The organism is Paenibacillus tundrae, from assembly GCF_030812775.1.
Classification (GTDB): domain Bacteria; phylum Bacillota; class Bacilli; order Paenibacillales; family Paenibacillaceae; genus Paenibacillus; species Paenibacillus tundrae_A.
This window is the reverse complement of the sequence record NZ_JAUSTI010000002.1, coordinates 461370-558336: the sequence shown is the minus strand read 5'-3', so window position 1 is coordinate 558336 and position 96967 is coordinate 461370. Positions and strand designations below refer to the sequence as shown.

The 96967-nt window shown below is 43.8% G+C and carries 89 protein-coding genes and 1 other annotated feature; of the genes, 64 read left to right on the top strand and 25 right to left on the bottom strand.

Annotated elements, in window-relative coordinates; translation table 11 throughout:
* Window positions 1-351 precede the first annotated feature (351 nt).
* Window positions 352-765 carry a MerR family transcriptional regulator gene (locus tag J2T19_RS05820; RefSeq protein ID WP_307214055.1) on the bottom strand — a complete coding sequence of 138 codons (414 nt, stop codon included), beginning with the start codon at window positions 763-765 and terminating at the stop codon, window positions 352-354.
* 178 nt (window positions 766-943) lie between these two features.
* On the opposite strand from J2T19_RS05820, the gene J2T19_RS05815 reads away from it, so the two are divergent.
* Both J2T19_RS05815 and J2T19_RS05810 read left to right on the top strand, forming a co-directional pair.
* Complete coding sequence (locus J2T19_RS05815; RefSeq protein ID WP_307214014.1) at window positions 944-1984, top strand: NAD(P)-dependent alcohol dehydrogenase; 1041 nt, start codon at window positions 944-946, stop codon at window positions 1982-1984.
* Window positions 1985-2280: 296 nt separating this feature from the next.
* A complete protein-coding gene (locus tag J2T19_RS05810; protein ID WP_307214054.1) occupies window positions 2281-2652 on the top strand; it encodes an iron chaperone in 372 nt (123 codons plus the stop codon).
* A gap of 160 nt (window positions 2653-2812) precedes the next feature.
* On the opposite strand, the gene J2T19_RS05805 is transcribed toward J2T19_RS05810, so the two are convergent.
* Window positions 2813-4276 carry a HAMP domain-containing sensor histidine kinase gene (locus J2T19_RS05805; RefSeq protein ID WP_307214012.1) on the bottom strand — a complete coding sequence of 488 codons (1464 nt, stop codon included), beginning with the start codon at window positions 4274-4276 and terminating at the stop codon, window positions 2813-2815.
* Window positions 4261-4947 (bottom strand): response regulator transcription factor, encoded by a 687-nt coding sequence (locus J2T19_RS05800; RefSeq protein WP_239287057.1) that lies wholly within the window; start codon window positions 4945-4947, stop codon window positions 4261-4263. Before J2T19_RS05800 ends, J2T19_RS05805 begins: the two co-directional genes overlap by 16 nt.
* Window positions 4948-5138: 191 nt before the next feature.
* Between J2T19_RS05800 and J2T19_RS05795 the strand changes: the two genes are divergently transcribed.
* From J2T19_RS05795 to J2T19_RS05775, 5 genes are all read left to right on the top strand, one after another.
* Window positions 5139-5855, top strand: coding sequence for a YceI family protein (locus tag J2T19_RS05795; protein WP_307214009.1), 717 nt, complete (start codon window positions 5139-5141; stop codon window positions 5853-5855).
* A 252-nt stretch (window positions 5856-6107) separates the two neighbouring features.
* Window positions 6108-10496, top strand: a complete 4389-nt coding sequence (locus J2T19_RS05790; protein WP_307214007.1) for a glycosyl hydrolase 53 family protein — start codon at window positions 6108-6110, stop codon at window positions 10494-10496.
* A gap of 203 nt (window positions 10497-10699) precedes the next feature.
* Window positions 10700-11740 carry an SPFH domain-containing protein gene (locus tag J2T19_RS05785; protein ID WP_239287054.1) on the top strand — a complete coding sequence of 347 codons (1041 nt, stop codon included), beginning with the start codon at window positions 10700-10702 and terminating at the stop codon, window positions 11738-11740.
* Window positions 11737-12756, top strand: a complete 1020-nt coding sequence (locus J2T19_RS05780) for a diacylglycerol kinase catalytic domain-containing protein (RefSeq protein WP_307214004.1) — start codon at window positions 11737-11739, stop codon at window positions 12754-12756. Before J2T19_RS05785 ends, J2T19_RS05780 begins: the two co-directional genes overlap by 4 nt.
* A gap of 153 nt (window positions 12757-12909) precedes the next feature.
* Window positions 12910-13251 (top strand): cupin domain-containing protein, encoded by a 342-nt coding sequence (locus tag J2T19_RS05775; RefSeq protein WP_307214003.1) that lies wholly within the window; start codon window positions 12910-12912, stop codon window positions 13249-13251.
* A 184-nt stretch (window positions 13252-13435) separates the two neighbouring features.
* Here J2T19_RS05775 and J2T19_RS05770 read toward each other — a convergent pair whose 3' ends face one another.
* From J2T19_RS05770 to J2T19_RS05750, 5 genes are read right to left on the bottom strand one after another with little or no spacing between them, the layout of a single operon-like run.
* Window positions 13436-13735 (bottom strand): metal-sulfur cluster assembly factor, encoded by a 300-nt coding sequence (locus J2T19_RS05770; RefSeq protein WP_307214002.1) that lies wholly within the window; start codon window positions 13733-13735, stop codon window positions 13436-13438.
* A gap of 25 nt (window positions 13736-13760) precedes the next feature.
* A complete protein-coding gene (locus J2T19_RS05765) occupies window positions 13761-14993 on the bottom strand; it encodes a hypothetical protein (RefSeq protein WP_307214001.1) in 1233 nt (410 codons plus the stop codon).
* A 13-nt stretch (window positions 14994-15006) separates the two neighbouring features.
* Entirely contained in the window at window positions 15007-15612 is a 606-nt protein-coding gene (locus J2T19_RS05760) for a DUF2249 domain-containing protein (protein WP_307213999.1), read from the bottom strand.
* A complete protein-coding gene (locus tag J2T19_RS05755) occupies window positions 15599-15973 on the bottom strand; it encodes a hypothetical protein (RefSeq protein WP_307213997.1) in 375 nt (124 codons plus the stop codon). Before J2T19_RS05755 ends, J2T19_RS05760 begins: the two co-directional genes overlap by 14 nt.
* 17 nt (window positions 15974-15990) lie before the next feature.
* A complete protein-coding gene (locus J2T19_RS05750) occupies window positions 15991-16224 on the bottom strand; it encodes a DUF2249 domain-containing protein (protein ID WP_307213995.1) in 234 nt (77 codons plus the stop codon).
* A gap of 316 nt (window positions 16225-16540) precedes the next feature.
* Between J2T19_RS05750 and moaA the strand changes: the two genes are divergently transcribed.
* The 6 genes from moaA (at window position 16541) to J2T19_RS05720 (ending at window position 25717) form a co-directional block, all read left to right on the top strand.
* On the top strand, window positions 16541-17542 hold the full coding sequence (gene moaA / locus J2T19_RS05745) for a GTP 3',8-cyclase MoaA (RefSeq protein ID WP_307213993.1): 1002 nt from the start codon (window positions 16541-16543) through the stop codon (window positions 17540-17542).
* Window positions 17543-17630: 88 nt separating this feature from the next.
* Entirely contained in the window at window positions 17631-21347 is a 3717-nt protein-coding gene (locus tag J2T19_RS05740) for a nitrate reductase subunit alpha (protein ID WP_307213991.1), read from the top strand.
* On the top strand, window positions 21337-22809 hold the full coding sequence (gene narH, locus J2T19_RS05735) for a nitrate reductase subunit beta (protein WP_307213989.1): 1473 nt from the start codon (window positions 21337-21339) through the stop codon (window positions 22807-22809). The genes J2T19_RS05740 and narH overlap by 11 nt, the downstream gene beginning before the upstream one ends.
* A 17-nt stretch (window positions 22810-22826) precedes the next feature.
* A complete protein-coding gene (gene narJ / locus J2T19_RS05730; RefSeq protein ID WP_307213987.1) occupies window positions 22827-23483 on the top strand; it encodes a nitrate reductase molybdenum cofactor assembly chaperone in 657 nt (218 codons plus the stop codon).
* A 14-nt stretch (window positions 23484-23497) separates the two neighbouring features.
* Window positions 23498-24205 (top strand): respiratory nitrate reductase subunit gamma, encoded by a 708-nt coding sequence (gene narI, locus J2T19_RS05725; protein WP_307214052.1) that lies wholly within the window; start codon window positions 23498-23500, stop codon window positions 24203-24205.
* Complete coding sequence (locus tag J2T19_RS05720; RefSeq protein ID WP_145047370.1) at window positions 24206-25717, top strand: nitrate/nitrite transporter; 1512 nt, start codon at window positions 24206-24208, stop codon at window positions 25715-25717.
* A gap of 224 nt (window positions 25718-25941) precedes the next feature.
* On the opposite strand, the gene J2T19_RS05715 is transcribed toward J2T19_RS05720, so the two are convergent.
* Complete coding sequence (locus J2T19_RS05715; protein ID WP_307213983.1) at window positions 25942-26643, bottom strand: Crp/Fnr family transcriptional regulator; 702 nt, start codon at window positions 26641-26643, stop codon at window positions 25942-25944.
* Between the two features lie 54 nt (window positions 26644-26697).
* On the opposite strand from J2T19_RS05715, the gene J2T19_RS05710 reads away from it, so the two are divergent.
* Together J2T19_RS05710 and J2T19_RS05705 are read left to right on the top strand one after the other, a co-directional pair.
* Window positions 26698-27447 (top strand): YwiC-like family protein, encoded by a 750-nt coding sequence (locus J2T19_RS05710; protein ID WP_307213982.1) that lies wholly within the window; start codon window positions 26698-26700, stop codon window positions 27445-27447.
* Between the two features lie 173 nt (window positions 27448-27620).
* Entirely contained in the window at window positions 27621-28346 is a 726-nt protein-coding gene (locus J2T19_RS05705; RefSeq protein WP_307213980.1) for a ZIP family metal transporter, read from the top strand.
* Window positions 28347-28505: 159 nt separating this feature from the next.
* Here J2T19_RS05705 and J2T19_RS05700 read toward each other — a convergent pair whose 3' ends face one another.
* The 3 genes from J2T19_RS05700 to J2T19_RS05690 all read right to left on the bottom strand — a co-directional run bounded on the left by J2T19_RS05700 (window position 28506) and on the right by J2T19_RS05690 (window position 30752).
* A complete protein-coding gene (locus J2T19_RS05700; RefSeq protein WP_307213978.1) occupies window positions 28506-28934 on the bottom strand; it encodes a YlbF/YmcA family competence regulator in 429 nt (142 codons plus the stop codon).
* 116 nt (window positions 28935-29050) lie between these two features.
* A complete protein-coding gene (locus J2T19_RS05695) occupies window positions 29051-29737 on the bottom strand; it encodes a Crp/Fnr family transcriptional regulator (protein WP_307213975.1) in 687 nt (228 codons plus the stop codon).
* A 49-nt stretch (window positions 29738-29786) separates the two neighbouring features.
* The gene (locus J2T19_RS05690) at window positions 29787-30752 is read right to left on the bottom strand and encodes a multicopper oxidase domain-containing protein (protein ID WP_307213973.1); all 966 of its coding nucleotides are present in this window, start codon (window positions 30750-30752) and stop codon (window positions 29787-29789) included.
* A 212-nt stretch (window positions 30753-30964) separates the two neighbouring features.
* On the opposite strand from J2T19_RS05690, the gene J2T19_RS05685 reads away from it, so the two are divergent.
* The 6 genes from J2T19_RS05685 to J2T19_RS05660 are packed head-to-tail and all read left to right on the top strand — an operon-like array spanning window position 30965 to window position 35568.
* Window positions 30965-31573, top strand: coding sequence for a hypothetical protein (locus tag J2T19_RS05685; protein WP_307213971.1), 609 nt, complete (start codon window positions 30965-30967; stop codon window positions 31571-31573).
* A 31-nt stretch (window positions 31574-31604) separates the two neighbouring features.
* Entirely contained in the window at window positions 31605-32261 is a 657-nt protein-coding gene (locus J2T19_RS05680) for a hypothetical protein (protein ID WP_307213969.1), read from the top strand.
* A complete protein-coding gene (locus tag J2T19_RS05675) occupies window positions 32258-32815 on the top strand; it encodes a hypothetical protein (RefSeq protein ID WP_307213967.1) in 558 nt (185 codons plus the stop codon). Before J2T19_RS05680 ends, J2T19_RS05675 begins: the two co-directional genes overlap by 4 nt.
* A gap of 53 nt (window positions 32816-32868) precedes the next feature.
* Complete coding sequence (locus tag J2T19_RS05670; protein ID WP_307213965.1) at window positions 32869-33621, top strand: SMI1/KNR4 family protein; 753 nt, start codon at window positions 32869-32871, stop codon at window positions 33619-33621.
* Between the two features lie 4 nt (window positions 33622-33625).
* Window positions 33626-34927, top strand: coding sequence for a WD40 repeat domain-containing protein (locus J2T19_RS05665; protein WP_307213963.1), 1302 nt, complete (start codon window positions 33626-33628; stop codon window positions 34925-34927).
* Window positions 34928-34956: 29 nt separating this feature from the next.
* Window positions 34957-35568 carry an SMI1/KNR4 family protein gene (locus J2T19_RS05660; RefSeq protein WP_307213961.1) on the top strand — a complete coding sequence of 204 codons (612 nt, stop codon included), beginning with the start codon at window positions 34957-34959 and terminating at the stop codon, window positions 35566-35568.
* 58 nt (window positions 35569-35626) lie between these two features.
* Here the strand turns inward: J2T19_RS05660 and J2T19_RS05655 are convergent, their stop codons facing one another.
* Window positions 35627-35989 carry a hypothetical protein gene (locus J2T19_RS05655; protein WP_307213959.1) on the bottom strand — a complete coding sequence of 121 codons (363 nt, stop codon included), beginning with the start codon at window positions 35987-35989 and terminating at the stop codon, window positions 35627-35629.
* 107 nt (window positions 35990-36096) lie between these two features.
* Here J2T19_RS05655 and J2T19_RS05650 point away from each other — a divergent pair, with 107 nt between their 5' ends.
* The 6 genes from J2T19_RS05650 to J2T19_RS05625 all read left to right on the top strand — a co-directional run bounded on the left by J2T19_RS05650 (window position 36097) and on the right by J2T19_RS05625 (window position 39716).
* Window positions 36097-36738, top strand: a complete 642-nt coding sequence (locus J2T19_RS05650) for a hypothetical protein (RefSeq protein WP_307213957.1) — start codon at window positions 36097-36099, stop codon at window positions 36736-36738.
* The gene (locus J2T19_RS05645) at window positions 36735-37178 is read left to right on the top strand and encodes a leucine-rich repeat domain-containing protein (RefSeq protein WP_307213955.1); all 444 of its coding nucleotides are present in this window, start codon (window positions 36735-36737) and stop codon (window positions 37176-37178) included. The genes J2T19_RS05650 and J2T19_RS05645 overlap by 4 nt, the downstream gene beginning before the upstream one ends.
* 149 nt (window positions 37179-37327) lie before the next feature.
* Window positions 37328-38116, top strand: a complete 789-nt coding sequence (locus J2T19_RS05640; protein ID WP_307213953.1) for a cupin domain-containing protein — start codon at window positions 37328-37330, stop codon at window positions 38114-38116.
* 169 nt (window positions 38117-38285) lie between these two features.
* Window positions 38286-38732, top strand: a complete 447-nt coding sequence (locus J2T19_RS05635; RefSeq protein WP_307213951.1) for a carboxymuconolactone decarboxylase family protein — start codon at window positions 38286-38288, stop codon at window positions 38730-38732.
* Window positions 38733-38781: 49 nt separating this feature from the next.
* Window positions 38782-39312: a sigma factor gene (locus J2T19_RS05630; protein ID WP_307213949.1), complete on the top strand. Its 531-nt coding sequence runs from the start codon at window positions 38782-38784 to the stop codon at window positions 39310-39312.
* 35 nt (window positions 39313-39347) lie between these two features.
* Window positions 39348-39716 carry a sigma-70 family RNA polymerase sigma factor family protein gene (locus J2T19_RS05625; RefSeq protein ID WP_307213948.1) on the top strand — a complete coding sequence of 123 codons (369 nt, stop codon included), beginning with the start codon at window positions 39348-39350 and terminating at the stop codon, window positions 39714-39716.
* Window positions 39717-39833: 117 nt separating this feature from the next.
* Here the strand turns inward: J2T19_RS05625 and J2T19_RS05620 are convergent, their stop codons facing one another.
* Complete coding sequence (locus tag J2T19_RS05620) at window positions 39834-40796, bottom strand: hypothetical protein (protein ID WP_307213946.1); 963 nt, start codon at window positions 40794-40796, stop codon at window positions 39834-39836.
* A 255-nt stretch (window positions 40797-41051) separates the two neighbouring features.
* Window positions 41052-41693: a spore coat protein gene (locus J2T19_RS05615; RefSeq protein ID WP_307213944.1), complete on the bottom strand. Its 642-nt coding sequence runs from the start codon at window positions 41691-41693 to the stop codon at window positions 41052-41054.
* Between the two features lie 138 nt (window positions 41694-41831).
* Here J2T19_RS05615 and J2T19_RS05610 point away from each other — a divergent pair, with 138 nt between their 5' ends.
* Window positions 41832-42518, top strand: a complete 687-nt coding sequence (locus tag J2T19_RS05610; protein WP_307213942.1) for a DUF1361 domain-containing protein — start codon at window positions 41832-41834, stop codon at window positions 42516-42518.
* Between the two features lie 49 nt (window positions 42519-42567).
* Complete coding sequence (locus J2T19_RS05605; protein ID WP_307213940.1) at window positions 42568-43593, top strand: serine hydrolase domain-containing protein; 1026 nt, start codon at window positions 42568-42570, stop codon at window positions 43591-43593.
* 144 nt (window positions 43594-43737) lie between these two features.
* Here J2T19_RS05605 and J2T19_RS05600 read toward each other — a convergent pair whose 3' ends face one another.
* The gene (locus J2T19_RS05600) at window positions 43738-44733 is read right to left on the bottom strand and encodes a serine hydrolase domain-containing protein (protein ID WP_307213938.1); all 996 of its coding nucleotides are present in this window, start codon (window positions 44731-44733) and stop codon (window positions 43738-43740) included.
* A gap of 366 nt (window positions 44734-45099) precedes the next feature.
* Here J2T19_RS05600 and J2T19_RS05595 point away from each other — a divergent pair, with 366 nt between their 5' ends.
* The 10 genes from J2T19_RS05595 (at window position 45100) to J2T19_RS05550 (ending at window position 57711) form a co-directional block, all read left to right on the top strand.
* Complete coding sequence (locus tag J2T19_RS05595; RefSeq protein WP_307213936.1) at window positions 45100-47436, top strand: ABC transporter permease; 2337 nt, start codon at window positions 45100-45102, stop codon at window positions 47434-47436.
* Window positions 47437-47447: 11 nt separating this feature from the next.
* On the top strand, window positions 47448-48212 hold the full coding sequence (locus J2T19_RS05590; RefSeq protein WP_307213935.1) for an ABC transporter ATP-binding protein: 765 nt from the start codon (window positions 47448-47450) through the stop codon (window positions 48210-48212).
* 61 nt (window positions 48213-48273) lie between these two features.
* Window positions 48274-48912, top strand: coding sequence for a TetR/AcrR family transcriptional regulator (locus tag J2T19_RS05585; RefSeq protein WP_307213933.1), 639 nt, complete (start codon window positions 48274-48276; stop codon window positions 48910-48912).
* A gap of 15 nt (window positions 48913-48927) precedes the next feature.
* Window positions 48928-50253 carry an MFS transporter gene (locus tag J2T19_RS05580; RefSeq protein ID WP_307213931.1) on the top strand — a complete coding sequence of 442 codons (1326 nt, stop codon included), beginning with the start codon at window positions 48928-48930 and terminating at the stop codon, window positions 50251-50253.
* 145 nt (window positions 50254-50398) lie between these two features.
* Window positions 50399-51472, top strand: a complete 1074-nt coding sequence (locus tag J2T19_RS05575; RefSeq protein ID WP_307213929.1) for an ankyrin repeat domain-containing protein — start codon at window positions 50399-50401, stop codon at window positions 51470-51472.
* Window positions 51473-51657: 185 nt separating this feature from the next.
* The gene (locus J2T19_RS05570) at window positions 51658-52251 is read left to right on the top strand and encodes a cupin domain-containing protein (RefSeq protein WP_307213927.1); all 594 of its coding nucleotides are present in this window, start codon (window positions 51658-51660) and stop codon (window positions 52249-52251) included.
* A 223-nt stretch (window positions 52252-52474) separates the two neighbouring features.
* The gene (locus J2T19_RS05565; RefSeq protein WP_307213925.1) at window positions 52475-53173 is read left to right on the top strand and encodes a hypothetical protein; all 699 of its coding nucleotides are present in this window, start codon (window positions 52475-52477) and stop codon (window positions 53171-53173) included.
* Between the two features lie 480 nt (window positions 53174-53653).
* Window positions 53654-55243 carry a methyl-accepting chemotaxis protein gene (locus tag J2T19_RS05560; RefSeq protein ID WP_307213924.1) on the top strand — a complete coding sequence of 530 codons (1590 nt, stop codon included), beginning with the start codon at window positions 53654-53656 and terminating at the stop codon, window positions 55241-55243.
* A 23-nt stretch (window positions 55244-55266) separates the two neighbouring features.
* The gene (locus tag J2T19_RS05555; protein ID WP_307213923.1) at window positions 55267-55692 is read left to right on the top strand and encodes a chemotaxis protein CheW; all 426 of its coding nucleotides are present in this window, start codon (window positions 55267-55269) and stop codon (window positions 55690-55692) included.
* A gap of 15 nt (window positions 55693-55707) precedes the next feature.
* Entirely contained in the window at window positions 55708-57711 is a 2004-nt protein-coding gene (locus J2T19_RS05550) for a chemotaxis protein CheA (RefSeq protein WP_307213922.1), read from the top strand.
* A gap of 130 nt (window positions 57712-57841) precedes the next feature.
* Here the strand turns inward: J2T19_RS05550 and J2T19_RS05545 are convergent, their stop codons facing one another.
* Entirely contained in the window at window positions 57842-58726 is an 885-nt protein-coding gene (locus J2T19_RS05545; protein ID WP_145047314.1) for a LysR family transcriptional regulator, read from the bottom strand.
* A 111-nt stretch (window positions 58727-58837) separates the two neighbouring features.
* On the opposite strand from J2T19_RS05545, the gene zwf reads away from it, so the two are divergent.
* From zwf to J2T19_RS05505, 8 genes are all read left to right on the top strand, one after another.
* A complete protein-coding gene (gene zwf / locus J2T19_RS05540; RefSeq protein WP_307213920.1) occupies window positions 58838-60361 on the top strand; it encodes a glucose-6-phosphate dehydrogenase in 1524 nt (507 codons plus the stop codon).
* 98 nt (window positions 60362-60459) lie between these two features.
* A complete protein-coding gene (gene fsa, locus J2T19_RS05535) occupies window positions 60460-61125 on the top strand; it encodes a fructose-6-phosphate aldolase (RefSeq protein WP_056689807.1) in 666 nt (221 codons plus the stop codon).
* A gap of 58 nt (window positions 61126-61183) precedes the next feature.
* Window positions 61184-62602: an NADP-dependent phosphogluconate dehydrogenase gene (gene gnd / locus J2T19_RS05530; protein ID WP_307213915.1), complete on the top strand. Its 1419-nt coding sequence runs from the start codon at window positions 61184-61186 to the stop codon at window positions 62600-62602.
* A gap of 299 nt (window positions 62603-62901) precedes the next feature.
* Complete coding sequence (locus J2T19_RS05525) at window positions 62902-64005, top strand: metallophosphoesterase (protein ID WP_307213914.1); 1104 nt, start codon at window positions 62902-62904, stop codon at window positions 64003-64005.
* 377 nt (window positions 64006-64382) lie between these two features.
* Window positions 64383-65231: a BglG family transcription antiterminator LicT gene (gene licT / locus J2T19_RS05520; RefSeq protein ID WP_307213913.1), complete on the top strand. Its 849-nt coding sequence runs from the start codon at window positions 64383-64385 to the stop codon at window positions 65229-65231.
* Window positions 65232-65397: 166 nt separating this feature from the next.
* Entirely contained in the window at window positions 65398-67314 is a 1917-nt protein-coding gene (locus J2T19_RS05515; protein ID WP_307213912.1) for a beta-glucoside-specific PTS transporter subunit IIABC, read from the top strand.
* Window positions 67315-67334: 20 nt separating this feature from the next.
* Window positions 67335-68798 (top strand): 6-phospho-beta-glucosidase, encoded by a 1464-nt coding sequence (gene ascB / locus J2T19_RS05510; RefSeq protein WP_307213911.1) that lies wholly within the window; start codon window positions 67335-67337, stop codon window positions 68796-68798.
* A 123-nt stretch (window positions 68799-68921) separates the two neighbouring features.
* On the top strand, window positions 68922-69488 hold the full coding sequence (locus J2T19_RS05505; protein WP_307213910.1) for a 5' nucleotidase, NT5C type: 567 nt from the start codon (window positions 68922-68924) through the stop codon (window positions 69486-69488).
* A 135-nt stretch (window positions 69489-69623) separates the two neighbouring features.
* On the opposite strand, the gene J2T19_RS05500 is transcribed toward J2T19_RS05505, so the two are convergent.
* Window positions 69624-70496: an AraC family transcriptional regulator gene (locus J2T19_RS05500; RefSeq protein WP_307213909.1), complete on the bottom strand. Its 873-nt coding sequence runs from the start codon at window positions 70494-70496 to the stop codon at window positions 69624-69626.
* Window positions 70497-70630: 134 nt separating this feature from the next.
* Between J2T19_RS05500 and J2T19_RS05495 the strand changes: the two genes are divergently transcribed.
* The 7 genes from J2T19_RS05495 (at window position 70631) to J2T19_RS05465 (ending at window position 82370) form a co-directional block, all read left to right on the top strand.
* Window positions 70631-73336, top strand: a complete 2706-nt coding sequence (locus tag J2T19_RS05495; protein WP_307213908.1) for a family 78 glycoside hydrolase catalytic domain — start codon at window positions 70631-70633, stop codon at window positions 73334-73336.
* A gap of 160 nt (window positions 73337-73496) precedes the next feature.
* Window positions 73497-74591, top strand: a complete 1095-nt coding sequence (locus J2T19_RS05490; protein ID WP_307213907.1) for an acyltransferase — start codon at window positions 73497-73499, stop codon at window positions 74589-74591.
* Window positions 74592-74825: 234 nt separating this feature from the next.
* Window positions 74826-75128, top strand: coding sequence for a hypothetical protein (locus J2T19_RS05485; protein WP_307213906.1), 303 nt, complete (start codon window positions 74826-74828; stop codon window positions 75126-75128).
* A 442-nt stretch (window positions 75129-75570) separates the two neighbouring features.
* A complete protein-coding gene (gene licT / locus J2T19_RS05480; protein WP_056689838.1) occupies window positions 75571-76410 on the top strand; it encodes a BglG family transcription antiterminator LicT in 840 nt (279 codons plus the stop codon).
* A gap of 169 nt (window positions 76411-76579) precedes the next feature.
* Window positions 76580-78520 carry a beta-glucoside-specific PTS transporter subunit IIABC gene (locus J2T19_RS05475; RefSeq protein WP_307213905.1) on the top strand — a complete coding sequence of 647 codons (1941 nt, stop codon included), beginning with the start codon at window positions 76580-76582 and terminating at the stop codon, window positions 78518-78520.
* A 442-nt stretch (window positions 78521-78962) separates the two neighbouring features.
* Window positions 78963-80876, top strand: coding sequence for a beta-glucoside-specific PTS transporter subunit IIABC (locus tag J2T19_RS05470; RefSeq protein WP_307213904.1), 1914 nt, complete (start codon window positions 78963-78965; stop codon window positions 80874-80876).
* A gap of 51 nt (window positions 80877-80927) precedes the next feature.
* A complete protein-coding gene (locus J2T19_RS05465) occupies window positions 80928-82370 on the top strand; it encodes a 6-phospho-beta-glucosidase (RefSeq protein ID WP_307213902.1) in 1443 nt (480 codons plus the stop codon).
* A gap of 312 nt (window positions 82371-82682) precedes the next feature.
* Here J2T19_RS05465 and J2T19_RS05460 read toward each other — a convergent pair whose 3' ends face one another.
* The gene (locus J2T19_RS05460; RefSeq protein ID WP_307213900.1) at window positions 82683-83843 is read right to left on the bottom strand and encodes a S8 family peptidase; all 1161 of its coding nucleotides are present in this window, start codon (window positions 83841-83843) and stop codon (window positions 82683-82685) included.
* Between the two features lie 215 nt (window positions 83844-84058).
* Between J2T19_RS05460 and J2T19_RS05455 the strand changes: the two genes are divergently transcribed.
* From J2T19_RS05455 to J2T19_RS05435, 5 genes are all read left to right on the top strand, one after another.
* Complete coding sequence (locus J2T19_RS05455; protein WP_307213898.1) at window positions 84059-84592, top strand: GNAT family N-acetyltransferase; 534 nt, start codon at window positions 84059-84061, stop codon at window positions 84590-84592.
* A 52-nt stretch (window positions 84593-84644) separates the two neighbouring features.
* The gene (locus tag J2T19_RS05450; RefSeq protein ID WP_307213896.1) at window positions 84645-85097 is read left to right on the top strand and encodes an SMI1/KNR4 family protein; all 453 of its coding nucleotides are present in this window, start codon (window positions 84645-84647) and stop codon (window positions 85095-85097) included.
* Between the two features lie 50 nt (window positions 85098-85147).
* Window positions 85148-86023, top strand: coding sequence for a Cof-type HAD-IIB family hydrolase (locus tag J2T19_RS05445; protein WP_370874807.1), 876 nt, complete (start codon window positions 85148-85150; stop codon window positions 86021-86023).
* 84 nt (window positions 86024-86107) lie between these two features.
* Window positions 86108-86371, top strand: a complete 264-nt coding sequence (locus tag J2T19_RS05440) for a hypothetical protein (protein WP_307213894.1) — start codon at window positions 86108-86110, stop codon at window positions 86369-86371.
* Between the two features lie 315 nt (window positions 86372-86686).
* Complete coding sequence (locus J2T19_RS05435; RefSeq protein WP_145047280.1) at window positions 86687-86866, top strand: YjfB family protein; 180 nt, start codon at window positions 86687-86689, stop codon at window positions 86864-86866.
* Window positions 86867-87031: 165 nt separating this feature from the next.
* Here J2T19_RS05435 and J2T19_RS05430 read toward each other — a convergent pair whose 3' ends face one another.
* Together J2T19_RS05430 and J2T19_RS05425 are read right to left on the bottom strand one after the other, a co-directional pair.
* The gene (locus tag J2T19_RS05430; protein ID WP_307213892.1) at window positions 87032-87664 is read right to left on the bottom strand and encodes a YwqG family protein; all 633 of its coding nucleotides are present in this window, start codon (window positions 87662-87664) and stop codon (window positions 87032-87034) included.
* A gap of 74 nt (window positions 87665-87738) precedes the next feature.
* Complete coding sequence (locus tag J2T19_RS05425) at window positions 87739-88623, bottom strand: hypothetical protein (RefSeq protein WP_307213890.1); 885 nt, start codon at window positions 88621-88623, stop codon at window positions 87739-87741.
* A gap of 161 nt (window positions 88624-88784) precedes the next feature.
* Here J2T19_RS05425 and J2T19_RS05420 point away from each other — a divergent pair, with 161 nt between their 5' ends.
* Window positions 88785-89477: a pseudouridine synthase gene (locus tag J2T19_RS05420; RefSeq protein WP_307213888.1), complete on the top strand. Its 693-nt coding sequence runs from the start codon at window positions 88785-88787 to the stop codon at window positions 89475-89477.
* Here J2T19_RS05420 and J2T19_RS05415 read toward each other — a convergent pair.
* Together J2T19_RS05415 and J2T19_RS05410 are read right to left on the bottom strand one after the other, a co-directional pair.
* Complete coding sequence (locus J2T19_RS05415) at window positions 89469-90410, bottom strand: DMT family transporter (RefSeq protein ID WP_307214048.1); 942 nt, start codon at window positions 90408-90410, stop codon at window positions 89469-89471. The two genes, J2T19_RS05420 and J2T19_RS05415, sit on opposite strands and share 9 nt — an antisense overlap.
* Window positions 90410-91258 carry an AraC family ligand binding domain-containing protein gene (locus J2T19_RS05410; protein WP_307213886.1) on the bottom strand — a complete coding sequence of 283 codons (849 nt, stop codon included), beginning with the start codon at window positions 91256-91258 and terminating at the stop codon, window positions 90410-90412. The genes J2T19_RS05415 and J2T19_RS05410 overlap by 1 nt, the downstream gene beginning before the upstream one ends.
* A gap of 160 nt (window positions 91259-91418) precedes the next feature.
* Here J2T19_RS05410 and J2T19_RS05405 point away from each other — a divergent pair, with 160 nt between their 5' ends.
* The 4 genes from J2T19_RS05405 (at window position 91419) to tyrS (ending at window position 96014) form a co-directional block, all read left to right on the top strand.
* Window positions 91419-91724, top strand: coding sequence for a Dabb family protein (locus J2T19_RS05405; RefSeq protein WP_307213884.1), 306 nt, complete (start codon window positions 91419-91421; stop codon window positions 91722-91724).
* Window positions 91725-92107: 383 nt separating this feature from the next.
* Entirely contained in the window at window positions 92108-93577 is a 1470-nt protein-coding gene (locus J2T19_RS05400; protein ID WP_307213882.1) for a protein adenylyltransferase SelO, read from the top strand.
* A gap of 209 nt (window positions 93578-93786) precedes the next feature.
* Window positions 93787-94227 (top strand): Imm63 family immunity protein, encoded by a 441-nt coding sequence (locus J2T19_RS05395; RefSeq protein WP_307213879.1) that lies wholly within the window; start codon window positions 93787-93789, stop codon window positions 94225-94227.
* 185 nt (window positions 94228-94412) lie between these two features.
* Window positions 94413-94633: a binding site (T-box leader), on the top strand.
* 121 nt (window positions 94634-94754) lie between these two features.
* Window positions 94755-96014 carry a tyrosine--tRNA ligase gene (gene tyrS, locus J2T19_RS05390; protein WP_307213877.1) on the top strand — a complete coding sequence of 420 codons (1260 nt, stop codon included), beginning with the start codon at window positions 94755-94757 and terminating at the stop codon, window positions 96012-96014.
* A 92-nt stretch (window positions 96015-96106) separates the two neighbouring features.
* Here the strand turns inward: tyrS and J2T19_RS05385 are convergent, their stop codons facing one another.
* Window positions 96107-96388, bottom strand: a complete 282-nt coding sequence (locus tag J2T19_RS05385) for a YxcD family protein (protein ID WP_128101707.1) — start codon at window positions 96386-96388, stop codon at window positions 96107-96109.
* Between the two features lie 5 nt (window positions 96389-96393).
* Window positions 96394-96894, bottom strand: a complete 501-nt coding sequence (locus J2T19_RS05380) for a hypothetical protein (protein ID WP_307213874.1) — start codon at window positions 96892-96894, stop codon at window positions 96394-96396.
* Between the last annotated feature and the right edge of the window lie 73 nt (window positions 96895-96967).

Here is a 96967-nt window from a genome sequence, read left to right as displayed (position 1 = left end):
CAATAAAGAGTTGTTTGAACTCGTCTGTATACGTAATTCCTTTCGTAGATACGGATTTCACATATGGGTTTGCAGAAAGCTGCTTCACTTCGCCTACGGTAAAAGTTTTTTTACTCATTGTTGTATCTCCATTCCGGTCTCTTTGGTGGCATACATAAAAAATACCCCATAGAGAGACTTTTTTAAAGTGTCTACTCTATAGGGTACAGTTTAAAGCACGGAAGTCTTTTTTAGCATGTTAGTTTTGAGCGTATATTTACGTGTAAATGGACTCGGAATGAATATAAATTGACGCTTAAATGTTACTTTATAGGTTAGCTCAATGGATCAAGGCCAAGGCGCTTACCTATGTTAATTATTAATAGGATTACCAAGATTAAGTCGGTGTAATTCTTCAGTACCCTCACTTAGTGCACTCTCATAATACGAGCATTTATGGTCAATTACTTCCATCGTCTTCTGTAGTTCTTTGATCTGTGCCTCTACAATCGCTTTTCGCTCCTTGAACATGTCGTATCTTTTTTGCAGAGTGGAGTCTCCTTCAAAGCACCAGGTAATAAAATCTTTGATATCTTTGATCGGCATGCCCGTCGTTTTCAAGCACTGAATGACTTTTAGAAAATCAACATCCGATTGCTTGAATAACCGTGTTCCACTCGGAGTTCGTTCAACAAAAGGCATGAGTCCTTCTTTATCATAGTAACGCAAAGTATACACAGTTAGATCTAATTTTTCGGCAACTTCGCTAATTGAATATGTCATGATCGTTATGTTCCTTTCAACTAGGTATCTTACTTTAAACTAACTATAGGATTATCCGGAATACTACCATGTTGCTCAATCAGATGTCAAAGTTAGAATGAAATAAAAAAAGTATTTGACCTAGAGTTAACTGTAGGGGGTAGTATGATGCTGTATTCGAAATTAATAGGAGGTTTTTACATTGATTATAGCTAAAGCGAGAGCAGTTGACGGACCAGACCAACAATTTCGAAGTGCCGAAATTAAACGACGGGATCTTGATACCAGTGACGTACTGATCGAGATTAAATATGCTGGCATTTGTCATTCCGATATTCATACTGCACACGGTGATTGGGGGCCAGTAAACTATCCACTCGTGCCTGGACACGAGATTGCTGGCGTTGTAACGGATGTAGGTACGGGTGTATCCAAATATAAAGTGGGTGACCGGGTAGGCGTTGGCTGCATGGTAGACTCATGTGGTGAGTGTGACAATTGCCGCAAAGGTGAAGAGCAATACTGTCTCAAAGGAAATATTCCTACCTATGCTGGGGTAGACAAATATGGTGAGCCTACGCAAGGGGGTTATTCTACACATATCGTTGTAACAGAGGATTTCGTTGTTCGAATCCCTGATAACATTGCACTTGATGCCGCTGCACCATTGCTGTGCGCAGGGATTACGACGTATTCACCACTACATCATTGGGGAGCTGGCCCAGGCAAAAAAGTAGCGGTTGTAGGTATGGGTGGACTTGGTCATATGGCAGTTAAAATTGCACATGCGATGGGTGCAGAAGTAACCGTTCTATCTCAAACGTTGAGTAAAAAGGAAGATGGTTTGCAATTTGGTGCAGCCCATTATTATGCGACAAGTGAACCAGAAACGTTCCAAACACTTGCTGCAAGCTTTGATCTGATCATTAACACAGTGAGTGCTAGCATCGACATTAATGCATATATTTCTCTCCTCACATTGGATGGTACACTTGTAAACGTAGGAGCTCCTGCAGAGCCACTACCGGTTCAAGCATTTTCTCTCATTGGTCACCGCCGTTCGTTCGCGGGTTCAATGATTGGTGGTATTCGCGAGACACAAGAAATGCTCGATTTCTGTGCAGAACATAATATCGCTCCCAACATTGAAGTGATCTCAGCTGACCAGATTGATGAAGCTTACAAACGTGTACTGGCTTCAGACGTAAAATATCGTTTTGTTATTGATACGAGCACGATTTAACAGAATGCATTCGATAATAACGACATAATCGTCGTTGATTAACGCGCGTATATAAGCAAGTAATAGAGCAGGTATACTAAAAAGCAGATAACCTTCGGGGTTCCTGCTTTTTTGCTCTCTTTGCATGTACAAGTATGTATCTATGTTTGCAATCAGGGACTGTGCATCAGGTTGTTTAGTTGATTAAGACATGGATTATACTAAAAGCAAGCAGTGATGATGCGTTTTGATTAAAAGATAATTAGAAACTCCGTATTCATGATAGAATGGATTGGAGTAAAAGGGGGAGGAAGATGATGGAGGCTTTTGCAGAATATTTAGCAAGCATTGATAACCCGGAGCATAAGGAACGAACCGAAGAGGTTTTGAAATGGATTATTGAGAAATTCCCAAGTTTGAAACCCAAAATTGCGTGGAATCAGCCGATGTTTACCGACCATGAGACCTTTATTATCGGTTTTAGTGTGTCGAAGCAGCATTTGGCTGTTGCTCCCGAGAAAGTAGTCATTGATCAGTTCTCAGAAGAGATTGTTCAGGCGGGTTATGAGCATACCAATCAGCTCATTCGCATGAAGTGGAAACAACCGATTGATTTTTCGTTGCTTGAAAGAATCATTGAGTTCAACATTGAAGATAAAGCAGATTGCACTACTTTTTGGCGTAAATAGTCAGAGAGGTTAGAGAATTCTGCACAAATCAACCTCATGGAGTAAATAAAACGCGCACCGATGATCCATCGGTGCGCGTTGGTAGCTTGTTGCTCGTTTCATTTACTCCGCAGTTGAGGTAAGAAGGTTGTTAACTTTTGATGTAACTTTTAATAGATAGTTAGGCTTTGACTGGTGAAGGATACGTTTGTTCTTTCGTAACATGTTTAGGCGTCTTCCAGCGTGGCAGTCTTAACGTGAACTTACTTCCATCAGGTGTGCTTGAAGCGAGAGACAGCTCACCGTTTTGGGCGTTGGCCAGCAGTCTGCTGTAGGTCAGACCGAGACCCAAACCACGATTTCTACGTTTTTTGATCTCTCCGCGATAGAAACGTTCAAATATTTTCGGTTGATCAGCTTCGGATATCCCCGTTCCATAATCCTGTACATCAATGAATAGATGGTCTTCTTCTGCCCGCAGTTCAATATTGAATTTGGCTGTTTGACCCGAAGGAGTAGCTTGAAGCCCATTATTCAGTAAATTAACGATAATTTGCTGAATTCGCAGGGTGTCACCTATGGTGTATAGTGGGCCAGCAGGCGCATGTAGTTCAACCTCAGGTGTCTTATCTTCGTACGCAATCTTCCACTGATAGATGATCTCGCCAACTAATAATTGCAGATCTGTTCGTTCCTTACGGACAGCCACGCTTCCGGCAGACATGGCATTGTAATCAAGTAGATCTGCAATCATCCGCTCCATACGTTCCGATTCCTTCAAAGCGATATCCAAAAATTCTTTTCCTTCCTGGGGACTGACTACGTCGTCGCGTACCGCCATAACGAGTCCTTTGATAGAAGTGACAGGTGTCTTCAGTTCGTGGCTCACCCCTGCCAATGAGAGCGTACGCCATTCCTCAAGTTGTCTTAGACGTGTCGCCATATCTCGGAAAGAACTCACGAGTTCAGTGATCTCACGCTCCCGTGTATTGATATCGAGACTCACGTCGTAATTGCCACCACGAATTTGTTCAGCCGCATAAGCAACTTGCCGAATAGGTCGGGACAACTTATTAGATAGCAGATAGATCGTAAACCATCCACATAGAATTAAGCCTCCCAGAATTAAAAGAACAAGCCACATCGTCTCTGGACCGAATGTAAGAGATTGCTTCGATTGCATTACCCATACTTTTCCAAGGGATTGATCGCCTTCATTAATACTGACGGTTACTCCTGCATATTTGTTGTTTCTTGGTTCACGAAAGTCGTCAGACAGTCGATAAAATACCTCTTCTTGTGTCATTTTAGGCTGAGAAAAGATCAATTGATTGTTGTTATCCAACACCATGACACAGAAATAATGATCTGTATTAAATAGTTTCTCCCTCTTCGTTACCATGGTGTCTAGATCGGGTGGTACATGAAGCTTATTATTGTCAATGGTCACTCGATCGGCAATCTCCAGCCCTAATAACTCTGCAGTTTTGAGACTTTTCTCAATAGAGGTTGTACGAATCCAATAAAGTGCGCCTGCTACAATAATGGTGAAACCGATGCATAAGATTAGAAAATAACGAAGTGTCCAGTGGGACAAAATGGATGTTGAACGTCTCGGTTCGTTCCGTCTCAGTTTGCGATCCAAAATTGATACCCCATTCCTCGCAACGTCCGAATTTCTCCAGTCTCTGGCAACCAGTGAGAAAGTGCCTGACGTAGTCGCTTAATTGATAAATCTACAGCACGATCACTGCCATCGTAGTCCATGCCCCATACTTGTTCGATCAGATGATCTCTTGTAAATGTACGATTCGGATACTCAGATAGAAATATAAGTAATGATAGGTCACGTGGCGTGAGTGCAACCTCAGCGCCATTAAGCAATACCTGCTTGGCAGCGAGGTCAATGACGAGATTGCCGTAACAACGTTTATCTTCGCCACCCGAAGTATAATGAGGGTTCCGTCGCAGCACAGCATTAACTCTGGCAACGACCTCTTCGGGTACAAAGGGTTTGCTCATATAATCGTCAGCACCGGCATTTAATCCGTTGAGACGATCTCGAATGTCATCCAGTGCGGTTAGCATGATCACAGGACAAGCACTTTTTTCACGAATAATGCGCAGCAGATCCCATCCGTCCATTCCAGGCAGCATTACATCAAGTAATACAAGGGAAGGATTCACGGAATCGAAAAGGGTAAGTGCAGTGGGGCCATCTGCTGCATGATGCACCTCGAACTCTGCTTTTCTCAGATAAGCAGCCAGTACACGGGCAATGGCTTGTTCATCTTCGACGATGAGTATGGATTTCAAGAAAAGCGGTCTCCTTTCAATTCGAAGCTTGTGTACTGATTTTACATGAGCAAGAGTATAATGCCAATCCTGTATTAGAGGATTCGAAAAAAATGGGTACATGTTCTTGTTTGACTTCTTCCTGACACATTGGGCTGATATGATCCATATCAACAAGTAACCTAACCAATAATGTACTGGAGGAAAAATAAATGAACAAGAAGACAAAAACATGGATTATTACAGGGGTAGCCGTAGTGGCTATTATCGGGGGTGGAGGATACTATCTCACCAATAGTTACCTCGGCAATAACGTCGAAATCGAGCAAGTGCTTCCCGCGAGTACAGCAACATCAACCACGGCAGTAGATAGCACAGGAACACCTGTAGCGAATGATGTCGTTGGCGCAGAGCAATTGAATGGAGACTGGAACATCAGCGAAGGCTCAAAAGTATATTTCTCTGTAACAACATCACAGGAAACCGTCAACTTTGTGGACGAGCAGGTATCTGGTACATGGACAATTAATGTAGATGATGCTTCTCAGATGAAAGCAGAAGGACAGATTGAAATGGACGGTATTGACTCTGGTAATGGTCAACGTGACGGACATGTGAAGCAAGCGGACTTCTTCGATATTGCTACATACCCTCAAGCAACGTTTACAGCTACTTCATTTGAAGGTTTACCTGCAGAGTGGCCAGTGGGGCAGACGGTTGATGTGAAAATGAATGGAACATTGACTGTAAAAGGTGTTGAAAAAGAAGTTACTTTTGATGCAAAAGCTGCGTATGACAATGATCAGGTATTGTTGTCTGCCACTTCAATGGTAACGTTTGAAGACTTTGGTATGGAAAACCCTCACTCCGTTGTGCTCTCAACAGAGAATGACATTAAGCTACAGTTGGAGTTGAAACTCACGAAATAAGAAAAGCATCAATGGCACTAAAGCGAATCTGTTCTGTTCTACCTCAGGGTAGCGGAACAGATTTTTTTGCTGTCTATTATTTTAACGAGGTGACCAGGATGTTTGGAACCAGTCATGATACACAATTTGTTTAAATAACTGCTGTTTCCTTTGGATTATACCGTGTTGTTTAATCATCTGAAGCGCTTACAATAAAAAAGGTTAAACGCATTCATTGATCGATTGATAACGATAAAAAGGGGGAGATCAAGAGTGAACAAGAGGTACATAAGTGGCTGCCTTGTATTGCTAATGTTATTTTGCGAGCTAGGCTTGTTGGTTCAGCCGGCAGAAGCGGCATCGAAGGTTAATGTAGCATTGAATAAAGAGGTAACTGTAAAATCAGAATATCTGGAGTATGGGAGTAATAAAAACCATCTGGTGGATGGTAAACTGGATACACATTGGAGCGCAAAAGAAGCAGCTACGGAAGTGGCTCCACAATGGATTCAGATTGATCTTGATGGGGAATTCCGCGTAAACGGGGCAGAGATTGTATTGAAAGAACAAAAGAAAATCCATCTTAATGTTGAGGTTTCACTGGATGGGGACAATTGGGAGCAAGTAGCCACTCATAAAGAGGATACAACAGAGCAACAGCTCCATTTTGAATTCCAGACCGATCTAATTCGATATGTAAGGGTTACCATCCCATTTTATGATCAACCGGGGGCATGGCCAATGCTTTCCGAGATTCGTATTTTTGGACAACAAGAAGGACGTGAGCCCGAAAATATTACAGCATATGATACCGTGAATATCACGACAATCATTGGTGGTGCGCCTGTCTTACCTACCGAGATTCGAGCACAGTATGGTGCGGATCAATCAGGTCATGTAGCTGTAGTTTGGGATCATATTGATCCTGAACAATATAAGTCGGCTAACACATTCAGTGTAAACGGTCATGTGGAAGGTGCGACAATTCAACCCACCGCTTCGGTAACGGTACAAGGATATCAAGATGATTTTATCAGAGGTGTCGATATCTCCACGTTAACGGCAATTGAAGACAAACAGGGTAAATTTCTCGACAGTAACGGTACAGAAAGGGACTTACTAGATATTCTTAAAGACCGTGGTGTGAATTATGTCCGTATTCGCTTGTGGAATGATCCACAAAAATCAGGAGGCTATAACGATAAAGAAGATGTCCTCCGTTTAGCCAAGCGAGTGAAAGAAAAGGGTATGAAAATCCTGCTCGATTTCCATTATTCGGATGAGTGGGCGCATCCGGGTCAGCAGCTACGTCCCAAAGCATGGGAAGACCTCTCCTTCGATCAGTTGAAACAGGCTGTATACGATTATACGTATGAGGTTGTTGGTGAAATGAAGGAAGAAGGTGCCATGCCAGACATGGTGCAGATTGGTAACGAGATTAACAGCGGTGTACTTAATGGATATGTGAGTACAGTGAATCAGACGGAAAATGTGGCTCTGCTACAGCGTGGTGTTGATGCTGTACGTGACCTCGAAGGAGATCAGCACGTTCAGATTATGATCCATCTCGCTGAAGGTGGACAAGCGGATATGTTCGATACCTACTTCGGTGAATTGGAGAAAGGGAACCTGGATTATGATGTTATCGGTCTCTCTTATTATCCGTTCTGGCACGGTACGTTCGCAGATGTACAGGAAACGATGAACCGAGTATCCCAGAATTACAAAAAAGATGTTGTTATTGCTGAAACATCGTATCCATTTTCCTTCAAAAATGGTGATGCCCATGGCAATATTATCGGTGGCCCGGACAAATTAAATGTCGGAGGTGCGACATTCCCAGCAACAGTGCAAGGTCAATATGACGCTATTGCTGGCATTATGGATTTAATTGCTGAAGTGCCGGAAGGACGTGGGGCTGGGTTCTTCTATTGGGAGCCAGCATGGATTCCTGCTGGGGTAGGCTGGATCGCTTCCGAAGGGGATGCATGGGAAAATCAAGCGATGTTCGACTACGATGAATTCCCCGGGAACGGCGGATACTCCCTAGAAGGACGTGCATTGCCATCCCTTGATGTGTATAAACGCGGAATGCAGAATGCTCCTGCGGATCGTCAGCATTTAGCTGCTGCAATTACACGTGCACAAGGTTTGGTAGCCAAAGATTTCGAAGAACAGAGCTGGCATTTGCTCGCGCCGGCGATTGAAGCTGCTAAGTCTGTATACCGTAAGGCATATACATCAGCAGGTGTAACGCAAGAAGAGACTAATACTGCAATCGAGTCTCTTAAACAAGTCATGAATTCAATGGAAGTAATCCCTGCGAATCGAGCGTTGCTCGAAGCTAAGGTAACCGAAGCGCAGACATACAAGGAATCGGATTGGTCAGCAGTCACATGGGGAATTGTTACTAAGGCACTTGCACATGCGACTCAGGTTCTATCAGATCCTAGAGCGACCCAGACTGATGTGGATGCAGCGGAGAAACGTTTACATGATGCCATTAGCGGTCTATCTGATGTGGACAAAGCCAAATTAACGTTGCTGATTGGTGAGATGCAGCAGCAGAATGCCTCATCGTATACCCATCGAAGCTGGCAGATGCTAATGGATGCGTTACAGGCTGCAATCGTTGTGAGAGATAAGCAAAGTGCAGTACAAGCCGAAGTTAATCAAGCTTTGGAAGCACTGCAGTTAGCTAATGAAGGTCTTGTTCGTCTGCAAGCTCTAGCAACCCATAAGACAGCGACGGCTTCCTCAAGTGCCGGACAAGGTGGAGGTCAGGCGAATTCACCAGCAGGAGCGATTGATGGCAATACAACGACGTCATGGGGAACTGATCAGAGCGTAGATAGCTGGTGGGAAGTAGACCTGGGTGAGGTTGCGTCTGTCCGCACGATTGAAATGTCGATGTGGAGTGGTGGCATTAAGTATAAGATTGAGGTCTCCAAAGACCGTAACGAATATGTAAAAGTCGTGGACACAACAAGTGATGTTATTGTTTCAACAGGGCCAAGACACGTTCTCCCTGATCAGACACAAGCGCGTTATATTAAGGTTACGATAACAGCGGGACCAGAATGGGTAGGGTTCATGGATTTTGAAACATATGGTACGTTCCCAGCGGATAAATCTGCTCTTGAAACAACCGTGAATTCAGTAGCCAAACTGCAACAAAATGATTATACATTAGCAAGCTGGAATGAGTTCAGCAAGGCGCTTGTTCACGCGAAGTCTATTATCCAAGATGAAGAAGCGTCCGTGCAAGATGTTAGCGCTGCTAATGAAGAGTTAAAGGCTGCGATGCATAAACTCGAACGGCAAGACTCAACGCCTGGCTCTGGGCAGCCTTCGCAGCCGACTCAACCATCACAGCCAAGTGAGCCATCACAACCGTCACAATCATCTAATTCAGGATCAGCCTCATCAACGGGAAATTCCAATGGTGTGACACCGTCTGACACAAATAGTCGACCTGAGAAAGGCGCGGTTACTGTAGAGGGTATCTTAACAGGTAATGGACACTATGCAATTCGTCCGACTGCACAGCAATTAAACGAAGCGATTCAATCGATGGGTGCAGGAGAACAGCGGTTAAAGCTCATTGCTAATCTACCTGACAACTCCAAAGCTGTATCGTTTCAATTAAACACGAATCAACTTGCAGAATGGGTGCGTTCGCAGACGATTAAGTCACTAGATCTAATTGTAGGGCAGACATCAATTCGCATTCCACTGAAATCTATTCCGTTACAAGATGAACAAACTGCCGGAACCTTTGATGTTGAGGTATCTGAGGGATCAAGCCTAGCTTTAACAGAATCACAAAAAGCAACCATCGGTAACCGATCCATCCTTAACGTCAATGTATTGATAAATGGGGAGCCAATGGTCTGGACAGATAGACTGATTGAAGTTGTCATGGCCAATGAAGGCGAGCTTCAAGGAAGTGATACTGTTCGAATTGTACAATCGATCTCGTCGAATGGTGAGATGAAGCCGGTAACGTACTCTATCACGAATGACAAGAACGAAACCATCGCGTTCAAGCCTACACAATCCGGAAGCTTCGTTATTACTGAAGTTCAAGTTCCGTTAAACGATTTGCATAATCATCAATGGGCGAAACCAGAGGTGCAGAATCTCTATGGTAAAGGGATTATCAAAGGCATGAATGCCACGAGCTTTGTTCCAGACGGTAATCTGACACGTGCTCAATTTTTGCAAATGATTATTAAAGGAATGGGAGATTTACGCCTGCCAGAAGCAAGTGTGCAGACTCCAACAGATGTGAAGCAAGGTCAATGGTATGCTGATGCGGTGCGAATCGGTGTGCAGATGAATATTATCCAAGGCCGAGCAGATGGAACCTTTGGCGCGAATGAGCCTGTTTCCAGAGAAGATATGGCGGTTATGCTGAATCGTGCGTTACAATCTTTGAAGCAAGAAACGGATACAGCAGCTCCTACGGCGCAAGAAGGGAATGCATTTGAAGATCATTCAGCCATTGCTGGGTATGCAAGAGAAGCTGTAGCGTCAATGCAGCAACTTGGACTATTAAATGGCATGTCAGACGGCACGTTTGCGCCTAAACAAACGGCTAATCGCGCACAAGGTGCTGTTGCAGTCGCGAGATTGATGGAACAGCTGTATGCAGAATAATAACATGTAAGAAGGAGAGATCGGGTCATAAGACTCGATCTTTTTTTGTACAGAAAATTGTTCTCTATCTCTTTCATGATGTACCTTCATATATCGAAAAAAAAAGAAATTAAAATTCATTATTGTCATATTGACATTAACGAATTTGTTTGTTATCATTTCGATAATATCATTATGACTTTATTGGAAATGGGGAATGAACCATGTTCGGATTTCGATTTGTAAAATTTCAGCCAAGTGAATATGTGATGAAAGTGAAGAACGGTCAGGTACAGCGTCAAGGCGTAGGTTTATCCTTCACCTATTATGAACCGACCACTTCGGTTGTCGTTTTACCTGTATCGTCTGTCGAAGTGCCTTTCATGTTCGAAGAAATAACTGCAGATTATCAGACCGTAACGGTTCAGGGGCAACTTAGCTACCGTATTGTGGACTACATGAAAATTACACAAAGCTTGAATTATACGTATAACTTACGGAAAAATCAGTACATCTCAGATGATCCTGGTAAGCTTGATCAACGTGTAATCACGATTGCCAAAGTCTTGACCAAGAAGCATCTGGAACAAATGCCATTGAAGGAAGCCATTCAATCCAGCGAACGGCTTGTAACGAGTATGAAACGTGAGGTTGCACAGAGCCAAGAACTGGAGAAGCTGGGCGTAGAGCTGATGAGTTTATCGATTCTGGCGATTTTGCCTAACAAAGAAACGATGCGTGCGCTGGAAGCGCAGGCTCGGGAAGAAATTTTGCGTCAGGCTGATGAAGCATTATATGTGCGCCGTAATGCGTCCATCGAGCAGGAGCGTAAGGTGAAGGAAAACGAACTGAATACGGAAATCGCAGTTGAATCCAAAAAGCGGCAAATTCGAGAAACGCAATTGCAGGCAGAACGCTCCATCAAACAAAAGCAAAATGAGATGGAGCAGGAGCAGCTCCAATTCAATACAGCGATGGAGGAACGAAAACAACAGCTGATTGAGCTGACGATTGCCAATCGGAATGCAGAAGCAGATGCCAAAGCTTATGAGATGGCAGCTGTGATGAAGTCGTTGCAGGATGTAGAACCGACCGTTCTGCAGGCCATGGCGAATATGGGGATGAATTCGGATAAACTCATTGCAATTGCATTCCAGGAACTGGCGGAGAATGCAGGTAAGATCGGACAACTGAATATCTCACCTGATTTACTGCAAGGTTTGATGTCTAACTCGAATAGAGAGCAAGGGGGGAGAGGGCGATGAGACGATCAGCAACTGAAAAGTCAGCATCCATGCCAGTGACGGAAGAGCATCGACTAACGGAACACAAACTTGTTTTGATTAAACGACGAACACGGCTGGAGGAGTTGATCGTTCGTTATAATACGGTGCAGCAGGCACAGTTCTATATTGAACGGCTAGGAGCAGACTTTAATGATTATATTGCAGAGGATGCTTGTTATCGGGAATCCGTAAAGCAAGCGCAACAAATTCTTGGTTCGCTCGGAAGAGTTCAAACGATAGATCGGGAGCATGTGCCCAATTTTATATTTGGTAAACAGGATATTATCGTTGTTGTTGGTCAGGACGGTCTTGTTGCAAATACACTTAAATATGTATCAGAACAGCCGCTTATTGGGGTTAACCCTGATCCCATGCGCTGGGATGGGGTGTTGCTTCCTTTTACAGTAGAGGATCTGCGCTTTATTATTCCTGATGTGATGCGTAGACGGCGTTCACTGAAAGAAGTTACGATTGCCAAAGTTGAACTGAATGATGGTCAGTATCTCTACGGGGTCAACGATCTGTTTATTGGTCGAAAGACACATGTGTCTGCTCGTTACGAAGTGCAATTTGGTTCAGCCGTAGAACGGCAATCCTCTAGTGGTGTGATCGTATCCACAGGGATGGGCTCTACGGGCTGGTTCAAAAGTGTGCTGGCAGGTGCGACTGGCATTGTAAACTCGGAGGCTTGGCAACATATGAACATAAACGATGAATTAACGACAATGGATAGGGGACAAAAAAGGATGGAGCATTTTGGTTGGGACGCACCCTACCTTTACTTCACTGTGCGCGAGCCATTCCCTAGCCGTACAACAGCTGCCAATGTTGTGTTTGGACAGATCCATGCGAACCAACCCTTACGGATGGTATCCCAGATGCCAGAAGATGGAGTGATATTCAGCGATGGGGTTGAACAGGATTTTCTTGAATTTAATTCAGGTGTGGAGGCGACCATTAATCTTGCAGATAAACGAGGGCAGTTAGTCGTATAATGTCTCAATTTTATATACCTATAATAAGATCAGACTTAAAGATCGGGATAGTCATTCACATAGCCTGGGATTTCTTGATTTAGATCAAGGATTTTCAGGCTATGGCACGTTATGATGAATGTAATCACAGATTACAGAGGAGGATGAATGAATATGAGTATCACATCATTGCAAGACGTAAAAGAATTTAGTACAGAGCGTTTTACGAAACGGGTGTTATTCAGGCACGATGGTGGTGTCACATTTGTACTTCATTTCTTGCCAGGTCAGAAGCTTCCGGTGCACAAACACCCAGGAACAGATGTTATCTTGCTGGTGGTTGAAGGTACAGGAACGATGATTCTGGATGGAGTTGAACAGGAGGTCAAGCAAGAGGACGTGATCTGCTGCGGAGGAGAGACGGAATTTGCCTTCCATAATACAGGTAACAGTGAGACTCGTTTATTTGTAACGCTAAACAAGGTGCCTAACGAATCCTACGGGCAAAATATATAGGAAGCACGCGTTAACACGTTAAGAGGATGTGTATTACACCTGTATATCGTAGTGACTCACCAAGCATTTGATTACGTATAAACAACTAACTTGATCATCACAGAATAACAAAAAGCGTACTTATGTCTCTGGCAGGAACAGAGCTTAAGTACGTTTCTTTGTGATATGAATACATCAGTCGATGTCAGAAATATCCTAACATCTCTTTGGCTTCTTTAGACATGAGCTGAGGTGACCATTTAGGCTCCCATACAACTTGTACATCGATATCAGTCTTGCCTGTATTTTCTTGTAACACCCACTTCACGGCGCCTACAATCGTATCATGCAGTGGGCAACCAGGGGTGGTCAGAGTCATTCGTACGTGCACACGCCCCGGTTCTTCACGTACTTCATATACAAGTCCAAGATCAACAATGTTGACACCTAACTCAGGGTCGTATACTTCCTTCAGACATTCTAACAATTGGGTTGTTTGTTCCATGGTTATCGCTCTCCAATCCTCCAAATTAACGTTTAAACACTAAGGCTATATTTGCGATATAAGCAATGGAAATCAGGGATAGTATGGTTCCTCCGACCATCATTACTTCTGCCAGATTTATTAAAATTCCACTCACCAGCAATAGACTGCCGCCCACCATAGCGATGATTCCCCATTGTACGTAGCGTTCACTCAGCATGCCAGACATAAGGGGTACTCCAGGTCTGCCAGCTTGCTTTCCATACTTATGTGTCCACCATAGAAACGGTACGATTTTGGAAGCATAACCTAATATCGTGAGTGAAACCCAGCCTCCGAGATATACCCATCCAGATAGCAGCACTACCCGTGGATGGAGCAACAGATCCGTTCCTTGTGCTGAATAGATTAGCAATGCCATAACATATACGGCAAAAGCACGGCTTACATACACCGACCAGCGAATACCTGGTCCGGGATTTTTTTTGTGTCGCTTCTCCTGAATCTGTTCCAAGTGATACACATAACAGATCATTGCTGCACTTAGAAGCAATAGTGCGAACCAGAGTAACCCGTCTTTGATGCCTGTCAGAAATGCAATTACACCCGTGATTACCGCTGCGTTCCACAAGTACAAGACGACCTTTTGCAGCCGTATGGAGTAATTATGGGATAGGTAAAACATAGGTAACATCTTATAGCTGAATCCAGTAATCAACATACCGAACCAGCCGAGGGTTCCCATCCAAATATGTGCTCCAAACAATCGCTCATGGAGACCGTTCCATTGCCCAAAAGCAAAATTCAATCCCATCAGCATACCGGAAAGTCCGGTCAGAACAAGATACAGACAAGAACAGGCGGCACTAATCGTTACCGGATTCCACTGAGAAGCACGGAAGAGTGTTACCGCCATATTCCATCCGAACAATAAAATACCGATTAAGGCTAGCGTAGCTGAACCAGCAATCCAATGAACATCTCCACGGATAAAACCATATAACATACCAGTAAGCCCGATGGTGAAGAAGAAGTAATGACAGTAGCCCAGCAGCAGACTGTAGATATTAGATTGCAGAATTACGTGAATCAATTGATAGATCGCACCCATAGCAAGCATGGTTGCCCACCCCAGAACAAAGAGGTGAGCGTGAAACCAGCCTTCAGGGCCTCTTAATTCATCACCAAGCCAGCCTGTTAGCGAGAGCACAGAGAAGGCGTGATACATAACAAATCCGAAGATGCCCGTGATGATAAAAAGAAACGGCAACCTGGACATGGCTCTCGCCTCCTTACCCTTTTTCAATTCTCACTTTCGCTGTGCCATCCGCTTGATCCTCAACCGTATATAGACAGCCCAGATTGTTTAACTCTTCAATTAAGAACACGGGAACGCGATCATTGTGAATGAGAATAACATCTCCAGGTTTGCAATGCTCGAGTGCAGCAAGTGTACGCATCATTGGTTGTGGCGGTTCTAATCCCCGATTATCCAGCGTTATGGATGCAGCCTTAGGCTGTTCGTCAACTTCCAATGCAGAGGTAACTCCTTCAGGGCGTCCTTGACATGCTTCCTCGTCTGATTCTAGCAAGATATCAAGAGTTGGTTTGTCGGACTCGAGCTGCTGCGCAGATAATGCTATTGCGCTTTTTTTGTTTTTCTTGTGAACGAAAGTGGTGACCCAGTGATCCGCGCTCATTCGTTCAGACGAGTTGGAGTACCCTTTCAATTTGAGAATGCCAAGTAGCGGCGTTGGCTTAAATGGGGCATGAAGTACAAACACATCCTCAGGTTGAAGACCTTTTACCGTATCCATAATAAGTTGGAAGGGCTCCAGCTTTTTACTTAAATGCGGCCGGACATCCAATTCAACAATATTGACATTAGCTCGAGACATGTGCGTTCACATCCGATCCTGTACCCGCTACATTGGTCTGTTGGAGCAAGTATTGTGATGACTCATAGAGAGCAGCCATTCCGCCGTACAGCGCATAAAAGAATGATTCCGGCGCATCCAGAGAGAAGGACAGATATGCCTTAGGATCCATACCTAACAATCGCTCAAAGAGTCTTGCACTGTCATAAGCGTAAAAACAAAAGTGTGTATATTCAAAGACTGACATTTTTTCATAAATCGTAATGATTTCTTGTGCATATTCCGCTTGATTCTGTTGCGCCATCTGAATCATGGTCGTCGCATCTTCCAGCCGAAGCGTGATGCGAAGTGTAGTGTCATTTATGATGTCAACTTGCGGCATGGCTGCTCATCTCCAATCTATCGTTTGCTGATCTTGACCTGGAACGTGGTAGGTCCTTGTTCAATATACTCCCAATCAAAGCCTTCAGGGTGTGTAGATTGGAACTGGAAGCGTAAAGGTTTCGGATCGTGATCGTTAATAAGTAGCATCGCTTCTTGCGGTTGTAATTGATCGAACGTTTCGAAAATGATTTTATGTTTCAGATGAGGTGGGTACTCAGTAGCATTAATAGTAGCTGCATATGTGTTCATGATTCATTCCTCCAAGTGGATTAGTGTGGTGCTGCAACTTGATTATAGAAAACGAAAAGAAGGGGCTGTGTGAGCAGGCTCACATTTCCTATTGTCATAATCTTGCCTTATTTAAAAGAGAATCCTGTTTGGAAAGGGGTTGCGGCGATTTTATAAATGTGCAAGTGTGCGTTATGTTTCACTTCTTGTGATATTTTGCACAGTTAGGCGAGCGAGACATCCTTATATTTAGCACCAAGATGACAATTGATGAGAGGAAGCAAGTTCCCTCCTTCAGCCGAATAAAGACAGCATCCTAGAGAAGGGAGGTACGTGTATGGAATCAAAATTAATGGATCCGTTTGGCAGAGTTCATGACTACTTGCGGATTTCGGTTACAGATCGTTGCAATCTGCGTTGTGTATATTGCATGCCAGAAGAAGGGATGCAATTTGAACCGACGGAACGAATCCTGTCTTATGAAGAAATCACGTCGATCGTCAAGGCGCTTGCTCCACTGGGTATTCGGAAATTGCGTTTGACTGGGGGAGAACCTCTGGTTCGTAAGGGGCTGGATCAACTGATTGCGATGTTATCCGCTATTCCAGGGATTGAGGATATCGCATTGACAACCAATGGCATCTATCTGGCAGCTTATGCAGATCGACTTAAGTCAGCGGGGTTAACTCGGGTCAACATTAGCCTGGATTCGCTCAAGCCGGAGCGATTCGCGCGTATTACACGAGGGGGCAAGGTAGATCGTGTGCTGGAGGGCATCAAAGCCAGTCAAAGGGCTGGATTTCAGCCCATCAAGCTAAATGTTGTACTGATGAAAGGTGTAAATGACGATGAGGTTGAGGATTTTCTGCGCATGACGTTGGAGGCTCCGATTGATATTCGATTTATTGAGTACATGCCCATCGGTGATAGTGGGGGCAACTGGAAGTCGAGTTATTTGCCGCTTGAACATGTGCTGAAGACTTGTGGTGACAAATGGAACTACGAAAGCTGCGGTGATGTGTACGGTAATGGTCCGGCAGATAGTTATCGAATCGCTGGAGCAGCCGGAACATTTGGTCTGATTCATCCGGTCAGCAGTCATTTCTGTGGTAGCTGCAACAGGCTCAGGTTAACAGCCGACGGCAATATTAAACCGTGTCTGTATTGGTCGGATGAGTACAATGTTCGCCCGCTCGTTGGCGACGACAAGGCGGTACAGGATCTGTTTTACAAGGCGCTCGGCTCCAAACCCGAAACTCATGACATGGTAAAAGCCTTAAAAGGGCAGCAGATTGACGGAACACCTACGCTGCGGCATATGTCGCAGATCGGAGGATAGCAAGAGAAGCTTCGAATTCAGTTTAGATCACGGACTCAATTTCAGGTGCGAAATCGCATCAACAGGTCACATTTGTGGGAGGACAACAATGAGCAGCAAAAGCATGCCCTGGATGGGCAAACTGAAGTATTTTGCCAAACGTGAAAAAAACGCGGAAGGCTGGAGTGAGATGTCCCCGGTAAACCGGGACTGGGAAGACGTGTATCGTCGCCGCTGGCAGCATGATAAAGTGGTACGTTCCACACACGGCGTTAACTGCACGGGTTCATGTAGTTGGCAGATTTATGTGAAAGATGGCATTGTGACATGGGAAACGCAAGCGACGGATTATCCATCTACCGGGCCGGATATGCCTGATTTCGAACCTCGTGGATGTCCGCGTGGAGCAAGCTTCTCATGGTACCTATACAGCCCATTGCGTGTGAAGCACCCTTACGTGCGTGGTGCACTTCTGGAAATGTGGCGTGACGCTCTGAAGACTTATGGTGATCCCATAAAAGCATGGTCAAGTATTTCGAATGATCCAGTCAAAGTGAAAAGATACAAGTCGGTACGCGGTAAAGGCGGACTGGTTCGTGCTTCATGGGGCGAAGTGACACAGATTATTGCTGCTTCCATGATTCATACGATCAAAGATTACGGCCCTGACCGTATCATTGGTTTCTCGCCAATCCCAGCGATGTCCATGGTCAGTTATGCTGCCGGATCACGTTTCTTATCTTTGGTAGGTTCACCATTGCTTAGTTTCTATGACTGGTACGCAGATCTGCCGCCGGCATCCCCGCAAATCTGGGGAGATCAGACGGACGTCCCGGAGAGCAGTGATTGGTATAACTCTGGTTACATTTTAGTTTGGGGTTCTAACCTGCCAATGACACGTACACCGGATGCTCACTTCCTCGCAGAAGCACGTTACAAAGGAACAAAAGTGGTATCCATCAGTCCGGATTATGCGGAATATGTGAAGTTTGCAGATACATGGATGTCTGTGAAACAAGGGACAGATGGCGCACTTGCAATGGCTATGGGGCACATCATTCTGAAAGAATTTTATCTGGATCATCCTACAGATTACTTCATGTCCTATGCGAAGCAATATACGGACTTCCCCAATTTGTTGATTGTCGAAGAGAAGGATGGCGTAAACATTGCAGGCCGATTCTTGCTTGGTGAAGACCTGGGTATTCAAGGCAACAATATGGCATGGAAAACCCTTGTATTCGATGAAAACTCCGGCACTTATGCTATCCCAAAAGGGAGTATGGGCTTCCGTTGGGGTGAAGAAGGTACATGGAATCTCAAGATGGAACAGGTGGATACCGGCGAGCCGATCGATCCAAGATTATCCATGCTCGGCGTGCATCATGATCTCGTAACCGTACATCTTCCTTACTTCGATGATGAAGGAAGTCATGTCATGGAACGTCAAATCCCAGTTCGCCGCATATGGGTTGAGGATCGCTGGATTACCGTTACGTCAGTATACGATCTCGTGCTGGCGAAGTATGGTGTTGATCGTGAAATGACACGTTCAGCAGACTCTACTGAAATCGTAACAGGAATCGTTCTAGAAGCTGAAGAGGACAAACCATTTACACCAGCTTGGCAAGAGAAAATTACCCGAGTTGATCGGGATACCGTCGTTAAGATCGCACGTGAGTTTGCACAAAATGCAGTGGATACGCAAGGCCGCTCCATGATTATTATGGGTGCCGGGATCAACCACTGGTACAACTCCGATGTTATCTATCGTGCCATTATCAACCTGCTTCTGATGACAGGCTGTCAAGGGGTTAACGGCGGTGGCTGGGCTCACTATGTAGGTCAGGAGAAGCTACGTCCAGCGGAAGGTTGGCAGACGATTGCATTTGCACGTGACTGGAGTGGACCTGCCCGTCTGCAGAACGGAACATCTTTCTTCTATTTTGCAACAGATCAATGGAGATATGAGGAAACCCCAGTCGGGGAGCTAACCTCGGCACTTGAAGGTGACCCGCGCTTCCAGCACGTTGCTGACTATAATGTCATGGCTGCGCGCATGGGCTGGCTTCCATCTTATCCACAATTTAACCGTAACTCGATTGATTTGCACCAGGATGCACTAGATGCGGGGGCAACAACGAAGGAAGAGATCGGCGAATATGTGGCATCAGAATTGCAAAATAAAAATCTTAAATTCTCGATTGAGCAGCCGGATGATCCAGCGAACTTCCCACGTGTGCTGTTTGTCTGGAGAGCAAACCTGATCTCAAGCTCAGGCAAAGGACATGAGTATTTCCTTAAGCATTTGCTTGGTGCAACAAACGGATTGCTCAATGATGATGATCATGGACTTCGTCCTGAGCATGTGGAGTGGGTAGAGGAAGCTCCTGAAGGCAAGCTTGATCTTATGGTCAATATGGATTTCCGCATGGCAGGTACAGCGATGTATTCCGATATCGTACTGCCAGCAGCAACTTGGTATGAAAAAAGCGATTTGAGCAGTACGGATATGCACCCGTTTGTACATCCGTTCAACCCGGCGGTAGCTACGCAATGGGAATCCCGTTCCGACTGGGATACATTCAAGGAGATTGCACGTGTGTTCTCTGAAATGGCAGAACAGCAGTTCGATGGTCCACAGAAGGAGATTCTGGCTACACCGTTACTGCATGATTCACCAGATGAACTCGCTCAACCTTATGGTGAGATTAAAGACTGGAGTGCTGGAGAATGCGAAGCTATTCCGGGTAAAACCATGCCGCATATCCAGGTGGTTGAACGTGACTATGCTGCGGTTTACAACAAAATGATTAGTCTCGGGCCAAACGTGAAGGATAAACCGATCGGTACGAAGGGCATGTCCTGGTCGGCAAGCGAAGAATACGAGAAGCTGAAAGGCATCTTAGGTGTGAACCGCAAAGATGGCGTTGGACAAGGATGTCCAGATCTAAGTTCAGATCGTAACGTCGCTGAAGCCATTCTAACTTTGTCTACAACAACAAACGGTAAGATGGCTGTACGTGCGTGGGAGTCTTTGGAGAAGAAAACGGCACTGCATCTGAAGGATTTGGCAGAAGAACGTTCAGAAGAATGCTTCACTTTTGACGAGATTACTTCGAAACCAAAAACGGTTATCACATCACCTGCATTTAGCGGATCGGAAAAAGGCGGACGGCGGTATTCACCGTTCACGACCAACGTAGAACGACTGATTCCATGGCGCACTCTGACTGGCAGACAACAGTTCTATATCGACCATGCGATGCTGCGTGAGTTCGGGGAGACGCTGGCTACCTTCAAACCAATTCTGAAACATACACCGTTCCATCCAAACAGTAAACGTCCGATTGAGGGCGGCAAGGAAATCGTGCTGAACTACATGACACCACATAACAAATGGTCTATTCACAGTATGTATTATGATGCTCAGCCGATGTTGACCTTGTTCCGAGGTGGTCCAACGATCTGGATGAACCATGAGGATGCTGAGGAAGCGGGTCTAGTGGATAACGATTGGATCGAATGTTTCAACCGTAACGGGGTCGTTGTGGCAAGAGCGGTAGTTACACATCGTATTCCTCGCGGAGTAGCCTTTATGTATCACGCCCAGGATCGACACATTAACGTTCCGGGGACGAAAATTTCACAGACACGCGGGGGTACGCATAACAGTCCGACTCGTATTCACGTGAAGCCAACACATATGATCGGCGGCTATGCTCAGTTAAGTTATGGTTTCAACTATTATGGCCCGACAGGCAACCAGCGTGACCTGAATGTCATCATTAGAAAACTGCAGGAGGTGGATTGGCTTGAAGATTAAAGCACAAGTCAGTATGGTCATGAACCTGGACAAATGTATCGGCTGCCATACATGCAGCGTAACATGCAAAAACACCTGGACGAATCGTCCAGGTGCAGAGTACATGTACTTTAACAATGTCGAAACAAAACCAGGTGTCGGTTATCCAAAACAATGGGAGGATCAGGAGCGTTATCGCGGCGGCTGGGAGATGAAAAATGGCAAGCTGGAGTTGAAATCCGGTACACGTGCAAGACGTTTGCTTAACATTTTTCACAACCCAGATCAACCAACGATCGACGACTACTATGAGCCTTGGACTTATGATTACGAGAAACTGACCAATAGTCCGGAGAAAAAACACCAGCCAGTCGCAAGACCAAAATCCCAAATTACCGGAGAGTATATGAATCTCGAATGGGGTCCGAACTGGGAAGATGACCTCGCCGGTGCACATATAACAGGGATGGAAGACCCGAACATGAAGGGTGTCGAGGAATCCATCAAAATGGATTTTGAACAGGTATTTATGATGTACCTGCCGCGGATCTGTGAACACTGCCTGAACCCGTCCTGTGTGTCTTCCTGTCCATCAGGTGCAATGTACAAACGGGAAGAGGACGGAATCGTTCTTGTTGACCAGAATGCTTGCCGTGCATGGAGATTCTGTGTGTCGAGCTGCCCGTACAAAAAAGTATATTTCAACTGGCAGACGAACAAAGCTGAGAAATGCACACTATGCTTCCCACGGATTGAAGCGGGTCTGCCAACGATCTGCTCTGAAACTTGCGTTGGACGTATCCGTTATATCGGCCTGATGCTCTATGATGCAGACCGCATTGAAGCAGCAGCTTCCGTGGAGAATGAAGAGGATCTGTATGAATCACAAATGGATGTGTTCCTTGATCCAAATGATCCTGAAGTTATTCGTGAAGCACGTGCGGCAGGCATTCCGGAGGACTGGATTATTGCAGCGCAGCAGTCCCCAATCTATAAAATGGTTATTGACTGGAAGATCGCACTTCCACTTCACCCTGAGTACCGCACAATGCCGATGGTATGGTACATTCCACCGCTGAGTCCGATCACTAACCGGGTAGAAGGCCAAGGAAGTTCGCTCGAAGCAAATGATATTTTCCCAGCTATTGATAACATGCGTATTCCGGTTGAATACCTGGCGAACCTGCTTACTGCTGGGGACACAGGACGTATTCGTGAAGTACTGCGGAAAATGGCTGTGATGCGGATTCACATGCGTAACCAGCAAACCGGCAAAGCGAGTGAGTCTGAATTGTTGGATCTTGTTGGCATGAGTGCGCAGGAAGTTGAAGATATGTATCGTCTACTCGCTATTGCGAAATACGATGATCGCTTTGTGATCCCACCAGCTCACCGTGAGGAAGTGGCAGATCTATTCAGTGAACAAGGAAGCTGTGGCCTTGACTTTGCAGGCGGCCCAGGTTCTTGCGGCGTATTCTCATAGGAGAGGAGACAACAACGATGACAATCGATACGAATACAGAAACTATCGTGAAACAGGTTTATGAACCGGAAATGAGAAGAATGGTCTGTAAACTGATCTCCTATCTGCTGCAATACCCTGATACCGAGTGGAGAGAGGGATTACCTGGGGTGCAAGAAGCGGTTCTTACGATCTCTGAGGAAGAAGTGAAGCAGATCGTGTTAACCTTCACGAGAGATGCACAGGCTGTAGATGCCATTGGGTGGCAGGATTCTTATGTACGTGCGTTTGATTTTGATAAAAAATCAAATCTTTATCTCACCTATGCTTTGCATGGTGATGAGCGAGATCGCGGACCGGCACTGATTGATTTGAAGCGTAGATATGAAGCGGCTGGTTTCTATATGGAAGCCAGCGAGCTGCCGGATTATTTACCCATGGTGCTTGAATTCATTGCCGAGGCTCCGGAGAAAGATGCAATCGGAGTTCTGAATACCTGTCATAAAGCGCTGGTCACGATGACCGAAAGTATCGCAGGACAAAACAGTCCATACGGACCGCTCCTTACGCTCATGTTACAGGTGATGCCCGAGCCGTCTGTTTCGGACGTACCTGAACCAAGCAAAGAAGAACAGAAACAACCGCTGGGCGGTCTGAACGAGATCGTTGAGCTGATGAGGAGGGGCAATCGGTGAGTACACTGGAATTAATGTTATGGGGTGCTCTCCCGTACATGGTCATTGTGTTTTGTATCACGGCGACCATCTGGAGATATGTAACCAATCCGTTTAGCTGGACATCCAAATCTAGTGAGATGCTGGAGAAACGGTTGCTACGATGGGGAAGTTTACTCTTCCACATTGGCATTTTCGCCGTCATCTGTGGACATATTGCCGGACTGCTTGTACCGATTGAATTTTATCATTGGATCGGTCTAAGTGACGAAGCGTACCATATGGGCGCTGTGTTCGGCGGATTACCGGCTGGTATTATCGCATTTACCGGATTGATTATTCTGTTGGTACGACGGTACACGGCTCGCAGAGTGCGGGCAACAAGCAGCGTCGGGGATTGGGTGGCACTGGCTATGTTAATCATTGTCATTGTGACCGGGATTCTGGCAACATCGGCTAACGCAGTTAATCATAGCGGATTCGATTATCGTACAACGATTAACCCATGGTTACGTGGTCTGTTGATACTCCAGCCTGATCCGACTTTGATGCAGACGGTGCCCATGAACTTTAAGGTTCATATCTTGCTAACATTTGTATTGTACAGCGTATTTCCATTCACACGTCTGGTGCACATGCTGAGTATGCCACTCGGATATCTGAGACGTAGCTATGTGCTGTATCGCAGAAGAGACGGGGCCGTGTATCCGAATCAGGAACAACAAAAGGAAAGGGCGATGTAAATGCAGCAAAAAGGAAAAATCCAACTGCCCTTGCAAACGACGAGTCTTGTTCTTGGCTTTATGGTATGGGTAATCTTGTCATCCCTCATGCCGTTTATCAAAGAGGATATCGCGCTTACTTCTTCCCAGCTTGCTTGGGCTACAGCTATCCCTGTCTTGATCGGATCGATTGCTCGTATTCCAATTGGTTATTGGACGAATCGGTACGGGGCACGTAACATTTTCATGATCAGCTTTGTGTTATTACTTGCTCCGGTATGGTGGGTCAGTCGTGCAACATCATTCAGTGATCTAGTTATTGGTGGCTTCTTCCTCGGGATCGGTGGAGCCGTGTTCTCTGTCGGAGTAACCTCGCTACCCAAGTATTATCCGAAAGAACGTCATGGTTTCGTTAACGGAATCTATGGTATTGGTAACTTGGGTACAGCACTTTCTGCATTTGGAGCACCATTGGTTGCTGCTCAGGTGGGTTGGTCCAAAACGGTTCTATTTTACAGCATTCTTTTGATTGGTATGGCTGCATTGAATTTTGTTTTGGGAGACAAAAAAGAAACACGCGTCACCCTTCCTCTGATGCAGCAATTAAAAGATGTGTCACGAAATAACAAGCTGTGGCTTCTGTGTTTGTTCTATTTCCTGACGTTTGGTTCATTCGTGGCGTTCACCGTTTACTTGCCGAACTTCCTCGTTACCAACTTCCAGATGGATAAGGTTGATGCGGGACTTCGCACAGCTGGCTTCATCTTGGTGGCAACGATTATGCGTCCGGTTGGCGGATGGCTGGGTGACAAGTTTAATCCATTCAAAATATTGATGTTTGTGTTCGGTGGATTGACCATTGCCGCGATTGTATTATCGTTCGCGCCATCCTTCTATATCTATACGGTTGGTTGTCTGACTGTCGCGCTCTGCGCGGGAACAGGTAACGGTACAATTTTCAAATTAGTGCCGATGTATTTCGTCAAACAAGCAGGTATCGCTAACGGAATGATCTCAGCGATGGGTGGTTTGGGCGGTTTCTTCCCTCCATTAATGCTGACGTTGCTGTACAGTATGACAGGTCATTATGCGATTGGCTTCATGGCGTTATCCCAGATTGCACTGGTAAGTCTCGTGCTTGTCATCTGGATGTTCTATCAAGAGAAGCTACAACTGTCTGCTAGCATTTTGGAGAATACCATTGAAGCAATTTTGGTGACGGATACGAACAGTGTTATTCGTTCGGTGAACCCAGCCTTTACGGCGGTTACAGGTTATACGGCTGAAGAAGCGGTAGGGCAGAAGCCAAGCATGCTGAAATCAGGCAAGCAGGATAAGAAGTTTTATGACCAGTTATGGCAGGAACTTCGTGAAAAAGGATACTGGCAGGGCGAGATCTGGAATCGCAAGAAAAATGGTGAACTTTATCAGGAATGGCTTAGTATTACAGCAATCCGTAATGAAGCAGGGGAAGTCAAATATTACGCGGGTATGTTCAGTGATATGAGTAAACCTGATCTAACGATTGCCTAAGCAATGCATGGTCAAGAGACAGAGTTATTGAAAAAAGTGATCCAACATACAGCAAGAGACCTTAACTTGATTTACAGTAGTTAAGGTCTCTTTTTGCACAAGCGACAGTTTCAATACACAGAGGAACCGATTATCTTCCCTGATGAATGTGGCTTAACGCTGAGCTGTGATTGTGCATAACAGAAAGAAGAAGCAAGATGCATAGAGCCATCTTGCCGTTATGCTTAAGCGTCTCGCTGTTCTTTTAAAGCCTGCAGGTTGTGAATGATGATGCGGCTACGATCAACCTCAAGCAACTCATCTTTTGCGAGCTGGTTCAGCAGTCGATTGGCTGTCTCCCTGGTCGTTCCGATGGAATTGGCGAACTCCTGGTGTGTCATGGGCAGATTGATGATGATCTTATCCTCTTGCTCCTGACCATGCTGCTCGGCAAGCATGAGAAGAAAGGAGAGCACACGATTACGTACATCCTGACCGGAAAGCACTTGTAATTTATCTTGTAATTCTCGTATTTTATCGCCGAGTACACGCATGATTTTGATGGCGATCGAAGGAGTGCTTAGCATGAGCCGTTCAAAGTGTCTGACGGGAATCGCCAGCAGGCTTGACGGCGTGATCGCAACAGCAGTAGCGGGATAGGGGTGCGCGTTAAAAAATCCGGTATGAGGAAACATGTCCCCTGTTTTGAGGAAGGATACGATCTGTTCATGTCCGTTCTCATCCGTTTTGTAAGCTTTGACAATACCGGTACGAATGAAGAACACAGCTTCTTTTTCACTGCCCTCACTAAAGATCACCGTCTTTTTGTTGATGCTTCGGGATATAGCAATTTCTTCAACCTGTTTTAACTCTTCGGGGCTTAGATCCTGAAAAATAGGGAATTGCTGCAGAAAATCTGCTGCGTTTTCTTTATTTACCCTGGTCATACAAGTTCATCCTCTCTGTGAAACTTTTTGTATTGATAAACCTGATAGGAGGTTGTGATTGAATTGAAAAGCAATGGAAGTACAAACGCTAAACCAATCGTAATTCCCCATGAACATGGTGGGTGGGCAATGGTCAGCGTACCTTTTCTCGTTGGTGTGGCGGCAAGCAGCCCCCAGTGGCTTCATCTGCCGCTGTTCTTTGCCTGGCTTGGCTTGTACCTGACCGCGTATCCTTTGCTGCAATCGCTCAAACGAAATGCGAATCGGCAGCGCTTATATAAATGGGCAGCCATATACGGCACGATCGCCCTAGTCTGTCTCATTCCGGCCGTCATTGGTCAATCATCGCTGTTATGGTTTGGCCCCATGTTGGTGGGACTGCTCTTGGTTAACATCTGGCATGTGAGACATAAGGCCGAAAGGTCATTGATCAATGATCTATGTGCAATGCTGGTCTTCTCTCTAGGCGGAGCGGCAGCTTATCTGATTGGCAGCGGTGAATGGGACTACGGCATGGCCATCGTTGTGTTATTTTCCTTTTTACATTTTACAGGAAGTACGTTCTTTGTGAAATCCGTCTTTCGGGAACGCAGCAATCCGCGCTGGATTAGGTTGTCACGTCTTGTCCATGTTGTACTGCTGTTCATTCCGGCTGCAGTTGGGTATCCATGGATGGGGCTGGCCTATGTCTATTCCGCTGTGCGAGCATTTCGTTACGCAGGTAAAACCATGCGTCCCATGAAGGTGGGGATCATCGAAATTATTGGAGCGGTACAGTTCCTGCTCTGGTTCATCCTGCTGTGAATCACATCATTTTATCATAACGTGATTTAAGTGCACATCAGGTGATATAGGTCACACCGTCATTGGATTGTTATTTAAAAATGAAGTCCACACCTTCCGTAGTTTGTTTTTGATCTGGCAGCAAGGGTTAATGGGAGATAAAACAATATGGAACAAGAGAGGGGCGAGCCCGGATGTGGACTGCATTGATGTGGGGCGGCATCTCCGCCTCAGCGGTTGTGATCGGTGCACTTGCAGCATTATTTATGAAGATTCCAAAAAGGGTCATCGGCTGGATTATGGCCTTTGGGACGGGCACGCTGATTGGTGCGGCTACGTTTGAGCTTCTTGGAGACGCATTGAACGATGGAGGTATACTGCCAACGGCTATCGGTTTTACCGCAGGAGCCGTGGTATATACCCTGTTTGATGTGCTTATCTCGGCCAAGGGTGGGTCAGATCGGAAACGTTCCAGCAAGAAAGATTCAAGTCAGCAAAGCGGACTGGGGATTTTCGCTGGTACGGTGATGGACGCGATTCCCGAATCAATCATGCTAGGTGCCAGTTTACTGGCCGGCAACGGTGTCAGTGTGGTGCTGGTGGTATCGATTTTTGTCAGCAATATTCCTGAAGGATTATCCAGTACGGCAGGGTTGAAGAACAGCAAGTATAGCAAAGGCAAAATTCTATTGATGTGGCTCGGTGTATTACTAATCTCTGCACTTGCCGCTTTGGGCGGGTATCTGTTTTTGGAACAGCTTCCGAAGGAGATGGGGGCAGCAATCGGTGCTTTTGCTGGAGGAGGCATAATAGCCATGCTCTGCTCAACGATGATGCCTGAGGCTTTTGAAGAAGGAGGCCCTATTGTAGGGTTGATCGCCTCGATGGGATTGCTTGTGTCCTTGCTGTTGGACATTTAGCTCTAAACATTTTCTAATCCCATCAAAGAAAACTCTATTACCATCAAACGCTGATAACTTCAACATATGAAGATAAGAAAAAAGAGTATCCTCTCAGATCCATCTGAGTTTCGGATACTCTTTCTAATGAGTTAATGCAATTTAGCGGCCAAGGAGAAACTAGTGACCAGAGCAGCTTCCGCCGCAGCCACAAGCTTCTTTGCCCAGTTCTTTCGATTCAGGCAAGCGATTCAATTCAACAGACTTCGTAAAATAGTTGCTGATCTGCTGATGCAATTGACTGAACTCACGCTGTGCGTAGATAAATCGACGAATGAGAGGGTTATCATACAGCGCGCGCTCTTCCTCTTCATACACCTTAATCTCGGAATCCAACAATTCGATATTTTGCCGTTCTTTCTCTTCCAATGCTTGATGTTTCTCCATAAAACGTTCATATTGAGTGGTCGCTTGTTCATCAGCGGCAAACTCATCAATCATGTCACGCATTTCTTTGTAGCCCTCATCCTGCAATAGAAGTGAGCATAGCTCTTGCATTTTGTGCATGATAAGCTGTTTATCTAATTTTACAACGGTATTTGTATTCATGTGGTCAACCTCCTGATCTTTTCTTAACTGTATAATGGAATACAACTGCATACTGTGACGTTACTCACATTCCATGTGAAATAGATTACTTGCTTGAATCGTAAATCTTCTATGATTCAGTGTAGTAACTTCTCCTTGAGCTGTTCTAATTGAAGGATAAGGATACAGTTTCCTGTAACCTGCAAGAGCCCTTGTGTCTGCATAACGGTAAGCTTACGACTAAGCGTCTCGGGGGTAATCCCGAGCAGCAGAGCCATATCTTTTTTGAAGACAGGCAGACGAATCTCATGCTGTGCATGATTCCGACTATGAAAATACAACAGCAGCTTGGCGATCTTCTGTTCAGTTGTGAGAGCGCTAAGAGAAATGTTCCATTCATCTGTATCACGCAGTAGCTCAGAGACGGCAAGTAGAAAATGATAAGCAAGCTTTGGATCATGTTCGAGCAATTGATCAAAGTCATGTTTGTTCATCGAGCAGATGGAAGAGGGCTCTAGAACCTCCGCATTTGCAGGATGTGGTTTTTGGTGAAGCAGGGCATCTTGTCCGAAGAAATCTCCGGGAAAAAGGAAACGAACAATATGCTCTTTGCCATTCTCCGTGTATTTAGATAGTTTCACACACCCCTGATGAACCACATAAAGCGTATCTGAACGCTCACCTTCCTGGACGATATAATCCCCTTTGTTATATTGCCGAGAGTGAAGGAGAGAGAGCAGCAATTCGGAATCTGTCGGGTCAAGATGTTGGAACAGGGATACTTTGGAGAAACAGGCATCCTGAACTTCGTGTGCACATATCATTTTGTGAAACACCTCGATTGGTTTAGAATGGGTGCGAAATTGTCTTGCTTCAATGTGTCATCGCTGGTCCACCATGGTCTGTGCCATCCTTCGTTACACGAAGAACCCCAGATGCCCCTTTGGCAACATGGTTGAATTGGTGCGTTACAATAGGATAATCACCTTCTTCGGTTACCGTAAATTCGACGACAGCACCTCCGCTGGCCGGTAGCATAACGGTCTGTATGCCGTATTGAATATTGCGTGGATTGCCGTCTGTGTAGACACGATCCATCATGGTACCGACAATATGGAAGGATGAGACTTCGTTTGGCCCAACATTGCTTACATAGATTCGAACTGTATCACCAACTTGGGCTAGTAAGGGCTGTTCTTTTAACACGTAGTCATTGCCATTAAATACAACATAGTTAGGTTCTGCATTCATAAAAGCATCATAGTCGTGTTCTTTGTACCATTCGCTCTGAACCAGGGTATATTCCCGATCCACCAGATGATCAGAAGGATATCCCGCCTTCGGTTCAACAATAATCATGCCATACATGCCGTTCGCAATATGAGCGAGAACCGGTTGCGTTCCACAGTGATACATGAATACACCAGGGGAGGATGTAGGATATGTGAATGTTCCTGCCTCACCCGGCATTACATCGATAAATTTGCTGCTCGGAGCAGCATGCACGGCATGAAAATCCATGGAATGAGGCATGCTGGCATCTTTATTTTTCAATGTGAAAATCAGTGTATCTCCTTCGGTTACTCGTAGGACGGGGCCAGGTACGGTTCCGTTGAATGTCCAGGCATTGTACATAACGCCTTTGGAAATCTCGATATCGGTGACTTGAGCAGTCATCTCAATGTATACGTTCGTCCCTTCGCGCCGAATGATTGGATCGACAGGTTCTTGACTGATTCGAGTTGTTGTTTCTACAGCGTGATGATCAGGCTTGATGGAGTCTGAACTACAATGGGCGAGAGTAGCTGTGAAAATGACAAATACCAACGACAATTTCATTACATGGAGTATAGAGAACATGGGAACACGACCTTATCTTAGGACATTTTCTTTTATATATAGATTACATAAATGCAATCAGGACGGGTGTGATACGAAACACACTTGAGTCATAGAAAGAGAAAAAGTTGAAATAGAAGAGGGCGTTTCTTGTACTACGTAGCTGAGTTACATATAATTTAGAATGAGAATTGGTGAAAGGTGGAAGTGAAATGAAACGTTTCGAAGATGAAGGTGCATATAAGTACAACTTTTATTATCTACTTCATCGGGGGAAGCAGATCGACGTTAAATGTAAGGAATGTGGTGGGCATGCGGTTATTTCTAAGTCAGATGATCGGTTGGTGTGGGCGTGTTCCCATTGTTATGCTCAAGGTGCGGAAGAACCAAACTATCGTTATGATGCCAAGGGAACTTGTGTCTTATGTGAACGATGGTTCAATGTGCAAGTCACGGATGAGAAAAGAACACCTCATCAATCAGCGCATGTGGAATGCCCACATTGTGGTAAAGTCAATCAAGCTCTGTTGTATCGTCGAGAGACACATCGAGGGTATTATCCAGAAATTCAGGAAGGGCGAGAATCGATTTTTGGTATGGAGCTGTACTTTCTCGATCAGGTAAGAGGCAAGCACGTCTGGGCAGTCAATCGCGAGCATTTGAATTATCTCATTGCTTATATCTCTGCAGATTTGCGAGTGAAACCTGCAAATTCACCTATGAAAACGGCCTCGCATGCGATCCCTGCTTATATGAAAAATGCTAAGAACCGAGAGCAGGTTGTTCGAACACTAACGAAGCTGCAGTATAAAACAGGATAACTTGCAAGAGATATTGTGTGGAGGTTTACGAATGAAAAAAAGAGTATCACTGTCAATTTTTGTTTTTATTTTTGCTATGTTAAGTATTCCAGCATTTTTTATCATGCAAAGTTATGGTGTTTTTCAGAAAGAGAAAGTGCTATCAGATTATGCCTTAGCTATTGAAGTGAACGGCAAATCTTATGCGACTTGGCCACTAATCAATGGTTATGCTGCGATGGACAAAGCTGAGGAGAACCGCCAATTTTACTATCGTATTGATGCAAGTGGTCTTCAAAATTTGTTTCAATTAGCCTACCAAGAATATGAGATTGAGCCGAATGATACAAACCCTTATTTGGCGGGACAAATAAACTATTCATCTGACGCAATGAATTATGTCAACGAAGAGCAGCAATATCTCAATGCCAATGACTTCATACCTATAGTGAAGGTGTTCAATCATGATGGTCAACTGATCTATACATATGAAAAAACAGGCAAAGGCGATGGCAGGCTGGTTCAGTCCATTATTCATCAAGGCATGACCCGATCGAACGGCAATGGAAGCAGTAAGGCAGCCCGTGACCCGTATCTTAATATAACGGCATTGTTCAGGGATCAACTTCATATTGATGTTCAATTAACAGTGGATGAGGAACGTAAGATTGTTTCCATTCGAATGAATAAACCGGAGGCGAGATCATGAATGAATTAGGAGTAGAACAAGGGCCAGCCTATCTCGAAGGGTTAGTACAGACATTGAAGAAGGATCAAGCTCATGAAGTAGAATGGAATGGAAAAGTACAAACGCCAGATGGTCACGACAAGTTTCATATTTTTTATTATGGTGACTTGATCGATGATGATCTAATAAGTTGGCATGATTCGACACCATTACTTGTATATGCAGAGCATACTGTAACTGGAGAACGTTATCTGTTATTTGATGCTGCCAAACATGGATATGATGCCATGCTATGTGAGACGTATGCTGAGGATAAGCTTAAAAATAGGCCTTTACGTCCTTATCTGGACGTAGAAGGGGAGGATATTTTTGAAGTGTACTTAACCGCCTACTACAATGTTCCATATGATGATGAGTTTGGGGAAGATGTTCATGAAGATGGAACCTATGAACTGATTACGGGAGAACACATGAATTTTGAGTTAGTCAAGCGTAATGGATTTGATGCGTTTGCCATTCAAATTACTAACCGCAAAGGGGTCTCAACGGAGATTGTGCAGGAAGAATTGGCGTAAGGAGTGTTACTACGACGTAAATAGCATGATCTGATGATAGGGAGATGTATCCTATGTACATTGTATCTCAAGCAATGAAGCCTGTATCTGCTGAAGAACTGAATCATTTCGAAGAACAACATAACATCTCATTACCTTCATCCTATCGCAGATGGCTTGAGCAATATGGAGAGGGTACTTACACCGGCTGGATGAATATACAGCGGCCTGATCAAGACGTGCTAGCTCCTTTTGTTGAATATGACTTCTGGATTCATACAGAAGAGACACCAATAAGTCAGCACCAACTGCAGGAATGCGTTAGTATCGGAAGTTCAGTGGATGGAGACTTCTTGGCGGTTCACCCTCAGGTCGAGGGATTGCTTTGGCTTCCGCGTCATGATGAACATATCACGTTGTGGGCTTGCGAGGGTGCAGAATTAAGTGAGCTGTTGGATCGTATATACTGTGGTTATTATCAACAAGACAAGCCGTTAACTCCGCATTATTATGAACCTTGGAATGAATTACGGCACCACACATTTTATCATCTTGAGGATGGTGAGCAAGGTAATTCCTTATTGGAATTGGCGCAATGCTGTAAAAAGGAATTCAAATGGGATGCTGTAGTGGAGAATGAGCATAGATGTATGTTATTTATGGCATCTATTGGTGGTTATCTGCGCTTTAATTATGCCTATGGTAGAGAAGTTGCTATGTTCTATGAAGAAACAGGTGCGTCAGGTGAGGGTAGAGACCACGAGCTGCATTTGTTCTTAATCGCACATCATTGTCGCCCTATACATATAGGCGGAGTGGAGGAATGATCATTTGAGTTGGTTAGATGAGAAGATTGCACAACAGTGGCGTCAAGAAGGTAGACGGTATGCACAACTTGTAAATGAATTTGTACGCAAAAGTATGGCTGGTGAAAATCCGGATGAATCTGAGCTTGAGAATGATGATCGAGCCAGTCTTAGTGCTGAAGTCTGGGAGATGGTAAAACAGGCTAATGCGCAAGGGGATGCGCTACGTCTACGATCTGAATTGCCTCCTGCTTCATGGCCGATGAGTGAACAATTCCAGTCTGTGATGCAGGCCGTGCAAGTTGTTGGATGTATTGCGCAAGATGGCGTTGTATTTAATATTGGGGCTCATACGCAGGACGGCGTCGTATACACCGCAGATTCGCAAGGGTTAGTTGCATCTCCTCATTATCATTTTGCGGGATGCTCCCCGAATGGCATGGATTATGCATTAGCGGATGAAGCTGTGATTCGAATTATTCGAAGCCCTGATCGTCAGCTACAAGGCCAAGAGCTTGCTATGTATCGTTGGGAAGATATTCAGTCTAGCCTTCATAACACGCTGCCTCAGATCGAGTCGCTGGCAGATTGCGAATATCCTGAACGTTCACTTATACAGCTAATTCCATTCAACGAAGGACAATCTCTTCTTATTTTGTCCACATATGGTGTTCATCTCATCGAACAATCTCAAGTATTCTTGCTGCATCCTGATCCGTCGGAGATTCAAGAATATGAATTGGAAGATACTCAAATTGACATGGGTCATGCGGCAGTTTCAGAGGATGGTCGCTGGATTGCCTTTGGCAGTCAGGTAAGTAACCACATGCTCCTGGATCGACAACGGAATCATACGTATTCGTTATATCCGGAGATGAGTTACCCGCATCATGCCATCTTCACCAAAGATAATCGTAACGTTTGGTTTAATGCATGTCACTTTTATAACGGTGTTACGATCCAGGTTAAATTGGACGAGGTGGAGGTCAATGAGAAGAAAGAAGATTGGCCTATTGTGGATGAAAATGCACGTGTGTATGCCTCAGCGGAGACTCACCAAGGCATTGTGATTGGAGATGCATATGGTTATCTGCGTTGTGTGGATTATCAGGGACAGGAAGTATGGCGTCATTTTGTAGGCGGTACGATCTCGTCCATCGTGGTATCGCCTGATCAATCCAAGCTTGCAGTAGGTACATACAACGGCATGCTGCATATCCTTGATTTAACTTCAGAAGCGATGGACGATTACGGCATTGGCACAGGCACGATTCGTGAATGCGAGCGTTATGTGTTATGGCGGGGAGAAAACCCAATGCGCTGGTAGGACGTTAGGGAGAATAAGGAGGACTTTTGTTGAAATCAGATATATACTCCAGAATCGATCAACTAATGGACGCTCTGCATCAATTGTTGGATGTTAAAGTGGTGGATGAAGAGATTAATGAACTGCACCAACAGTATAAACAGATCGATGGTACCTCCAAGGAGAGTTTGGCGGCGTTTGAAGCGGATTTTGATATTAAGTTACCAGCGGATTTTCGTGCTTTTTACGAACGCAAAAATGGCAGTGGTTACGGATTTCATGTGTTGTACCCTGGGGATGAAGAGGAACAACGGAGTATTCCATTCTATCTGATGTCCTTGGATGAAATTCGTGAGACCAAACGATTCTTTTGTGAAGTGGATGAAAAGCTGGAAGAGCATTATTCTGAGGAAGAGATTCGCAAGCTCGATCCCGAGATTAAACCATTTTTATTTCATAAACAATGGATACCTTTTGCAACGATGGCAGGTGGCTCGCTGTACATCATGCTGGATTTTGATCCAACAGAGCAGGGCAAGTATGGGCAAATTATTATGTATGTGCATGATCCGGATTTTGTCTATTATCTTAACGAATCATTCGTAGAACTGCTTGAAGCATCCAATCGAAATCTCAGTTTGAAGGATGAAATTGATTATTAAGGAACGAAGACAGGGACTGCATCGTGTAGCAGCCCCTGTCTGTGAGCGATCGGTTATTTTACCACTGGAAGAAGCGGTGACCGTGAAATCCTCCGCCCGATCCTCCACCATGAGGACCCCCAGGGTAGCCACCGCCTGGTCCTCCACCGTGAGGGCCTCCTGGGTAGCCGCCGCCTGGTCCTCCACCATGAGGACCCCCTGGGTAGCCGCCGCCCGGTCCTCCACCATGAGGACCACCCGGATAGCCGCCACCTGGATAACCACCATGCCACCATGGGCCGCCTCCGATTGGATAGGGGAGCGGAATGGGGAAGAAGGGTGGGTATGGATAAGGATAGGGATAAGGTGGAGGTGGTGGATAATATGGATAAGGATAACCTGTAGGTGCAGGGTACTGAACAGAGCGTGGATCGTATGCCATGTTTTGTGCCTCCCAATACTCAAATGATGATATTAGCCTATGCCTGAGTGCATGCTCATGACACTAAATAAATTTCAGTACGAGCAAAAAAATGGAGGAGGAAGTAAGTGACAACTGTATCCCTATATACCGATCCAAGAGAAACTACCTACGATCAAATCATTGATGAATTAATAGAGAAGACTGATCGCTTCTTGATCGTAGATCGAGGGCATGAAATAGATGATCCTCCTAAACGGGTTGCTCAAGTTTTAGAACAATTGGAGCCCTATCTGATCGAAGTTTTCACAATGGATGAGGCCATGGTAAGAGAGCGTTTCATGCACAATAGTATGATAGATAGTCATGCGATGTACTCCAGCGGCAGTTATTACATATATTCATGCACCCCAGAGTCTGGGCAGGTGCTTAAGCAAGAGGCTACTCGATTTGGAGATTGGTTGTATCCGTCATTACCTGATGATCTCTGTTTTCTTAAAGAAGATGGTAGCGATTACTTCTATACCGTAGCACATGAAGGAATGTATGGCATGGGAATTACGGAGGAAGAAGCGAGCGAGTTAATGGAGCGCATTCCCGGCTTATTTTTCAAATTACAAAGGCATGAGCAGTTTGATTGCTTCCTAGATGATGCCATTCAACACCAGACGGATCGTCTAAATATTACCGGCTATCTGTTATCCGAAATTCCAGATCGCATTCGCGAGCTCAAGCAATTAAAGGAACTTGAAGTTTTTGAACACATGTGATTGAGCTTCCCCCGGCTTTCTTCGAACTGACCGCATTGGAGAAGTTGACCATTATGACAGCCGATCTGAAGGGTATCCCGCAAGATATTGGGAAGCTTACTCAGCTCAAGGAGCTTACGATTTATGGTGGCAGTGCGTATCATGTCGAACCTGGATGGAAACCCAAGCCTAAGCAGGAACTGGAGCTAAAACATATCCCTGCCGAGATTGGTAATCTGACAGAGTTAGTGAGTTTGAGCATAGGTTACTCAGGTATTCGGGAGCTGCCTCCAGAGCTGGAGAAGTTGAAGAAGCTGAAGTGGCTAAATATCACCAACAGTCTGATTGAAGGAACCCCTGATGTCGTGTCTCGGATGCACTGGTTAGAGCATGTGAGCTTGAGTGGACATTCTCTCGGTCTGACTGAAGAAGCTTTGCTGACTGAAGAAGAAATAGAGTAACATAACTACCCTCTGATAGACGTGTTCTATTCAGAGGGTTTTGTCGTTTCGATTCAACGGAAAGAATTGGGCTCACGAATATAGGCTGATGACATAAGCTGGCGTATAGGTTTTCACCTAACCGTAGAATGAAGGGCAGGCGTTAAATGTTGGCAACCTCGAATATGGATTACACGTCACCGAACACTGAATTTACTTATGATGTAAACCGAAATTTACTATTTAAGAAAGACGAACAAAATTATATTCATTCCCTCTCCATTCAACAGTTAAATACCCTCGGCAATACCTCATTGTTAGATATTTTTCTCAGCACTGGTAACGTAGTAGAGCCACATATTCATCAGAATGCAACTGAACTGGTCTATTGTATTAGTGGTGCAGCTGTTGTCTCACTAATCAATCCTTTTACGAACGAATTGTTAAATTTTCCGATTACTCCCGGTCAAGTGGCGAATGTACCGCAAGGCTGGTGGCATTACGAAATTGCGACTGTAGATGATACACACTTACTGGCGATTTTTGATGCATCTGTGCCTGAAGCTATTTTTGGTTCAGATATTCTGCGCCTTACGCCTCCAAGTGTACTTGCTCATACGTATTGTCTGGATGAGGCGCGAGTCCAAGCTACCTTGGCTCCAATCCACAAGACCGTATTTATTGGCCCGCCCGCGGATTGCGTGACCGATGCCTCTACCTCTCTCAACGCTGTATGCAAACCGAACAACCAACCAAACAACCAGCCAAACAACCAGCCACAGGTAAATGTCCAGCCTTATGTCCAATTACAGACTTCACTTCACGCAGAGCATTCGTATGGAGATGCCGTGAATCCAGCATACGAACATTTGCCCAACGCGTCTTACATGTTGCCGACTTCGAACTATACGCCATATACGATGCAGCGGCAGTTGATTGGTAACGGTTGGAGGTACTGACGTAGGAACCGGAGTACGAATCCAATTAATAACTGAAGTGACATTCGCTTAGATTCGATAAGTGAATGTTACGTTTTCAGCCTTAATATAAAAAAAACTGAGAATCTTGTCACAGATTTTGCTCTTCATTTGTCTTCAGGTTGTACACCAATTTACGGAGGCGAATGACATGAAATTAAGATTGAACTATAGAAAAGTGAACCCAAGTGCGTATAAAGCGATGATGGCACTTGAACAGTATGTATCTGGTCAAATAGAGGACAAGGTTTTGTACGAGTTGCTGAAAATCCGGGTATCTCAAATAAATGGTTGTTCCTTTTGCCTAGATATGCACGCGAAAGATCTGTTGAAATTGGGGGATTATGCAGATCATATTCTGCTCTTAAGCGTATGGCGTGAAGTACCTTTGTTTACAGAAAAAGAACGTGTTATGCTGGAGCTTGCTGAAACGGTGACTGAGATTTCACATCAAGGTGTGCCAACAGAGCTAATTAATAAAGTCCGGGAGCATTTCAGTGAAGCAGAACTGGTGGATCTGATCATGGCGATTAATACGATTAATAGCTGGAACCGGATTGCAATTACAACAGGAATGTACCCGGGATGTTTTAATTAAACCAATATTCGATTAGTTCCGAAACCATCTGCTAGAGGAGGCTGTTCATATGAATTCCAAACCACTCACCAATGAATCAGAATTGTCTTCTCTGGAAGTTGGTGAACTGTATACACGTTACAAATCTTATGCATTCGCAGTCGCCTATCGCATGCTTGGCAGTGTTGTTGAGGCCGAAGACATTGTGCAGGATTGTTTCACTGGCCTTCAAAGTCAGCCTTCCACGGTAATTCATAATCCGAAGTCGTATATTGCCAAACTCGTGGTGAACCGGAGCTTAAATGTATTGAATTCTGCCCGCAATCAACGGGAAAGTTATATTGGAGAATGGTTGCCCGAACCACTTTCGGATCTGGGAACTGGCTTAGAAATGGCAGTGGAGCAGAAAGAGATGATTTCCTACGCATACCTCGTTATGTTAGAATGTCTTTCGCCAATAGAGCGTGCGGTTTTTGTACTTCGTGAGGCATTTCAATACGACTTCAGACCATTGCAGATTGGCTTGGTAAAAGTGAAAGCAACTGCCGTCAAATTTTCAGCCGTGCGAAGCGAAATTTACCACAGGATCAATCCTCTCTGACACGAGCACAGACGACGAACAAGGCTCAAGAGCAGATGCTTGCACGTTTTACTACCGCTTTTCTCAATTATGATGTTCATGCAATGATGGAAATGCTCGCTGAAGAGCCTGTGTTTACTGCGGATGGCGGTGGACGTGTGCATACAGTCATGAGATCGATGAAAGTTTACAAAGGTGTACTGGCACTGCTCACTTCGCGCAGAGTACTAACTCGTTTACGTTCACGACAATGGGTTCCCACACGAATAAATGGAGAGCTACAGTTAGCTTTACTGGACGATGGACAAATAACAGAGGTTCTGTGTCTGGAGCTTGACTCGTCTGGAGAACGAATTAGAGAAGTTTACCTGATGGTGAATCCGGACAAACTGCGGTCGATTGTTGTGAAGGCGTATGAAATATAGCATCATAGCGTATTGCCTTGGAAAGTTTGTGTGTGAACTTGAAGAAAGCGGCAACTCACCCATTGGAATTGGAGTAGAGTCTATGCCGCTTTTTTTGGTACATCAAAGCATGTGTAGTTACTCTGGAGAATATCGATCCAGGATGGATTCTATCGTTGCTTGGATGTCAGGCGTAAGCCTATCATTTGTTTGTTCCAGAAGGGCTAACACCCGCTCTAAACTATCGAGTATCGCGCTTTTTGTGACAGGTTCTCGTTTCGCCAAAGCCTTGTCATATGCCTGTTTCACTTCAGGGATCAAAGTGCGGATCTCATCCTTCGTGAACCAGTCGTATGCTGGTGTATTATCACTTCCATAAAATAAAAAATGTACATACAAATATAACAAATTCTCTACCGCTGTCGTGCGGCTGGATTGTGGGTATGAATTCAAAAAGGCCTCCATCGCTAACGTGCGCTGGATCAATTCGCCCCAAGGAATGATGAGGGCAGCATCTGAGGTTGAAGCCTGATTCGATTCAGTAGCCATAATATCAATATACGCAGCGATGTCGGGGGCTACGTAAGGTTGGAGTCTTTTGTAACCTTCATAATTAATTATCGGATAATATATGCCCTCACTAGTTTCCAATTTGTAACCGAGATTAGAAGCTTCCTGTAATAATTTACGGGTCGCTGGGTCTTTGATCTCTTTAAGCAAGCTGCTGTAAGTTAGTTTCTTATCATATCCTATATTTTCATGCGCTTCTGAGATAATCGTTTGTACAGGGTCAGCATATATTTTTTCGTCGATTTCGGCCAATTTCATATTCTGAACTGATTCCAATTGCATCGTCATCAAGGTAGCCTGCCTTGAATTAACCTCATGTACATGATTCAGCAGATATTTACGTGCCTGAATTAGACTGGCTGATGACTTTACAGCATTTTTCCAATATTTCTGGAACTGAAGGTATACTGCTTTGGAATCTGGGACGGGTGCTGCCCATGCGGCTTGTGGAATAGACAGTACTGCACCCACCGTGGTACATCCTAAAGTTAGCGCAAGAATACCCAGTTTAATTGAAGCGTTTAATTTCACTCTAATACCTCCCATGATGAAAAAGTGACAAATTAAATTACAAGGTTTTGGTGTTTGGAAACATTTTGCGAGAGCAAATAGTTTGAGCAGTATTGGGGTTTTCTTTGATTAAACCAGTTTTTGGTAAGTCGATCAAGTACTTCATCTTACATCTACAATCGCAGTTCTGAGAACAGACAAAAGAGCAATCCTTGGACAACCTTAGGGGTTGTATGGACTGCTCTTTCGCTAGGTGTACTTTATTTATTTATTTATTTATTGGAGTGGTGCGTTGTTGCTACGAGGCATCTGTGGAGCTCCGGTTGCAGGTACATAAGTTTTAAGCATCTGCTGTGTATCGTTTGCATTAAGTTGTGGCACTTGGTAGTAACCACGTTGGTTCTGATACATAAAAATCTCATAAGCCATTTCAACAAATTGCTGTACCTGTGATGCAACTACGCGTCGTACCGTTGGGTTAGTAATCTCAGAGGAAGACATCGCGAGCAATGAAGCATGAGATTTAATTAGACCTAACATGTGACTACTGATTCCAGCATCTTTCACATCCGCAAGGGACTGATTCGGTTTCATCGGTGCAGACGGCTTAAGTCCATACACAGGCGGCGTCATATTAGGAATCATATAGGTTGCGGTCTCTTGGGAAGGTTTCTGTCCTGTAGTGAAGCATTCTGCGGTCAAGTTGTACTGTGACAACATAAAGTTGTATTGGCGATCCAAAATATCGAGTAATTCGGTATCCAATACAAAAGTTCTAAAGATCATATACTGATCTAATACATTAATCGCACAGGTTAACACTTCATGCACATCAAACAATTCATGTCCGCCATGGTTCAATGGCGGGATAAACCCTGGGTTAGCATGATTTGTCGGATTGATTTGATTTTGATTCATGTGAATTTAATTCTCCTTTGGGAAATGGTATGATTCTATTATGTTTATTTCCAGCCAAATTATGTATTGTAGGAGGAATTATAATCATTGTTGGAAGAGTTCTAACATTTTAGTTGAATGTCAAGTGGAGGAAGATCATTGAGAGAACTGAACTACATCAAAATATTTATTTATCTAAGTATAGTTACTGTTGTGACGGTAGGTTTGCATTACGCTACTGCAGCTTGGCTTGATCAGAGATATTTTCGGTTTTTGATCTGGAATCTATTTTTGGGCTGGATTCCGTTTATCTTCTCGTATGTAGCATATGTGTTCAGCTATGTGAAATGGAAAGGTGCGACCTGGCTTGCTATTGCAAGTGGTCTATTGTGGCTGTTATTTTTCCCGAATTCATCTTATATCGTAACAGACCTCGTTCACCTGACGGCACGAAGCTCGCGATATTATGGTGGTAATGGTCTGAACTTCACGTATTGGTACGACTTAATTGTGGTGCTCATGTTTGTCTGGGTTGGACTGTTGCTTGGATTCCTCTCCATGTATCAGCTACAGGAAGTGATCTATAAGAGAGTTGGGCGGATGGCTTCTTGGATCTTTGTATTGGCAGGGTGTGCGTTGGGAAGTTATGGAGTACTCCTTGGACGAGTATACAGATTGAACAGTTGGGATGCGTTAACGAACCGTTCCACACTCATCACATTGATGCAAGAGAGTGTAAGTCGTCCATCCTTAGCCTTCTGTATGTTCTTTGGCACATTTATACTAACCATCTATGCAACACTGTATTATCTGATCAACACAAGAACTACACGAGTGAGTAGTTGAAGAATGAGATGAGGTTGGAGAAAGAGAAGAATGATTGGAGGATGATAAGGTGACTAATATAACGGATGTAGCACGCAAAGTAGAGGAAGTCATGGAGGAAAAAGATTTTTCCGGTGTAGTGTTATTACAGCAAAACGGGAAAACAATCTTCTCGAAGGCTCGCGGATATGCCAATCGTAGCGAACAGATCTCGAATACAAGTGACACCCGATTCGGAATTGCCTCGGGATGTAAAGTTTTCACGGCGGTAAGTATATGCCAATTGATCGAGCAGGGGAAATTCTCCTACGAGAGCCGTCTAGTCGATGTGCTTAACATTGAATTTCCTTTGTGGGACAAAGACATCTCAGTGCATCAGTTACTAACGCATACTGCAGGTATTCCTGATTACTTTGATGAAGAAGTTATGGGGGATTTCGCGGAGCTGTGGCAGGAACGGCCGGTCTATATGATGCAACAATTACGTGACTTTTTGCCAATGTTCCAGCACTTAGCGATGAAATCTGCACCGGGCGAACGCTTCCACTATAATAATGCCGGTTATATTGTGCTAGGACTCATTGTTGAACAACAATCCGGACAATCCTTCACTGAATATGTGGAATCACATATTTTCAAACCAAGCGGCATGAAGGATTCTGGTTATTTTCGGACGGATCAGCTACCGCCTAACACGGCCATTGGTTATGTTGATCAGGATGACGGTACGTGGAACACAAATATCTTCTCAATCCCGATCCAAGGTGGGTCTGACGGCGGAGCGTATGTTACAGCGCAGGATATGATTCATTTCTGGCATGCGTTGTTAGGATACAAGTTGTTAACGGAGGAGAGTACTCGGAAACTCCTCATTCCGTATTCGCATCAAGAGGATGAAGAATATTACGGACGGGGAATCTGGATTGATCAGAAAGGGGAAGACATCTTCAAGTATCATGTCATGGGGTTCGATCCTGGGGTGTCGTTTATGTCTTCTGTGTACCCAGCACAAAGCATTCAACTCGTTGTATTATCAAATCAGGAGTGGGGGCCATACCCCGTCACGCTGGCCATTGAAGAATCACTTTTAGTTTGATGGAGAGCATATTAGGAATTGAAATCATTTCATTCTAAAACGTATATATATCATACTTAGTAGAAGAACCCTCAACCCCGTAGGTCATTCCTAACGAGATTGAGGGTTCTATGTATTGTATAATAAGTAACCCTTGAAACGGCCTTATAGATAACGTAACAATTGAGGAGCAATTAACCTTGGAAACACATCCAAAGGAGGCTTCTCTTTTTTGCGTTTATCGTTGGTCAGCACCACAACCAGTTCAAGCGCAGGCACGATATATACAAATTGACCACCAAATCCTCGAGCATAATAGTAGTTCAACGATTGTGATGCAAGGTCTGAAGAAGCCATTGCTGTCGTTGATTGTATGTCTGTAGGAAGCTCGTCCTCGATGAACGGAGCAGACGCTGCCGAACAGGTATCTACCCACCAATGCCAGGCATAATAACCGTGATTAGGAGGGGTGACCGCGATCGCAGGTGTAGTAGAGCGATCCACTAGATCATGCGTGATCAAGGTTGTCCCATTCCACTGACCTTTCTGCAGGAACAGCTGACCGAACTTAAGCAAATCCACGGGAAGCATTTTAAGACCGAACCCACCAGTGTGCACGCCTTGGGGATCACTTTCCCATTCATAATCTGTAATTCCCAGTGGTTCAAATAAATAGCGTTCTGCAAACGTATTGACGCTCATGCCGGTTTGCTGCATCAGAATCGCTGATAAGATCTGTGATACGCCTGAATTATATTCCATGTGTGTACCTGGTGCATGGCTTAAAGTCTGTTCCAATGCAAAATGAACCCAATGATCCATTCGTGTCATCCGTGGAAACGAATTCTGCCCTCCGAACTCATCCCAGTTGAACCCAGCGGTCATCGTTAATAATTGCTCCAGTGTGATCTGTGGTTTTCTTGCATCTGCATCAGTCTGAACTTCTGGGAAGAAGAACGAGAGCGGAGTTGATGCGTCTGGAATCTTGCCTTGATCCATCGCTATGCAGATAAGTGCGGAGAGCACACTCTTCGTACAGGAATTAATTTTGGCAATACGCGTCTTGGCTTCTTCGTCACGATAATGCTGATAGATCAATTCTCCCTGTACACTGACAAGACAGCTTCTCAGGTCTAGTGCGGGAATGATTGAATGTAACATGTCATGTATAGATGAAAGATTCATAGTGTCCTCTCTATCGCTTAGTTTTAGTCATAATTAATGATGTCGAATAGGAATGTCCATTATCTTAGCATAGGATTGAAGCGAAGCTCAATAGAGAGAGCCTTTTCAACGCACAGCATCACCAAGTTAAACTTCAGCTGATCGCCCACGATTCAATGCATCGCCATCCTCAGGCATGATCATCAACCTAGACTGGAGACTGATTTCAATTCTCCTTCTTATTGATACACTGGAAAATAACGACAAATGGAATGGGGTGGTTCAGCGAATAAACGTAGAAGTTACATATTATGCCCCAAACGAGTATCTACGTGAAATCAGGCAAAGGAGAAATGAACAATCATGCTAGCACGGATGCTGCAAAATGAATTCAGGCGAAAAATAGGAATTACGCTGACTTTATTTATTTTTGTTCTATTGGCGGCCATATTAGTCGCTTCCGGCACCCGGATGATCATCGAGTTAACCCATTCCATTGAACATCTATTTACGCAATCCAAAACTCCGCATGTGGTGCAGATGCATTCAGGGGAAATGGACAGGTACAAGGTTAATGAGTGGACGCAAGCAAATGAACTCGTGGATCAATATCAGATTGTAGACATGATTAATGTCGATGGTTCCCATGTTTACTTTGGAGTAGAGTCCGAGAAGGGCAGCATTATGGATATGGATTTTGTTGTTCAAAATAAGGACTTTGATTATTTACTTAATATGAACAATGAAAAGGTTCAGGTCAATGACGGGGAGATTGCCGTCCCGGTGTATTACCTACAGGAGAAACAGCTACAACTTGGAGACGATGTCGTTATTCAAGACGGTACGTTCAACCGATCTTTCCGAATCGTAGATTTTGTTCGAGATGCACAGATGAATCCGTCGATTATTCATTCCAAACGGTTTGTGATTAGCACTCATGACTTTCAAATGCTTCAACAAAGTACTGGAGAGATGGAGTATCTCATTGAATTTCGACTTCTAGATCCGAGTAAAACGAACGAATTCATTCAAACTTATCAAGCTGCAGGTCTACCCAATTCAGGGCCACTAGTCACCTATGGTTTGTTTCAATTGCTGAATGCACTGACAGACGGGGTTGTTGCAGCAGTAATTATCATGGTCAGTTTAATTCTGATTGTGATCGCAATCTGTTGTATACGGTTCACGATGCTGGCTACGATTGAAGAAGATTATCGGGAGATCAGCGTGATGAAAGCGATCGGCATATCTGGACGTGATATTCGAACGTTATATTTAAGCAAATATGTCGTTATAGCGGGTCTGGCATGTATTGTGGGTTACCTATCCTCGATATTTGTGAATAGGCTGTTCACGTCCAATATCTTGCTGTACATGGGAACAACTCCCACAACATGGTTGAATGAAGCAATTTCCTTATTCGCCGTGGCTGCTATTTTTGCTATTGTCCTAGGATGCTGCATCTTAGTCCTCCGTCGTTTCAATCAGATCTCTGCGATTGAGGGGCTGCGGTCAGGAAGCCTTGGTGATACGAATATTTCCAAAATGAAGCTAAGTTTATCAACTAGCCGGTGGTCACATTCTGTTCCCATTTTCTTGGCATTGCAAGATGTGATTCAGCGTAAACGGATGTTCCGCTTGATACTGCTGGTGTTTACAGTTAGCACAATAATGATTATTATCCCAGTTAATTTCCTAAATACCATGCGGGCACCTAGCTTTATTTCATATATGGGTGTCGGCCAGAGTGACATTCGTATTGATCTACGTTATTCCGCAGATGTAGAGCAGCGATATGCCGAATTACTCGAGCATTTGCGGACGGACAACGATGTGTTGCAATATTCACCCCTTGTAACAAGCCAATTCAACGTACGTAACAATGAAGGAGGTTATGACCACTTAAGCGTCGAGACAGGAAATTTCAATATTTTTCCCTTGTCTTATCTAAGTGGCTCGGCACCTAAAACTGATCATGAAATTGCTTTATCTGATGCTAACAGTCGTGAGATGGGAAAAAAGGTGGGCGATTCTCTTGTACTTATGGTAGCAGGTCGGGAGAAAACCCTGATTGTCAGCGGAGTATACCAGGATGTCACGAACGGCGGGAAGACTGCAAAAGCGCTACTGCCGTATGATAAGGATCGAGTGCTCTGGTACGTGGTTAGTTTAGATCTTAAGGATGCAAGTCAGATTACGGATAAGATCGCTTCGTATGAGCAGGCATTTGCACCCGCAAAGGTCACCGATTTGCAGGGGTATTTACATCAAACACTTGGTGGCACCATCGATCAGTTGAAACGAGTTACGGTAGCTGTACTTATGGTGTCCCTGTTGGTCTCCATTCTCATTACATCGTTATTCCTCAGAATGCTCGTTGCCAAGGATCACGGAGATATAGCCATCTTACGAAGCTTGGGCTTCGCTCTCTCTAACATAAAACTAAAATATGTCACGATTACACTCATCGTATTAAGCATCGGGATACTTGTGGGAACGGTTCTAGCCAATACGGCTGGGCCATGGATCATCAGTGCCATTATGTCCTCATTCGGAGCCTCCCATATGGAGTTTGTCATCAATCCATGGCAAGCGTACATCCTATGCCCGTTATTGTTGGCGAGTGCCATCACCATAGCTGCTCTGCTCAGTATTCAATCCATCCGAGAAGCCAGCATTGTCCAAATGATTGTTGAATAAGGAGAATGAATATGACAGTGATATTGGAAGCCAGACATGTGAATAAGTCGCATACGGTTCATCAGCACGAGGAACACCAGATTCTTAAAGATATTAATCTGCAAGTAAGACAAGGTGAGTTTGTCACCATTATGGGTCCTTCGGGTTCTGGCAAATCTACACTACTATACAATATCAGCGGTATGGATCAGGTTAGTGAAGGAAGTGTTTATTTTGCAGGAGAGAACATCTCTGCGTTACCTGAGAAGAAATTAGCGAAGCTGCGGTTGAATAAGATGGGTTTCATTTTCCAGCATAGTCATCTGTTGAAAAACTTGAACTTGCTCGACAATGTTGTGTTATCGGCTTATTTAGCTAAGAACAGTAGTAAAGAGGTCATCCAGGCTAGAGCGCTCAGATTAATGAAACAAATGGGAGTAGATGAGCTGGCTAGTCATAATATTACACAGGCTTCGGGAGGACAATTGCAGCGTATCTCGATCTGTCGGGCGTTAATTAACAATCCAGATATTTTGTTTGGCGACGAGCCAACAGGTGCACTAAACTCAAGGACAACTGCGGAAATCATGGATATCCTGGACGATATTAATGCTGCTGGAACAACGATCTTAATTGTGACACATGACGTTAAGGTAGCAGCTAGATCTCAGAGAGTATTATTTATGCTGGATGGTAGACTCGTCGCTAAGCGTAATATGGGGAAATATAATAATCAGCAGGATATCAAAGCAAGAGAAATGGCGTTGTCTGAGTGGCTCACTGAACAAGGGTTCTAAATTGGCACAATCATGACTAAAATAGACCGACAGTCGGTCTAATGCAATTGGAGGTCAACACATGAGAATCATTAAAAATCCGGAGGAACGTCGGAATGAGATATTAAATGCAGCCGAGGCTTTATTTGTTTCAAAAGGCTATACCAAAACAACGATCATTGATATTTTACAGGCGGTGAAGATCGCCAAAGGTACGTTTTATCATTATTTTCAATCGAAGGAAGAAGTTATGAATGCTATCGTGATGCGCTTTATTGCTGTTGGTGTAAATGCAGCGAAGCGAATAGCCGAAGACGATTCTTTAGATGCACATACGAAGATTTTCAACATTATTACAGCTCAAGGACAGGATGTGGGCAACAAGGAACAATTCATCGAAGAATTACACCAAGTCCACAACGTAGAGATGCATCAGAAAAGTCTGGTGGAAACGATTCTGCAGCTCAGTCCGATCTTGACAGAAGTGATTGAACAAGGCATTCGGGAAGGGGTGTTTCATACACCGAGACCAAGAGAAGTGGTTGAGTTTTTGCTGGTCTCGTCACAGTTTCTATTGGATCAAGGCATATTTCAGTGGACAGAGGAGGAACTGCAACGCAAAGTCGAAGCGTTTATGTATATTCTGGAATGCACACTTGGTGCTGAAAAAGGAAGTTTCTCGTATATCATCGAGAGATATCGCCCGAATGAATCAAATTAATGGAGGGGTAATCCTATGGAATCCACCGAACATCAATCCTTTATCAAATTTCTAATTGTATGGTTTGGGCAGCTGATCTCGACAATTGGCATTGGCCTAACGGCATTTTCGCTTGGTGTCTACGCTTTTGAACAAACGAGTACAGCGACTGCCGTAGCTCTGATTACATTGTTTACCTTTTTACCAAATATCGTATTGCGTCCAATCGGAGGTGTGCTTGCAGATCGATATGATCGTCGTACGATGATGATGATTGGAGACTTAGGATCTGCGATAGGGATACTCTTTATTCTAACCATGATCCTGATAGGAAGTATTGAGCTATGGCACATCTATGTTGGTGTAGCATTCAGCTCTGTATTTTCCGCTATTCAAAGTCCTGCCTATAAAGCATCGGCTACTGATCTGTTGGCAAAAGAGCAATTTTCCAAGGGCAGTGGCTTGTTACAACTCGCTGAATCCTCCAAATTTTTGTTATCACCGATTATTGCAGGCATTTTACTTACCATCACTTCGATTGAAGTTATTTTAGTCATTAATATGTTAACCTTCTTAATCGCCATTCTAGCGGTACTTGTCATTCGCAGAGGTGCCAGAGTGGATCGAGCGAGTAGGGAGAAGAAGCCTTGGTTCACAGATTTTGTCGAAGGCTGGGTCGAAGTAACCACGAACAAGGGTGTACTGCTGCTCGTCTTTATTATTTCCATTGTAACGTTCTATCTTGGATTCTTGGAAACACTCATCGGTCCAATGATATTATCGTTCTCAGATACAAGGACGCTAGGAATGTTCCAATCCATCAGTGCAATCGGTATGCTGATTAGCAGCCTGTGTATTGGTATTTTTACAATGACGAAGAAATACGCGAGCGTATTAGTTATTGGCTTAGTTATGTTAGGAATCTCGTTTTCCCTCATCGGGGTATCAACGAATCTTTCTTTTATTATCTTTGCTGGATTTTTATTCTTAGCTTCCCTTCCTTTTGTCAATATGAGTGCTGATGTGCTGGTGCGTAATAACATTGCTAATGAAAAGCAGGGCAGAGTATGGGGCATAATCGGCATTCTATCCCAACTCGGATTTATCGTTTCATATAGTCTTGCTGGTTTCCTGGCAGATCGCGTGTTCAACCCGCTGCTTATTGAAGGGGGAGCTCTTTCTTCGACCGTAGGTTCCATTATTGGTGTTGGTCCTGGCAGAGGCATTGCTTTGTTATTTATTGTAGGGGGAGTGTCTGTGGTCATTATGGCTGCTATCACTTCTCGGTTGAAGCCGATTAAGCTTCTTGAGCAAGGTATGGAGACGGTACCGGCGGAGCCTGTAGGTTTAATGCAGGATTGAAGGCATCGTAGATGGATTATTGGTTTGCTCAAAAGGCAGACTATTCGATTGGATCAGGTGTAACCATTCAATCACTAGAGATAACGTGATAAACTTGTGAGAGAAATTATGGGAAATTTCACTTCGCTTGTAGGAGGTTACACCCGTGTTCAAAATCGGAAATCAAGGAACGTTCAGAACATTGCCAGATCAAGCTCTGGCGATTTACCAAGGAGATACTACTGCAGTAAAAGAGTTTATTAAGCAGGGCATGGATCTGGAAACTGAGATTGTACTCAGTCAATATACTGCTATGACACCGCTCGATCTCGCTCTAATCTGCAATCAGACCGCAGTGGTCAGGTTGTTGGTCACGCACGGTGTTAACCTGAATGCCAAAAATAATCCAGCGATGCTGAAGGCAGTGAGATGTTGTGGGGAAGAGATGGTTCGGTATTTGTACGAGAATGGTGCGAAATTAAATGGACTTAATCGTGTGAAATCAAGTGCGTATGATGAAGCCTATTACGGTAACAAAAAGAACATCCCCCTCCTTCATGAACTCGGATTAGATATTCGCAAATTTGGTGGGAAGATTTTACGTAAAGCAGTAGCTGATCACGATATGAAGACCCTCGAGTATTTACTGCGTGAAGGGGTAGACATCAACTATAATGAGCCAGATATGGTCTATCCGTACAAAGCGACGCCTCTCATGGTAGCGGCACGATCGAATAACATGAGTATACTTCGATATTTGGTAGAGCAGGGAGCGGATGTAACGATTCAGGAGAAGGACGGAGAACGGGCATATACCATTGCGCTTAGTCAAAAAAATGAAGAAATGGCCGAGTATCTGAAATCTCTCGAACCAAAGGAGTTCCATGACTTCAGCAATAAGTTATTGGCGTTGAAGCCATACAAGTTGCCAAAGGAATTCATCACTTTTCTATCCGAAGCACCACGGCGGATTGAAATTGCTGAGAACGAGTCCAACGTTCAATATGTTGAAATATTTAATCTAGTAGATACGGTTGAGATGAAAATGGGTAGGCAGAAGCTGCTACGGATCTCATCTGAGTTGGATCAATACTCGCACTTAATGATGGTATGGCATCCTAGCCAGAAGTGTATTGGATTCTATGATATTGAACACCAAGAGTACGAGAATGTTGCTGCGCTCGATGCATTTTTAGCTGATCCCGGAACTTCAATTGCGAACTACATGAATCAGCTCTGATCGATTCAAGCTTCAACCATTCTAAAGAAGAAGTTCAGCGAAGTCTGGTTTATTAACCAGACTTTTTTCGATTTACAAATGGTTGAATATTTAGAACTCGGATGTTTTCCATTTTTCTAGGCTTAAAATCGCTATACGCAACATAAAGTACACAATGAGATGAATGTGCAGAGGGAGGCAACGGCATGATCGATCCTTTATTACAGACCCCGAACGTACAGTTAGCAGGGGATTCTACAGCCGTATTGAACTACAAGCGGGATCCACGGAATTATGTAACTCAGTTGTTTGGAGAACAGCTATCTACCATTAAAAACGGTTTCTTCAACGTACACATGAGCAAAGGTATTATTGTACAGCCCCACTGGCACACGAATACAACAGAGATGATTGTGCTAATTAGTGGAGAGATAACAACCTCCGTATTTAATCCATTTACCCGTAAACGAATCAGTTACCATCTAACACCCGGGCAAGTGGCGATTTTTCCCAAAGGGTGGTTTCACTGGTTTGTGGCAGATACAGATGATGTGCATTTGCTCACTATTTTTGATGTGCCAACACCTGATATTGTGCTTGGTGCGGACTTCCTTGCAGCAACACCGCCTGAGGTGGCGCATCGCGCGTATTGTATCGACGAGGAAGCCTACGCCAAAGCTGTTGCCTCCATTCAAAATGATGCAATTCTTGGTCCACCGATTGGTTGTATAGAGCCAGCTTACGATCAGACTGGTCAACCATCCAAAACATTAAAATCAGACGAATCATCGAAAGCGTAATTCTCACATATTTGCATCGTAGTACATAGACTCGTGAACTGGAGCGTCTTCCAGATACGAGTCTTTTTCTTGTATTTTATCATGTAAAGCTGGCTAAGAAACGGTATACATGGTCTTAAGTAAATCCATTAACACGCACATAATTCTCTGTTAGAATAGTTTGCATATATCACTTGTTATCCAACTATGTACTTAATCAACATAGAAAGTGGAGGGCTAAACTATGGCAATGAAAGAGGCAGAAATGCTCGAAATCGCTGCGAAATATGCACCAGTTCTACTGTTTGATCTGAATGAACCGTTTTATCCTGACTTTGTAGGGATTTCACTGTTGGAACGTCCCGGGGCATCTCCATCATTTAGAAGAGAGATTGATTTTCCCGTGGAGGCTGTGCAATATGTTATTGAATATGCCATCTGGTGGGATTATGAAATTGGACATTTGTATGAAATGGAACATGTATGGATCTATGTTGGTCACGATGGCGCAGTCGTGGATTGTGAAGCCAGTTTTCATGGTAAAGTACTCCGAGGCATGTTGAAGGATCGAATTAATGTGGTGCACAATCAGGTGATACTGTACTCACAGCCGGGCAAGCATGCATTTTCACCTTTACCTGTCGTATTCGAGTTGTTGCCAGACTTATATAGTGCAGCAGGAGCAAAGGCTGGGTGTGATGGTTTGTTAGTCAATGAGTTATTTCAGGACTATTTTGAAACGAATGCAGAGATCGATGCTCGTGTGCGTAATTATCTATTAAGTAAATCGTTTATACCCACCATGGTGTTTGAAGAATATCATTTGAAGCTGGAAACATTCATGTCATGGGACAGGCTGTTTACACTAATTCCACAGCGAATCGAGAGCCGATTAAAAGAATTGGAACATTGGTTTGAACAAACAGAGAATCAAACTCTTTAGAAGAGTTTGATTTTTTTGTCATCTATGAAGATATCATCTCAATTGGATGGAATTTGAAATTCTAATCTGAATCCAAAGTCACAGAAATGCAAACCCGCTAATTTACACATAGGGTTTGCTTTTGAGTGTATATAGGTCTTTGTGCTTGGTATAAGTGATTCTAAATACCTTACATCTGACTGAATTACAGATATATTTAAAATGTTAATGAATTTAATAGTTGTTTAGATTTTCGTAATTGAGAACGATTTATGTTTAATGATATGGATATTTAGATTTTCTTTTTAAAAAAGCAAGGTTCTATAGAATCCTTTATTTTTTTCGTATTAGTGAAATATTTAATAAATACAAATCTTCTATTCACATTTTTGATAGTAATGTCGAAATAAATCGTAAGTTGTCTAGAGCGTTGCCCGGGGGAAGGGGTAAAGACGCAAATAAATACATAACTGGACACGAAGATGCCTAGGAGGAGATTAGATGAAGTGGTTCGGTAATTTGAAAACAGCAACAAAGATTATTTCAGCATTCTTAATTGTGTCCATGATTTTGGCAGCACTCGGGATTTATTCAGTGATTACATTGAGAAGTACGAACGAACGGATGCAAGAAATGTATAACAATAATCTTATGTCTGTAAAAGAACTATCAGCGGCACAAGTAGATTATCAACGTATGCGTGTGGGTGTGCGTGACCTCAACACTGAATCAATTGATGCAGAACAAACCAGAATTATGGATAACATCGCCTCAATTCGTCAAACGCTGGACGATCACATTAATAATTACCGCACTTTAGTAACTACTCCACAAGAAAGCGATCTACTTCGAAACTTTGATACACAGTATCCTAATTATTTAACCTTGTACGACCAAGGCATAAACATAGCTTTAAGTGACAACAACGCTGAATTCACGAGATTCCTTAGAGAAACTTTAAAACCTCCTGGGGATGGCGTAGTACAAGTACTGCAAGATTTAATGAATATTAATATAAGTCTAGCTGAAGAAGCGAATTCAAAATCAGAAGCAGCTTATTCCGCCTCCTTTATGGTAACAATCATTTTAGTTGTTCTCGCAGTGATTTTTAGCATTTTAATCGGATACATTATTTCCCGTTCCATTTCCAAACCGTTATTATCCATGGTGGAATTGGCAAGGGAAGTGGCGGGAGGTAATCTGACCCTTAAGTCAGATATTTCAAGCCGAGATGAAGTGGGTCAACTAGCCCAAGCTTTGAATCGAATGGTTGATAACTTGAAAACATTGATCGACAGCATTGTTATGAACTCTCAAAGTGTTGCCGCATCATCCGAGCAAATCTCAGCAAGTACACAAGAAATTGCAAGCACAAGCACAAGTCAATCGAGCGAAGCAGCGAATATTTCTGAACTGTTCAAGGAACTTTCCCTTGCTATTAACTCTGTTGCAGCAAGTGCTGAAGAAGCAGCAGAGCTGTCTAATGATACCGTGAAAACAGCCCGTGAAGGTGGACATGTCGTGCAAACTTCACTGGAAGGCATGCAGGCTGTAAATGTTAAAATGTCACAGTTGGAAGAAGACTCTCGCAAAATTGGTGACATCATTGAAGTGATTGACGATATTGCAGAGCAGACGAATCTACTAGCGCTGAACGCAGCTATTGAAGCGGCACGGGCAGGCGAACAAGGACGTGGGTTTGCTGTTGTAGCCGATGAAGTGCGTAAGCTGGCAGAACGAAGCGGTGAAGCAACAAAAGAGATCACGAACATTATTAAAGCGATGCAAGAAAACACCAGACAGAGTGTACGCGCTGTAGCAGATAGCGTGGAGCAATCCTCAATGACTGGTCAAGCATTTGATCAGATTATTGAAATGGTCAATAATTCTTCGCACAAAGTGAACGAAATTGCGGCTGCGTGCGAAGAGGAAGCGGCACAGGCGGCAGAAGTAATGAGCTCTGTTGAATCAATCTCAGCGTCTAGTGAAGAGTCCGCTGCGGCTTCAGAGGAAACGGCTGCAACATGTCAATCACTAGCACACCTAGCTGAAGAGCTGGCTCATTCCGCATCAGCATTTAAGACGCAATAATCAAACCAAACAGAGGTGACCAGATGTCTTCACTTCAGCAAGAGCAGTACATTGAACTATCCGTTGGGGCTGAAACCTGCGCGATCCGAATCGAAGAGATTCATGAAATTATTAAAATGCTCAGTATTACAGACATTCCATACAGCCGTCCGGAGGTAAAAGGGGTAGTCAATCTTAGAGGCAAGGTTGTATGCGTAGTAAGTTTACGCAATCTGTTAGGAATGCCTGATGAGTTGGATACAAGATCAACACGAATTATTGTTGTCCGTTATCAGGATGAATATGTGGGACTTATCGTAGATAAAGTCAACAGAGTGACTACTTATAATGAGATTCATCCTCCGACCAGTGGACATGCCCGAAGCCGAGAAGCCGTCTTTCTTGGTGTTGGACAACGTGAAGACCAACTCGTGGGCATTTTAAAATTAGAAGAGATATTGGGCGGATAGGAAGGGGAACATGAAATGATGGATTTATCTGCCTATCGCGACATCTTCATAGAGGAATTAAATGATCAGTTGGAGCGTATGGATCAATCGTTGCTGGAACTGGAACGTTCTCCTTCGGTTGGACTTGTCCAGACGCTTTTCAGAGCAGCGCACACCATTAAAGGCTCAGCCTCAACCATGGACTTCAGGGAGCTTAGTGATCTAACCCATGAGGTAGAGTTTGCACTGGAGTGGGTTCGCGACAAGAAGCCTGAGATCAATTCAGTCCTTATCGATACGTTGTTTCGTTCTCTAGATGCAATGAAGGTGCTACGAGATCAGTATGTTAGTGGTCAGCCATTTCAGAATTTTAAGAGTGTGGTTGCTGAGATCCAATCTCTTATTCAGAAGCCTGTCGATATGGAGCTAGTAAAGGCTCCCGAGCTTAAGAAGTCGGAATGGTTGATTGCACAGGAGGCTGTGGATGCAGGGCATCAGCTTTTCTCCATCCGAATTAGGTTGGAAACGGCATGTATGATGAAGGCTGCAAGGTACTTTATTGTGAGACAGCGGATTGAAGAACAGGGTGGCAAGATCATTGCAGCATCTTTGGCAGATCAAGTAGCTAGTGGGGAAGACGATGATCGGTACGCCAATTTTGTTATCGTAGCAGCCATTGCTGGTAACCCACAGGTAATCCAAGCGGAGTTGTCCAATGAGTCCGATGTGCAGATTGTGGTGGTAGAGGAGTATGTAAAAGATGTGACCGTCGTTCATAACGAACCGGTTGCTGTTCAGGAGAAGGCTGAAGCAGGCGCTGTCGAGCCATCTACGGAGAAATCGCTCTCGGATGACCGTAACAAGGGTACGCAACCAACCGTAAGAGTAAATGTTGAACGTTTGGATCATTTGATGAATCTGGTCGGGGAACTTCTGATTGACCAGACCTCGCTTGCTGACCTCAGTGGTGAAGGGGCGCGTAGTGCCCCCTCCCCGTTAATGCAGAGCATTGGCGGTGTCTCGGATCATATGGGAAGAGTGATCAAGGAGCTGCAAGAAGGAGTAATGAAGACTCGTATGCTGCCTATTGATCAGCTATTCAGTCGTTTTCCACGTCTGGTTCGAGATTTATCTCAGAAGCTGGGTAAAGAATTGGAACTGATTATTCAAGGTGGAGAGACAGAGCTTGATCGGATGATTATCGAGGAATTGAGTGATCCACTGATTCACTTGATTCGAAACAGTGCGGATCATGGTATTGAGAGTCGAGAGATTCGGGAGCAACAAGGTAAACCCACCAAAGGACGTATCACACTCACTTCATTTCACGAAGAAAACCATGTCGTTATCCGATATTCGGATGATGGTAAAGGTATTGACGGTGAACGAATTAAAGCTTCTGCACTGAGCAAAGGGCTAATTACAGAAGAACAAGCCTCACATCTGACGGAGCAGGAGGCAGTGCATCTGATCTTCGAACCAGGCTTCTCTACCGCTTCCTCTGTGAGCGAGGTCTCAGGTCGTGGAGTGGGTATGGACATTGTGAGAAGCCAGATCGGTCGATTAAACGGCATTATTGACATTGACACGGAGCCTGGAAGGGGGACAACATTCACCATTCGTTTACCTCTCACACTTGCCATTATCAAAGGCTTGCTTGTTAAAGTTTCGGGTCGTGTACTGATCATTCCAATGTACAACATTGCGGAGATCGTTCGCATCGCTCCAGATGACATCCAAACGATACAAGGCCAGCTAGCTATCTTGAATCATGGACGTATCGTGCCGTTCCATTGGTTACGGGATAAGCTGAATTATCCGCCTACTAACCGGGAGTCCAAGACGATTCCTCTCATTATCGTTCGCTCGGTGGATAAAACGGCGGCGTTTGCTGTGGACGAAATCATGGGTAACCAAGAGGTGGTTATCAAGAGTCTAGGATCGTACTTAGGAGCAATGAATCATCTGTCTGGTGCGACAATTCTGGGCAATGGACGAGTCGCTGTCATCCTTGATGCATCGTATTTGGTAAGTCATTAGCAAGACAACGATCTAAACGAGATCGTAACATCAGTGAGATATCATATGAGAACAAAAAAAGAGTGCTTTATTATCCTGATTAGGATGATAGAGCACTCTTTTTTGCAATATGTGTTCGTTTATGACTTAGTTACGATTTGAAGATCAGATCCATGAAGCGGTTCGTTACCAGAGAAGTAGGCATATTACGCTTTGTCATAATTCCGACGTGGGAAGGTGGCAAGGACACATCCAGTTGAATTTCAAACAAAGAGCCTTCTTCTAACTCCTTCGATATGAACTCCCGGGTTACATAAGAGATCCCTAACCCCCGCCTTGCTAGTTCAATGAGTAGATCAACACTACCTACTTCGATTTCGGGTTTAAGTGTGTAGCCGTATGAATTAAACAATTCCGTAATGGCCATCCTTACCCGGCTATTCCGAGAGAAGAGGATTAACTGATGTTCAAGCAGTGTCTCCAGAGACAACACTTTGTCTTTAAGTTCAGCATAACGTTCCCCCGCGACGAAACAATCCTTGAGTTGAATACTTTCTCTAACCTCCAGCTGAGGATCCACGATTGGCATACGGACAACGCCTAAGTCGATTTTACCCTCTTTCAGGAAGGTGATTACCTCTGGTGTGGTTCCGTGGCTTAAGTGAAGCTTGATGTTTGGATACAGCACGTGAAATTCTTCGAGATAAGATAACATGTAATGTTTAAACAAGGAATCACTACCGCCAATTCTAAGCTCGCCGCTATCCAGGCTTTTCAACGCCGCCATCTTTTCTTCTGCCAAAGAGATCAAAATCTGTGACTGCTCGATGTAAGAGTATAGGCTCATGCCTTCTTGTGTCAGCGCAACCCCTTTGGAATTACGATAAAACAATGTTAAACCAAAGCTTTCTTCCAGTTGCTTAATCGCATGACTGACGCTTGGTTGCGTAATGTATAACACTTTTGCAGCTTGCGTTAAACTTCCCGTCTTGGCAGCCCAATAAAACACCTTATATAATTCATAATTTGTTGTCATAGATATGGTCTATAGCTCCTGTGAAATATATTAATTACTTGTATGGCTATGAAACGTATTATAGTGTAACTACAGCAAAGAAACCAGAGTTACTTGGAAGGAGATAGTGAGATGGAACCTACATCTTTAATTTTGTTTGGTGCTACTGGCGATTTAGCCAAAAGAAAAATATATCCTGCACTATATAATTTATACATTGAGCAGAAGCTTCCAGAATCTTTCTCCTTGATTGGTTTAGGTCGTAGAGAATGGTCTGATGAGTTCTTTCAGGCACAAGTGGAAAAGTCGCTTCATGAGTTTTCCAGACGCCAAGCTGATCCTGCACGGGTGAAGTCATTCGTAAAAGCTTTTCGCTACAGTGTATTGAATATAAGCCATAAGGAAGATTATATAACGTTGTTAGATCTCGTTCAGAAGAGAGAAGCTGAGCTTAGCATTCCTTCCAACCGTTTGTTTTACCTTTCCGTTGGACCGGAATTTTTCGAGCCTATCGCGCAGAACATTCAAGAAAGCGGGTTAGGCTCAACAGAAGGCTGGAAACGGCTTGTGATTGAGAAGCCATTCGGACATGATCTCCAGTCTGCTCGTGATCTTAACCGCAACTTGAGTGAATCTTTCACTGAAGAAGAAATTTATCGGATTGACCATTATCTGGGTAAACCGATGGTACAACGCCTAGAGACGCTGCATCAAAGTAATCCAATCATGAAGGCATTGTGGAACAATCGCTACATCTCGAATGTGCAGATTACGGCAAACGAGACAGTAGGTGTAGAGGAACGGGCATCCTACTATGATCATGTAGGTGCAGTGCGAGACATGTTCCAGAATCACATGCTGCAATTGCTGATGATGATGGCGATCCAACTTCCTCACAACAGCACACCGGAAAAAGTGGGCTTGAAGAAAAAGCATATTATGGAATCCATCTTGCCTTTGCAAAAACAAACCGTTGGAGCAAGCGTAATCCGTGGACAATATGCAGAGGGAAGTATCCAAGGCAAACCTGTTAATGCTTATACTGCTGAACTAGGTGTAGCTGAGAATACGATGAACGACACGTTCATCGCTGCAAAGTTACAAATTGATGATTTCTTCTGGCGTGGTGTTCCATTCTACATCCGTACGGGTAAAAGAATGAAGGAGAAATCCACACGCATCGTCATTGAATTCAAAGAACCATCTGGTCAAGCTCATGGAGTCAAGAGCAACGGCTCCAAACCTAATTTGCTTGTCATTGAGATGAGTCCTGATCAAAGTATGACATTGCAACTGAATGCAAGTGATCCGCAGAATAAGGGAGACTTTAAGCCAGTGCATATTGATCTTTCGCCTGATCGCGAAGATCTAGCTGAAGCTTATGAAAACTTGATTCACGATGCACTGCATGGTGACCCAACATTCTTCGCACACTGGGATGAAGTTGAATTGTCATGGGCTTGGGTGCAACCAATCTTGGATGCATTTACTGAGAATTTGTTGCCTCTTCACTTATATCCTGCAGGAAGCTACGGTCCAGCAGAATCGGATGCGATGCTGGCGGCTGAGGGACACCATTGGTGGTTTGACGAGCCCGCTGATCAGGATGTATCATCCGTAACAGATGTTCCATTGGCAGTGAATGGCAACCTGTAATACCTAATCACATGTATTCACCCAACGAGCCACTTCGATAGGATAGGTTGAACTGGCTCTGTTGGAAACTAAAAATTATCTTATGGAGGGAATTAACCATGAAATTTTTCATCGATACAGCAAACTTAGAGGATATCAAAAAAGCGTATAAAATTGGTGTACTTTCAGGCGTAACAACTAACCCATCTTTGGTTGCCAAAGAAGGCATTAAGTTTGAGGATCGTATTGAAGAGATTTTGCGTGAAGTGCCAACGGTTGAGTCCGTATCTGCTGAGGTTACTCCAGATGCACTTACTGCAGAAGAGATGATTGCACAAGCGAATGAATTGATCAAAATCAACAATAACGACAAAAACATAACGATTAAACTGCCGATGACACTCGCAGGTCTGGAAGCTTGCCGTTATTTGACTGAGAAAGGTGTAAAAACTAACGTTACACTGATTTTCACTGTTAACCAAGCACTTCTGGCGGCACGTGCCGGTGCAACTTATGTATCCCCGTTCTTGGGACGTCTGGATGATATCTCAGAAGATGGAGTACAGTTAGTTGCCAAAGTTGCTGAGTTGTTCCGTACACATAACTTGGATGCACAGATCATTGCGGCATCCGTAAGACATCCGGATCACGTTACGCGTGTAGCTATGGCTGGTGCTCATATTGCTACAGTTCCTTTCTCTGTCATTGAGCAGATTTCCAAACACCCACTGACAGATCAAGGTATGGAGAAATTCGCAGCAGACTGGAAAAAAACAGTTCAATAAGGTCTGACGAGTATCTTAGATTGAGATAAAAATATAACATGGACTTTGGGAGGACATAATGAGTAAACAACAGATTGGTGTTATTGGATTGGCAGTAATGGGTAAAAACTTGGCTTTTAATATCGAGAGTAAAGGGTTCTCCGTATCGGTATTTAACCGTTCACCTGAGAAAACGCATGACCTCTTGAAAGAAGCTGAGGGGAAAAACCTAATCGGTACGTTTTCAATTGAAGAGTTTGTAGCTTCTTTGGAATCCCCACGCAAAATCTTGATCATGGTTCAAGCGGGTAAAGCAACAGATGCAACGATTGAACAGTTGCTTCCTCATCTTGACCAAGGCGACATTATCATCGACGGTGGTAATGCATACTTCCCTGATACTCAACGTCGCAGCAAAGAGCTGGAGGAAAAAGGATTCCGCTTTATCGGCGCAGGTGTATCCGGTGGTGAAGAAGGCGCATTGAAAGGTCCAGCAATTATGCCAGGTGGACAAGAGAGTGCATATGCCTTAGTTGAACCTATCCTGACAGCAATCTCGGCTAAAGTTGGCGATGATGCTTGCAGCACATATATCGGACCAGACGGTGCGGGACACTATGTCAAAATGGTTCATAATGGTATCGAATACGGGGATATGCAGTTGATTGGCGAAGCATACCACTTGCTCAAATCCGTACTTAACGTTTCCGTAGAAGAGTTGCATGAAATCTTCACAGAATGGAATCAAGGTGAGCTGGATAGCTACTTGATTGAAATTACAGCAGACATCTTCTCCAAATACGATCCAGAAACCGGCAAACCAATGGTAGACGTGATCTTGGATGCAGCTGGACAAAAAGGAACAGGTAAATGGACAAGCCAAAGCGCGCTTGATCTCGGCGTACCACTGTCCATGATTACCGAATCCGTATTCTCCCGTTTCTTGTCTGCGATGAAAGACGAGCGTGTAGCAGCAAGCAAAATTCTGAATGGCCCTGCGACAGAAGCATTCTCTGGCGACAAAAAAGCATTCATTGAGAATGTGCGTAAAGCACTGTTCGCAAGTAAAATTGTATCCTATGCTCAAGGTTTCGCTCAGATGCGTGCTGCATCCGATGAGTACGGCTGGAACCTGAAATACGGTAGCATCGCGATGATCTTCCGTGGTGGCTGCATCATCCGTTCACAATTCCTGCAAAACATCAAAGAAGCATACGATAAAGATGCAGCGCTCAAAAACCTGCTCTTAGATCCGTACTTCCAAAACATCGTTGAATCTTACCAAGGTGCATGGCGTGAAGTCGTAGCAGCTGCTGTACAACAAGGAATTCCGGTTCCTGGCTTCTCCAGCGCACTGTCCTACTACGATAGCTATCGTACAGAGCGTTTGCCTGCAAACTTGTTGCAAGCACAACGTGACTACTTCGGTGCACACACGTTCCAACGCGTGGACAAAGAAGGTTCATTCCACTTCCAATGGATGGACACTAACGAGTAATTATATGATGTAGATGGAACTTAAATTGAATTAGCTCCATTAATACAGTAATATGACACCTTTGTTCCTCATGAGTGTAGACTCATGAAGGAACAAGGGTGTTTTTTATGGTTAAAAGCGTGATTAGGAAATGTTTGAATTTAAGTATCATCAAATTGTAATAAAATGTACGCAACTACTTGAGGTAAATAGATGCGGCGACCCCTTTAACTACGTTATACTCATGTATAGAGGTGAAATTTGTCTATTTGATTCAAATAACAACTTATACTTAATTTGACGTGGGGGTTAAGCTTGGCATGTTTGTACTTGTAGGTATATTGTTTTTGCTTGTATATGGTCTTTTAGTGTTCTACATAGGATGGAGCGGTTGGAGCTGGATGAAGCCTGTTGTGGCAGCCAGATTCCGTTTGCTGTACATCATTGTACTGGTGTTCCTGTCACTGTCGTTTATTTTGGCGAGAATGTTTGGTAACATTTCATTTTTGAGCATTATCGGTTCATACTGGCTCGCCATCTTCTCATTGTTATTAATCATTTTGCCTGTTGCTCATTTAGTGCTTTGGTTACTCCGCTTAACTCGTATTCCAAGACATCACGCACATAAATGGGGTGGTGTAGTTACGCTGATTTTGCTTCTGTCTACACTAGGATACGGGATATTTAATGCGTATAGCCCAGTCGTTAGACAGTATAATATCCAAGTGGATAAAAAGGTTGAGGGTATGGACAAGCTCAAGATCGTGATGGCAGCAGATATGCATTTTGGACTGTTATCAGGCCCAGCTCATGCTAAACGTATGGTAGAGGAAATTAACGCGCTTCAGCCGGATCTAGTGTTATACCCTGGTGACATTATTGATGACAATCTGGACATGTATCTTAATAGTGGAATTGCAGATATTATTCGTGACATCAAAGCGCCTTATGGGGTCTACGCTTCCTTGGGGAACCATGATAAGTTTGATGGGCCGATTGAAGATCTCATCGCAGCGTTGGAGAAGAGTAATATGCAAGTATTATACGATGATAAAATCATAATAGATGATAAGATCACGCTTGTTGGGCGTAAAGATCGAACAGAGAAGGATCGTGCTGAAGTAGCAACATTGATGCAGGATACAGATCTAAGTAAACCGGTTATCATGTTGGATCATCAGCCTTATGATCTGGATATTGCCGAGCAAAACAAGGTTGACTTGGTCGTATCCGGTCACACACATCGAGGACAGATTGCGCCGGCACAGTTCATCACAGCAGCGATCTATGAGAATGATTGGGGTTATCTGCAAAAGGGTGATATGCATTCCATTGTGACCTCTGGATATGGTTTCTGGGGACCTCCAATTCGGACAAGCAGTCGCTCTGAGATTGTAGAGATTAATGTAACGTTTAAGCAATAAAACCAAAGCCCTTCGCTAGAAGGGCTTTTTTGTATGTGAATACACGTGCTTGATCCGTGGCATACCTCTAGCTCTGTGGCTCGTATAAGATTGAGAGTTCTCCTTGAATTCTCCCTGTTTGTGCCTGTATTAAAATGTAAATATTATAAAAGTACATGCCTCTTGATTGTGATACGAGAAGTAAATGTTCTATGTAAGAATGTCAAGGAAGACAGACAGTGGCAGGAATTTCTGTTGACACCGTTTTCAGCTTGTGATAAATTATATCCGAGGCTTGTTACCGGTAAAGCGGGCAAAACCACTATGGAAATGATTTTATTATTTCTGTTTTGGTTTTGCCCTTTTTTATGTCTCAAAATAAAGCAGGTGGGTCCATTATGATTATCAAACAGATATTTAATAACAATATCGTCAGCACAGTGGATGATAAAAATCAGGAATTGCTGATCCTCGGCCGGGGTATCGGATTTAAGTTTAAAGCTGGCGATGAGATTGACGAAGAGCGAATTGAAAAGGTGTTTCGTCTTCAGGATACATCGATTTATGAGAGATTCAAATCCATCGTGGCTGAAGTGCCTATTGAAATTCTGCAGGCAACGGATGATATCGTGACGCTTGCGCGAACGCAGCTTAATAAAACGATCAGTGATGGAATTTACGTCTCCCTGTCAGATCATATTCATTTTGCCGTTCAGCGGATGGAAAACGGCATGATTACGCGTAATCCACTCTCGTGGGAAGTACAGCATTTTTATAAGGCAGAGTACGATGTGGCTAGAGAAGCATTAACCTTACTCAAGGAACGACTGGATATCGAGTTTCCTAAGGATGAAATCTGCAATATCGCTTTGCATTTCATTAATGCAGAAGTCAATGATTCAATGAATGATGTTACCCACCTGATGCAGCTGCTTCAGGAGATCATGAATATTATCAAATATCACTTTAATGTAGAATTGGATGAAGATAGTGTTAACTATTTCCGGTTCATCACACATTTGAAATATTTCTGTCAGCGGGTCATTACACATTCGTCACATGATGACGCGGAAGAGTATTTGTACGAGGTTGTTCGGAAAAACTATCCGGAAACCTTCAAATGTATTGGTAAAATTGAAGCCTTTATCCATAAGAACTATCAGTATGACATGACACATTCGGAGCAGTTATATCTGACGCTCCACTTGGAGCGGTTGATGAAGACCAAGCGAGACCAAGCGAGATAGATAAATAACACACATCTATCGCATCAAACACCAATTGTAGTAACAACAATTGAATATGACTGGGCTTGTTACTGTTCAATCAGGCAATACCCGAATGAGATGACGTCAGAATCTGCGTTGTATTCGTTCGGGTATTTTTTATTGGAAAAATGAGGAGGAGCTCCATATGAAACATCAGGAAACGGCACAGGGAATCATTAAAGCCGTCGGGGGTACGGACAATATTAACTCGGTATATCATTGCGTCACACGGTTACGTTTTGATCTGAAAGATAACGACAAAGTGGATAATAGTTCCCTAAAACAATTAGATAAAGTCATGGGCACGAATATCTCTGGTGATCAGTTCCAAGTCATCATTGGTAACGACGTATCTAAAGTATTCGATGCAATGGTCAAGGATCATCCAGCCATTGGGCAAAGTACAGAGACGAAACAGCCTAAGCCAGATAATAACAAAAACATCATTCTTAACATTTTCGAGACCATTGCGGGTGTATTTGCACCAATGCTGCCAGCTATTACAGCAGCGGGTATGCTCAAAGGATTGCTTGCCCTATTTGTATCTGTGGGCTGGATGACAGCGGGAACAGATGTATATCGGATTCTGTCAGCTATTGGTGATGGGGTATTCCACTACTTACCGCTACTCATCGCAGTAAGTGCTGCTCGTAAATTCGGTAGTAACCCGTTTGTAGCGATCGCGTTAGGTACGGCACTAATGTATCCAGATATGAGCAAATTGCTTGATGGAAGTCAATCCGTTGCGTTTCTCGGTATTCCAGTAACTGCTGTAAGTTATGCTTCATCGGTTATTCCGATCTTACTTGCAGTATGGCTCATGTCCTATGTAGAAAAGTGGGTTGACCGCATCATTCCAGCGGCATTGAAATTGTTGCTTGTACCTCTTATTACCTTGCTTGTGATGGTTCCAGTAACGTTAATTGCCATTGGTCCTCTGGGAACCTTTGTAGGTAACGGTTTGTCGGGCGGCATTAACTGGTTGCTGAATGAAGGTGGTCTGATCGCGGGTATTGTGCTGGGCGGCGCGATGGCGTTGATCATCATGACAGGAATGCACTACGCGTTAGTGCCAATCATCTTGAGTAACATTGCAACATTGGGCTTCGATAAGTTCTTGCCACTGACGTTCATCTCTAACATGGGTCAGGCAGGCGCAACATTGGGTGTGTTTTTCCGTGCGAAGGACAAAAAACTTAAAACCGTTGCGTTGTCCACAAGCTTCACTGCTCTCATGGGTGTAACAGAGCCTGCAATGTACGGCGTGAACATGAAGTACAAAAAACCATTTGCTGCAGCTATGATTGGTAGCGCAGTGGGTGGTGGATTCGCACTCGCATTTGGTGCTAAAGCATATGTCCTTGCAGGTAACGGTGGTCTTCCAGGACTTCCTTCGTTGATCGGACAAACCTTCTGGTATTCATTAGGGGGTATGGCGCTAGCGTTTATTGTAGGAACGATCATGTCTGTTGTATTCGGTATTAAGGAGGAAGAAGGCGATGCTGAAGCATTGGCTCAATTCTCTCCAAGCAACACAACGGCGCCCAAAGCTACACCTGCGACTAGCGCATCTGTAGACGTGGACGACATGGGTGCTCCAGCACCTACAGGTAATGCAACAGCAGTTGCACCGATGACAGGAAAAGCAATTCCACTGCAAGAGGTCAATGATCCGACCTTCGGAGACGAATTGATGGGTAAAGGTGTTGCTTTCGTGCCTTCGATCGGTGAACTCGTATCTCCAGTCACTGGAACAGTAATGAATGTGTTCAAAACAAAACATGCCATTGTTGTACGCAGTGATGATGGTATGGAACTACTGATTCATGTCGGAATCAACACCGTGAAACTGCGTGGACAGTATTTTGAATCCCATGTTACATCAGGCACACGTGTGCAAGCGGGAGATCTTATGCTTACGTTTGAACTTGATGAAATTGCGAAGGAATATGACATTACTACAGCAATGGTAGTTACTAATACAGCCGATTATCGTACAGTTCAACCTGTGCAATTAGGCGACATTCAGATGGGTCAGGATGTATTAAAAGCAGAACTGTAAAAGAGAAGAGGGGGATAACGATGAGCAATCGACAAGGTTTTCCAGAAGGTTTTTTGTGGGGTGGCGCTATAGCAGCTAACCAAGCAGAAGGAGGATTCGACGCAGGAGGCAAAGGCTTCTCTACGGCAGATATGGTTCCTTATTTTGAGAAAAAGGATTATACGAACCTAAGAGAGCTTATGCATGTAACCAGTGCAACGGTTGAAAAGGCCATGGCTCACCACAGCGCGGAAGGGTATCCGAAGCGTTACGGAATCGATTTTTACCACCGCTTTAGAGAGGATATCGCGTTATTCGCTGAACTTGGCTTCAAGACATTCCGGTTGTCCATCAACTGGCCGCGTATCTTCCCTAATGGTGATGAAACTGAGCCGAATGAAGCGGGATTACGTTTCTATGATGAAGTCTTTGATGAGCTGCGCAAATATGATATCGAACCACTCGTGACGCTCTCACACTATGAGATGCCGATGGGGCTTGTATTGAAGTACAACGGTTGGGCAGGTCGCGAGGTGATCGAACATTTTGTGAGATATGCAGAGACAGTAATGACACGGTATCAAGACAAGGTGAAATACTGGTTAACGTTTAATGAGATTAATACAACCATTATTGAGCCGTTCACTGGCGGTGGTATTATCGAGGATCGTGTGGAGAACACCATGCAGGCTTCATACCAAGCGCTCCATCATCAGTTTGTTGCCAGCAGTCTGGTTACGGAGAAAGCACGTCAGATTAATCCGAATTTCCAAATTGGCTGTATGTTAGCTCGTATGATTCATTACCCAGCTACCTCGAAGCCAGAAGATGTTCTGCAAGCACAGGTGGATAATCAGTTGAATTTACTGCATACAGATGTTCAGGTTCGTGGTAGTTATCCCGCGTATATGGATCGTTATTGGGCAGAGAACGGAATTTCTGTTGTAATGGAACCAGGAGACAAGGAGATTCTACGTGCGCATACCATTGACTTTATCTCGTTTAGCTACTATACATCGCTAGTGTCGGCAGTGAATCCCGAAGACTATGGGGTGACTGGAGGCAATCTGTATAGCACGATCAAGAATCCGAATCTGGAACGTACAGAGTGGGGCTGGCAGCTTGATCCCATCGGACTACGTATTGCATTGAAAGAACTGTATGATCGCTACCAATTGCCGTTATTCGTTGTTGAAAATGGTCTCGGAGCTAAGGATACGCTTGAAGCTGATGGTTCCATTAACGATGATTATCGGATCGATTACCTGAAAAGACACATTACTCAGATGAAAGAGGCCGTAATGGATGGGGTAGACCTTATGGGGTACACCAACTGGGGCACCATTGACATCATCAGTGCTTCCACGTCAGAAATGTCCAAACGATATGGCGTAATCTATGTGGATCAGGACGATCATGGAAAGGGTACACTGAATCGTTTGAAGAAAAAAAGCTTTGCATGGTATCAGAAAGTGATTGCTTCCAATGGTGAAGATTTAGCGTAATATGCTGGGCGGTTCTTGCATGTCGATGTTGCGGCGCAAGAGCCGCCTTTTAATTATAGCTGAAAAACAATAGCCTCCTAACATGTAAGGTGATATACTGTGTTCGTATCGGGGGGGATCTAGATGGATAAACCAATTATTGCAGTCGACATGGACGACACCATATGCCAGCTCGTGAAACGCGCCATATATCATAACAACATTAACTTCCCAACACATCCGCTGCGATATGAGGATATGCTTCATTGGGACACCTCTCACTTGCGACATCCAGAGAGTACCCATGATGTTTTCTATGGTCGCCCGGGTCTGTTTGAAGAGTTGGAGCTATACGACGAATATGTAGTGGAAGAGATGGAGAAGCTGAACCAAGCGTATGATCTGATTATCGTTACGGCGGCGGAACCAAGGACAGTGGTAGAGAAGTGGAACTGGCTTCAGAAGCATATGCCTTTTATTACCGCAGATCAATTTATTACATGCAAAAGAAAATACCTACTTGGCTTCGATCTGTTAATCGATGATGGTGCTCATAATTTAATAGCCGCACATGACTTAGGAAGAAAAGTACTCTGTATTCCCCATCCATGGAACGTAAAAGAACGGGAGCAATACGGATTTCCGTTAATGTCCACATGGCATGGGGCGAAGGAATATATCGATAGAATGCTCGAAACGGTAAATGTTTGATGAGAAGTGCTATAAAAAGCTGTTCAATAAGTTCACTTTTGGTCACGGTGAATGTTAGACGGCATCTCATTTTCTGGATATGCAACAACGAATGTCATGAATTATGAACTCGCCCAGAGCGTCTTAAGATGCTGGTTAATCTGATGTATAGCTTTTGCGATACATATGCGGTGTTGTTCCCGTGATTTTTTTGAAGACGGCGTGAAAAGTATCTACATCCCTGTAGCCGACGAGTTCGGCGATCAGGCTGACATTATGTTGTGAGCTCTTTAGGAGTTCACAACTTTTTTGTATGCGCAGATGTTGAAGATAGGAACCAAAAGTCTGACCTGTATGTTTCAGAAACAACCGTCCGAGGTGCTTCTCGCTCCAACTGGATATATGCACGAGATCACGAAGACGAATCCGTTCATGAATATGGTGATTCAGATACCTGAGGACATGTTCAAAATCATCTGTATTTGAATGCGTTTGCTTATAATCCTGTTGGTATTGTCGATAGGTGGTTACAACCAGTTGGCTGACCAAGGTATATAACATCGTGGAAGAGCCGGCGTCCAGAAGAGACGATTCTTTGTATAATCTAATCATCATTTCTTCGATCTGCTGAGTATGATCAACGACATGGACATAAGGCATTTCATTCAGTTCTAGATGCTTGAGGTGATCGCGTATCGCTTGTTCCTGAATGATTGTACTGAGCGTTGAGGTCAGTTCAGCATTGAACAGACAATTATAAATAATGAGTGGTGTCACGGATAAGTTCGGACTGGAAGGTCTGAAGACATGAGGAATGCCGATTGGGATAACAAACAGCATACCTTTGTGCACAGGAATGACGTCTTCACCGATATGGTGAAAGCCCTTTCCCTCCGCGACATAACAATACTCTACGAAGTCATGTGCATGGAATGGAGCATCAAAATTTTCCGAGCAGCGATTTACATACAATTTAAGATTGTTGTTTAAAAAGAATTCACTTTTAAATAGTTCAATTGCTGATTGCATGTTTAACAACCTCAATTCATGACCGAATTACCGGGTGAATTCGTCCGAATCACCGGGTATGATCTCACATAGGATCGATATAATTATAGCGTAAGACAGAATATGAAACCACGATGGAAAGGGATGTTTCTCTTATGTTGACGGTTCATCATCTTCGCTGTGAATATAAAATAAATCCAATCGGTCTGGATGTAAGGTCGCCAAGATTAAGCTGGCATATACAATCAGACCAGCGAAACTGTGTTCAGACTGCCTACCAGATTCAATTATATCTTCAAGATTCGCATGAGCAGATGGTGTGGGATTCCGGTAAGGTAATCTCGAACCAATCCATACATGTTGAATTAGATGGCTGGCTCCCATCGGCGCGAACAAGGTATGTTTACCGGATTAAAGCCTGGGATAACTTCGAGAACGAATCAGACTGGTCGAATACCGCGTTCTTCGAAATGGGACTAATGGACAGTGCGAATGCTTGGCGAGCGGACTGGATCTCGGCACCATTATCAGCAGAAGAGGAGAAGGATGAATCATGCACGCGTCTCCGCAAGTCATTTCAACTAAGTAAGCCTGTAGCTAAAGCAAGAGTTTATGTCACAGCTCTTGGGTTATATGAGCTTCATTTGAATAATAAACGTGTGGGAGACGCTTATTTCACACCTGGATGGACGAGTTATAGTAAGCGGTTACAATATCAGACGTACGACATTACGGACTCTCTAGAGATTGGTGAGAATATACTCGGCGCCTACTTAGGTGATGGGTGGTATAAAGGATATTTGGGATGGAAGAATGAACAACAATTTTATGGAAAAAGGACAGCCTTATTACTTGAACTTCACATAGAGTATGCAGACGACTCAGAGGAATATATTGTGACAAACGAACACTGGCAGTCGTCTTCAAGTGCTATTCAGATGTCTGATATTTATATGGGTGAGACGTATGATGCTCGGCTGGAATCTGCATGGACAGATCTTGATCCGTCTTCCTGGTCGCCGGTAGAAGTTCTGGATCATCCGAAAGATATCATTGTTGCTCAAGAGAATGTACCCGTTACACAAGTTGAGCATCTTCAACCTATAGCTATCCTCACCACACCGCAGGGTGACCGTGTGCTTGATATGGGTCAGAACATGGTAGGATGGATGAAATTCAAGGTTCAAGGTAAATCGGGTCATAAAGTTGAGCTGTTACATGCTGAAATATTGGACCATGACGGTAATTTCTACACGGATAATCTGAGGGCTGCCAAGCAGCGAATTCAATATACTCTCAAGGGAGGGGAGGCAGAGACGTATGAGCCCCATTTTACATTTCAGGGCTTCCGTTATGTGAAATTGATTGGTTTTCCAGAGTACATTCATCTGCAAGATTTTACAGGGGTTGTTCTCCATTCCCATATGGAGCAGACCGGTGAATTCAAGTGCTCTAGTCCACTTGTGAATCAACTACATCACAACATTTTGTGGGGGCAAAAGGGGAATTTCCTCGATGTGCCGACAGATTGTCCACAGCGTGACGAACGTCTTGGTTGGACGGGAGATGCGCAGATGTTTATCCGAACAGCGTCCTATCTTATGAACACGGCACCATTCTTCACAAAGTGGCTTCGTGATCTTGGAGCAGACCAGCGTGCAGATGGCGGCATACCCTTTTTCGTGCCTAACCCAAGTAGTGATAGCTTCGCCAATGACATGCAAGATACAGCGCACTCGTCTGCGGCCTGGGGAGACGCGGCGGTAATCTGTCCATGGACACTGTATGAAATGTACGGTGACATACGATTGTTAGCTGAGCAATATGGGAGTATGAAACGATGGGTTGACTATGTTTATAATCAAGGAGATAAGCCATATCTGTGGAATACGGGTTTCCACTTTGGAGATTGGCTGGCTCTGGATTCCAAACCAGATAGCTACATCGGAGCAACCGATCCGGATTATGTAGCAACGGCCTTCTATGCCTATTCTGTATCTTTAACTAGAAAAGCTGCCTTGGCATTGGGGAACAGCGAAGAAGCAGCGCATTATGGTGAACTGCATGATCATATTGTTAAAGCATTTCGAGAGGAGTTCGTGACACCATCGGGTCGCATTGCGGTACCCACTCAGACAGCTGTGGTGCTGGCATTGCACTTTGATCTATTGGAGGAATCGGGACGGAAACGAGCGATTGAACAACTCAGCAAACTGATTGCTGAAGCGAATAATCATTTGACAACGGGATTTGTAGGCACACCTTATTTGAATCCTGTGCTTAGCGAGACGGGGCAACATGAGCTAGCTTACACTTTACTATTTCATGAGGATTATCCATCCTGGTTGTATCAGGTCACTCAAGGTGCCACTACGATCTGGGAGCATTGGGATGGGATCAAGGAAGATGGCCGGATGTGGAGTGCTGACATGAATTCGTTCAATCATTATGCGTATGGTTCAATTGGCGAGTGGCTGTATCGTTATGTGGCAGGCATACGTGCAGACGAAGAACGTCCCGGTTTCCAAGCGATTCATATTGAGCCACAACCAGGGCCTGGACTAGATTGGGTGGAGGCTAGTGTGGAGACGATGTATGGAAAAGTGCTTTCCGGCTGGACACGACAAGAACAAGGTGAGATGCAGCTCCGTGTAGTTATACCAGCGAATACGACAGCAACAGTTGTGCTTCCCCATGCAGTATCTGATACAGTCCTACTTGATGGTGCAGTTCTGGATCAGGCTTCAGATGTAAATGGCATTCAATTAAAGGGTGATCAGCTTCAAGTGATGTTGGGATCAGGCAGTTATACATTTCAGTATAAGGTGCAGTTAACAAAGCGTAACGATCATGTATTTTAAGTGAATGTCGAACTGTGTAGTATATTGAGATATATAGTCGAAAAATGATATGTACAACCATTGTATTAGCCTCGCTCGCTGATTAGAATGAAGCATGGAATCTGGATTGCGGCCGGAACCTATCTTCTTTTATATCAGGCATAAGCGAGGTTTTTTATGTATGAATCAATCTGTTAATCGGCCCAAGCATATTGGCTATCTGGATTTCTATCGTGCCATTGCTATAATTGCAGTCGTTGCGATTCATGCTACGTCTACGGCAGTTACGCATTATGCAAAGAATACGTTCCAGCAAGAGTTTTATTATTTTTGGAATCAATTATTCCAATTTGCAGTACCCGCATTTCTATTTCTGTCATCACTTGTTCTATTCTACAATTACTATTCTAAGGCAAGAGAGCCTGGCTGGATTCCGGGCTTTTACAAGAAACGTTTGCTGTATATTTTTGTTCCTTATCTCGTATGGTCATTCATTTACTTTGTCGTGAAGCAGGTTATCGCAGGCAAACAGCCTGTGGATCATCTGGAGCGATTTGGCGAGCAATTGATGACGGGGACTGCACATACACATCTGTATTTTTTTCTAATTATTCTGCAATTTTATGTGGTCTTTCCTATATTGTTGTCCTTTACGAAGTATGCTGTCTTTACCAAATACATGCCACTATTCTTCATTGCCGCACAGGCGGTATTTTATATGGTTCATCTTCAAGTTCATTTTGAACGTTTGGGCAGTATGTTGCCAAGTTATTTCATCGTCATTGGATGTGGAGCTTGGGTCGGTCTGAATTTCGAGAAAGCTCTTCGAACATTACATTCGTTTCGGTTTGTTGTACTGGCAGCACTCATTGCCGGTGGAATCATCTCCATTTATGGTAGTTCATATGTGAAAATGATACTTGAAGACATGCCGTTTGTTACATATGCACTATTGTTTGTATTTCGTAATCTGTTTACGTTGTCAGCCTGCTTACTGTTGATGCTGATCTGTGAACAATTAGGGACTCGTAAAATAAAACATTCAAACTCGCTCAAGGTCAGAGCAGTTTTGAATTCACTGGGGACTGTCGCCTTTGGTGTGTTTCTCATACATCCAATGGTATTGTTATTCTGGAGACGTGAGTTCACTACCATGTTTGTCTCACATTTCAGTATCGGCATTATATTGTCATACCTTGCAGCTCTGGGATTATCATGGTTGCTCGCACTTGGCATCCGTAAAGTGAACTGGGGCTGGATATTGATTGGTCGATAGATATTAAATATCATGCAAGCATAGATGAACGATAGAGGTTTCGAGCTTCCTTACGAGGATTGCTCGAAATCTCTTTTTTATTTTATTAGGAGCATGTATGATGGGGTAATGTTGTAATTTCAATATTTTGGAATTGTGGATGGGGAGCTGACGACTTTTCTGACCTGCTTCCGGAGCAAATTTTGTTGAACTCAGGGGTTACGCTGAAGGGGAATTATAAAGGGAGTGAGAAGTTTGTATATGTTGTTGGTACTTATTGTAGCATCAGTGCTTGCTGTGCTAGTTCCGTTTGGACCAATTTTGTTAATAGGTATAGCAGTAGCATTGGTGGCCGAGAACTACCGTCAAACTGTGAAAATGCGAGAGGATATTCTGGCGATTAAGAACCATCTCGGACTGATGAACAAACAAGAAGCGGAACAGTATGAGATGGAGCGTCGGAATAAGGATGTAAGTCAGTTAAGTCCTGATGAGATGAAACGTATCAATCAGGAGATTGAAGCAGAGCTTGAGCGAGATAACCCAAAAAACACATAAGCATTAGCACTTATCGAGGTTGTCGAAAAAGAGTCTGTTTTTGAATATGATGGACAGCTAAAAGAAAAAGACGCTTGTTTAACGAGCTACTTATAGATGATGCATGTAACAGTTGTAGGGACAACAACATAAATTGTAACGCTAAAGGCATGATCGAGCTCGTTCTGGCAATATTATGATTATAAATTACTTAGGCGTGATGTAGTTTAGATTAGACAGATGCTTCTAAGCATTCAGCATGAGAGTAGTTTGAGAGGAGTAATACGTAAGTCCTAGAAGAGATAATCGAAGAGTATTAACTTTTTGTTGCACTATGTAGAATTTTGTAATAATATGAGGGAAGCGCGTACAACATATCGGGTTGTAACTGTTGAATCAGGCAAAGCCGTATACCTTGAGAAAAGGGATTGGTTTGTCTTTTTCTGTATATTGGAGTGATAAAGTGAAAATCGAGAAGGTGCTGAACAATAATGCTGTAGTTGCAATGAATGACGAGCAGGAAGTTATTATCATTGGCCGGGGGATTGCTTACCAGAAGCGGGCGGGTGATATTGTTTCCGAGCAGCATATCGATAAGATATTTACTTTACAGAATGAAGATATTCAGGAAAACTTTAAGGCATTAATCTCAAGCATTCCTCTGGAATACATGAAAGTGTCGGAGGAAATCATCGCATACGCCAAATTAAAACTTGGCAAGAAATTGAATGAGAGCATTTATCTTCATCTCACAGATCATATCCACTTTGCCATTGAGCGGTATCGCAAGAACCTGCCTATTCGTAACGGATTAATCTGGGAAACAAAGCAGTTGTACAAGGAAGAGTACGAAATTGGACTAGAAGCACTCAATATGATCTGTGATCAGTTTGGTGTAATTCTGCCCGAGGACGAAGCAGGCTTTATGGCACTGCACTTTGTGAATGCTGCGTTGAACGAAGAAATGCCGAATATCAAGAGTATGACGCAGGTGATGCAAGAAATTTTGACGATCATCAAGTATCATTTCAAGATTGATTTTGATGAGAACTCATTGACTTTTTATCGCTTTGTGACACACTTGAAATTTTTTGCCCAACGTTTGGTGAAGGGGAAACATTACAAGAGCAACAATGATGATGAGTTGTTCCTGATGATTCAGAAAAAGTATCCTGCAGCGCATAAGTGTTCCGAGAAGATTAAGAAATTCATTGAAAGCAACTACACGTATCAACTGACTGACGAAGAAATGATGTACTTAACAATTCATATTGAGAGAGTTGTGAACGCAACTTCTGAATAATCCCATAGATCAGCTTGCAGGGTTGCAACCACAAGGGCAAAACCTGAACGATTGAATGCAGAACTTACCCCTATAAGGGAAAGGTTTTGACATTCAGATGTTCAGGTTTTTTTTATTCTCTCCAATATACCTCGAATCCGTGTTTAATCAGAAAGGAAGAACATAATACATGAAACACGAGCAACTAGCCAAAGACATTCTAACTGGCGTTGGTGGCAAACAAAACATTAATAGTGTTGTACACTGTGCGACCAGGCTACGATTCAAATTGAAAAATGACAACAATGCCCAAACAGACGAGCTCAAAAATCTCGACGGTGTGATCACTGTTATGCAAAGCGGAGGACAATACCAGGTCGTCGTAGGTAACGAAGTATCTGATGTCTACAAAGCACTGCTTCAAGTTGGGAATATGAGTGCTGATGAACCCGTGAGTGCAACTGATGACGGTGACTCATCTGGCAAAAAGGAAAGCTTGCTTGGTCGTTTTATTGATTTGATCTCAGGTGTATTTACGCCAATTCTAGGTTTGCTTGCTGCAACAGGGATGATCAAAGGTTTCCTGTCGATGTTTACTTCACTTGAATGGATTGATCCTGCTTCCGGTACGTATCAATTGTTGAATGCAGCAGGCGACTGTCTGTTCTACTTCTTCCCAATCTTCTTGGGATACACAGCTATGAAAAAATTTGGTGGATCACCATTCCTTGGTATGGCATTTGGTGCATCACTGGTGTATCCGACGTTATCCGGTTTAAGTACCGGAGATCCATTGTATACGTTGTTTACAGGCACGTTGTTTGAATCACCGATTCATATTACGTTCTTAGGTATTCCGGTTATTTTGATGAGCTATTCTACATCCGTTATTCCCGTGATTATCGCTGCTTATTTTGGTTCCAAAGTAGAAGCGTTCTTCAAGAAAATTATTCCTTCTGTGGTGAGAACGTTCCTTACGCCATTCTTCACGATTCTCATCGTTGTACCCGTAACGTTCCTATTGATTGGTCCAATCGCTACTTGGGCAAGTCAGTTAATCGGCGCAGGTGTAACAGGTATCTATGACCTGAGTCCTTTGGTAACAGGTATTGTTGTTGGTGGATTGTGGCAAGTGTTGGTTATCTTCGGTCTTCACTGGGGAATTGTGCCGATCATGCTCCTTAATCTGTCCACATTAAAAGCAGACCCTATTTTGGCGATGATGTTTGCTGCTTCATTTGCACAAATTGGTGCCGTTCTTGGTGTCATGTTGAAAACGAAAAATACGAAACTTAAATCACTGGGTGTACCTGCCTTTGTATCCGGGATCTTCGGTGTAACCGAGCCGGCAATTTATGGTCTTACTTTGCCACTGAAAAAACCATTTATTATGAGTTGTATTGCTTCAGCAGCAGCGGGTGGTATCGTTGGTTTCGCTGGCTCCAAACTATTTGTATTCGCTTCAGGGATTTTCGGTATTCCTGCTCTAATTAGCCCAACAGAAGGAATTAATTATGAATTCTGGATGGCTATGATTGCTACTGTAGTTGCTTTTGTACTCGGCTTTGTACTGGTATATGCTATTGGGTTTAAAGATCCTGCTAACCCAGAGGCTGCTAAACAGACTCCAGAGCCATTAAAAGAAGAGAAGGCTGCTCTTGAGCCTAATCCGAATAATCGTTATGAAATTTCCAGCCCAATGACGGGTGAAGTTGTTCCACTGCAACAAATTAATGATGCTACATTCGCGGGTGAACATATGGGTAAAGGGATTGCCGTTCGTCCAACAAGTGGTAGAGTAGTATCCCCTATTAATGGGGTGGTGCAGACAATTTACCGTACTAAACATGCGATTGGACTTGTGGATGATCAAGGTGTAGAGATTTTGATTCATATTGGTCAAGATACAGTTCAGCTCAAAGGTCAACATTTCATAGCACATGTCAAGGATGGGGATCGTGTGAGTGTGGGTGATCTGATCGTTGAGTTCGACCTACAAGCCATTGTTGAAGCAGGTTATGAGATTGTCACGCCTATTATTGTAACGAACACAGCGGATTATCTTGATGTGGTCGGTACGACGGCTCAGAACGTACAGGAAAAGGATAAATTGATCACCGTAATTGGTTAAATCTAGTTTATTGCGCAATCATATATCGGAAAATAGGATATAACTTAAAGACAACTTCGAGCTTTTCGAGGTTGTCTTTTTCTATTCCAGATACCGGGAAATAAATATTAGAGTTTTTTAAAATAACTGTTGCAAATGTAGTTCAGATGTACTATTATGAATTCAAGAAGTAAGCGCATACATCAATCGGATTGTAACTGTTCAATCAGGCAATTCCGACCAACCTTGGTCAGTGAAGATTGATCGCAACTTACTTTAGTTATTAAGATAACTAAATACCAATGTGTACAGCCTTACAGGGTTGCAACCGTTAAGGGCAAAACCTGAATTGCTGAATAACACAACTTATTTCCGGATCATCCGGTACGTTGTGTATGTTCAGTAGTTCAGGTTTTCTTTGTTTCACAGGCATGGATGAGACACACTTAGAGGGGGAACTACAATGAGTAACTACGATCAATTGGCCAAGGATATTCTGGCGGGTGTAGGTGGAAAGCAAAATGTAAACAGTGTATTCCACTGTGTAACCAGACTTCGTTTTAAACTAAAAGATGAAAGCGTAGCCAAAACAGAAGAACTTAAAAATATGCCTGGTGTCATTACCGTGATGCAGAGTGGTGGACAGTATCAAGTTGTCATCGGCAATGAAGTGCCGGATGTATATAAAGCCGTAGTAAAAGCAGGGAATTTCCCAAGCGAGGGGCAGTTTGAAGAGACAGAAGATAGCTCTGGGAAGAAAGTTGGTTTGTTCAGCCGCTTTATCGATATGATCTCGGGTGTATTTACTCCGTTGCTCGGTTTGCTTGCTGCAACAGGGATGATCAAAGGTTTCAACGAGATGTTCGTAGCCTTTGGATGGATCACTCAGGATTCTGGAACTTATCAGCTCTTGAAAGCAACGGGCGACAGCCTATTCTACTTCTTCCCGATATTCTTGGGTTACACAGCAATTAAGAAATTTGGTGGATCACCGTTCCTAGGGATGGCCATTGGTGGCTCACTCGTGTATCCTACGTTAGCTGGTTTGAAAGCAGGAGATCCACTATACACGTTATTCACGGGCACGCTGTTTGAATCACCAATCCACATTACATTCTTAGGTATGCCGGTTATCTTGATGGAGTATTCTTCATCCGTTATTCCGATCATTATTGCAACTTTTGTAGCTGTAAAAATCGAAAGATTCTTCAAAAACGTTATTCCAAAAGTAGTAAGCACGTTCCTAGTACCATTCTTCACTTTGCTCGTTATCGTACCAGCAACTTTCTTAGTAATCGGTCCTATCTCTACGTGGGCAGGTCAATTAATTGGTGCAGGAGCTACTAGTATTTACGATTTAAGTCCGATTGTCACAGGTTTAGTTATCGGTGGTTTATGGCAAGTGTTTGTATTGTTTGGCCTTCACTGGGGATTGGTTCCGGTTCTATTGCTTAACATCAGTACGTTAGGTGCAGACCCAGTTGTAGCAATGTCATTTGCTGCTTCGTTCGCACAAACGGGTGCAGTCCTTGCTGTATTACTCAAAACTAAGAATACAAAATTAAAAACACTTAGTATTCCAGCATTTATTTCCGGGATCTTTGGTGTAACTGAACCTGCTATCTATGGCGTTACACTTCCATTGAAAAAGCCATTTATCATGAGCTGTATTGCTGGAGGTATCGGAGGGGCGTTACTTGGATATGCAGGATCGAAGTTCTACATGCTAGGAGGACTTGGCGTATTTGGTTACCCAGCCTTCATCAATAAAGAAGCAGGATTAGACTTTTCATTCTACATGGCAATCGTTGCAACATTGGTAGCATTCGTCCTTGGTTTCATCCTGACGTATGTTGTTGGTTTCAAAGATCCAGCAGAAAAAGTAGCTGCTCCAGCACCAGTACTTGATCCAAACCCAAACAGCAGATATGAAATCATGAGCCCGATGGCTGGTGAAATCGTTCAACTGAAAGAAATCAATGATGTAACGTTTGCAGGAGAGCATATGGGTAAAGGGATTGCGATTCGTCCGACGAGTGGCAGAGTGGTGTCTCCAATTACAGGTACAGTACAAACGGTATATCGGACTAAACATGCGATTGGTCTTGTAACGGACGATGGTGTAGAGATGCTCATCCATATCGGACAGGATACAGTTCAACTGAAAGGTAAACATTTCAACGCGCATGTGAAAGATGGAGACCGCGTTAATGTAGGGGATCTGATTATGGAATTCGATCTGCAAGCAATCAAGGATGCAGGATACGAGACGGTTACACCTATTATCATCACAAATACTTCAAGCTACCTCGATGTTGTAGGAACCAAAGATGCATCAGTTCAAGAAAAAGACAAATTGATTACCGTACTAAATTAAGTCCAATTTAAATAAACAGAATTCAACAATGTGATATGGGAGGGCTACTCAATGTTTGAGAAGTTGACAGCCTTCCCAGAGAATTTTCTCTGGGGAGGAGCAACAGCGGCAAATCAATTGGAAGGTGCTTACCTAGCAGATGGCAAAGGCTTGACGACCGTAGATTTGATTCCAACCGGAGCCAATCGAATGAACATTGCGCTTGGTAACTTGAGTTCTTTTGTACCTCAAGCTGGGGAATTTTATCCTTCACATGAAGCGATTGACTTTTATCATCGTTACAAGGAGGATATCGCCTTATTTGCCGAAATGGGATTCAAGTGTCTACGACTATCAATCGCTTGGGCACGGATTTTCCCGAATGGGGATGAGTCAGAGCTGAACGAAGCAGGGTTACAATTTTACGATAATGTCTTTAATGAATTGTTGAAATATAACATCGAGCCTGTTGTGACGATTTGCCATTTCGATGTGCCGGTTCATCTGGTTGAAACGTATGGTGGATGGACAAACCGTAAAATGGTTGGTTTCTTTGAGAAATATGCGAAGACGTTATTCAACCGTTATAAGGGTAAAGTGAAGTACTGGATGACTTTTAATGAAATCAATATGTTGCTGCATCTGCCGTATATCGGTGCCGGAATTGTACTTGAGGAAGGGCAGGATAAAGAACAGCTTTTATATCAAGCAGCGCACCATGAATTGGTTGCAAGTGCATTAGCAGTTAAAGCTTGTCACGAGATTATTCCGGGTGCACAGATTGGATGTATGCTGGCTGCCGGTATGGTGTATCCGTATACGTCCAACCCGGATGATGTGTGGAAAGCGATGGAGTTAGATCGAGAATCCTTCTTCTTCATCGATGTGCAGTCGAAGGGAGCATACCCAGGGTATACGAAACGATTCTTCAGAGAACATAACATTCATATTGAGATGCAACCGGAAGATGCAGATATTCTTCAACAAAACACGGTAGATTATATCGGGTTCAGCTATTACGCGAGCCGTTGTACAAGTGCTGATCCAGAAGTGCTGAAGAATTCAACGGAAGGTAACGTCTTTGGTTCCGTGAAGAATCCTTATCTTCAAGCTTCAGAGTGGGGATGGACGATTGATCCCAAAGGGCTGCGTATTACATGTAATCAGCTACACGACCGTTACGGTAAGCCATTGTTTATTGTAGAGAACGGGCTTGGTGCAACGGATGTCTTGTTAGACAACGATACCGTAGAAGATGACTATCGGATTGAATACTTGAACAGCCACTTCGCTGAGATGGCAGAAGCTATTCAGGATGGCGTTGAGATTCTCGGTTACACAAGCTGGGGGCCAATTGACTTGGTCAGCGCAGGTACTGGTGAAATGAAGAAGCGTTACGGCTACATTTATGTGGATCGAAACAATGATGGCACGGGTACACTGCGAAGAGTGAGAAAGAAAAGCTTCCATTGGTATAAAGACGTTATTGCTAATAATGGCGCACAATATTTCTAATCATTTTTCTGGCAATATCTAAATTAACAAAGAGCAATCCCGTTATATCGAGATTGCTCTTTGTTTGTGAGACGTGAATTTAATCGTTAACTATCTATTAATTATAATCAATTAATCAAGAAAATCTTGTCACTTAAATCATAACAATGATAACTAAACCATGGGGTATCCTCTTAACAGGTGCGCCATGGTTTTTATATGCTTCAAAAGTGAAGAAGAGTATGAATTCGGTGTATCGCTCTGACCTTTCGAGTGTTCAAAGACACATATGACAGTGCTTATCCTTTATACAACATGGGCAAACGTAGTGAATTATGGTACTTGCAGGCTCTGGTAGGCGTTCAACCGTCCATACTGCCAGTATACACCTGAACCCGATACAGGATCGGAAGCGAAGCAGAGGGCATCCCGTATCTGTGCGTTTGTTTTACCTTTGGAAGCGAGCAAAGCAGCTACTCCGGCTACGTGCGGAGCCGCCATTGATGTTCCGCTTAGGTAAGCATAAGAGCTGCCAAGGTATGTGGATAAGATGGTATCTCCCGGTGCAGCCATGTCAACCCAAGAGCCATAGTTGGAGAAGTTAGATTTTAGATCAGAAGGGTTAGTTGAAGCAACCGCAATGACGTTAGGATAGGACGCAGGTACAATCGGATAAGATGTATTGTCATTACCTGCCGCAGCGATAATCACAGCACCTCGATCCCATGCGTACTGCACGGCAGCTTGAAGGAATGCTTCACCCATCGGACCACCCAAACTTAAATTGATCACTTGAACACCATTGTTGGCTGCAAAGACAAGCCCGTTACCCACATTACCCATCGTTCCTTGTCCGTTGTTATCCAGTACGCGAAGTGGAACGATGGAGGCCAGGGGTGCAACGCCTGCAATTCCGGTACCGTTATTGGTGATCGCTGCAGCGATGCCAGCTACATGGGTACCATGACCGTTGCCATCTTCAGGAATATTATCATAATCAACATAGTCATAACCGGGGAGGAGCTTGGCGGCAAGTTCAGGATGATTTAGTTGCACGCCTGTATCAATGATGGCAATTTTGATCGTGCTGTTGCTCTGATTAATATCCCAGGCAGCAGGGGCATTGATTTTTGGTAGATTATACTGGTAAGGGAAGTATGGGTCGTTTGGCGTGAAAGAGGCATTAACGTAATAATTGGGTTCCGCATGCTCGATCAGTTCATGATCCTTGTAATGTTTCAGCATACGATGCATGTTTTTACGAGATTCCAGACGGTACCACCCCATATCTTCATACGTTTCAGCAACGTTACATCTACCTTTCCGGTGAAGCGTATGCATCTCGTCGGGGGTTGTCCCTTCTTTAAATTTGACTAAGAGCTGCTTGGGAGCGTGAGGATGAAACTTACTTTCTGTCATATGATCCACATAATGATAAACGAACCAGGTTATCATCATAATCGTTACTGCACTGATGCTGATCCATAACCACATGGAAGATTCCCCCTCTAATTTGGATTGTGATACGACTTATCGTATGCAGAATCTATTAGATGGCGTGGGTGCTCTATCAATTTGGTTAGATGTGCAGTAGATTGATAGGATGATTGGAATTCGGTAAGATGGATGGAAGAGCAGATCGGCACGAACAGCTTCTGAGAAGTGCCAGCAATGAGCTCCAAATACAGAGATAAGGAACGTGGAATGTTTTGACACAATTTCTGATTAAACCGACAGTAGCGCCTGTTCAGGTGCATCAGATTCAGGAAGCCATTGATTTTGCCATGCGAGTTCGTCGTGAAGTGTTTCCAATGTTGGATCACGCGAGATTACCTCTAGATTTTGAGCAATTCAGTGCACATTATATGGAGTCCACAGATGCTATTTTCTTGGTGGCTACGGTGGGTGAAGGTCAGATCGTTGGTTCTATCGGAATTCTCCCATATGATGATCGAATTGAAGCAATACAGGGGCGATATCCACAGGAGTCCGCAGCCGAGATCGTGAAATGTTATGTCGATCCTGCATATCGCAGATATGGTATTGGTTCGATGATGTTACAAGCCTTGGAAAACAGGGTGAGTGACTTGAGGTACACAACGCTGTACTTACATACACATCACTTTTTACCTGGTGCTGTAGATTTTTGGAAACGTCAAGGATTTACCATTATTACGGAACAGAACGATGACTGGCAGACTGTACATATGGATAAGCCAGCAGGCAAGGTCGAATTGACTTAATGTTTACGAACGTTCTTTATTAACCTAATATCACGAGTTGGGGGAGTTATCTATGTATACGAGTCTAATTGAGAAACTGGAGCATACCCAAGTCATACGTTGGTTTCCGAACCGTCAAGTTCAAGAGAGCTGGATTGTTGAAGTTGAACAGGAGCTTGGTTTTCCATTACCACCTTCCTATCGCTGGTGGCTGCTGAATTATGGTGTAGCTCACCTAAGTGGGACAGGTATTCTTACGATATCTCCTCCCGAACACCGAGAATACGCCGATACGGATATTTTGTATATATATCGTCTTGCTGATGAAGATGCGAAGCGGGAAGGGAAGCTGGAGCTCTTTGTCCCGGATGAGGATGAAATATATTATTTCGATGTTCGAACAGCAGATGCCAATGGGGAATACAAGGTAATGAGGCTTGACTACTTAAATGGAGAACCTGAAGTGTATGCTGATTCTTTTGCTGCATTTTTGGAGAGGTTGATTGACGAACGCACGCCAAGATAACTCATTATCGTATTTACAAACTATAGACTTACACAATGAGGGATAACGAGATGAAGAGAATGAATCAGAACACAGTGAAACCTAAAATGGTGTTTATTGATATCGATGGTACGTTGGTAGATGACGAAGGGAACATTCCGCTATCAGCGCGAGAAGCTTGTCAACAGGCACGCGAGAATGGGCATCTTCTCTATCTTTGTACAGGTCGTTCCAAGGCGGAGGTCTATGATGCGATCTGGGAAGTGGGGTTTGATGGCTTGATTGGTGCAGGCGGCGGCTATGTGGAATTTGGCGAACAGGTGTTATATCACAAAAAGGTTACAGTCGAAGCTGTACGCCAGATGGTTGATTTCTTCAACGAACATGACATTGATTTCTTTCTGGAATCAAACTCTGCACTGTATGGCAGCCGGAATCTGCAAGGTCACCTTGAGCGACGCATATATGGCGACATAGACAATGATCCGTCAGCACGAGCCAAAAAAGAACAGCAGCCTCATCCATTTATTGCAGGGATCACCTATGGTGAGACAGATCTGTACAAGCATGATGTCAATAAGGTTTGTTTTCTGGAGAATCCTATAGTACCGTTTGAACGCATTAAGCAGGAGTTTGATGGAAAGTTCGGAGTCATTCAATGCACCGTGCCGATCTTTGGAGAAGGTAGTGGAGAACTCACGATACTGGGTGTGCACAAGGCTTCAGCGATCGCTGATCTGATCGAACATGTAGGCATAAGCCGAGAAGACACCATTGCGATTGGTGATGGGATGAATGATGTGGAGATGTTAGAATTCTGTCACGTAGGTGTTGCGATGGGCAATGCGAAGCCTGGGTTAAAAGCGATTGCAGATGATGTTACGGAAACCGTCCTAGAGGACGGATTATACCATACTTTTGTGAAGTACGGATTAATTGAGGGATAGCTCTTATATTGTGAGTCTAGTGAGTGCAAAGACAATTGGAGCTACATGCCACTCATCTATGTTGAGAGGAAGGTTGATGAATGAATGTCGGATCTGATGAAAATGGAATTCGAAATTACGGCCTTTGGATTAGAAGGTCATGAGGGGTATTCCGAGGCCTATCGCCAAAATGAGATTGTTCGCACAAAACTGGTATCGAGAGATACCACGTTAGGGGAAGTCGAAGAGGTCATTAAGGAACTGATGGCAGAGATCCGTCAGGAATTCATTCAGCCACCAGAATACGTTAATGCCAAAGTCGTTCTAAGGGTAAAAAGCGAGAATGGAGAATTGAAGTATTTAGGGTGAATTCATTAATTGGACATACGAACAATTGCAACCAATGCGCCAACCATTGCACCTACAATGATAATACTTACTACCGTGAATATGAGCGTGAATTTTTTGCCATTCATATATATCTCTCCCTGTTGTGATTTTAACTTATTTTGATCATTAGAGATGATTTTTAGTTATTAAAACTATAGCACGAAGAACAGATCTAGGAACAGCGAAAACATAATAAAGAACAACATAACCGATTCATTTCTTCATCATTTCGACATCTCTGTCCGATATATAAGATGTACGTTCAACAGCCTAAAGACGAAAGGAGTGTGGAATATGGATATCGCAGCATTGTCTGTAGTCATGAGTCAAGCATCGGTTAAACAATCCGCAGGCTTGCAAGTCATGTCCATGACTAAAGATCTTGCGCAACAGCAAGGTCAGCAAATGACTGAAATGTTGAAATCAGCAGCTCCGCATCCCAATTTGGGAGGAACACTGGATATTTCTGTATAAACAATATTCCAATGTATGGTTAACTCCATTCGTATCAAACTGCAGCAAGCAAGCCCAAACAGCTCCAATTCGTGTGAATTGAGGCCGTTTGGGTTGTTTTTCATTCTAATTATAAGATTAAACGGTAAATTTGAGTTTTAAATCTAGCGAGTTTACAGACACGATTTAAGCAGTCTGCACAAAGAAAATTCCTGCTAGTAACGCTTCGGTTGACGAGTTATCGTTGCGCAACAACAAGTATCCATTCGCATCGGAAAGTCCTAATATATCTTGGTATGGTGCCGGGAAATCACCCGAATAGATCTGACATACGATATCGTAATGGACTATTAGATGTGAGATTCCGTGCATGCCCTTAGGTGGGCTTGAGGTAAGAAATGAAAATGCAGGAAAATCATGCTCGCCTAGTTCAATTTCTGAGAATGTTATTCCGCACAACGGAATGCCTGTATTAGGGCTGTCGGACATCATAGAAGAGGGGGTTACTGAGACATATGTATAGCCACCCAATATGTTCTCATTCCACTCCAGCTCGTCCCCGGTATAGGTTACTTGATCCAGAAAATAATCTGCTGCCGAATAGGTGGAGAATACCGAGATGAACGTATCTGCTGGCAAAGAGGCAGGAGGTACATGCTTGGCAAGTTGATTACAATCGATTGAAAAGAGATGAATTAAAGGGGCACCCTCTGGATTAAGGGGCCACTCTTGGACGTATGCTTTGTCACCGCCGATCCATATTCCTGAATCTTCATTGGCATGATTGAGTTCAAATGTCATTTTCGTGACTTGGTTCATCATCAAGCTCCTTAATTGTGAGTACAGTGGCTTCAATGTCTTGCTTGCAGTGGAAAGTGAAAATATCGGTAGGTTTAAGATTTATCTTGGATGGCATAACCAAAGAGCTGCTTCGCATGGTTCCAATCGACACCGAGTTTTCCTCTCCAGCCTGCCCAAGGCATTTCCATGTCTGAACGGCCGCTGGTATTGTTTAATTCTAACCCCGCAAGGTGAAGATCCTCGACATTTGTCCAATGGTTTGGACTGAGACTCAACTTCTGATTGGGTATAACCCCTACCATGGCTAGAGATTGCAGTATACCACGCCGGATTCCAGGTGTACCTTTAATGAACTTATTCGAGGTGAGACGTTTCTCATATTTTCCCGGAGATTCATCATCAGTCGCCTCATCTAGGCTGACAAGCAATTGATTGAAAATGTTGATATCGTCTGCTGTTGGTGTAATCGGTGTATTCTCCAGCAGGTGTATGATTTCGTACAAATCCACATAAGCACCACGGCTAGTGCTTCCATAATAATTCCCCAAGTGGATCGCATAGCGAATCCAAGAGATGTTCTCCCAGCCTTGGTCGCTGTGGCTAAACCCGCAGACTTTGCACATGAGAAACTTCTCGGCTTCTTTGTATGTATGCGGAGTGGTATGAATCATCATATGGTAGCTTGCAAGTGCCGAAATGCCCCTCGGATAACTGCCGCCTACTCCCGCAATAAAAGCATCGGTAATTGTACGCCAGGAGAGGCTCTCATTTTGTTGTAGAGCAACCAGCTTGTCTATAATGACATCATGTTCGATCTGTACGATGTCATTCACATTCCAATTGTGAACTTGCAAGAGTTCTTGTTCTGCAGCAGTCAGTGTATCAACCTGGTACAATGTAACTTGACGTTCGCGGTCGTACACACCATTCGAGTAATGATATAATTTCTTCAAAGTCTTAAGTAACTTCTTGTCCATAAAATCTCCTCTCAATGAACATTAGGTTAGCGCTCTTATACATAAGGGTGAATAGTATCGTTTCTATAAATTATATAAGGCTAAGACACGAATGGAAATCAGTACAAGGTACTAAATGGGCGTTGATAAAGTTCGTTTTCAATGATAAAGGATGGTGGAGCATGAGAATTAACAAATATATCAGTAAGACGGGTTACTGCTCACGCCGAGAAACCGATCGCTTGATTGCTGCTGGACGCATTACGATCAATGGAGAAGTCTGTGAAAAGGGTGCTGACGTTGAGGCAAGTGATATCGTGCTCATCGATGGACAAGAAATTCCTAGGGAAGAACGTGAACGTGTATACATAGCACTGAATAAGCCTATTGGCATTGTATGTACGGCTGCCGAGAGCGTTGCGGGTAATATTATTGAATATGTCAATTACCCCTCACGAATTTTTGCTGTTGGTAGACTCGACAAAGCCTCAGAGGGCTTGATTTTATTAACCAATGATGGAGATATCGTTAACAAAATGATGCGCTCTGAGCATAATCACGAGAAGGAGTATATCGTAACTGTTGATAAGCCTCTAACAGAAGAGTTTATCCATGCGATGTCGGCGGGAGTCGAGATTCTAAATGTCGTTACCAAGCCTTGCGAGGTGTATCGTGAGGATGAATTGGTTTTTCGTATCATATTGACACAAGGGCTCAATTTGCAGATCCGGCGCATGTGCAAAACACTGGGATACAGAGTTATGAAGCTGGAGCGGGTACGCATTATGAATATTACGCTCGATCATCTGCAAAGAGGGGAATGGAGACATCTGGAGCCAACAGAATTGGACAACCTTCTTTCCCTATTACAATGATCGACTAGCGGAATTTCCAGCTTCATTACTTGAAATGTCCACATGACCTTTACCTCCTTTTTCGGATAAGTAAGATCCAAGCAAAGTTAGTACAACCCCCAGGATGGTAACCCAAGTCATCATTTCGTCCAGAATGAGTGCAGATGCAACGACTGTAATTACAGGTACAAGATAAATATAAATGCTCGTTTTCACGGCACCAAGTACCCGTACAGCTCGGTTCCAAGTGACAAAGCAGAGTGCAGAGGCTCCTATACCCAGAAACAGAAGATTGGCAAGATTGTTCATGTTAGCGAAACGCACCAGCCTAAGGTCAAAATCAAACATAAACAAAGTTGGCAGCATGAACGCTATGCCATAGAAGAATACTTTGCGTGTTGCACCGATTGTATGATAGGGTAAAGCGCCGATTTTGCGCATGAGAACGGAGTAGATTGCCCAGACGATAGGTGCAAGAAAAGCGAGAATATCTCCAATGGGGTTCAGCTTCAGAACAAAACTGCCATTCAAGCTAATAAGTATGATGCCAGATAGTGCAATGACGAATCCTAGTGCAAAGGAGCGATTCAGACGCTCTCCATGAAGGAAAAAGTGTGCAAGTACAGCAGTGAAAAATGGCGCGATGCTGACAATGATCCCTACATTCGATGCAAGTGTGTATGTTAAGGCCATATTTTCGATGAGAAAATAAAGGGTCACCCCGCACAAACCTGCGGCTCCAAATAGCATTTCTTCTCTTAATGAGACCAAGGGTATACGTTTGGAATACAGCAGCAACAAAACAACATAACCGATGACGAAACGAAAGAACAATACTTCCACAGGCGTGAAATCGATCAGCAGGAGTTTGGTAGTGACAAATGTTGTTCCCCAGATGAGTATTGTAAATAGAGCAAGCAGATGCCCAGTTGAGAGCTGACGTTCATGTGTCATCATATGCTATCTTTCTTAGCGCTGGCGCTAGCTTCATGATTAAAAATGCGTTTATACTGCCGAGGGGTGAGCCCAATCAGTTTTTTGAAAAAATTCGTAAAGTGACTCTGGTCACTAAAGCCTGTCCTTGTAGCAACTTCAATGGGGAGTGCACCTTGTTCAAGCTGCTTCTTGGCATGACTAATGCGAATCGTTTCCAGGTAGCGATAAGGTGAAATACCTTTTTGGGTTGTAAATAAGCGTAACAAGTGATATTTGCTCAGACCTGTCATCTCGACAAACTGATCTAGCACAATCGGCTCCATATAATGAGCTTCCATGTACTCGCAGACACGTCTGATTTCTGAAGTGAGATCCTGTGACGCTAATGGGGGCAGCGCATCCGCATGATCTCTGATCAATTGATCCAATAGCATTAACAATGCTTCTTCCTTATGGAAGTCGGATTGACCTTCCAGGATCATCAAATGTAATTCATGTAATGATGTGCAGAGTTCACTCTGATACAGCACTGGTTCTGTAAACCGGGGAAGGTAGTCTTGACCGGTTATTTCCTGTACATATGTTCTCATCACCTCAGGTTGGATGTTGATGCATCGATAGTCCAAAGTTCTACCGTCTATCCCTTCACAGGCATGAGGATCCTGCGGATTGAAAATAATCACATCACCACTGTTCAGTATATATTCCTTGTTATTGCAGGCGAGATAGCGTTTGCCTTGCTCAATAAAACCGATGACGTAATAGTCATGAAAATGATTCGGGAATTTTTGCATAATACCTTCGAATTGATAGGCTTCCAATTGCAGATCTGTATCATAAACGACGGTTCGCACTTCACGTGTCATATGCTGTACCTTCTTTCTAGTAAGTTATGGATAGTATAAAGGGAGAAGAAGGAATTTTCTTGAATGATATTGCGGTTTACATTACAATTTGAGCATCTTAGATTGTAAACGATTAACTACGAACAAGCTATGCTTCAAGGCAGACAAAGGAGGAATTAACGTGTTCGAACATTTAGTTATTTTTAAGTTTAACGATCAGACCACACTGGCTAAGCAGCAGGAGTTTGTAGATCAATTGTTGGCGCTGAAGGAGAAGATTCCGGGCATTCATGAATTGACAGCAGGTATTAATCAAACGGAAGAGACAGACCGAATTCAAGGCTATACGATTGGATTAAGAGTAACATTTGAAGATCAGCAGGCTTTGCGCGCCTACGGGCCACATCCTGCTCATCAAGCATTCGTAGCTTCTCTTAATGGATGGATTGAGAACGTCATCGTATCAGACTACCCACTGTCCAATTAATTAATAAAGATAAGCAAGGTGGGTAGAAGTGAAAATAAAACTGAAAAAATGAAATTGATCCAGCAACAGCTAGTTTATAGTCTAGACTATAAACTAGCTGTTTTTGTGTTGTCGTTTTGAAAAGTTGGAATCGGTCACTTATTGATAATTGTGATTGGACGATAGTCAGGTTCATCTTTATACTTTTTATCAGAGTTAACAGCTATGTATATACGGGATAAGCATGCAAATTTGAGCTAAATATGCTAAAGTTTCTACAAGAACATGAGTGTCATGTTCACTATCAATGAAACTTATGCGACTACATAAATGAGCATGGCTTGAGTAGGCAACAATAATACAACAAGAATTTTGTATTCAAGGAAAAGGGGTGTAGTGATATCATGCCAACAGCAAAGCTTGCGACAGGCTGGAATTTTGATAATAGTTATGCACGATTACCACAGACGTTTTATACGAAGCAGGGAGCGGGACCTGTGCAATCCCCTCACTTGATCATTTTTAATGATGCAGTTGCAAGGGAACTTGGTTTAAATACAGAAGAGCTGAACAGTGATGCAGGGGCAGCGATTTTTGCGGGCAACCTCATACCCGAAGGAGCCGAGCCCTTAGCTCAAGCGTATGCGGGTCATCAATTTGGTAATTTCAATATACTGGGTGATGGACGTGCATTACTCCTAGGTGAGCAGATTACCCCAGAAGGAGAACGTGTAGATATTCAATTAAAAGGATCTGGTAGAACGCCATATTCTCGCGGAGGGGATGGACGTGCGGCTGTTGGGCCGATGGTTCGTGAATATATTATTAGTGAAGCCATGCATGCCTTAGGCATTCCTACAACGCGAATTCTCGCTGTTGTTTCAACAGGAGAGGCCATCATTCGCGAAACGGAGCGGCCAGGGGCGATCCTGACCCGTGTGGCTTCCAGTCATGTGCGTGTAGGTACATTCCAGTATGCAGCAAGGTGGGGAACGGTAGATGAATTGCGGGCATTGGCGGATTACACGCTAGAGCGTCACTATTCGCACATTAAGCTGGATGAGCATCGCTACCGCTCTCTGCTTGAGGAAGTAATCAAACGTCAGGCATCGCTGGTGGCTCAGTGGCAACTGGTTGGTTTTATACACGGAGTCATGAACACGGATAATATGACGTTAAGCGGCGAGACGATCGATTATGGGCCATGTGCTTTTATGGATATATACAAACCGGGAACTGTGTTCAGCTCAATAGATACTCAGGGGCGGTATGCGTATGGCAATCAGCCTTACATTGCGGGATGGAACCTAACGCGCTTAGCAGAGTCTCTATTGCCATTATTACATGAGGATGAAGATCAGGCTGTGCAAATTGCCCAGGATGCCATCTCCGAATACTCTGACTTGTATCATCAAGCGTGGTTGTCTGGCATGAGAGCCAAACTTGGATTGTTTAATGCGGAGCCTGGGGACGAAACATTGGTGAAGGATCTCTTGGAAACGCTGGAGAAGGCCGGAGCAGATTATACCAATACCTTCTTGGATCTAACTTTCGATAAGACTCATCATTCTAATCTCGCTGACCTTGCTCAATTCAAGGAGTGGCATGCACACTGGCAGACAAGGTTGGAGAGACAGCCTCAATCTAGAGAAGAAGCACGACAACTGATGAGCAATCACAATCCAGCGGTCATTCCACGGAATCATCGAGTAGAGGAAGCGCTGGATCGTGCGGAAAATCATGCGGATCTTAGTTTGGTAGAGAAACTAGTTGAGGTGCTGTCAAACCCATTCGACCATTCGATTGAACGTTCAGAGTACACCGAAGTCCCTGCTACATGCGACTCATCTTATCGAACATTCTGCGGTACTTAAACCTAAGAATAAGACATGGTAATATGTAATTGTCGTATCATATCTAGTGTTTATTCGTAAAATGAAAAAATTAAGGCTGCCTAAGGGCAGCTTTTTTAATGGAATAGTGTAAGGATGGAAGTTAAGATATATAAAGTGAATCCATGTCGCGGATGACCTTGCATAAAAGGCAATTGTTTATTAAATCGGCAGCCTATAGGAGTGTGAATATGTCACAATTGCTGAACAAGCAAGAAATTGCAGATGCACTGACTGAACTACTCAAGCATACATCTTTACCTTCGGATCAGTTTGCACGTAATATTAATCGTTTGTTTGAAGCGTTCAAATGGGAGGGGGTGCCTTATGTAGAAGTGGGCAAAACTGCCTATATAGTTACAATCTATGAGCGGGGAATGCCTATGTTGAAGAAGCGATTGAAGCAAACAGGCGAAGTTCTATACTGGTTACTGGAAGATATTATTTTTACGATTGCGCATGTTGAACTTATGAAACGGCATGGAGTTGACAATGTACATACACATTTGAAGTATACGGAGGCTGTCTATGCAGAACTGAACTCGGATGTTAAGGAAGCTTTCCAACAGATTGGTGGAGTTTATCTACATTGGTATGAGAGTGGCAAGAGGCGGGAGCTTGAACAGAGCTGAGGAGCATAAGGCTTTATCAGTTGGTGTATAATATAGACGAACACTGTTTCCAAAGCATCTTTTTTTAAAAAAATCTTGAGAATATTACTGGTGACCAACCATAGATTCGTAAAGCATCTAAGGTAGAGATTACTTGGTCTTGCATTGGCTCAAAGGTTCCGCTATACTGGCTATAATCTAATACATGAACTACGATGATAGAGCGCAGTAGCAGCTTTGTCCCTGTTACAGAAAGTCAGGGGTTGATGGAACCTGATACATACAAGGGCTGCGAATTACACTCTGGAGTATCTTGGGTAATGCCAAGCGGGATGGCGAACGATATTTCGCCAAAAGCGGTACAGACAGGTTTGGTTTCAATGTCTGTGCAAGTTGGGTGGTACCACGGTTATGAATCGTCCCTATGTCAACAGATGACAAGGAGGCGATTTTTTTGTGTCCAAAAAAAGCTGCCCAGATGTGTTTCTTGCTGACTCACGTATCTCATGAGCTGAGGATTATGAAACTGGAGAAGGAGTTGTATATTCGTGAATATTATTGATGAATTAGAATGGCGCGAAGCCATTAACCAACAGACGGATGAGGAAGGACTGCGTGAGCTGATTGGGTCGAAGTCGGTCTCCTTGTACTGTGGTGTCGATCCTACAGGAGACAGTATGCACATCGGGCATTTGATTCCTTTTATGATGCTCAAGCGTTTCCAGCAGGCAGGTCATCGTCCAGTCATTTTGATTGGCGGAGCGACGGGTACGATTGGTGATCCAAGTGGACGTCAGTCTGAGCGTTCTTTGCAGACATTGGAGCAAGTTCAGGACAATGTGAATGCATTGACAGCTCAGTTGAAAAAGCTTTTTGTAACCGAAGGCGACAATCAGGTACGCATGGTAAATAACTATGACTGGACACACCAGATCAATGTGATTGAATTTTTGCGTGACTACGGCAAAAACTTTAACCTGAATACGATGCTTGCTAAAGACGTCGTGGCGAGCAGACTTGAGGACGGAATTTCGTTCACTGAATTCTCCTACCAGATTCTCCAATCACTTGATTACCTGCACCTGTACAAGAATGAAGACGTACAATTGCAGATCGGCGGCTCTGATCAATGGGGAAACATTACGAGTGGTCTTGATCTCATTCGTAAAAAAGAAGGCTCTGAGGCCAAAGCGTATGGTCTGACGATTCCGCTTATGCTCAAAGCAGATGGCACTAAATTCGGTAAATCAGCAGGTGGTTCAATCTGGCTGGATCCGAACAAAACGACACCATTTGAGTTCTACCAGTTCTGGGCGAACACGGATGATCGTGATGTCGTGAAATACTTGAAATACTTCACGTTCTTGAGTAAAGAGGAGATCGAGGCCTTGGCACAAAAGGTGGAGACAGAGCCGCATAAACGTGAAGCACAAAAGGCACTCGCTGAAGAAATGACGAGATTCGTGCATGGTGAGGACATGCTGGAGCAGGCTAAACGGATTACAGCAGCCTTGTTCAGTGGAGATATTCGCTCCTTGACGGCAGATGAGATCGAGCAGGGCTTCAAAGAAATGCCAACCTTTGAAACGGAAGGCGAAGCCAAGAATATCGTTGACTGGTTGGTGGATCTTGGTTTAGAGCCATCGAAACGTCAAGCGCGTGAGGATATTACCAAAGGTGCAATCTCCATGAACGGCGAGAAAGTAACAGAGTTGGAATTTATCGTTTCTGCAGAGCATGCCATCGGTGGCAAGTTCATTATTATCCGTAAAGGGAAGAAGAACTACAGTCTGGTGAAATTGAAGTAAACGATAAGGCGATTGGATTGCGAAGTTAACACAAAACAGCCCCCTTTGATTAGATCAAAGGGGGCTGTTTTTAATCGTTGCTTCGAGCTCCATTAGTGCTGATTCACAATCGCTGTAATCTCTTCATCAAGATCCAGTCGTACATCCTCACGATAAGCTCGAATATTATATTCACTGTGGAGATAACGCAGAATCGCTTCAATCATGTTCGATTCAACCAAAAATTGACTTCGGCCTTGAATCCAGACTTCAGCGGAGTATCCTGTGTCTTCCTCCCAGCTCAATTCAACGTTAACATCAGTTGGTCGTACACCTTTACGTTCTGCCATGTGAAGGCAGATCGCATTCACGATTTCATCCATGCTCAGAACCATAGGAATTAGTACCGTCCGTTTCTGTTACGATCATCATCACGATCATCACGGCGGTTATAACGTCCGTCTGCCGCTGGTTTACGGTTCGTGAGCTTTCTGAAGAGTGTCATCGCAAGCATAACAATCAACATGATCGCAGCTACGTTTACGAGTAATCCAAGGATGTTACCCAGAGCTCCCATGCCGCCGAACAATCCACCGAACATCATTCCAGCCAAACCACCAAGCATCATACCTTTCATGAATCCGCCGCCACCGCCGAAGAATCCACCACGGTTTGTTGCAGCTGCGCCTGTACCTGAGTTGTTATTGCTGTTCGATTGACTTACATTGTTATTGGAATCCGATTTCTTAGGCGTATTGCTATAACTTTTCGTACCTGATTTGAAACCGCCGCCACGTCTTGCATCGGCTGAATCTGGGTTAACCACACCGACTGTTGCGAACAGTAATGTAAATGCCATGAACACCATCATAAGATGTTTAATACCGAATTTTTTCTTCATTGTAAAGATCGTAACCCCCCGATTAATGTTGTTGGATTTCTCCATAAAATACAGCCTTGCTTAAGTAATACGG

What these genes read in the sequence shown, in the direction of transcription:
- ascB (WP_307213911.1), top strand. Translation starts at nt 67,335, where the DNA reads ATGAGCAATCGACAAGGTTTTCCAGAAGGTTTTTTGTGGGGTGGCGCT.
- J2T19_RS05475 (WP_307213905.1), top strand. Translation starts at nt 76,580, where the DNA reads ATGAAACACGAGCAACTAGCCAAAGACATTCTAACTGGCGTTGGTGGC.
- J2T19_RS05415 (WP_307214048.1), bottom strand. Translation starts at nt 90,410, where the DNA reads ATGACACATGAACGTCAGCTCTCAACTGGGCATCTGCTTGCTCTATTT.
- J2T19_RS05460 (WP_307213900.1), bottom strand. Translation starts at nt 83,843, where the DNA reads ATGTGGTTATGGATCAGCATCAGTGCAGTAACGATTATGATGATAACC.
- J2T19_RS05585 (WP_307213933.1), top strand. Translation starts at nt 48,274, where the DNA reads ATGAGAATCATTAAAAATCCGGAGGAACGTCGGAATGAGATATTAAAT.
- J2T19_RS05700 (WP_307213978.1), bottom strand. Translation starts at nt 28,934, where the DNA reads ATGAATACAAATACCGTTGTAAAATTAGATAAACAGCTTATCATGCAC.
- J2T19_RS05600 (WP_307213938.1), bottom strand. Translation starts at nt 44,733, where the DNA reads ATGTTACATTCAATCATTCCCGCACTAGACCTGAGAAGCTGTCTTGTC.
- licT (WP_307213913.1), top strand. Translation starts at nt 64,383, where the DNA reads ATGATTATCAAACAGATATTTAATAACAATATCGTCAGCACAGTGGAT.
- moaA (WP_307213993.1), top strand. Translation starts at nt 16,541, where the DNA reads ATGGAATCAAAATTAATGGATCCGTTTGGCAGAGTTCATGACTACTTG.
- J2T19_RS05465 (WP_307213902.1), top strand. Translation starts at nt 80,928, where the DNA reads ATGTTTGAGAAGTTGACAGCCTTCCCAGAGAATTTTCTCTGGGGAGGA.
- zwf (WP_307213920.1), top strand. Translation starts at nt 58,838, where the DNA reads ATGGAACCTACATCTTTAATTTTGTTTGGTGCTACTGGCGATTTAGCC.
- J2T19_RS05425 (WP_307213890.1), bottom strand. Translation starts at nt 88,623, where the DNA reads ATGGACAAGAAGTTACTTAAGACTTTGAAGAAATTATATCATTACTCG.
- J2T19_RS05770 (WP_307214002.1), bottom strand. Translation starts at nt 13,735, where the DNA reads ATGGAACAAACAACCCAATTGTTAGAATGTCTGAAGGAAGTATACGAC.
- J2T19_RS05765 (WP_307214001.1), bottom strand. Translation starts at nt 14,993, where the DNA reads ATGTCCAGGTTGCCGTTTCTTTTTATCATCACGGGCATCTTCGGATTT.
- J2T19_RS05435 (WP_145047280.1), top strand. Translation starts at nt 86,687, where the DNA reads ATGGATATCGCAGCATTGTCTGTAGTCATGAGTCAAGCATCGGTTAAA.
- J2T19_RS05505 (WP_307213910.1), top strand. Translation starts at nt 68,922, where the DNA reads ATGGATAAACCAATTATTGCAGTCGACATGGACGACACCATATGCCAG.
- J2T19_RS05490 (WP_307213907.1), top strand. Translation starts at nt 73,497, where the DNA reads ATGAATCAATCTGTTAATCGGCCCAAGCATATTGGCTATCTGGATTTC.
- J2T19_RS05470 (WP_307213904.1), top strand. Translation starts at nt 78,963, where the DNA reads ATGAGTAACTACGATCAATTGGCCAAGGATATTCTGGCGGGTGTAGGT.
- J2T19_RS05750 (WP_307213995.1), bottom strand. Translation starts at nt 16,224, where the DNA reads ATGAACACATATGCAGCTACTATTAATGCTACTGAGTACCCACCTCAT.
- J2T19_RS05680 (WP_307213969.1), top strand. Translation starts at nt 31,605, where the DNA reads ATGAAAAAAAGAGTATCACTGTCAATTTTTGTTTTTATTTTTGCTATG.
- J2T19_RS05440 (WP_307213894.1), top strand. Translation starts at nt 86,108, where the DNA reads ATGTCGGATCTGATGAAAATGGAATTCGAAATTACGGCCTTTGGATTA.
- J2T19_RS05580 (WP_307213931.1), top strand. Translation starts at nt 48,928, where the DNA reads ATGGAATCCACCGAACATCAATCCTTTATCAAATTTCTAATTGTATGG.
- narJ (WP_307213987.1), top strand. Translation starts at nt 22,827, where the DNA reads ATGACAATCGATACGAATACAGAAACTATCGTGAAACAGGTTTATGAA.
- J2T19_RS05565 (WP_307213925.1), top strand. Translation starts at nt 52,475, where the DNA reads ATGGCAATGAAAGAGGCAGAAATGCTCGAAATCGCTGCGAAATATGCA.
- gnd (WP_307213915.1), top strand. Translation starts at nt 61,184, where the DNA reads ATGAGTAAACAACAGATTGGTGTTATTGGATTGGCAGTAATGGGTAAA.
- J2T19_RS05755 (WP_307213997.1), bottom strand. Translation starts at nt 15,973, where the DNA reads ATGCCGCAAGTTGACATCATAAATGACACTACACTTCGCATCACGCTT.
- J2T19_RS05395 (WP_307213879.1), top strand. Translation starts at nt 93,787, where the DNA reads ATGTCACAATTGCTGAACAAGCAAGAAATTGCAGATGCACTGACTGAA.
- J2T19_RS05385 (WP_128101707.1), bottom strand. Translation starts at nt 96,388, where the DNA reads ATGGTTCTGAGCATGGATGAAATCGTGAATGCGATCTGCCTTCACATG.
- J2T19_RS05570 (WP_307213927.1), top strand. Translation starts at nt 51,658, where the DNA reads ATGATCGATCCTTTATTACAGACCCCGAACGTACAGTTAGCAGGGGAT.
- J2T19_RS05695 (WP_307213975.1), bottom strand. Translation starts at nt 29,737, where the DNA reads ATGATATGTGCACACGAAGTTCAGGATGCCTGTTTCTCCAAAGTATCC.
- J2T19_RS05785 (WP_239287054.1), top strand. Translation starts at nt 10,700, where the DNA reads ATGTTCGGATTTCGATTTGTAAAATTTCAGCCAAGTGAATATGTGATG.
- J2T19_RS05675 (WP_307213967.1), top strand. Translation starts at nt 32,258, where the DNA reads ATGAATGAATTAGGAGTAGAACAAGGGCCAGCCTATCTCGAAGGGTTA.
- J2T19_RS05550 (WP_307213922.1), top strand. Translation starts at nt 55,708, where the DNA reads ATGATGGATTTATCTGCCTATCGCGACATCTTCATAGAGGAATTAAAT.
- J2T19_RS05595 (WP_307213936.1), top strand. Translation starts at nt 45,100, where the DNA reads ATGCTAGCACGGATGCTGCAAAATGAATTCAGGCGAAAAATAGGAATT.
- J2T19_RS05705 (WP_307213980.1), top strand. Translation starts at nt 27,621, where the DNA reads ATGTGGACTGCATTGATGTGGGGCGGCATCTCCGCCTCAGCGGTTGTG.
- J2T19_RS05780 (WP_307214004.1), top strand. Translation starts at nt 11,737, where the DNA reads ATGAGACGATCAGCAACTGAAAAGTCAGCATCCATGCCAGTGACGGAA.
- J2T19_RS05495 (WP_307213908.1), top strand. Translation starts at nt 70,631, where the DNA reads ATGTTGACGGTTCATCATCTTCGCTGTGAATATAAAATAAATCCAATC.
- J2T19_RS05795 (WP_307214009.1), top strand. Translation starts at nt 5,139, where the DNA reads ATGAACAAGAAGACAAAAACATGGATTATTACAGGGGTAGCCGTAGTG.
- J2T19_RS05655 (WP_307213959.1), bottom strand. Translation starts at nt 35,989, where the DNA reads ATGGCATACGATCCACGCTCTGTTCAGTACCCTGCACCTACAGGTTAT.
- J2T19_RS05810 (WP_307214054.1), top strand. Translation starts at nt 2,281, where the DNA reads ATGGAGGCTTTTGCAGAATATTTAGCAAGCATTGATAACCCGGAGCAT.
- J2T19_RS05760 (WP_307213999.1), bottom strand. Translation starts at nt 15,612, where the DNA reads ATGTCTCGAGCTAATGTCAATATTGTTGAATTGGATGTCCGGCCGCAT.
- J2T19_RS05635 (WP_307213951.1), top strand. Translation starts at nt 38,286, where the DNA reads ATGAAATTAAGATTGAACTATAGAAAAGTGAACCCAAGTGCGTATAAA.
- J2T19_RS05420 (WP_307213888.1), top strand. Translation starts at nt 88,785, where the DNA reads ATGAGAATTAACAAATATATCAGTAAGACGGGTTACTGCTCACGCCGA.
- J2T19_RS05560 (WP_307213924.1), top strand. Translation starts at nt 53,654, where the DNA reads ATGAAGTGGTTCGGTAATTTGAAAACAGCAACAAAGATTATTTCAGCA.
- J2T19_RS05545 (WP_145047314.1), bottom strand. Translation starts at nt 58,726, where the DNA reads ATGACAACAAATTATGAATTATATAAGGTGTTTTATTGGGCTGCCAAG.
- J2T19_RS05525 (WP_307213914.1), top strand. Translation starts at nt 62,902, where the DNA reads ATGTTTGTACTTGTAGGTATATTGTTTTTGCTTGTATATGGTCTTTTA.
- J2T19_RS05670 (WP_307213965.1), top strand. Translation starts at nt 32,869, where the DNA reads ATGTACATTGTATCTCAAGCAATGAAGCCTGTATCTGCTGAAGAACTG.
- J2T19_RS05410 (WP_307213886.1), bottom strand. Translation starts at nt 91,258, where the DNA reads ATGACACGTGAAGTGCGAACCGTCGTTTATGATACAGATCTGCAATTG.
- fsa (WP_056689807.1), top strand. Translation starts at nt 60,460, where the DNA reads ATGAAATTTTTCATCGATACAGCAAACTTAGAGGATATCAAAAAAGCG.
- J2T19_RS05555 (WP_307213923.1), top strand. Translation starts at nt 55,267, where the DNA reads ATGTCTTCACTTCAGCAAGAGCAGTACATTGAACTATCCGTTGGGGCT.
- J2T19_RS05715 (WP_307213983.1), bottom strand. Translation starts at nt 26,643, where the DNA reads ATGACCAGGGTAAATAAAGAAAACGCAGCAGATTTTCTGCAGCAATTC.
- J2T19_RS05500 (WP_307213909.1), bottom strand. Translation starts at nt 70,496, where the DNA reads ATGCAATCAGCAATTGAACTATTTAAAAGTGAATTCTTTTTAAACAAC.
- J2T19_RS05445 (WP_370874807.1), top strand. Translation starts at nt 85,148, where the DNA reads ATGAAGAGAATGAATCAGAACACAGTGAAACCTAAAATGGTGTTTATT.
- J2T19_RS05450 (WP_307213896.1), top strand. Translation starts at nt 84,645, where the DNA reads ATGTATACGAGTCTAATTGAGAAACTGGAGCATACCCAAGTCATACGT.
- J2T19_RS05625 (WP_307213948.1), top strand. Translation starts at nt 39,348, where the DNA reads ATGCTTGCACGTTTTACTACCGCTTTTCTCAATTATGATGTTCATGCA.
- narI (WP_307214052.1), top strand. Translation starts at nt 23,498, where the DNA reads ATGTTATGGGGTGCTCTCCCGTACATGGTCATTGTGTTTTGTATCACG.
- J2T19_RS05590 (WP_307213935.1), top strand. Translation starts at nt 47,448, where the DNA reads ATGACAGTGATATTGGAAGCCAGACATGTGAATAAGTCGCATACGGTT.
- J2T19_RS05630 (WP_307213949.1), top strand. Translation starts at nt 38,782, where the DNA reads ATGAATTCCAAACCACTCACCAATGAATCAGAATTGTCTTCTCTGGAA.
- J2T19_RS05400 (WP_307213882.1), top strand. Translation starts at nt 92,108, where the DNA reads ATGCCAACAGCAAAGCTTGCGACAGGCTGGAATTTTGATAATAGTTAT.
- J2T19_RS05685 (WP_307213971.1), top strand. Translation starts at nt 30,965, where the DNA reads ATGAAACGTTTCGAAGATGAAGGTGCATATAAGTACAACTTTTATTAT.
- J2T19_RS05380 (WP_307213874.1), bottom strand. Translation starts at nt 96,894, where the DNA reads ATGAAGAAAAAATTCGGTATTAAACATCTTATGATGGTGTTCATGGCA.
- J2T19_RS05720 (WP_145047370.1), top strand. Translation starts at nt 24,206, where the DNA reads ATGCAGCAAAAAGGAAAAATCCAACTGCCCTTGCAAACGACGAGTCTT.
- J2T19_RS05515 (WP_307213912.1), top strand. Translation starts at nt 65,398, where the DNA reads ATGAAACATCAGGAAACGGCACAGGGAATCATTAAAGCCGTCGGGGGT.
- J2T19_RS05690 (WP_307213973.1), bottom strand. Translation starts at nt 30,752, where the DNA reads ATGAAATTGTCGTTGGTATTTGTCATTTTCACAGCTACTCTCGCCCAT.
- J2T19_RS05430 (WP_307213892.1), bottom strand. Translation starts at nt 87,664, where the DNA reads ATGAACCAAGTCACGAAAATGACATTTGAACTCAATCATGCCAATGAA.
- J2T19_RS05775 (WP_307214003.1), top strand. Translation starts at nt 12,910, where the DNA reads ATGAGTATCACATCATTGCAAGACGTAAAAGAATTTAGTACAGAGCGT.
- J2T19_RS05740 (WP_307213991.1), top strand. Translation starts at nt 17,631, where the DNA reads ATGAGCAGCAAAAGCATGCCCTGGATGGGCAAACTGAAGTATTTTGCC.
- J2T19_RS05615 (WP_307213944.1), bottom strand. Translation starts at nt 41,693, where the DNA reads ATGAATCAAAATCAAATCAATCCGACAAATCATGCTAACCCAGGGTTT.